95 protein-coding genes, 1 tRNA gene and 1 pseudogene are annotated in these 102,539 nt (G+C 63.4%); 52 read left to right on the forward strand and 45 right to left on the reverse strand.

Annotated features, from left to right (window positions below):
• Window positions 1-243: 243 nt before the first annotated feature.
• Window positions 244-1,116 carry a glycosyltransferase gene (locus tag NKI73_RS18345; protein WP_352632074.1) on the forward strand — a complete coding sequence of 291 codons (873 nt, stop codon included), beginning with the start codon at window positions 244-246 and terminating at the stop codon, window positions 1,114-1,116.
• A gap of 168 nt (window positions 1,117-1,284) precedes the next feature.
• On the opposite strand, the gene NKI73_RS18350 is transcribed toward NKI73_RS18345, so the two are convergent.
• On the reverse strand, window positions 1,285-2,388 hold the full coding sequence (locus NKI73_RS18350; protein ID WP_352632077.1) for a saccharopine dehydrogenase family protein: 1,104 nt from the start codon (window positions 2,386-2,388) through the stop codon (window positions 1,285-1,287).
• Window positions 2,389-2,566: 178 nt separating this feature from the next.
• Here NKI73_RS18350 and NKI73_RS18355 point away from each other — a divergent pair, with 178 nt between their 5' ends.
• Window positions 2,567-2,995 (forward strand): Lrp/AsnC family transcriptional regulator, encoded by a 429-nt coding sequence (locus tag NKI73_RS18355; RefSeq protein WP_352632079.1) that lies wholly within the window; start codon window positions 2,567-2,569, stop codon window positions 2,993-2,995.
• 164 nt (window positions 2,996-3,159) lie between these two features.
• Here the strand turns inward: NKI73_RS18355 and NKI73_RS18360 are convergent, their stop codons facing one another.
• The 4 genes from NKI73_RS18360 to NKI73_RS18375 all read right to left on the reverse strand — a co-directional run bounded on the left by NKI73_RS18360 (window position 3,160) and on the right by NKI73_RS18375 (window position 7,139).
• Window positions 3,160-4,530, reverse strand: a complete 1,371-nt coding sequence (locus tag NKI73_RS18360; RefSeq protein ID WP_352632081.1) for a HAMP domain-containing sensor histidine kinase — start codon at window positions 4,528-4,530, stop codon at window positions 3,160-3,162.
• On the reverse strand, window positions 4,527-5,204 hold the full coding sequence (locus NKI73_RS18365; RefSeq protein ID WP_352632084.1) for a winged helix-turn-helix domain-containing protein: 678 nt from the start codon (window positions 5,202-5,204) through the stop codon (window positions 4,527-4,529). Before NKI73_RS18365 ends, NKI73_RS18360 begins: the two co-directional genes overlap by 4 nt.
• Before the next feature lie 364 nt (window positions 5,205-5,568).
• A complete protein-coding gene (locus NKI73_RS18370) occupies window positions 5,569-6,366 on the reverse strand; it encodes a COG4705 family protein (protein WP_352632087.1) in 798 nt (265 codons plus the stop codon).
• Window positions 6,367-6,653: 287 nt separating this feature from the next.
• On the reverse strand, window positions 6,654-7,139 hold the full coding sequence (locus NKI73_RS18375) for a hypothetical protein (protein WP_352632089.1): 486 nt from the start codon (window positions 7,137-7,139) through the stop codon (window positions 6,654-6,656).
• A 180-nt stretch (window positions 7,140-7,319) separates the two neighbouring features.
• On the opposite strand from NKI73_RS18375, the gene NKI73_RS18380 reads away from it, so the two are divergent.
• Window positions 7,320-7,724, forward strand: coding sequence for a RidA family protein (locus NKI73_RS18380; protein WP_352632241.1), 405 nt, complete (start codon window positions 7,320-7,322; stop codon window positions 7,722-7,724).
• A gap of 26 nt (window positions 7,725-7,750) precedes the next feature.
• The gene (locus tag NKI73_RS18385; RefSeq protein ID WP_352632090.1) at window positions 7,751-8,986 is read left to right on the forward strand and encodes an amidohydrolase/deacetylase family metallohydrolase; all 1,236 of its coding nucleotides are present in this window, start codon (window positions 7,751-7,753) and stop codon (window positions 8,984-8,986) included.
• Between the two features lie 209 nt (window positions 8,987-9,195).
• On the opposite strand, the gene NKI73_RS18390 is transcribed toward NKI73_RS18385, so the two are convergent.
• Complete coding sequence (locus tag NKI73_RS18390) at window positions 9,196-10,983, reverse strand: NAD(P)-binding domain-containing protein (RefSeq protein ID WP_352632092.1); 1,788 nt, start codon at window positions 10,981-10,983, stop codon at window positions 9,196-9,198.
• Window positions 10,984-11,095: 112 nt separating this feature from the next.
• Window positions 11,096-12,040, reverse strand: coding sequence for a MurR/RpiR family transcriptional regulator (locus NKI73_RS18395; protein WP_352632094.1), 945 nt, complete (start codon window positions 12,038-12,040; stop codon window positions 11,096-11,098).
• Window positions 12,041-12,374: 334 nt separating this feature from the next.
• Between NKI73_RS18395 and NKI73_RS18400 the strand changes: the two genes are divergently transcribed.
• The 5 genes and pseudogenes from NKI73_RS18400 to NKI73_RS18420 all read left to right on the forward strand — a co-directional run bounded on the left by NKI73_RS18400 (window position 12,375) and on the right by NKI73_RS18420 (window position 18,322).
• Window positions 12,375-13,202 carry an ABC transporter ATP-binding protein gene (locus NKI73_RS18400; protein WP_352632096.1) on the forward strand — a complete coding sequence of 276 codons (828 nt, stop codon included), beginning with the start codon at window positions 12,375-12,377 and terminating at the stop codon, window positions 13,200-13,202.
• Complete coding sequence (locus NKI73_RS18405; RefSeq protein WP_352632098.1) at window positions 13,199-14,059, forward strand: ABC transporter permease; 861 nt, start codon at window positions 13,199-13,201, stop codon at window positions 14,057-14,059. The genes NKI73_RS18400 and NKI73_RS18405 overlap by 4 nt, the downstream gene beginning before the upstream one ends.
• 73 nt (window positions 14,060-14,132) lie before the next feature.
• Complete coding sequence (locus tag NKI73_RS18410) at window positions 14,133-15,296, forward strand: ABC transporter substrate-binding protein (protein ID WP_352632099.1); 1,164 nt, start codon at window positions 14,133-14,135, stop codon at window positions 15,294-15,296.
• 341 nt (window positions 15,297-15,637) lie between these two features.
• Window positions 15,638-16,729: a Gfo/Idh/MocA family protein gene (locus NKI73_RS18415; RefSeq protein WP_352632100.1), complete on the forward strand. Its 1,092-nt coding sequence runs from the start codon at window positions 15,638-15,640 to the stop codon at window positions 16,727-16,729.
• A 157-nt stretch (window positions 16,730-16,886) separates the two neighbouring features.
• A pseudogene (locus tag NKI73_RS18420) lies at window positions 16,887-18,322 on the forward strand (amidase).
• Window positions 18,323-18,553: 231 nt separating this feature from the next.
• Here the strand turns inward: NKI73_RS18420 and NKI73_RS18430 are convergent.
• Window positions 18,554-19,798: a M24 family metallopeptidase gene (locus NKI73_RS18430; protein ID WP_352632102.1), complete on the reverse strand. Its 1,245-nt coding sequence runs from the start codon at window positions 19,796-19,798 to the stop codon at window positions 18,554-18,556.
• A 128-nt stretch (window positions 19,799-19,926) separates the two neighbouring features.
• On the reverse strand, window positions 19,927-20,475 hold the full coding sequence (locus tag NKI73_RS18435) for an invasion associated locus B family protein (protein WP_352632104.1): 549 nt from the start codon (window positions 20,473-20,475) through the stop codon (window positions 19,927-19,929).
• A gap of 255 nt (window positions 20,476-20,730) precedes the next feature.
• Between NKI73_RS18435 and NKI73_RS18440 the strand changes: the two genes are divergently transcribed.
• The 6 genes from NKI73_RS18440 to NKI73_RS18465 all read left to right on the forward strand — a co-directional run bounded on the left by NKI73_RS18440 (window position 20,731) and on the right by NKI73_RS18465 (window position 36,825).
• A complete protein-coding gene (locus NKI73_RS18440) occupies window positions 20,731-33,249 on the forward strand; it encodes an inverse autotransporter beta domain-containing protein (protein ID WP_352632106.1) in 12,519 nt (4,172 codons plus the stop codon).
• A gap of 131 nt (window positions 33,250-33,380) precedes the next feature.
• The gene (locus tag NKI73_RS18445) at window positions 33,381-33,884 is read left to right on the forward strand and encodes a phage tail protein (protein ID WP_352632108.1); all 504 of its coding nucleotides are present in this window, start codon (window positions 33,381-33,383) and stop codon (window positions 33,882-33,884) included.
• 12 nt (window positions 33,885-33,896) lie between these two features.
• The gene (locus NKI73_RS18450; RefSeq protein ID WP_502905640.1) at window positions 33,897-34,400 is read left to right on the forward strand and encodes a phage tail protein; all 504 of its coding nucleotides are present in this window, start codon (window positions 33,897-33,899) and stop codon (window positions 34,398-34,400) included.
• Between the two features lie 11 nt (window positions 34,401-34,411).
• Entirely contained in the window at window positions 34,412-34,936 is a 525-nt protein-coding gene (locus tag NKI73_RS18455) for a phage tail protein (protein ID WP_352632112.1), read from the forward strand.
• Window positions 34,937-34,965: 29 nt separating this feature from the next.
• Entirely contained in the window at window positions 34,966-36,264 is a 1,299-nt protein-coding gene (locus tag NKI73_RS18460) for a PLL family lectin (protein WP_352632114.1), read from the forward strand.
• An 18-nt stretch (window positions 36,265-36,282) separates the two neighbouring features.
• Window positions 36,283-36,825 carry a GNAT family N-acetyltransferase gene (locus NKI73_RS18465; RefSeq protein WP_352632116.1) on the forward strand — a complete coding sequence of 181 codons (543 nt, stop codon included), beginning with the start codon at window positions 36,283-36,285 and terminating at the stop codon, window positions 36,823-36,825.
• 232 nt (window positions 36,826-37,057) lie between these two features.
• Here the strand turns inward: NKI73_RS18465 and NKI73_RS18470 are convergent, their stop codons facing one another.
• The gene (locus NKI73_RS18470) at window positions 37,058-37,327 is read right to left on the reverse strand and encodes a DUF6916 family protein (RefSeq protein WP_352632118.1); all 270 of its coding nucleotides are present in this window, start codon (window positions 37,325-37,327) and stop codon (window positions 37,058-37,060) included.
• Window positions 37,328-37,595: 268 nt separating this feature from the next.
• Here NKI73_RS18470 and NKI73_RS18475 point away from each other — a divergent pair, with 268 nt between their 5' ends.
• A complete protein-coding gene (locus NKI73_RS18475) occupies window positions 37,596-38,384 on the forward strand; it encodes a SapC family protein (RefSeq protein ID WP_352632120.1) in 789 nt (262 codons plus the stop codon).
• 303 nt (window positions 38,385-38,687) lie between these two features.
• Here the strand turns inward: NKI73_RS18475 and NKI73_RS18480 are convergent, their stop codons facing one another.
• The 4 genes from NKI73_RS18480 to NKI73_RS18495 form a co-directional block, all read right to left on the reverse strand.
• Window positions 38,688-39,035: a hypothetical protein gene (locus NKI73_RS18480; protein WP_352632122.1), complete on the reverse strand. Its 348-nt coding sequence runs from the start codon at window positions 39,033-39,035 to the stop codon at window positions 38,688-38,690.
• 41 nt (window positions 39,036-39,076) lie between these two features.
• Window positions 39,077-39,652 (reverse strand): hypothetical protein, encoded by a 576-nt coding sequence (locus tag NKI73_RS18485; protein ID WP_352632123.1) that lies wholly within the window; start codon window positions 39,650-39,652, stop codon window positions 39,077-39,079.
• Between the two features lie 26 nt (window positions 39,653-39,678).
• Window positions 39,679-41,010 (reverse strand): gluzincin family metallopeptidase, encoded by a 1,332-nt coding sequence (locus NKI73_RS18490; protein ID WP_352632124.1) that lies wholly within the window; start codon window positions 41,008-41,010, stop codon window positions 39,679-39,681.
• 137 nt (window positions 41,011-41,147) lie between these two features.
• Entirely contained in the window at window positions 41,148-43,025 is a 1,878-nt protein-coding gene (locus NKI73_RS18495; protein WP_352632126.1) for a TPR end-of-group domain-containing protein, read from the reverse strand.
• Window positions 43,026-43,287: 262 nt separating this feature from the next.
• Here NKI73_RS18495 and NKI73_RS18500 point away from each other — a divergent pair, with 262 nt between their 5' ends.
• Window positions 43,288-43,629 (forward strand): SapC family protein, encoded by a 342-nt coding sequence (locus NKI73_RS18500; protein ID WP_352632128.1) that lies wholly within the window; start codon window positions 43,288-43,290, stop codon window positions 43,627-43,629.
• Here NKI73_RS18500 and NKI73_RS18505 read toward each other — a convergent pair.
• Together NKI73_RS18505 and NKI73_RS18510 are read right to left on the reverse strand one after the other, a co-directional pair.
• Window positions 43,626-44,189 (reverse strand): type 1 glutamine amidotransferase domain-containing protein, encoded by a 564-nt coding sequence (locus NKI73_RS18505; RefSeq protein ID WP_352632129.1) that lies wholly within the window; start codon window positions 44,187-44,189, stop codon window positions 43,626-43,628. The genes NKI73_RS18500 and NKI73_RS18505 overlap by 4 nt on opposite strands.
• A 190-nt stretch (window positions 44,190-44,379) precedes the next feature.
• Window positions 44,380-44,454 (reverse strand) — tRNA-Gly (locus NKI73_RS18510).
• Window positions 44,455-44,717: 263 nt separating this feature from the next.
• Here NKI73_RS18510 and NKI73_RS18515 point away from each other — a divergent pair.
• From NKI73_RS18515 to NKI73_RS18530, 4 genes are all read left to right on the forward strand, one after another.
• The gene (locus tag NKI73_RS18515) at window positions 44,718-45,215 is read left to right on the forward strand and encodes a prolyl-tRNA synthetase associated domain-containing protein (RefSeq protein WP_352632130.1); all 498 of its coding nucleotides are present in this window, start codon (window positions 44,718-44,720) and stop codon (window positions 45,213-45,215) included.
• Window positions 45,216-45,298: 83 nt separating this feature from the next.
• Entirely contained in the window at window positions 45,299-46,300 is a 1,002-nt protein-coding gene (trxA, locus tag NKI73_RS18520) for a thioredoxin (RefSeq protein WP_352632131.1), read from the forward strand.
• Between the two features lie 203 nt (window positions 46,301-46,503).
• Window positions 46,504-47,175 (forward strand): LON peptidase substrate-binding domain-containing protein, encoded by a 672-nt coding sequence (locus NKI73_RS18525; protein WP_352632132.1) that lies wholly within the window; start codon window positions 46,504-46,506, stop codon window positions 47,173-47,175.
• A gap of 97 nt (window positions 47,176-47,272) precedes the next feature.
• Window positions 47,273-47,521 carry a Trm112 family protein gene (locus NKI73_RS18530; protein ID WP_352632134.1) on the forward strand — a complete coding sequence of 83 codons (249 nt, stop codon included), beginning with the start codon at window positions 47,273-47,275 and terminating at the stop codon, window positions 47,519-47,521.
• Between the two features lie 233 nt (window positions 47,522-47,754).
• Here NKI73_RS18530 and NKI73_RS18535 read toward each other — a convergent pair whose 3' ends face one another.
• Genes NKI73_RS18535 through NKI73_RS18545 form a run of 3 tightly spaced genes read right to left on the reverse strand, consistent with a single transcriptional unit; the run spans window position 47,755 to window position 53,586 of the window.
• Complete coding sequence (locus tag NKI73_RS18535) at window positions 47,755-51,108, reverse strand: error-prone DNA polymerase (protein ID WP_352632135.1); 3,354 nt, start codon at window positions 51,106-51,108, stop codon at window positions 47,755-47,757.
• Window positions 51,105-52,583, reverse strand: a complete 1,479-nt coding sequence (locus NKI73_RS18540) for a DUF6504 family protein (protein ID WP_352632137.1) — start codon at window positions 52,581-52,583, stop codon at window positions 51,105-51,107. Before NKI73_RS18540 ends, NKI73_RS18535 begins: the two co-directional genes overlap by 4 nt.
• The gene (locus NKI73_RS18545) at window positions 52,525-53,586 is read right to left on the reverse strand and encodes an ImuA family protein (RefSeq protein WP_352632139.1); all 1,062 of its coding nucleotides are present in this window, start codon (window positions 53,584-53,586) and stop codon (window positions 52,525-52,527) included. The genes NKI73_RS18540 and NKI73_RS18545 overlap by 59 nt, the downstream gene beginning before the upstream one ends.
• A 185-nt stretch (window positions 53,587-53,771) precedes the next feature.
• On the opposite strand from NKI73_RS18545, the gene NKI73_RS18550 reads away from it, so the two are divergent.
• Complete coding sequence (locus NKI73_RS18550; RefSeq protein ID WP_023763026.1) at window positions 53,772-54,194, forward strand: metallopeptidase family protein; 423 nt, start codon at window positions 53,772-53,774, stop codon at window positions 54,192-54,194.
• Between the two features lie 239 nt (window positions 54,195-54,433).
• Window positions 54,434-54,715 (forward strand): helix-turn-helix domain-containing protein, encoded by a 282-nt coding sequence (locus tag NKI73_RS18555; RefSeq protein ID WP_352632140.1) that lies wholly within the window; start codon window positions 54,434-54,436, stop codon window positions 54,713-54,715.
• 122 nt (window positions 54,716-54,837) lie between these two features.
• On the opposite strand, the gene NKI73_RS18560 is transcribed toward NKI73_RS18555, so the two are convergent.
• Window positions 54,838-55,527: a TetR/AcrR family transcriptional regulator gene (locus NKI73_RS18560; protein WP_352632142.1), complete on the reverse strand. Its 690-nt coding sequence runs from the start codon at window positions 55,525-55,527 to the stop codon at window positions 54,838-54,840.
• Between the two features lie 170 nt (window positions 55,528-55,697).
• Here NKI73_RS18560 and NKI73_RS18565 point away from each other — a divergent pair, with 170 nt between their 5' ends.
• Window positions 55,698-56,384: a hypothetical protein gene (locus NKI73_RS18565; protein ID WP_352632144.1), complete on the forward strand. Its 687-nt coding sequence runs from the start codon at window positions 55,698-55,700 to the stop codon at window positions 56,382-56,384.
• Here NKI73_RS18565 and NKI73_RS18570 read toward each other — a convergent pair.
• Together NKI73_RS18570 and NKI73_RS18575 are read right to left on the reverse strand one after the other, a co-directional pair.
• Window positions 56,371-56,577 (reverse strand): DUF1737 domain-containing protein, encoded by a 207-nt coding sequence (locus tag NKI73_RS18570; protein WP_352632146.1) that lies wholly within the window; start codon window positions 56,575-56,577, stop codon window positions 56,371-56,373. The two genes, NKI73_RS18565 and NKI73_RS18570, sit on opposite strands and share 14 nt — an antisense overlap.
• 45 nt (window positions 56,578-56,622) lie before the next feature.
• Entirely contained in the window at window positions 56,623-57,516 is an 894-nt protein-coding gene (locus NKI73_RS18575) for an HpcH/HpaI aldolase/citrate lyase family protein (protein ID WP_352632148.1), read from the reverse strand.
• Window positions 57,517-57,843: 327 nt separating this feature from the next.
• Between NKI73_RS18575 and NKI73_RS18580 the strand changes: the two genes are divergently transcribed.
• Genes NKI73_RS18580 through NKI73_RS18605 form a run of 6 tightly spaced genes read left to right on the forward strand, consistent with a single transcriptional unit; the run spans window position 57,844 to window position 63,029 of the window.
• A complete protein-coding gene (locus NKI73_RS18580; protein WP_352632150.1) occupies window positions 57,844-58,011 on the forward strand; it encodes a hypothetical protein in 168 nt (55 codons plus the stop codon).
• Window positions 58,008-58,346 (forward strand): hypothetical protein, encoded by a 339-nt coding sequence (locus NKI73_RS18585; protein WP_352632152.1) that lies wholly within the window; start codon window positions 58,008-58,010, stop codon window positions 58,344-58,346. Before NKI73_RS18580 ends, NKI73_RS18585 begins: the two co-directional genes overlap by 4 nt.
• Before the next feature lie 48 nt (window positions 58,347-58,394).
• Complete coding sequence (locus tag NKI73_RS18590; protein ID WP_502909566.1) at window positions 58,395-59,549, forward strand: DUF4153 domain-containing protein; 1,155 nt, start codon at window positions 58,395-58,397, stop codon at window positions 59,547-59,549.
• A 3-nt stretch (window positions 59,550-59,552) separates the two neighbouring features.
• Complete coding sequence (locus NKI73_RS18595; RefSeq protein WP_352632153.1) at window positions 59,553-60,245, forward strand: response regulator; 693 nt, start codon at window positions 59,553-59,555, stop codon at window positions 60,243-60,245.
• Complete coding sequence (locus NKI73_RS18600; protein ID WP_352632155.1) at window positions 60,236-61,834, forward strand: ATP-binding protein; 1,599 nt, start codon at window positions 60,236-60,238, stop codon at window positions 61,832-61,834. Before NKI73_RS18595 ends, NKI73_RS18600 begins: the two co-directional genes overlap by 10 nt.
• A 28-nt stretch (window positions 61,835-61,862) precedes the next feature.
• The gene (locus NKI73_RS18605) at window positions 61,863-63,029 is read left to right on the forward strand and encodes an NAD(P)/FAD-dependent oxidoreductase (RefSeq protein ID WP_352632157.1); all 1,167 of its coding nucleotides are present in this window, start codon (window positions 61,863-61,865) and stop codon (window positions 63,027-63,029) included.
• Between the two features lie 234 nt (window positions 63,030-63,263).
• Here NKI73_RS18605 and NKI73_RS18610 read toward each other — a convergent pair whose 3' ends face one another.
• Window positions 63,264-63,689, reverse strand: a complete 426-nt coding sequence (locus tag NKI73_RS18610; RefSeq protein ID WP_352632159.1) for a GNAT family N-acetyltransferase — start codon at window positions 63,687-63,689, stop codon at window positions 63,264-63,266.
• Between the two features lie 210 nt (window positions 63,690-63,899).
• Between NKI73_RS18610 and leuD the strand changes: the two genes are divergently transcribed.
• The 6 genes from leuD (at window position 63,900) to NKI73_RS18640 (ending at window position 68,489) form a co-directional block, all read left to right on the forward strand.
• Window positions 63,900-64,505: a 3-isopropylmalate dehydratase small subunit gene (leuD, locus tag NKI73_RS18615; protein ID WP_352632160.1), complete on the forward strand. Its 606-nt coding sequence runs from the start codon at window positions 63,900-63,902 to the stop codon at window positions 64,503-64,505.
• A 74-nt stretch (window positions 64,506-64,579) separates the two neighbouring features.
• Window positions 64,580-65,503: an Ivy family c-type lysozyme inhibitor gene (locus NKI73_RS18620; RefSeq protein ID WP_352632162.1), complete on the forward strand. Its 924-nt coding sequence runs from the start codon at window positions 64,580-64,582 to the stop codon at window positions 65,501-65,503.
• Between the two features lie 310 nt (window positions 65,504-65,813).
• On the forward strand, window positions 65,814-66,197 hold the full coding sequence (locus tag NKI73_RS18625; RefSeq protein ID WP_352632164.1) for a RidA family protein: 384 nt from the start codon (window positions 65,814-65,816) through the stop codon (window positions 66,195-66,197).
• An 11-nt stretch (window positions 66,198-66,208) separates the two neighbouring features.
• Entirely contained in the window at window positions 66,209-66,559 is a 351-nt protein-coding gene (locus NKI73_RS18630) for a VOC family protein (protein WP_352632166.1), read from the forward strand.
• 333 nt (window positions 66,560-66,892) lie between these two features.
• Window positions 66,893-67,996, forward strand: a complete 1,104-nt coding sequence (gene leuB / locus NKI73_RS18635) for a 3-isopropylmalate dehydrogenase (protein WP_352632168.1) — start codon at window positions 66,893-66,895, stop codon at window positions 67,994-67,996.
• A 4-nt stretch (window positions 67,997-68,000) separates the two neighbouring features.
• A complete protein-coding gene (locus NKI73_RS18640; RefSeq protein WP_352632170.1) occupies window positions 68,001-68,489 on the forward strand; it encodes a GNAT family N-acetyltransferase in 489 nt (162 codons plus the stop codon).
• On the opposite strand, the gene NKI73_RS18645 is transcribed toward NKI73_RS18640, so the two are convergent.
• From NKI73_RS18645 to NKI73_RS18660, 4 genes are all read right to left on the reverse strand, one after another.
• On the reverse strand, window positions 68,479-68,850 hold the full coding sequence (locus NKI73_RS18645) for a DUF805 domain-containing protein (protein WP_352632171.1): 372 nt from the start codon (window positions 68,848-68,850) through the stop codon (window positions 68,479-68,481). The genes NKI73_RS18640 and NKI73_RS18645 overlap by 11 nt on opposite strands.
• A 104-nt stretch (window positions 68,851-68,954) precedes the next feature.
• Window positions 68,955-69,131 (reverse strand): hypothetical protein, encoded by a 177-nt coding sequence (locus NKI73_RS18650; protein ID WP_352632173.1) that lies wholly within the window; start codon window positions 69,129-69,131, stop codon window positions 68,955-68,957.
• 72 nt (window positions 69,132-69,203) lie between these two features.
• The gene (locus NKI73_RS18655) at window positions 69,204-69,917 is read right to left on the reverse strand and encodes a DUF805 domain-containing protein (protein WP_352632175.1); all 714 of its coding nucleotides are present in this window, start codon (window positions 69,915-69,917) and stop codon (window positions 69,204-69,206) included.
• A gap of 114 nt (window positions 69,918-70,031) precedes the next feature.
• Window positions 70,032-71,906, reverse strand: a complete 1,875-nt coding sequence (locus NKI73_RS18660) for a DEAD/DEAH box helicase (protein ID WP_352632177.1) — start codon at window positions 71,904-71,906, stop codon at window positions 70,032-70,034.
• A gap of 198 nt (window positions 71,907-72,104) precedes the next feature.
• Here NKI73_RS18660 and NKI73_RS18665 point away from each other — a divergent pair, with 198 nt between their 5' ends.
• On the forward strand, window positions 72,105-72,254 hold the full coding sequence (locus NKI73_RS18665) for a hypothetical protein (protein ID WP_352632179.1): 150 nt from the start codon (window positions 72,105-72,107) through the stop codon (window positions 72,252-72,254).
• Window positions 72,255-72,361: 107 nt separating this feature from the next.
• Window positions 72,362-73,396, forward strand: coding sequence for an aspartate-semialdehyde dehydrogenase (locus NKI73_RS18670; RefSeq protein WP_352632181.1), 1,035 nt, complete (start codon window positions 72,362-72,364; stop codon window positions 73,394-73,396).
• Between the two features lie 297 nt (window positions 73,397-73,693).
• Here NKI73_RS18670 and NKI73_RS18675 read toward each other — a convergent pair whose 3' ends face one another.
• Entirely contained in the window at window positions 73,694-74,101 is a 408-nt protein-coding gene (locus NKI73_RS18675; RefSeq protein WP_352632183.1) for an ACT domain-containing protein, read from the reverse strand.
• 190 nt (window positions 74,102-74,291) lie between these two features.
• On the opposite strand from NKI73_RS18675, the gene NKI73_RS18680 reads away from it, so the two are divergent.
• The 4 genes from NKI73_RS18680 (at window position 74,292) to NKI73_RS18695 (ending at window position 76,805) form a co-directional block, all read left to right on the forward strand.
• Window positions 74,292-75,197, forward strand: a complete 906-nt coding sequence (locus tag NKI73_RS18680; RefSeq protein ID WP_352632185.1) for a bestrophin family protein — start codon at window positions 74,292-74,294, stop codon at window positions 75,195-75,197.
• A gap of 191 nt (window positions 75,198-75,388) precedes the next feature.
• A complete protein-coding gene (locus NKI73_RS18685; protein ID WP_352632187.1) occupies window positions 75,389-75,799 on the forward strand; it encodes a DoxX family protein in 411 nt (136 codons plus the stop codon).
• Between the two features lie 18 nt (window positions 75,800-75,817).
• Window positions 75,818-76,345, forward strand: coding sequence for an SRPBCC family protein (locus tag NKI73_RS18690; protein ID WP_352632189.1), 528 nt, complete (start codon window positions 75,818-75,820; stop codon window positions 76,343-76,345).
• A gap of 193 nt (window positions 76,346-76,538) precedes the next feature.
• Window positions 76,539-76,805 (forward strand): YMGG-like glycine zipper-containing protein, encoded by a 267-nt coding sequence (locus NKI73_RS18695; protein WP_352632191.1) that lies wholly within the window; start codon window positions 76,539-76,541, stop codon window positions 76,803-76,805.
• Between the two features lie 78 nt (window positions 76,806-76,883).
• Here NKI73_RS18695 and rpsP read toward each other — a convergent pair whose 3' ends face one another.
• From rpsP to NKI73_RS18725, 6 genes are all read right to left on the reverse strand, one after another.
• Window positions 76,884-77,285, reverse strand: a complete 402-nt coding sequence (rpsP, locus tag NKI73_RS18700; RefSeq protein ID WP_023811330.1) for a 30S ribosomal protein S16 — start codon at window positions 77,283-77,285, stop codon at window positions 76,884-76,886.
• Window positions 77,286-77,338: 53 nt separating this feature from the next.
• Complete coding sequence (locus NKI73_RS18705; RefSeq protein WP_352632193.1) at window positions 77,339-77,680, reverse strand: chorismate mutase; 342 nt, start codon at window positions 77,678-77,680, stop codon at window positions 77,339-77,341.
• Window positions 77,681-77,687: 7 nt separating this feature from the next.
• Window positions 77,688-79,277 carry a signal recognition particle protein gene (ffh, locus tag NKI73_RS18710; protein ID WP_352632195.1) on the reverse strand — a complete coding sequence of 530 codons (1,590 nt, stop codon included), beginning with the start codon at window positions 79,275-79,277 and terminating at the stop codon, window positions 77,688-77,690.
• A gap of 279 nt (window positions 79,278-79,556) precedes the next feature.
• A complete protein-coding gene (locus NKI73_RS18715) occupies window positions 79,557-80,513 on the reverse strand; it encodes a CPBP family intramembrane glutamic endopeptidase (protein WP_352632197.1) in 957 nt (318 codons plus the stop codon).
• Window positions 80,514-80,720: 207 nt separating this feature from the next.
• Window positions 80,721-81,311 (reverse strand): DUF1236 domain-containing protein, encoded by a 591-nt coding sequence (locus tag NKI73_RS18720; protein ID WP_352632198.1) that lies wholly within the window; start codon window positions 81,309-81,311, stop codon window positions 80,721-80,723.
• A gap of 64 nt (window positions 81,312-81,375) precedes the next feature.
• Window positions 81,376-82,473 carry a zinc-binding metallopeptidase family protein gene (locus NKI73_RS18725; RefSeq protein ID WP_352632200.1) on the reverse strand — a complete coding sequence of 366 codons (1,098 nt, stop codon included), beginning with the start codon at window positions 82,471-82,473 and terminating at the stop codon, window positions 81,376-81,378.
• 319 nt (window positions 82,474-82,792) lie between these two features.
• Between NKI73_RS18725 and NKI73_RS18730 the strand changes: the two genes are divergently transcribed.
• A complete protein-coding gene (locus NKI73_RS18730; protein WP_352632202.1) occupies window positions 82,793-83,590 on the forward strand; it encodes a lytic murein transglycosylase in 798 nt (265 codons plus the stop codon).
• Between the two features lie 145 nt (window positions 83,591-83,735).
• Here NKI73_RS18730 and NKI73_RS18735 read toward each other — a convergent pair whose 3' ends face one another.
• Window positions 83,736-84,959: an argininosuccinate synthase gene (locus NKI73_RS18735; RefSeq protein ID WP_352632204.1), complete on the reverse strand. Its 1,224-nt coding sequence runs from the start codon at window positions 84,957-84,959 to the stop codon at window positions 83,736-83,738.
• A 231-nt stretch (window positions 84,960-85,190) separates the two neighbouring features.
• Between NKI73_RS18735 and NKI73_RS18740 the strand changes: the two genes are divergently transcribed.
• Both NKI73_RS18740 and NKI73_RS18745 read left to right on the forward strand, forming a co-directional pair.
• A complete protein-coding gene (locus tag NKI73_RS18740; RefSeq protein WP_352632206.1) occupies window positions 85,191-87,338 on the forward strand; it encodes a putative bifunctional diguanylate cyclase/phosphodiesterase in 2,148 nt (715 codons plus the stop codon).
• Between the two features lie 129 nt (window positions 87,339-87,467).
• The gene (locus tag NKI73_RS18745) at window positions 87,468-88,109 is read left to right on the forward strand and encodes a LysE family translocator (RefSeq protein ID WP_352632208.1); all 642 of its coding nucleotides are present in this window, start codon (window positions 87,468-87,470) and stop codon (window positions 88,107-88,109) included.
• Here the strand turns inward: NKI73_RS18745 and NKI73_RS18750 are convergent.
• Genes NKI73_RS18750 through rlmN form a run of 3 tightly spaced genes read right to left on the reverse strand, consistent with a single transcriptional unit; the run spans window position 88,081 to window position 90,244 of the window.
• Window positions 88,081-88,560, reverse strand: coding sequence for a hypothetical protein (locus NKI73_RS18750; RefSeq protein WP_352632209.1), 480 nt, complete (start codon window positions 88,558-88,560; stop codon window positions 88,081-88,083). The genes NKI73_RS18745 and NKI73_RS18750 overlap by 29 nt on opposite strands.
• On the reverse strand, window positions 88,557-89,012 hold the full coding sequence (locus NKI73_RS18755; RefSeq protein ID WP_352632211.1) for a hypothetical protein: 456 nt from the start codon (window positions 89,010-89,012) through the stop codon (window positions 88,557-88,559). Before NKI73_RS18755 ends, NKI73_RS18750 begins: the two co-directional genes overlap by 4 nt.
• Entirely contained in the window at window positions 89,009-90,244 is a 1,236-nt protein-coding gene (gene rlmN / locus NKI73_RS18760; RefSeq protein WP_352632213.1) for a dual-specificity RNA methyltransferase RlmN, read from the reverse strand. The genes NKI73_RS18755 and rlmN overlap by 4 nt, the downstream gene beginning before the upstream one ends.
• A gap of 268 nt (window positions 90,245-90,512) precedes the next feature.
• Between rlmN and NKI73_RS18765 the strand changes: the two genes are divergently transcribed.
• On the forward strand, window positions 90,513-90,812 hold the full coding sequence (locus NKI73_RS18765; RefSeq protein ID WP_352632215.1) for a hypothetical protein: 300 nt from the start codon (window positions 90,513-90,515) through the stop codon (window positions 90,810-90,812).
• A gap of 100 nt (window positions 90,813-90,912) precedes the next feature.
• Here NKI73_RS18765 and NKI73_RS18770 read toward each other — a convergent pair whose 3' ends face one another.
• From NKI73_RS18770 to NKI73_RS18780, 3 genes are all read right to left on the reverse strand, one after another.
• A complete protein-coding gene (locus NKI73_RS18770) occupies window positions 90,913-91,416 on the reverse strand; it encodes an invasion associated locus B family protein (RefSeq protein WP_352632217.1) in 504 nt (167 codons plus the stop codon).
• Window positions 91,417-91,690: 274 nt separating this feature from the next.
• On the reverse strand, window positions 91,691-92,053 hold the full coding sequence (locus tag NKI73_RS18775) for a YkvA family protein (protein ID WP_352632219.1): 363 nt from the start codon (window positions 92,051-92,053) through the stop codon (window positions 91,691-91,693).
• Between the two features lie 430 nt (window positions 92,054-92,483).
• Window positions 92,484-92,777 carry a 4a-hydroxytetrahydrobiopterin dehydratase gene (locus NKI73_RS18780; protein ID WP_352632221.1) on the reverse strand — a complete coding sequence of 98 codons (294 nt, stop codon included), beginning with the start codon at window positions 92,775-92,777 and terminating at the stop codon, window positions 92,484-92,486.
• A 51-nt stretch (window positions 92,778-92,828) separates the two neighbouring features.
• Here NKI73_RS18780 and NKI73_RS18785 point away from each other — a divergent pair, with 51 nt between their 5' ends.
• Window positions 92,829-93,347 (forward strand): low molecular weight protein-tyrosine-phosphatase, encoded by a 519-nt coding sequence (locus NKI73_RS18785; protein WP_352632223.1) that lies wholly within the window; start codon window positions 92,829-92,831, stop codon window positions 93,345-93,347.
• Here NKI73_RS18785 and thpR read toward each other — a convergent pair.
• Together thpR and NKI73_RS18795 are read right to left on the reverse strand one after the other, a co-directional pair.
• A complete protein-coding gene (gene thpR, locus NKI73_RS18790; protein WP_352632225.1) occupies window positions 93,251-93,847 on the reverse strand; it encodes an RNA 2',3'-cyclic phosphodiesterase in 597 nt (198 codons plus the stop codon). The two genes, NKI73_RS18785 and thpR, sit on opposite strands and share 97 nt — an antisense overlap.
• Before the next feature lie 127 nt (window positions 93,848-93,974).
• Window positions 93,975-94,619: an arylesterase gene (locus NKI73_RS18795; protein WP_352632227.1), complete on the reverse strand. Its 645-nt coding sequence runs from the start codon at window positions 94,617-94,619 to the stop codon at window positions 93,975-93,977.
• An 88-nt stretch (window positions 94,620-94,707) separates the two neighbouring features.
• Here NKI73_RS18795 and NKI73_RS18800 point away from each other — a divergent pair, with 88 nt between their 5' ends.
• From NKI73_RS18800 to NKI73_RS18815, 4 genes are all read left to right on the forward strand, one after another.
• Window positions 94,708-95,403 carry an ABC transporter ATP-binding protein gene (locus NKI73_RS18800; protein ID WP_352632229.1) on the forward strand — a complete coding sequence of 232 codons (696 nt, stop codon included), beginning with the start codon at window positions 94,708-94,710 and terminating at the stop codon, window positions 95,401-95,403.
• Window positions 95,403-97,952: an ABC transporter permease gene (locus NKI73_RS18805; RefSeq protein ID WP_352632231.1), complete on the forward strand. Its 2,550-nt coding sequence runs from the start codon at window positions 95,403-95,405 to the stop codon at window positions 97,950-97,952. Before NKI73_RS18800 ends, NKI73_RS18805 begins: the two co-directional genes overlap by 1 nt.
• A gap of 227 nt (window positions 97,953-98,179) precedes the next feature.
• Complete coding sequence (locus NKI73_RS18810; protein WP_352632233.1) at window positions 98,180-98,959, forward strand: Bax inhibitor-1/YccA family protein; 780 nt, start codon at window positions 98,180-98,182, stop codon at window positions 98,957-98,959.
• Between the two features lie 122 nt (window positions 98,960-99,081).
• Window positions 99,082-99,660: a GNAT family N-acetyltransferase gene (locus tag NKI73_RS18815; RefSeq protein ID WP_352632235.1), complete on the forward strand. Its 579-nt coding sequence runs from the start codon at window positions 99,082-99,084 to the stop codon at window positions 99,658-99,660.
• Window positions 99,661-99,782: 122 nt separating this feature from the next.
• Here NKI73_RS18815 and NKI73_RS18820 read toward each other — a convergent pair whose 3' ends face one another.
• Both NKI73_RS18820 and NKI73_RS18825 read right to left on the reverse strand, forming a co-directional pair.
• On the reverse strand, window positions 99,783-100,169 hold the full coding sequence (locus NKI73_RS18820; protein ID WP_292643711.1) for a DUF2794 domain-containing protein: 387 nt from the start codon (window positions 100,167-100,169) through the stop codon (window positions 99,783-99,785).
• Between the two features lie 489 nt (window positions 100,170-100,658).
• Entirely contained in the window at window positions 100,659-101,429 is a 771-nt protein-coding gene (locus NKI73_RS18825) for a DUF1223 domain-containing protein (RefSeq protein ID WP_352632237.1), read from the reverse strand.
• 275 nt (window positions 101,430-101,704) lie between these two features.
• Between NKI73_RS18825 and NKI73_RS18830 the strand changes: the two genes are divergently transcribed.
• Window positions 101,705-102,376: a ceramidase domain-containing protein gene (locus NKI73_RS18830; protein WP_352632239.1), complete on the forward strand. Its 672-nt coding sequence runs from the start codon at window positions 101,705-101,707 to the stop codon at window positions 102,374-102,376.
• The last annotated feature ends 163 nt before the right edge of the window (window positions 102,377-102,539 follow it).

Raw genomic sequence — 102,539 nt, forward strand, 5'->3', positions numbered from 1 at the left:
GGTCATTCAAACCTCCTTCAGCGTCCCGGCCCAAATAGAATCGAGCTTCGCCCCAAAACGCAACCGAGATGTGTGAATGCAATAGCGATCGACGGGGGAGAGGAAGGGCGCGAGCCTATTCGAGTCAGCACTCTTCCTTCCTCGTGCTGTGCATAGGTGTGACGCAAGCGATTGGTGAGAAAGGTGCCGCGCACCATGTTTTCCGAGATTCCACCTTTCGGGCCCATGCTCTAATGTCGCCCCATGAGCACCGACCTGAAGAAATACGTGGCGATTCGCTACAACACCGCCACTGGCTTCATGCCGAGCCAATGGACTGGAGAAGGGCGAGCCAATCTCGACCCTGTGTGGCTGGTCGAGCGATTGGCGTTATTCGATACCTATTGCGCGCCTTCCCTTGAAGGCCAATCGCTGAAGGACTTTACAGTTCTGGTCGGGTTCGATTCCGAGACACACGAGAACTACATCCGGATCGTTTGCGATTGCGCGATCGGGATCGACGTCAGGCCGGTCCTCGTCGAGGCCGGCCAGAACCACAATGTTGCCTTCAATGCGTTTGTCCAAGGCGACACGGATGCCGAATTTGTTTCGCTGACGCGGCTCGACAGCGATGACGCGCTGGCGCCGACCTTCATGGAGCGTGTCGACTTTTACGCGCGCCGGGAAATCGCCAAGGGTGAGGTGAACCAGCAACCGCTCTATATCGCCTTTCCCCACGGCCAGAATTTCGATGCGGCAACCAACCGCTACACGCACCACGAATATCCGACCTCGGCCTTCGGCACGCTGGTCGAGAAGCGATCGCCGGTCATGAACGGGGTCTATTGCGACGAGCACACAAAGATGGCGAAGCGTTTGAACACCGTCGGAGCGGCCGTGAAGGAAGCTCAATGGTGCATCGTCGTCCATGACAACAATGCCGCCAATGTCTTGCGCGGCAAGCCGGTCGCGGAACCGGCTTTCACGGTGGGCCGGCTAGGCGCCGAGACAGCGCGCGCCCCGCTTCGAAAAGAGCCCGCGCAAAAGCAGATGCCGCAGACCTCGGCCAAGGCCTCGCGCAACGCCGGCAATTTGGTCCGATTTCTGCTCGGGCGACCGATGGTCTTGCGGAAGTAGGACGACGGCTAATCTCCCCCCTTGAGGGGGAGATGTCGCCGAAGGCGACAGAGGGGGTCGCCTCGCGTGAAGCGCTAACCTCCATCTGTCGCAAAGGGGCCGCGTCCGGTCGAACCGACCCCCTCTGGCCTGCCGGCCATCTCCCCCTCGAGGGGGGAGATTATGCGCTCAGCTTGCCAGCCGGCTCACCATCTCGTGCTGGGCATAGGCACGGCCGAAGCGGTTGGCGAGGAAGGTGTCGAGCGCGATTTCTTCCTGCTTGATGAAACCGGTCGCCGGCAGGCTGCCGTCGGCCAGCATGTCGAGCACGGCGCAGATGCCGGAGGCGGTGGTGATCTGGATGGCGCTGCGCACCTGATCGCCGACGCGTTTCGAGTAGATCTTGTTGGCGTAGGTCTCCTGCAGCAGGCGGCCGTTCTTGCGGCCCGAGACGGTGACGAAGACGATGACGACGTCCTGCAGCGTCGCCGGCAGGGCGCTTTCGAAAATGTCCTTCAGCACGTCGCGGCGGTGGCGCAGGCCAAGGTCGTTGAGCAGCGCCTTCATGATCGCGGCGTGGCCGGGGTAGCGGATGGTGCGGTAGTTCAGCGTGCGCACCTTGCCCTTCAGCGTCTCGGCCAGCGTGCCGAGGCCGCCGGAGGTGTTGAAGGCCTCGTAGGTGACGCCGTCGAGCGAGAATTCCTCGCGCTCCTCCAGCGGTGGCACTTCGACCAGCTCGCCCTCGACGATCGCTTCGCAGGGCTCGCAATATTCGTTGATGACGCCGTCGGTGCTCCAGGTCAGATTGTAGTTCAGCGCGTTGGACGGGTATTGCGGCAGGGCGCCGACGCGCATGCGCACGCTTTCCAGCGTGTCGAAGCGGCTGGCGAGGTCATTGGCGACGATCGAGATGAAGCCCGGCGCCAGGCCGCATTGCGGGATGAAGGCGCTCTTGCCCGAGCGAGCCAATTCCTTGACCCGGCGGGTCGAGACGACATCCTCGGTGAGGTCGAGATAGTGCACGCCGGCACTTGCCGCCGCCTCGGCGATGCGCGTGGTCAAATGGAAAGGGGCAGCGCTGAGCGCCGCGAACTTGCCAGCGAGCGCCGCTTCAAGCGTGCCGGAGGCCTCGATATCGAGCTCCAGCGTCGCAACCGTGGCCGGCACTTCGGCAGCAGTGAGCTGCGCCGCCGAGCGGTCGACGAGCGTGACCTGATAGTCACCCGTGGCGGCGAGCATCTCGGCAATGGTCGAGCCGATCTTGCCGGCGCCGACAACAACAATTTTCTTCATGACCGATCCCTCGCGCAAAAGCTGATTTATGTCTTTTTGTCTTATGCATGTCGTTGCCCCAAACCGCTGAAAACTTTGGGCGACATGCATGAGTTTTGCAGCTTGCCCGTCGAAAGGAAGCGTGGAATTGTTCGAAACGAAACTCTAATTGCGCAATCTGCCGACGGGAATCGTTGAAATGCTCAGTGACGCCGAACAGGCCCTGCTTTCCCTGCTGCGCGAGAACGCGCGCGCCTCGACCGCCGAGCTCGCGCGGAAGCTTGGTGTGTCACGCACGACCGTGCAGAGCCGGCTCGAACGGCTGGAGCAGCGCGGCATCATCATAGGCTATGGCGTCCGGCTGGCGCCGGACTATGAGCAGGGGCTGGTGCGGGCGCATGTGCTGCTCACCGTGACACCCAAACTCGCCGACAAGGTGGTGCGCGGCCTGCGCGACCTGGCGCCGGTCAGGACGCTGCATTCGGTCAGCGGCAATTTCGACATGATCGTCATCGTCGACGCGCCGTCGATCCGCGACCTCGATCTGCTGCTCGACCAGATCGGCGCCATGGACGGGGTCGAGCGGACCTCGTCATCGATCATCCTGTCGACGCGGATTGACCGGTGAAGCTGCTGATCTGCCCCCTTGCGGGGGAGATGGCCGGCAGGCCAGAGGGGGTCGGTTCGACCGGATGCGACCTCCTCACGACAGATGGGGGTTAGCGCTTCACGTGAGGCGACCCCCTCTGTCGCCTACGGCGACATCTCCCCCTCAAGGGGGGAGATCGACCTCTAATCCACCGCCAAGGGAAAACTCACCACCACCTCAAGCCCGGGCCGGCAATCCTCGAGCGTAATCGATGCGCCATGCAGATCGGCGATGGCCCTGACAAGGCTGAGGCCCAGCCCGCTGCCGGGCGTCGAGCGGCTGTGGTCCAGCCGGTAAAGCCGCTGGAAGACCTTCTCACGCTCGTCGGCGGGAATGCCGGGTCCGTTGTCGGCAACGCTGGCGACAACGTGGTCGCCCTGGCGCGTCACCGACAGTTTGATGGATGTGCCTGATGGACAATGGCGCAGCGCGTTCTCGACTAGATTGGCGAACATCTGCGTCAGCAGTTCGCGATCGCCGTGGATACGGTCCATCGTTTCCTGCCGTTGCGCCAACGACAGCGATTTTCCGTCGTCCTCGGCCACGTCGGCGTAGATCTCGGCGATGGTTTGCAGCACCTCGCCCAGATCGATATCGGTAAACCGCGCCCTGCGGGCGCCGGCCTCGATCTGCGCGATGCGCAGCAGCGCGTCGAAGGTCTCGTTGATCTGCAGGCTCTCGGCATATGCCTCGGCGAGTTCACTGGTGATTTTCTGACCCGACAGGTTCTTTTCGGTCGCGGTGTCGAGGATCATCTGCAGTCGGTTGAGCGGCGTCTTCAGATCGTGTGCGATGTTGGCGCTGACCTGTTTCATGCCTTCGACCAGCGCCGACAGGCGGTCGAGCGCGGCGTTGACCTGGTTGGAGACGATGTCGATATCGTCGCCCTTGCCGGTCAGCGGAATGCGGGTGTCCAGCCGTCCATGCGAGACGTCCACCATGGTGGCGGCGATGCCGTCGAGACGGCGCTGGACGCGCGAGGCAAGCAGCGCGCCGCCGGCGACCGCCAGCCCGGTGATGATCAGCGTCCCCCAGCCGAAGCTCATCAGCACCACCTCTTCCAGCTCCTCCGTTTCGGAAAGGCTGAAGGCGACGGTCAAAGTGTTGCCGCCGATCGAGCCGGAATAGGCGCGGTACTCGGCGCCGGGCGGCACGCCAGGCATCTCGGCATTGAACATCGAGAAGCCGTCGGGAAGCCCCGCCGCGGTGAAATTGCCGGCCAGGCGATTGCCGGCCGCGTCGGTCAGCGAAAACAGCTGTTGCTTCCTAGGGCTGCGCATGGAGTGGCTGCCGACGGTCTCCACCAGCTCCTTGAGATCATTGTCGGCATAGGTCGCGGCGACGACGGCGTAGGTTTCCTTGATGGTGTCGTCGAGCCGCTCGGCAAGATCGGCGCTCATCATCTGGTAGACGATGGCGCCCGACAAGATGAAGGCCAGCACGAACAGAAAGGCGAAGGTCAAGGCAAGCCGGAACGGCGTGCTGCGCAGCAGGCGGGACCAGGTCTCGGTCATGGCGGCGCGTGCAGGCTGTAGCCGGTGTTGCGGACCGTGTGGATGAGCTGGGTTTCGAACGGCTTGTCGATCTTGGCCCGCAGCCGGCTGATATGGGTCTCGACGACGCTGGTCCTGGGATCGAAATGAAAATCCCAGACGCGCTCCAGAAGCATGGTGCGGGTGATGACGCGGCCCTCGCCGCGCATCAGCACTTCCAGCAGGCTGAACTCCCTCGGCTGCAGGTCAATCGGCTGACCCCGCCTGACAACGCGCCGCATGATCAGGTCCATCTCGAGGTCGGCAACCCGCAGAACGGTTTTCTGCTCCTGCGCGGCCGGCCGGCGGCCAAGCGCGTTGATGCGGGCGAGCAGCTCGGAAAAGGCGAAGGGCTTGACCAGATAATCGTCGCCGCCGGCCTCGAGGCCTTCGACGCGGTCGTCGACGCCGCCGACGGAGGTGAGAAAGATCGCCGGGGTCCGTACGCCCGCGGCGCGGATCGCCTTGATCATCGACAGGCCGTCGAGGCCCGGGATCATGCGGTCGGCGACGATCACGTCATAGCTGCCGCTGGTCGCAGCGAAAAGCCCGTCATGCCCGTTGCGCAAGAGGTCGCAGACATGGCCGGCCTCGGTCAGTCCCCTGACGATGTAGTCGGCCGTCCTGAGGTCGTCCTCGACGAGAAGCAGTCGCATGAAAGGTCCGGTCCGTTGCCGAGATCGGCAAGCTAACACCGGCACGGGCTTGTTCCTAGGATGTCGCGAGGCCGCATGTCCGGTGGCGCTTCGCTCTAAACATTCGAGATTGGCCGAGGCCTTCACAACTTCGTCATCCCAGGGCGGAGCAGGAGCGGAGCTCCGTCGCGGAGACCCTGGGATCCATGCCGCGACCCCAACGTGTCGCCACGGTTCAGAATTCTGCTCCGCTGCATCCTTCGGCCGAGGTCGCGGCATGGATCCTCGGGTCTGCGCCGCGTCGCTACGCTCCTTGCTCCGCCCGTGGATGACGAAGCGGGGGGGTTTTCGGTAATTGTCAACGCTAGCGCAACCGCCCTGTACCCTATTCCGATTCCAGCAGGATTTCGTCGGCGTCGTCGGTTGCGCTCTTCAAGGTCATGTGAACGACGAGGGCAATGATGCAGCCGAGGAAGAGCAGGCTGGTGAAAATGGTGCCGAAGCCCAGGCCGCCATGCCTGACCGACCGTGACAGCAGGTCGCCGAAGGAAGCGCCGAGCGGCCGCGTCAGGATGTAGGCGAGCCAGAAGGCCAGGATGCCGTCGAGATCGAGCAGCCAGTAGGCGAGCGCGATGAGCGCGATCGCGCCGCCGAACAGCAGACCGGTGCCGAGGTAGCCCATGCCGAAGCTTTCGGCGACGAGGTCGCCGGCGGCGGTGCCGAGCGAGAACGTCAGGAGGATCGCCAGCCAGTAGAAGATCTCGCGCCTGGTGGTGAAGATGGTATGGATCGACAGCGTCCTTTCGCTGGCGTACCAGACCGCGAATGTCGCGGCGAGTGCCACCGAGAAGGCGATGGTCGTCGTCTGCAGGCGCACGCCGAAATCGTCGACCAGATTGTCGGTGACCAGCGTGCCGACGATGCTGATCAGCACCACCGCCAGCCAGTAGGCCCAGGGCACATAGCGTTTCTGCGCGAATTGGACGACAAGCGCGGCAATCAGGACACCGGTCATGATCAGCGAGGTGACGGGCAACCCAAGTCCGATCGTGTCAGAGAGATAGTCGGCCGCCGTCTCGCCCATGGTGACCGCCATCAGCTTGATCAGCCAGAAATCGAGGGTGACCTCCGGAACCCTGTTGTGGCTCGGTGCGGCGGGTTGCTGCATGTTGGGCGCGAGCATGGCTGATGTCCCGAGATCCTTGATTGCGGCGGCGCAGAATTGAGCCGGCATGGCGCACAGTACGCAGCAGAGTTCGCATCAGCCTGTCCGGCGGCATACAAATTCGTAAGAATGGGTCTCGTAAAAGGCCGCTACGCCCGACGGCGCGCCGATGGTGCCGGCCTGCTGTTCCCGGCCTTCGTCGCGCTCTCCTGAGCGGCTGCTTGTCGTTGTTTTGGCGCAATTCCCAAGGGAAAGCGCTATGCGCTTTTCCCGGGAAAAGCGCTTCACACTTTTCCTGGAATTGCTTAGCCGCCAAGCGGATGCGGCATGTAGCCGACAAAGCCCGCGATCTTCCAGCTGCCGCCGACCTTGGTGCAGAAATACAGCGTCTGCCATTTCAGCCTGTCCACGCTGCCGTCGGCCTTGGCGACCGAGCCGTCGAATTTCTTGTGCAGCACGGCGCGGTCGCCGTCGACATCGATGTCGCGCATGTTGGTGACGCGGAACAGCGCCTCGCGCAGAGGCTCGGCGAATTTGGTCGCCGCGGTCTCCTTGGCTTGGCGCAGCCACTCGTCGCGATAGATTTCCAGCCGCGGAAACTGCAGTCGCCAGGCATCGGCATTGCTCAGGAAACGCGCGTGCATGCCGAAGAAGCTTTCGGCGACGAAATCATCCTCGACCATCGGCCAGTCCTGGCCGATGAAAGCGTCGATGTCGCGCCGCACCAGCATTTCCCAGAGCGCGTGACGATCGGCGTCGCCTGCCGGAAACGGGTTCTTGTCGTAGGTCATTGCTGCTGTCTCCGGTCTGGCAAATGCTGTGCGTTGCGACCGCAAGGCGGGCCGCCAGTGCGCACGATGCAAGCGCTTCTGTAATAAAGCAACATGAATTCCTGGGAATGTTGCTTTCCAACAAGGCCTCTATGAGGATCGCCCCGATCGGGGTAAATGTCGATCGAAGCGGGCGCTGTCATGGCGCCCCGCCCTGTCATCAGAGGAGGCCTTCCCTTGCCCAAGCAATGTTTTGGAACGTCGCATGTGCCGCTGTCGCCCGCCGTGCGCGCCGGCGATCTCGTCTATGTCTCCGGCCAGGTTCCCGTCGGCAGCGACGGCATCGTGGTCAAGGGCGGCATAACGGAACAGACCGAGCAGGTGCTCGCCAATATCAAGGCCGCACTGGCGCTCGCCGGCTGCACCCTTGACGATGTCGTCAAGACGACGATCTGGTTGGAAGATGCGCGCGATTTCGGCGCCTTCAACGCGGTCTATGCCAGGCACTTCCCGAAGAACCCGCCGGCCCGCACCACGGTCGAATCGCGGCTGATGATCGACATCAAGATCGAAGTCGAGGCGGTCGCGTACAGACCGGTCGGATAGGCGACAACGAAGCGGAGGTTCCCCCCATGCAATTCGACCTCCTGCTGAAGGGTGGACGGCTGATCGATCCGGCGGCCGGCATCGATGCGCTGCGCGATGTCGCCATTGCCAATGGCCGAGTCGCTGCGATCGATGCCGATATCCCGGTGACCAGCGCCGCGCAGGTCGTCGATGCCGCCGGCTGCATCGTCACATCAGGCCTCGTCGACCTGCACAGCCATGTCTATTGGGGCGGCACCTCGCTCGGCGTCGATGCCGACCGGTTGGCCGCAAAGAGCGGCACCACCACCTTCATCGATGCGGGCAGTGCGGGTGCAGGCAACTTCCTCGGCTTCCGCCGCCACGTCATGGAGCGCTCGAAGGTCCGCATCCTGGCCTATGTCAACATTTCCTTTGCCGGCATTTTCGGCTTCTCGCAGACGGTGTCGGTCGGCGAGTGCAGCGATCTCCGGCTCTGCGAGCCGCGCGAGGTCGTGGCGGCGGTGCGCGAACACCGCGATGTCGTGGTCGGCGTAAAAGTCCGCTCCGGCAAGCACGCCGGCGGCACCAGCGGCATCGCACCCGTCGATCTGGCGCTGGAAGCCGCCGATCAGGCCGGGCTGCCGCTGATGGCGCATATCGACGAGCCGCCGCCCGGCCGCTCGGAAGTGCTGCCGCGCCTGCGCAAGGGCGATATCCTCACCCACTGCTTCCGGCCGTTCCCGAATGCGCCGGTCTTCGCCTCCGGCGCGGTGCGGCCGGACATGCGGCTGGCGCGCGAGCGCGGCGTCATTTTCGACATCGGCCACGGCATGGGCTCGTTCGATTTCGCGGTCGCCCGGGCCATGCTCGAGGAGGGGCTGGCGCCCGACGTGATCTCGAGCGACGTGCATCTCTACTGCGTCGACGGGCCGGCTTTCGACATCCTGGTCTGCATGTCGAAGCTGCTGGCGCTCGGCATGCCGCTGGTCGAGGTCTTGCGCGCCGCGACGCAGGCGCCGGCACAGGCGATCGCGCGGCCTGATCTGGGCACGCTGGCGGTCGGCACGGTTGGCGATGTCGCCGTGCTCCGGCAGCACCCAGGCCGCTTCACCTTCGTCGACGCGGTCGGCGCATCGCTGGTCGCCGACCAGCGGCTGGTCTGCGAAGGCATCGCCATCGGCGGCACCTGGTGGCCAAACGAGACGGTGAACGACGTCAGCGAGACGGAACGTTTCGGGGCGCATGAACGGCATACGCATGTCGAGGTTGCGGCGAGGCATTTTGGGCATCGGCATGAGTAGCTGATCTCGGCCGTCGGGGTTGTGCCTGCCTAACGGCGGCTGCGCGTTTGGCGAATGGCTTCCCCCACTCCGTCACCGCTTCGCGGCGCCACCTCTCCCCCCTCCGGAGGGAGAGGAAAAGCGCCAAGGCTGGCAAACTCGTGCCCTTCCTCTACCCCGTCGATCGGGGGAGAGGTGGCGAGCGAAGCTCGACGGAGTGGGGGTCGATCTTACCTGGCGTTGCTCACCGCCCCATAGACCGGCGTCTCTATCCCCTCCATCCGTGCCTTGATCTGCAGCGCCACATATTTCGAGTAGAAGCGCGACAGTGCGAGGTTGCCGCCGTGGAACCATAGCGCTTCCTGCGCGGTTGGTTTCCACATGTTGCGCAGCTCGCCTTGCCATGGGCCGGGGTCGCCCTTCACGCCGGAGCCGAGGCCCCAGCAGGGGCCGACCTTGTCGGCGACCTCGCGCGAGACGATTCCCGCCACCGTCTCGTTCATCGACTGATAGCCGGTGCAGGCGATGATGGCGTCGGCGGCGAGTTCGGTGCCGTCCTCGAACAGGATGCCGCTCGGCGTTAGTGACTTGATGGCGACGCCGCTGCGGACGCCGATCTTGCCGTCGATGATCAGGTCGGACGCGCCGACATCGATGTAGTAGCCGGAGCCGGTGCGGTAGGCCTTCATCAAAAGGCCGGTCTCGTCGTCGCCGAAATCGATGGCGAAGCCGGCGGCGCGCAGGCGGTCGTAGAAGGCCGCGTCGCGCGCCTTGACCACCTCGTAGAGGGCGCGCTGGCCCTTGGGCACCAGCGCGAACGGCGTCGAGGCGACGATCATGTCGGCCTTCGCGGTGGTGATGCCGCGCGCCAGGGCGGTCTCCGAGAATATCTCGAAGCCGACTTCCATCAGCGTGTCCGACTTGACCACGGTGGTCGGCGAGCGCTGGATCATGGTGACGTCGGCGCCGCTTTCCCAGAGATCGACGCAGACATCGTGCCCGGAGCTTGCCGCGCCGATGACGGCGACCTTTTTGCCGCGAAATTTCTCGCCGCTGGCATACTGGCTGGAATGCAGCAACTCGCCCTTGAATTGATCGGCGCCCGGCAGATCGATCCGCCGTGGCGGGCCATAGGCGCCGGTGGCGAAGACGATGTGCCTCGGCTTCAGCGTGATCTGCCGGCCGACGCGGTCGACCACCACGGTCCAGACCTTTTCGGTTTCGTCATACGAGGCGCTGAGGCACTTGGTGGCGACCCAATAGTTGAGTTCCATGACGCGCGTGTACATTTCCAGCCAGTCGCCCATCTTGTCCTTGGGCGTGAACACCGGCCAGTTTTCCGGGAAGGGAATGTAGGGCAGATGGTCGTACCAGACCGGGTCGTGCAGCACGAGCGTGCGGTAGCGGTTGCGCCAGGAATCGCCCGGCCGCGCATTCTTCTCGATGACGATGGTGGGCACGCCGAGCTGGCGCAGCCGCGCGCCGAGCATGATGCCGCCCTGGCCGCCGCCGATGACCAGGCAATAGGGCTGTTCATCAGTGCCAAGCTCGCGCGTTTCGCGCGCCCGCGCCTCCGACCAGGTCTCGCGCTTGGGATCGGCCTTGTGGCGCACGCCCAGCGGCCGCGCCGCCCCCTTGCGCTCCTCGAACCCTTTCAGGTCGGTCATCGCCGTGAACAGCGTCCGGCAGCGGCCATCGCGCAGCCGCATGATGCCTTCCCCTGACGCCACTGCGGTTTCGAAGCTGAACCAGGCTTCGATGATGCCCTCGTCCGAAGTTGCCTCGCCGGTCAGGCGCCATGCCGTCGGCTTCGCCGTCGCCAGCGTTGCCGCCAGCATACCGGCGATCGCCTCGCGACCTTCCATGGTCGTGATGTTCCAGGTGAAGGTCAGGAGATCGCGCCAGTAGCAATCATCGACGAACAGGTTGCTCGCTGCCGCCGCGTCGCCCGTTTCGAGCGCCTGCGCCAGGGATTCGAGCCATGCGGCGGCCTGTTTCGATGGGGCTATCTCGAGCATTTTTTCCTCTTCCTGCATGCGTCTAATCTGTGTTGGAACGGTAACTTGTCGGACTCGGCGCTGCCCCTCATCCGCCTGCCGGCACCTTCTCCCCGTGAACGGGGGGAAGAAACTAATCCCCGAGCGGCTCCATCTCCTTGCCGGTGCGGTGGATCTGGGCGTTGTATTTGATGCGGCGGACGGTCTCGCGGGCCGAGCCGTCGAGCTTGTAGGCGGAGGCCACCGCCAAAAGGTCGATCGCGGCCAGGAAGGCGAAGCGCGAGGCCGTCGGCTTCAGCGTGTCGGGATATTCCGGCACCGCCACCGTCAGCCTGACGTCGCAGGCGCGCGCGAGTTCGGTGTCGGGCGCGGTCACGGCGATGGCATTGGCGCGGTAGTGCTTGGCAAGTTCGACGGCCTCGATCACCTCGCGCGTGCGTCCCGTCGCCGAAATGGCGATCACCAGATCGCCGGGCTTCAAGGTCGAGGCGGTCATGCGCATCAGGTAGGGATCGCACTGGGCGCTGATCGATATGCCGTAGCGAAACAGCCGGTACTGGGTTTCCTGCGCCAGTGCCGAGGAGCTGCCGCCGAGGCCGAAGACCGTGACCTGGCGCGCCTTGGCGATCAGCTCGGCCGCCTTCTGCAGCTGCGCGGGGTCGAGCTGCCGCTCGGCCTCCTGCAGCGCCCGGCGCGCCTCGCCGAACACGGCATTCCAGAACGGCATGCCATTGTCGTTGCTGACGGAAGGTGACTTGGCCAGATAGAGCGCACCGACGACGAGGCTCTGCGCCAGCTTCAGCTTGAAGTCGCGCACGCCCTCGCAGCCGATGGCGCGGCAGAACCGGGTCACCGTCGGTTCGCTGACCCCGGCGCGTTGCGCAAGGGCGGCATTGGAGGCATCGACGGCGTATTTGACATCGTCGAGCACGACGTCGGCGACACGCCGTTCGGCCGGACGCAATTCCCCGTAGGAATCCTTGACCAGCGAGATGATGTCGGGGATGCGCCGGACAGGATCGCGCCCCTCCGCATCGTCGCTTGGAACAGGCTCTTCCTGGCTGCCAGCTTCGGTCATGAGATCCCGGTCTTTCCCTGGTTGCGAGGCTGACGTCTTAGCATGTTTGCACGCCATGGCTCCACGTGCCCGGCCGCATCGCAACCGCAGCGTGTCGTTGGGGAAGCTTCACGTCGCCGCTTTCTTTCCAGTCCACGCGAATTCAGAAGTATGTAGGAAAGCAACATAGATTTCAAGACGTAGAAAATTGTTCAAAAACAGCAAATTAGCTATTGGACCAGACTTTTGTGATACAGGTACCAGCGCTCGTGCTTGACAGGAAAGTAGGATAGTTACAGACTGATTTTCGCAGGGATGAGCCAATGGATCATCGCGCAATCTTCCCGGGGGGCAGATGAATACGGGCGATGCGAAAAACCCGAAGCTTGGCGTGCAGGCAGCGACCAAGATCTATCACACGGCCTCCGGCGACCTGCTGGCGCTGGACCGTTGCAGCCTCGATATCAGTGCCAATGAAATCGTCTCGATCGTCGGTCCTTCCGGTTGCGGCAAGACGACCCTTTTGTGGTCGATGTCGGGCCTGCATGGCCTGACCAGCGGCGAGATCCGGCTCGACGGTATCAAGATCACCGGCCCACATCCCGATATCGGCATCGTCTTCCAGGAAGCGAACCTTCTGCCGTGGCGCAATCTCGACGCCAACATCCGCTTCCCCTTCGAGATCAAGGGCGAAAAGCCGGACCGGGCGTGGATCGCGCATCTGCTGAACCGCGTCGGGCTCGATGGCTTCGGCGGCAAGTTTCCGCGCGAACTGTCGGGCGGCATGCAGCAGCGCGCGGCGATCGTGCGGGCGCTGGCGCTGAAACCCTCGGTGCTGCTGATGGACGAGCCGTTCGGCGCGCTCGACAGTTTCACCCGCGAGGAGATGAACCGCCTGGTCGAAGAGATCTGGCTCGACACCAAGACCACCATCGTCTTCATCACCCACAGCATCGAGGAGGCGATCTTCCTCTCCGACCGGGTGGTGGTGCTGAGCGCCCGGCCGGGCCGCGTCGCCAAGGAATATCGTGTGCCGTTCGCGCGGCCACGCTCGCTGGAGATCATGGCGACGAAAGAGGTCTTCGACCTCACCAACCGGATCAAGATGGACATAGTCGGCGAGCGCACGCGGCCAAAAGCGCCGGAGCGCCCGAGCGCCGAGATCGTGAGGATCAGACCGTGAGCGGAGGTGACGCCATCCCGGAATTCTCGAAAGCCAAGTCGGGGGCCAAATCCGGCGACGGCCACGAGGTCAGCCTGACCAATCTGTCGGCCTTCGCCAGTGGGCCCGGCATCAAGTCGGGCAAGGAAGTGACCGCCATTCTTGCCGTGGCGGTGATCATCATCGGCGGCATCGAGCTGGCGTTGCGGCTGTTCCACGTGCCGCTCTACATCATGCCGCCGCCGAGCTCGATTGCCTATGCGCTGTTCGACGAGTTTCCGCTGATCGCGCCGCATCTCGGCTACACGCTGGTCGAGCTGGTGTCCGGCTTCGCCATCGGCGCCGTTATCGGCCTCATCCTGGCTGCGGTCATCACCCAGTTCCCGTTCGCCGAGAAGATCGTCGCGCCCTACATTTTGCTGCTGGTCACCACGCCGATGCTGGCGCTGGTGCCGCTGCTGATCCTGCGCTTCGGCTTCGGCTACACGCCGCGCATCATCGCGGTGGCGCTGGCCGCCGGGCCGATGGTGATGATCAACGCCGCCACCGGCTTTCGCCGCGTCGACAGCGCCAAGATCGTGCTGGCGCGCTCCTATGGCGCCAGCACCTTGCAGATCTTCTGGAAGATCCGCGCGCCGATGGCGCTGCCGATGATCCTGGTCGGACTGATGATTGGCGCCATCTTCGGCCTGCTGACTGCTGTCGGCGCCGAGATGGTCGGCGGCGGCTTCGGCCTTGGCAACCGGCTGACCACCTATTCGTCGATGATCCAGATGCCGCAGTTCTTCGCGGTCGTGCTGATCCTGTCGACGCTCGGCATCCTGATCTACGTGCTGTTCTTCCTGATCGGCAAGAAATGGGCGAGCTGGGAGGCATGAACGCGGGAAACTAGTGGCGCCCGGGAGGCGGGCGACAGGGCAAGACTGACAATCAACAAAAAGGGGAAATGCCATGACCAAAAAAATCTCGATCAACCCGGTGGGGATAAGCCGCCGCTATTTCCTGCAGGTGACCGGCGCCGGGCTGGTGACCGCGACGACACTTGGCGCCACGGGCCGCAAGGCCAGGGCCGAGCCTTATGGAAAATTCACCTGGATCTCGCCGCGCGGCACGCTCGAAGTGCTCGACGACTATCCCTACTGGGCAGCCAAGAAGGCCGGCTATTTCGACGGGCTGGACACCGACATGCAGCCGGGGCCGTCGGATGGAACCGCGACGGTCAAGTTCGTCGATGTCGGCCAGGCCGATATGGGCTTCCCGTCGCCTGGTGTGTTTTCCTTCGCCATCCAGAACGGCATGAAGCTGAAGTCGGTGTTCCACATGGGCGCTCGCGACACGTTCAGCATCGCCTTCCGCAAGGGTGAGGGGTCGAACGACCTGAAGAAGCTGGAAGGCAAGACCATCCTGCTCGGCTCCGCCGCATGGCAGTCGATCACCGACCCGCTGCTGGCCGCTCAAGGCGTCGACATCAAGAAGGTCAAGTATGTCGAGGCCGGCTGGCCGACCTGGGGCACCGCCCTTGCCGGCGGCCAGGGCGATGCCGCTTTGGCATGGGAAGGCCTGCGCGCCGAATGGATCGCCAAGGGGCTCGACTTCGAATACTGGCTCGGCGTGCAGAACTCGAAGCTGCCGGCCAACACCTTCGTCGTGCGTGCCGCCGATCTCGAGGATCCCGACCGCAAGGCGTTCCTGGAAAAGTATCTGCGCGGCTGGGCGATGGGCCTGGAGTTTGGGTATCAAAACCCTCGCGCGGCCGTCGAAGCGGTGTTCGAGCAGTTCCCGACGCTGGCCAAGAATCTCGGGCCCGAACTTGGAACGACGTCGATCCTGCAGCAGATCAACGTCTTCCGCGGCGACATGGACAAGCGCGGCGGCTGGGGCTCGCACGATATGGCGAGCTGGCAGGGCTTCTTCGACGAAATCCACAAGATCGGCCAGATCACCGCGCCGGTGAAGGCCGAGGATGTCTGCACCAATGAGCTGATCGGCCCGGCCAACGATTTCGACAAGGCTAAGGTCAAGGCCGACGCCGACGGATACAAGCTGTCGGAAGGCTTTGCCGCTCTCGATGTCGAGAAGATCAAGGCGCATCTGTTCGATTCGGCGGTGAAATAGGGCTGCGCAAACGAGCAATGTCGGCGCTGCCCCTCGTTGTCCTGCCTTGGCTCCTTTCCTCTCCCTCCGGAGGGGGGAGAGGTGGCGCCGCGAAGCGGCGACGGAGTGGTGGAATGCGTTCGCCAAACGGGCAGTCGCCGCAGGCACAATCTCTGGCGAGCAAGAAACCTCAGCGCGCGGCGAAGGTCGACCCCCACTCCGTCGAGCTTCGCTCGACACCTCTCCCCCGATCGACGGGGGAGAGGAAGGGGCAGCGCCAAGCTGAGGTGATTGTCCTGGATTAACATACGGGCGACGACGAGGTCGCCGCCCAAGATTCAATCAAGAATTGGGAGGCGGAATTGTCCGACAAGGTAAAAGTTCTGGTGGTTGGTCTCGGCAATATGGGTGCGTCGCATGCGAGCGCCTATCACCGGCTCGACGGTTTCGAGATCGTCGGCATCATGAGCCGCTCGATCAAGAGCAACACGAAGATCCCGGCGGAGCTCTCCAGCTATCCGCTTTATGAGGACTTCGATCAGGCGCTGAAGGAGACCAGGCCGGACGCCGTGTCGATCAACAGCTGGCCGAACACCCATGCCGAATATGCGCTGAAGGCGATCGCAGCCAATTGCCATGTGTTCATGGAAAAGCCGCTCGCCACCAACAATGAGGATGCCGAAAAGGTTGTTGCCGCGGCGCGGGCCAAGAACCGCAAGCTGGTGCTCGGCTACATCCTGCGCGTCCACCCCTCCTGGATCAAGTTCATCGAAGTCGGCAAGACGCTCGGCAAGCCGCTGGTGATGCGGCTCAACCTCAACCAGCAGAGCAGCGGCAGTGCCTGGCACTGGCACAAGAACCTCATCGATTCGCTGATTCCGATCGTCGATTGCGGGGTCCACTATGTCGACGTCATGTGCCAGCTGACCGGCGCCAAGCCGGTGCGTGTGCACGGCATCGGCGCCAAATTGTGGGCGGAAGCCGACAAGCAGAATTACGGCCATCTGCACGTCACCTTCGATGACGGCTCGGTCGGCTGGTACGAGGCCGGCTGGGGCCCGATGATGAGCGAGACGGCCTATTTCGTGAAGGACGTGGTCGGCCCCAAGGGCGCTGTCTCGATCGTCGCCGGACAGCAGGCGAGCAGCGCGGCCGAACTGGCCGAAGTGTCGAACTCCGCCGACATCGACCGCCACACCAAGACTGACGCGCTCAAGATCCACTATGCCGCGGTCGACGGCGACAAGAATTTCTCGAAGCCCGACGAGATCGTCAGCATGGAGGACGAGCCCGGCCACCAGGAACTCTGCGACCGCGAGCAGGCCTTCTTCCTGCGCGCCATCCGCGAAGATCTCGACCTCAGCGAGCAGATGGATGCGGCGGTCAACAGCCTGCGCATCGTGCTGGCCGCCGAACAGAGCATCGCGCTGGGGCGGACCGTCGACCTGGCCTGAATCCGGCTGCTGGCGCTGGAGGCGGCGCCGGAGGAACGAGAGCATCGACAAGATTGGTGTGTCCAAAGGGCGATCGCTTTAGGTTCGCGAATGTTGGCCCGGAAGCGACAGCTCGGGCACCTCAACGGGTGGCATTGAGAAACTGGGAGAGCGAGACATGGCTACCGACAGTCTGCTGAAAACCTGTGCGGAGTCCGACGCACTGGACCTGGCCGGATTGGTGAAGCGGGGCGACGTTACGCCGGCTGAACTGGTAGACGCAGCAATCACCCTGGTCGAGCGGCTCAACCCCCCGCTCAACGCGGTGGTCCATCGCCTCTACGACATGGCGCGCGCCCAGGCGCAGACGGTCGACAAATCAACACCCTTCGCCGGCGTGCCGTTCCTGCTCAAGGAGCTGGCCTCGTCCTGGACCGGGGCGCCGAACACCAATTCGTGCTTCTACCTGAAAGACGTCGTCGCCGACTTCGATACCGAAGTCGTTCGCCGCATGAAGGCGGCAGGGCTGGTGCTGGTCGGCAAGTCGAACGCGCCGGAGAACGGTTGGTCGATCACAACCGAGCCGAACTCTACGGCGCGACGAAGAACCCGTGGAAGGAAGGCATCACGCCCGGCGGCTCAAGCGGCGGTGCTGCCGCGGCCATCGCAGCGCGCATGGTGCCGATCGCCGAGGCCAGCGATGGCGCCGGCTCGATCCGCATTCCGGCCTCCTGCTGCGGCATCGTCGGGCTAAAGCCGTCGCGCGGCCGCGTCAGCCTCGCGCCGTTCGGCGACTATTGGTATGGCGGCGCCTATTTCCTGTGCTGCTCGCGCACCGTGCGCGACACCGCGGCCTATCTCGACGCGGTGGCCGGCGCGCTGCCGGGCGACCCCTACACGCCGCCGATTCCCAATGGTTCTTGGCTCAGCCTCTCGGCGCGGGCACCAAAGAAGCTGCGCATCGGCTTTTCCGTCACGCCACCCAACGGCACGGCGATCGACCCGGAGGTGAGGGCTGCGGTGCTGGCGACCGTGGCGGCGCTCGAGCGTCTCGGGTACGACGTCGAGGAGCACGACATGCCGCTCGACGCCAACGCGGTCTGGAAAACCTACACCAACATGACCTGCGTGCAGACGGCGGCGACCTTCGACTACCTTGAAACGGTGATCGGCCGGCCGGTGACGCCAAATGACGTCGAGGCGGTGACCTGGGCGATCATCGAGCGCGGCCGCGCGACCAGCGGTATCAGGCACATCTCCGATGTCGAGCAGCTCAGGCAGGTCGGCCGCGACATCGTCGGCGACCTCGGCGCCTACGATCTCTTCATCACCCCGACACTGACTCAGCTGCCGCGCCCGCTCGGCTACTACGACATGTCGGAGACGGACATCGACCGCTACAACGCCAAATGGGCGGATTCGGTGTTTGCCTTCCCCTTCAACATCTCCGGCCAGCCGGCGATCTCGCTGCCGCTCGGCTGGTCGAAAGGCGGCGTCCCGATTGGCGTGCAACTGGTCGGCTGCTACGGCGACGAGGCCACCGTGCTGGCCACCTCAGTGCAGCTCGAACAGGAGATGCCGTGGAAGGGGCGGCGGCCAGCGGTGAGCGCTTAGTTGTACAAGGCAGACACGCGCCGCCGAGTTCCGTGGCGCCCCCCTCTGTCCTGCCGGACATCTCCCCCACAAGGAGGGAGATTGGCAGCTTCGGCGCCGGCCTCTTTTCTTGCAATGTTGAAAATAGGCGAAGGCGGTCGCGACAGCCCTTCTCCCCACTCGTGGGGGAGATGTCCGGCAGGACAGAGGGAGGCGCCGTAGAACGCTACCCTGCAGCAGCGACCACCATTGCTACCCAATCCTCTCCAACCGCCTCGGGAGACGGTTCATGGCAACAGGCCCGTCCGGCGTGATCAGGAACTGGTCTTCGAGATTGAAGCTGGCGAGGCCGTCGATGTAGAGCGGGATCTCGAAGGCCAGCACCATGCTGGCTTCGATCACGACATCGCTGTCGGCCGCAATGAACGGCCATTGTTCGGAAAAGACCGACTGGCCGACGCCATGGCCGAAATGACCGCGGCGGTAGGAGCGCAGGCCTTGCCGCGCGAGGCTTTCGGTCGCGACGCGATGCACGTGGGCGAGCGCGGTTCCCGGAACAAGTACGGCCAGTCCGTCCTCGAAGGCCCGCTCGGCGATCGCGTGCAGCTCGGCCTGCTCAGCGGATGGCGGCCCGAAAATGAAGTTGCGCGACATATCGGAGGCGTAGCCGCCCACGGTGCAGACCATGTCGCATTTAAGCGGATCGCCAGGCGTGGCCTTCGCATCGGCACCCTTGGCCTTCGCGCCCAGCGTCACATATTCGGCAGTTGCCACCGGATGGGCCAGTCCGGACGCCGCGGTGGCGACGCCTGCCCGGTAGAGCGCAATAAGATCGGCCTGGCGTATGCCGGCCATGGCATCCACCTGCAGCCGGTCCAGCCCGGCTTCCGACAGGATGATGCCTTGCTGCAGCAGGTCGATCTCACGTTGCGACTTGATGGCCCGCAGCCTGTCGAGCACCGCTGAGCCGTCGACCATCGTGCAGGCCGGCAGCAACTCCTTCATGGCTGAGAAATCGGCGGCGGCGATGAAATCGAGATCGATGCCGATCGTCGCGCGATCGAGCCCGAACCCGCTCAGGATGTGCTTCAGCTCGCGGACGGAATGGGCAAGTTCGAATGTCGCCGGCCGCGAAAAACCGAGCGCCCGGCCGGACGCGGCAATGCCCGCCTCGATGCGTTGCGCCAGCCCCTGCCCGGATGTCGAGGCGTCAAGCGTGGCCGACTCGATCCAGATCGGGTGGCTGCGGATGACAGCGTCCGGCATGACCCGCTGCAGCTGTGCCGAATTGAAATCCGCCGCCACCACGCCGATCGGCAGGTCCTGGGCCGCGGGAATGACGACGAAGCCGGCGCCGGCGCGCCGGAATAGTCCCGCCGGGCCGATCGAGGTTCCGGTGGCATAGTGGAAGGCCTCGGGCGCACACAGCACCAGCGCCTCGATGCCGGCGTGCTCCATCAGTTGCGCCGCGCGCTCGCGGTCGACAAAGCCTGTCATGAGTTTCTCCGAATGTCCGAAGCGGCAACGGAGCATTCCATGTGGAGACAATCAAGCCGGTTTATGGGCCGCCGGTGCTGTCCTGCTGTCAGCAAAGGCTATGCACCGCAGCGGTCAAGCCGAATCCGCTACTTGATCGATTCCAGCTTGGCGATGGCGGTCGTGAAGCCGGCCAGCGACACCGGGATGGTGACCGGCTTGCGGGTGACCGATTCCATGCCGATGTTCAGATTGGTGCCGGACTTCATGGCCTTGATGAGATCGGCCGACAGCGGCGTGGCGGCATAGGCGCCGTTCTGGTCGCTGGTCTGGATGGCGAGGGTCGTCTTCTGGCCCTGGTCGATCTGATAGCTGGCGCCGGACGGCAGGAACAGCCCGTGCGGCAGAGCAAGCAGCATGGCCAAGCCGCCATTGCCGCTGTCGCGGCGCATGGTCACGGTCAGCACGCGCTGTCCGGTCTTGGCCTCGGTCAAGTTCTGCGACACCTGGCACTGAAGTTCGACGCTTGCCGTGCCGCTGGAGCAGTTCACCGCCCACGGATTGGCATCGGAGGGCTTTGGCTGGGCCGGCTTGGCGTCTTCGGCAAGGGCTGGTCCAGCGGCGGCCAGGATCAGCCACAGGGCGCCACAACCCGCCGCCATGCCAAGTAGATTAGCTTGTGCTAAAGTAAATGTCATGATCTTTTGTCGGATGCCTTGCATGTTTCCTCGCCCCACCAGGTATTCTCCTCGGTAGAGCTTGATACAACAGTCGGGACTGTTCCGAAAGCTGGGCCGGAGACAAGAAAGCCGACGAAATACTGTGACCTTTCGGACACACCACGCGACTTTGCAGGAAACTTCCAGAAATCGAAGGGCCCGAGACTCGCTATACAATAGAATTCGAGTAACAATCGCACGGTGGACGTGTAGTCCCGGAAGGACTCGCCAGGGATGGGCACTACCGAGATTTCTCGGCAAGTTGGTGGGGTGGCGGCGCGTGGGGAGGATTTCCACGTTCGCGCCGGCTATCGGCATTCACGAATTGCAAAGCATCTGTGGAAGACGACGGCGCTTACGACGCTGGCGCTCGGCCTTTCGGGCATGACCGCCCACGGCGACCCGAACGGGCTGTGGCAGCCGCAGATTCGCGCCATCATCGGTGCCGACAACAATGGCGGCAACGCCGCGCTCGAAGGCTTCATCCCGCTCAAGCAGACGGCCGAATCGGTGCTGTTCCTGGATGTCCGGGCCAAGCATGATTTCAAGGACAGTTTCGGCCAGGATGTCGGCCTCGGCATTCGCCGCATCGTCAACCCCGACCTGATGATCGGCGGCTACGCCTATCTCAACGTCGAGAACTATAACTCCAGCCAGTTCACATCGGCCACGCTGGGCGCCGAGGCGATCACGCCGCATTTCGACGCGCATGTAAACGTCTATCTGCCGATCAAGGGCGACCACACCGATCACTCGTCGAGTTCGACCCTGTCGATGGTCGGCAACCAGCTGATGGAGCAGATTTCGGTCCTCGACCATCGCGACTACGCGGCATGGGGTATCGAAGGCGAGATCGGCGCCCAGGTGCCGATCAACCTGCCCGACAAGCATTCGCTGCGGCTCGACATCGGCGGCTACCATTTCGAGGACCCGCACGGCAACGACCACAGCGTCACCGGCGCCAAGGCCGGCTTCGAATACACGATCGGCGATGTCTTCGGCAGCGGCACCGAACTGGTGTTCGCCGGCGAGGTCCGCAATGACAATCGCGACGACACCCAGTTCGCCGGCAGCGTGCGGCTGAACATCCCGTTCAATCCCGGCCATGGCTCGGACAATGGGGCCGACAGCGGGCCGGAGCCGGTCTATCCGGTCAGCGAAGGCCTGCGCAAGCGCGTCAACGAGCGGGTGCGCGGCGATATCGGCGTCAGGATCCAGTCGCAGGAACTGAACGGCGGATCGACGACGCGCGTCGCCATCAACGCCGCGACCAACGCCGCCTTCGGAAAATTCTACTTTGCCGATGGCGGCTTGGCGGGCGCAGGCACCCAAGCCGATCCGACAACATTGGACGATGCCGTCACCAAGGCTGGCGGCGGCGGGTTTGTGGTAGCGCTCGGCGGCAACGGCAATCTGACGACCGACGGCGTGACGCTTGCCGACGGCCAGACCGTCATCGGCGGCGGCGAAAGCGTCACGGCAAAGCTTGTCGGCGGCGGCACCGGCACCTTCAACCTGGGCGGCAGCGACGGCACGATCCAGGGCACCAACGTCGCCAACCCGGTCATAACACTGGGCAACGGCAACACCTTGAACGGCATCACCATCACCGGCGGTGGCGATGGCATCTTCGGCGACAATGTTACCGGCGCCACGCTGACCAAAGTGACTGTCGACGGTGCGGGCGGCAATGGTGCCGAGTTCACCGGCAATTCGACCAACGTCACGGCATCCGATTTCACCGCGAAGAACAACGGTCTCGATGGCCTGCACATCGAAGGCGACGGCACCTACAATTTCACCGGCACGACGCTGCTGCAGGGCAATCTCGACGACGGGCTCGATATCACGGGCAAGGGCACCTATACATTCGCGACCGTCAATGCTCTCGACAACAACGATGCCGGCATAACCGTAAAGGGCACCGGCGGAAGCATCACAATCACCGGCGGCAAGGTATCGGGCAACAAAGCCCTGGGCGATGATGGCGTAAGCGTCTTCATCGACCCGATCACCGCCCATGTCGTGCTGGATTCGATCACTCAGACGGGCGGCACGTCGGGCGTCGTGCTCGAAAATGTTTCGGGCAGCTTCACCGTCAATGGCAAGACGACGATCTCGAACACGGCCGGACCGGCAATCGCCATCTCGGATTCGCCGGCGGCGATACGCTTCGGCGACGTCGCCATCTCGGCACCCGGCGGCGACGGCATGTCGTTTGCCGGCGCCAATGCGGCGGTGGTCGCCGGAAACATCGTCATTTCCGGGCTGGGAGTCGGCCAAGCCGGCCTCGACTTCTCCGGATCCAAGACCAATTTCACCGCGCAGTCGCTCAACATCACCGGCCCCGGCGCGGCCGGGTCGATCGGCATCGACCTTGCGTCGCCGAGTGCGGGCGGGGCAACGATCATCATCACCAATGGCGGCTCGATCGCCGGCGTCGACACCGGCGTGCGCTTCGGCATATCGGGGTCGCTGGCCAATTCGGCCAATGCCGAGTTCAGCTTCGGCGGCGGCTCCATCGCCGGTATCACCGCTTCGCTCGACGCGCGTGGTTTGAACCAGACGCTCGGCCACTATGTTTTCGGCTCGACGACGTTCAGTGGCGCGCAGCTGTTCGACGTGCAGAATGTGATCTTCGTCGGCGCCACCGCGACCGGCACGGGCAGCGGCTCGTCGCTGCTGGACCTGGCCTCGGTCGCGACAGCGGACGCCAACACCGACGCGGACGCGATCTTCGTGCTGGTCAATCGCGGGACGGCCATCGACGACGCCGATGGCTTCTCGCTGGGCGCCGGGCAGACACTGGCCTCTTTCGGCAACGGGCGGACCTTCTCGCTCGGCGGCCTCCCGGTCAATGTAACCGGCGACAATGTCACCCACACCGGTGCCATCTCGGATGCCGGCGGCGCGGCGACGCTGACCAATTCCGGCGCCGGCGATGTCGTCACGCTGGCCAACAACAGCTCGCTGCTGGACTTCAACGTCTCCGGCGGCAGCGCCAATGGCATCTACGGCAACGGCGTCAGCAATGTCACGATTTCAGGCGTGTCCGTTTCGGGGGCTGGTCTAAACGGCGTGCTGTTCGATGGCACCAACGGCGTCACTGCTGCCAATTTGAGCTCAAGCGGCAATACCGATGCGGGCCTGTCGATCCAGGGCGACGGCACATATGCATTCAACGGCACGACGATGCTGTCGGACAACGGCGACAACGGTCTGTTCATCGTCGGCGACGGGACATACGCATTCCAGACACTGAACGCGTCCGGCAATTCCGGCTTCGGCGTCAACGTCCTCTCCACCACCGGCACATTCAGCACCACCGACGGCACGATCTCCGGCAATGGCGCGGCCGGCGTCGTCTTGCTCGGCGCCAATATCGACGTGACGCTGGCCAGCTTGACGCAGGACGGCGGCGGGTTCGGCGCGATGTTTGCAGGCGTGTCGGGAAATTTCGCCGTTTCCGGCGCAACGACTGTCAGCAACACCATCCTCGGCGGCATCGGGATCTTCGACAGCACCGCCGATTTCACGTTCGGAGCCGTCGACATCTCGGACATCACCGCCCCGGGCGGCATCGGCATCGACGTCCAGAATTCCGGTGGCGCGGTCGCTTTCGGCGGGCCGGTGACCCTGACCCATGTCGACAGCGAGGGCATCCTCGCCATCGGCAACGCCGGCGCGATCACCTTCAGCGGCCCGGTCAGCATGACCGATCCCGGAGACGGTATCTGGCTGGAAGACAACACCGGCGCCGTTTCGTTCGGCGGCGCAGTCACCATCGACCAGCCGTTCGGAAACGGCATCGACGTCGTCGGCAGCAACGGCACTATCAGCTTCGGCGACATCGATATCACCGGCCTGTGCAACTGCTCCACCGCGCTCGACCTGTCGGGAAGCACCTCGACCTTCACCGCCGCCACGCTCGACGTCAGCGGTAGTTCCGGCGGCTCCTCGACCGGCATCGACCTGTCCGGCACCAATGGCGGCTCGGTGACCATCGGCAGCGGCGTCATCACCGGTGTCGACACCGGCGTCCAGTTGGGCACCAACGGCCTGGCCGGAACCACCGCCAACACGACGTTCTCGTTCGGCGCGGCCGGCGGCGCGTCGATATCGGGCGTCACGGCATCGCTCGACATGCGCGGCCTGTCGCCGGGCAGCGGCACCTACGCCTTCAACGACACGGTGCTGAACGGCCCGCAGCTGTTCGACATCGCCAATGTCATCTACGTCGGCGCCGCCAACACGGGCCTCGGCGATGGCTCCAGCGTCAACGACCTGATCAACGCCACCGCGGCGGACGCGCTGGCGGCCCCGGCCAACACCATCTTCGTTCTGGTCAACAACGGGGCCGGAAACATCGACACCGATGCCGACGGCTTTACGCTGGCCGACGGCCAATCGATCGTGTCCTTCGCCAATGGCGCTTCCGTGAGCCTTGGCTCGCCGCCCGCCAATGTCACCGGTGCGAATGTCATCAGCGGCACGCAGGTGCAGGACGACCCCTTCGGCAATGGCGGTGCGACGCTCAACAATGCGGCCGGCAATACCATCGACCTGGCCAACGGCAATGTCGTCGAGAATCTTGCCGTCGGCAGCTCCAACCGTGCGATCGACGGAGAGGGCAGCGATGGTGCAACGATCAACGGCGTGACGATCAGTGCCGCCAAGGTGGGTCTTATACTTGACGGCACGACCGGCATTGTCACGGTCGACAATCTGACCATCCAGAACCCGAGTCAAACCGGCATTGCGATTGTCGGTTCGAGCGCGACCCTCAATTTCACCGGCAACACCAGGATCACCAGCGCCGCCAATGTCGCGCTGTTCGCCAACGATTTCGACGGCACCGCCACCTTCGACGACCTCGATATCTCTGGCGTCGGCACAGGCATAGGCGTCGAAATCCTTGGTGGCTCAAGCGGAACCTTGACCTTCGGGGTCGCTAGTTCCATCGCCGACACGGGCGACCAGGCCTTCAGCATCAACAGCTCCACGCCCAACCTTACCTACAACGGCACCATCGACCAGACCAGCACAGCCAGCGCGGTGCGGATCTTCGGCATGATCGGCGGCACCGCCACGTTCGGCGGCAAGATCACCGCCACCGGTGCGGCCAATGCGATCAACCTGGGCGGCAATGCCGGCGGCACGATCAATTTCGCCGGCGGGGTGGCCATCACCATGGGAGTCACCGCCAACACGGCTGGTATCAATTTCGTCGGCACCAATGGCCACGTCACCTTCGGAACGACCACTGTGACGCTGGGCGCCGGCGCCAACCAGACCGGCATCGACTTCAGCGGGTCGTCCACGACCGCCGATTTCGGCCTGACCACGATCACCGGCACCGGCGACTTGACCTCACGCGGTATCGACCTGTCGTCGACCACAGGCAACAAGACCATCACCTTCCTGCAGGGCTCCAAGATCAACAATGTCGGCGTCGGCGTCGAACTGTCGTCGGGCGGCACCACCGCGACTACCGCCAACGCCACCTTCACGTTCGGCGACGGCGATTCGACCGACGGGCTGGAATCCTTCATCATCGCGGCATCCGGCGGCTACACCGTCAACACCGTCGGGCTCGACCCGACGAAGGGCAGCTACGATTTCGACGACGTGTTGTTCACCGGCAGCGCCAATCTGGCCACGGCTCTCGGTTCGGTCACCATGGTTTCGCAATCGGGCGGCTTCATCGCGGCCGGTACGACGGGCAATCTCAGCACGGGCGTCAACTCCATCTCGCTCGCCGCAGCCGATGCGCTGACCGGCGCGCAGAACTTCGTCTTCGTCGGCACGATCGATCTCGGCGCCACCGCTTTCACGCTCGACTCAGGACAGACCATTGCCGGCTTCGGAAACGGCAACGCCGTTTCGACAGGGACGATCCAGCCCGCCAATGTCCATGGCAATCTCGGCGCCACCGGCGGCAACATCACCGGCGACGAGGCCGTGGTCAGCGGCACGGCCAATTTGATGCAGCTGCTCGGCGACAATGCCGTGCGCAACACCGCCTTCGACTTCAGCGGCGCCACCGGCGCTGCCTTCCTCATCGACCAGGGCGCGGTCGGCTTCAGCAATGCCAGCGGCATCACCATCGAAGGCGTGACGATCAGCAACGTCGCGGCCGGCCAGACCGCGATCGAGGTTGCCGGGCTGAACACCAACCTGTCGGTCATCAACAACAATATCAACGTCGCCGGCACCCTGCTCGACGTGAATGCCGGCTCCGGCACCATCTCGGTCTCGCGCGGCTTCCTGCCCAACGCCGGACCGGCAGGCACGCTGACCGGCGGCGGCATCAATATCGCCAACCGCACCGGCGGCTCGGTGACCTTCACCGACCAGGTGACGATCGGCGGCACTGGCGTTTCGCTCACCAACAACACCGGCTCCACGGTCACTTTCGCGGATGTGGATATCACCACGAACGGTGCGACAGCATTCAGCGCCAGCGGCGGCGGCACGGTCAATGTCACGACCGGCACGATCAACGCCACCAACGCGCAGGCGGTGGCGCTCGACAGCATCGTGGCTGACATCAACTTCGCCTCGACCAGTGCGACATTCGCTTCCAGTAGCGGCGTCGACCTGCAGAACCTCAGCGGCACGGTCGCTCTCGGCACCGGCACGCTGACCAACAGCGGCTCGGGCACGTCGTTCAATGTCGGCTCGGCCACCAATGCGAGCGGCGGCAACGCGACCGTCACCTACGGCGGCATCATCGCGAGCAACGGCATCGGGGCCGCGGTTTCGATCCAGGAGCTGACCGGTGGCTCGGTGACCTTGTCGGGCAATCTGAGCGACAGCAACGCGGCGGGGGGCGGCAACATCGTCGTTGCCGGCAACAACTCGGCCACGATCACCTTCTCGGGCTCGACCAAGCAGATCAGCTCGGGCGCGACCGACGGAGTCAATATCGGCTGGCCTGGTGGTGTGGTCTCCGGCATACCGAACCCGAACCCGAACTCCACCATCAACTTCACCAATGGCGGCCTCGACATAACGACGACGACAGGCGGCATGGGTTTCGTCGCGTTTGGCGGTTTCGGTCCAGGCACCCTTACCGTCACCGGCAGCGGCAACAAGATCAACTCCGGCGGCGACGGGCTGCTGGTGGCCGGTACCAATGTCGGCGCCGGCGGCATCACCTTCGACAGTATTTCGGCGGTATCGACGATCAACGCCGCCGGCGTGTTGTTGTCAGGCCTCGACCTGGCCGCCGACATCAACATTGGCGGGCTGAGGGATACCGGCTACACCGGCGCCTTGTTGGCCGGCCTGACAGGCGCCGGTGTGGTCAATTTCACCGGCACGACCGATCTCGACGTCAGCTACAGAGGGTTCGATATCAGCGGCCAGCTTGGCACCATAAACATCGCCAACGTCGCCGGATCCACCCTGACCATCGACGGCGGGCAATTTGGCATTGCGCTGAACACGGAGGGCGGGACCATCAACGTTGGTGGCAATGGCGGTATCGCCAGCATCGGCGCGACGACAAGCACCACCGCTGCGGCCATCAGTACCTCGGGTGGCAATAGCCTTGCCTTTGCGACGCTGACCTACAACGGTTCGATCAATGTCGACACGGGCTCCGTGCTGTCAGCCGGTGGAGGCGACTGGACCCATGCCAACCTCAGCGGTTCGGTCACCTCGACTACGGCGTCGATGGCCTTCGGCTTCTTTGGCGCCGATGGCGTGTATGATATTTCCAGCACCATCGCTCATACCGGTGGCATCGGCATCGCGTTCAACGGAACGTCCGAGGGAACGGCCACCTTCTCCGGCACGTCGAAGACCTTCAATACCGGCGCCAACGACGCCATCGTCAGATCCGCCGGCATCGGCACGCTGGCTTTCACTAACGGCGGTCTCGGCATCACTACCGGCTTCGGCTATGGCATCAACGCCAGCACCACCGGCGCCGGCAGGTTCAGCGTCTCCGGCCTCAACAACACCATCACCACGACGACCGGAAGCGCGCTGAGGCTCGACGGCGCGACGGTGGGCACGGACGGCGTCAACTTCGCCTCGATCTCCGTCAATGGCGCGGGGACCGGCATTTTGCTCAACAATGTCAGCGGCGGCGCTGTCAACCTCGGCACGGTCAACCTGCAAGGGATAACCGCGACCGGCGTCGATATCACCGGCACGCTGGGTGCTGCGCTGTCGTTCAGCAATCTCGACATCGGCCTGAACAGCACCACGGGCGTCGCCTTCGACCTCAACGGCGCCGCCATCAACGCGCCGATCACGGCCGATGATTTCGATGTCACCAACCCGATAGGCGCCGGCACCTCGATCGGCGTCGACCTGCGCGGCGCCACCGGCGGCCAGATCGTGCGCCTCGGCGACACCGTTGTCGGCGGCGCCAGTTCGAGCATCACCGGCGTCAACACCGGCGTCTTCCTCGACAGCGCCACCAACCTCGCCTTCACCTACGGTGACGGCGAAACGGCGACGGACCAGAATTCGACCATCGGCGCCGCTATCGGCATCGACGCGTCCAGCGCGCCGACGCTGGGCACCTATAACTTCCAGGACGTCAACTTTGCCGCCAGCCCCGGCCTCGGCTTCGGCGTCGGCAAGATCTATTTCGTCGGCGCGAGCGCGACCGGCGACGGAACCGGCCGCGACCAGAACAATCTGGCGACGCTTTCCACGGCGGAAGCAGCGGCGGTAACGAGCGATGTCCTCGTCCTCGTCAACGACGGCGGGACCATCACAGCGGCCGGCAGCAATGCGAACGACACGCTGGTGCTGGCCACCGGCGAGCAGGTGCGCGGCTTCGGCAATGGCAACATCAACCTGGCGATGACGGTGCCATCCACCATCCAGCTTGCCAACAACAACATCTCGATCGTCGACGCCACGGCCGATGGTGCCGCCACGCTGACGACGAGTGCCGGCAGCAACGCCATCACGCTCGGCGCCAGCGGCAACTTCATCGACGGCTTCATCCTCGACGGCAGCCCGGCGGGTGCCGCACGCGGCATCAAGGACAATGGCTTCGGTGCGTCCGGCACCATCATCAGCCACATGACGATCCAGAATTTCGCCACCGCCGGCGTCGAGGTCACGCCGTCGACCAGCACGGGGATCGACAATGTGACGTTCTCCGGCAATGCCAGCGACGTCATCGTCAACGCGCTCAACACCACCATTAGCAACGTCAGCAGCACCGGCGCCACCGGGATTGCCTTCGATATCCGCAACGCAACCGGCACGACGACACTGGCCAACCTCAACGTCACCACGGCGGCGACCGGCACCGGCATCGTCTTCGGCGGTGGAACCGGGCCACAAGGCACGATCACTGGCACCAATGTCGATGTCACGGGCGGCGCCGGCGGTGGGATCACGGTTGCCGGCGGCAACGCCACCATCGGGTTCGATGCGGCAAGCTTTGTCGGCGTCCCCGGCACGTCGACCGGCACAGCGGTCACGATAACGGGCCGCAGTGGCGGCAGCTTCGGCTTTGCCGGGGCGGTCGTGGCGAATGGCACGGCGAGCGGCATCAGCGTTTCCGGCGCGACGGCGGCCAACACGGTCAGCTTCACCGGCGCGGTCGGTCTCGGCACGGTCTCGACGCTGACCGGCACCGCGGTCTCGATCAACAACAACGGTACGGCCTCGACTGTCAGCTTCGCCAACCTCGGTATCGTCACCAACGGCACCACCGGGTTCAGCGCCAGCGGCGGCGGCACCGTCAATGTCACCACCGGAACCGTGAGTTCCACGGCCGCACAGGCGGTCAACCTCAACGGTGTCGCCGCGGGCATCAATTTCACCGCGACCTCGTCGACCGGTGGCGCCAACAATGTCGGCCTCACCAATGTCACCGGCACGGTCGGCCTTGGCACCGGCGCGCTGAGCGGCGCGACGGGCACGTCGTTCAATGTCAGCGGCGGCAGCGCCACCGTCACCTATGCCGGCACGATCACCCAGGCCACCGCCAGCCAACGCATGATCGCGATCGCCAACACGACCGGCGGTGCGATCAATTTCACCACCGCCGTGGCGAACGGCCTCAACGACACCGCCGGCACTGGCATCCTGATCGACGGCGCGGCGGGCAGCGTCACCATCAACAATGCGAGCCTGACCGGAGCGCGCGGCATCACCATCCTCGGTGACGCTTTGAACAACGCGACCGGCACTTTCACCTTCAACAATGTCGCCATCCAGACCGCCGCCGGGGCTGCGAACCATGCCTTCGTCATCGACGGTGACCAAGGCCTGCCGCCCAACAACGATGTCAGCGCGGTCGTCAACCTGAGCAATGTCGACATCACCAACCCTGGCGGCAATGTCGTCAACATCCAGGGCATGAATGGCGGTTCGGTGACTTTCGACGCTGCCAGCACGATCACCCGGACCAACAATGGGCTGGGCATCCTCGCCACCAGCAACCTCAGCGGCACGATCACTTTCGGCGGCGCGACAAAGACGCTGACCACCGGCGGAAACAACGCCGTCAGTCTGACCAACAATGGCGGCACGGCGATCAACTTCACCAATGGCGGGCTGGCGATCAACACCACCAACGGCACCGGCTTCAACGCCACGAGTGGCGGGACGGTCTCCGTGACGGGCGCCGGCAATTCGATCAGCACGACGACGGGCGCCGCGCTAAATCTCGACACCGTCGTCGTCGCCGCCGGCGGCGTGAATTTCTCATCGACCAACAAGATACTGGCCGGCGGCACCAGCGCCGTCATCATGGACACAGTCACTGGCACCGGCACGGTCAGCCTCGGCACCGGCTCGCTCATCGGCGGCACCGGCGCCACGATCCGCATCGGCGACGGCGCCGGTGGCGTCAACAGCGGCGGCACGACGGGCTTCAGCTACGCCGGTACCATCACCAGCGGCACCGGCCGTGCGGTCGATATCCAGGACCGCGCCGCCGGCGCCGGCAACATCACGCTATCGGGCAATATCACGCACAATGTCAGCGGCCAGATCGGTATCGTGCTGGACGACAACGCCGCCGGAACGATCACCTTCTCGGGTACGTCGAAGTCAATCACTTCGACGACGAGCGCAGGCGTCACCCTGACCGACAACACCGGCGTGACGATCGACTTCACCAATGGCGGGCTGGTCATCGACACCACCAGCGGCATCGGCTTCAACGCCACCGGCGGCGGCACGGTGACGGTGCAAGGCACCGGCAACACGATCACGTCCACAACGGGCACGGCGCTCAATGTCGCCAACACGACGATCGGCGCGAGCGGGCTGACGTTCCAGAGCATCTCGGCGAATGGCGGCACCAACGGCATCGTGCTCAACACAACGGGTCTCGCCGCCGGCAATGGCGGGCTGACGGTCACCGGCACTGGCGTTACGGCAGGTTCCGGCGGCACAATCCAGAACACAGTGCAAGGCGCGCTGTTCACGTCGACGAAGAATCTGTCGCTTTCGAACATGAACTTCACCAATGCCAACAGCGGCAACGGCACGCTCAACAATGTCGACGGTCCGACATTCAACAGTGCGGCCCAGGCGGCGATCAACATGAGCGGCGTGGCGACGGCAGCGTTCGCCAATTTGAATTTGAACGGCGGCGTCCAGGTCGGCATCAACGGCCAGAACGTCTCGAACCTGACGATCGCCAACACCACTGTGACCGGCTTCGGCGATGCCGTCTTCGAAGGCGGCATGCGGTTCTATAATCTCACCGGCACGTCATCGATCACGAATTCCACATTCAGCTTCACCGCTGGCGCTGGCGGCGACAATCTGGTCGATATCCGCAACGATGCCGGGACAAGCCTGACGCTGAATATTGCCGGCAGCACGTTCAGCAACACAAAGCTTTCCGCAAACGGAGCGCAGGGTCTCAACTTTGAGGCCTTTGGCAGCGCCAACGCGACGCTCAACATCTCGAACAGCAATTTCGTCAGCCTCAAGACCTCCGGCGTCGAAGCTTTCGCCCGCGACACCTCGACGCTGAATGTCAACATCACCGACGGTGGCACGGCCAGCAACGGCAATACGTTCGATCCGCAAGGCGGCCTCGGCCGCGCCATCGGCCTCAACGCCGAGGACACCGCCCACCTGAATTTCAAGATACTCAACAACAAAAAAATCTATGGCAATGGCGGCCCGGTCATCAACGTCTTCGGCATCAACAATGCCGTCATCATGGGCCGCATCAACAACAATGCCGATATCCAGGGCGGCGGCGTCGGCTCGGCGGGCTCGCCGATCTACATCCATCCCGAAGACGCTTCGACCGGCGTTGTCGAAATCATCGGCAACACGATCACCAAGTCCGGCAACGATCCGGCGATCCTTGCCATAGCGCATGGCGACGGCGCCGGCCCGAGCGCCGACAACGGCTCGCTCGATCTGACGATCCGCAACAACAACATCACGCTTTCGGGCACCGGTTCGGCGGGCAACGGCGCAGTCGGCATCGACGTGCGTTCAGGAACTGCTAACGGCGAACTCTCATCCGTTTATCTGAACATCGCCAACAATGCAGTGACCCTGGCCCAGCCAGCCGACGACATTGCCTTCCTGACGCGCGAAGGCAGCAACACGTCGCATCTGTATTTCCAGAACTTTGCGGTCGGCGCGAACAATCAGGCGATTGCCACCTCCGTCTGGAATGCCGGCGGCAACACGCCGATAGGTTCGGTGTTCTCGTTCGACGCTGGCGGTGCGCTGGCTTACGCCGCGATCCCGGGTGGGCACAATGGTGGGCTTGTCCTTGTGCCGACTAACTAATTTCGATGGGGCATACTTACGAAGCGTTAGGTATATCCATCAGCAGTAGTGCGGCGTTAATTTTCTTGGAGATTTCTGTCGACTCACTAATGTAGCTTAAGGTCAGTACAAGTAGTTTTGGGAGAGGGCTTATGTCTGAACCGTTTTTGTCGGAAATCAGAATCATGTCGTTTGTGTTCGCGCCAAAAGGCTGGGCACTCTGCAACGGACAACTCCTGCCCATCAATCAGAACCAAGCGTTGTTTTCGCTGCTCGGCACTACCTTCGGCGGCGACGGCCGGGTGAATTTTGCGCTCCCCGACTATCGCGGACGCATGCCAATTCATGTCGGCGGCGGCCATACGCTGGGCGAACGCGGCGGCGAGCAGGCCCACACGCTGTCTATCGCGGAAATACCCATGCATATACACGGCGCCACCGCATCATCCGCCACCGGCGTGAGCAACCTTCCGGCTAACAACGTACTGGGCAACAGCACGCCGAACCTCCTTTATGGCCCGGTGCAAAACCTCGGTGCCATGGCTTCCGGCACCGTCACCGATATCGGCGGCAGTCAGGCGCATCTCAACATGCAGCCATTTCTGACGTTGAGCTTCTGCATTGCCCTGCAGGGCATTTTCCCGTCGCCGAATTGAGGAAACACGGTCATGGCACAGCCTTTTGTTGGTGAGGTCCGTATGTTTGCCGGCAATTTCGCACCGGCCGGCTGGATGTTTTGCGAAGGGCAGCTTCTGCCGATCTCCGAGAACGAGACGCTTTTCCAACTGATAGGCACCACCTATGGCGGGGATGGCGAGAGCACCTTCGCGCTGCCTGACCTGCGTGGCCGCCTTCCCATCCACCAGGGCAACGGGTTCATCCTGGCCGAGACGGGGGGCGTGGAGGAGCTCACGCTGACAATCCAGCAGATCCCGGCGCATACCCACGCCTTGCTAGCCTCAAACGACATCGCCAATCAGCCCAACCCCAGCCAAAGCGTCATCGGCAGGTCGGGTCAGGTCAACGCGTTCATCAACGGCGGTCCATCGGTGCCAATGAGCACCCAGTTTCTAGGCAGCCGCGGCGGCAGCCAGCCACACAGCAATTTCCAGCCCTATCTGTGCGTCGACTTCATCATCTCGCTGTTCGGCATATTCCCTTCGCCGACTTAAAGAGGACCGCCATGGCCGATCCGTTCGTTGCCGAAATCCGTATCTTTCCGTTCAATTTCGCACCCAAGGGCTGGGCTTGGTGCGACGGTCAATTGCTGCCGCTGTCGCAGAACACCGCACTTTTCTCGTTGCTCGGCACCACCTATGGCGGCAACGGCAAGTCCAACTTCGCCTTGCCCGATTTGCAAGGCCGCGCGCCGATGCACCCGGGGCAAGGGCCGGGCCTGTCGCTGCATGATCTCGGCGAAACCGGCGGTTCTGAAACCGTGCCTCTGCTGGAGTCCGAGATGCCGATGCATGCCCATTTCGTCCAGGCAGCTCCTTCGATCGTCAGCGGGGACAGCAACATCGCTCCCGGCAATGCGTTCGCCAAGTCGAGCCAGGGAAATGTATATGTCGCGCCAGGCAGCATGGTGTCGCTGTCGGACCAGACAATATCGCCTGCCGGCGGCGGCCTGCCGCACAACAATTTGCAGCCCTATCTCACCTGTTACTTCTGCATCGCGCTGCAAGGCGTTTTCCCACCAAGAGGCTGACACCGAGTCAACAGGGCAGGACCGATACAATGGCCAAGACAGCAGCACCAAAGTCCAAAGCGCCGACCTCCGCAGCCAAGAAGACGGCCGCGAGCGCCACGGCCACATCGCCGACAGCCCCCGTTTTCCAGAGCATGCCGGCCGGCGCGTCCTTCTTCGAATTGTCGCGGCTGATGGTCGTGGCGATCGATTCGGCGGCGGGGCGCTTGATCCAGAAGGCGCAGACCGCGCCCAACGGGTTGTGGCCCTCCGCCTGGTCGATCATCGCTCCCGGCGCCTGGGTGATCATGACCGCCGGCCTGACCAAGGACGGTCGGGTGGCGGTGGTCGCGCAGCCGTCGGGCACTACCAATCTGTCCTTCATCACCGAGGATGCCAACCAAGTCGGCCCGATCGACAAATGGAATGCGCCGATCGGCATCGGCACGCCGCCGGGCGCCACCAGCTATCAGAAGCTTTCGATGGCCAACGATGCCGACGGCCGCATCGAGGTCTTCCTGACCGACAATCAAGGCCGCATCTGGTGGATCTACCAGAATCCGGATCAGATCGTTCAGGTGCAGAAAACCATCACGCCGCCCGGCACAAAGACACCGATCGTCGTCACCGTCGATGTGCTCGCGCCGCCCGCTAAGCCGTGGAGCGACTGGATTCAGATTCCCGGCGGGTTGGTGGCAGTCACGGCGATACGCCAGGGTGGCGGCCGCATCGCGCTGTTCGGCATCAATTCGGGCCTGCATCTCTACCGTTGCCAGCAGGCGAAGGCTCAGGCGCTGAAAGCCGCCGACTGGACGGGATGGGTGCAGATCGACACGACCCAGACGGGTGGCTTCACCGAGATGGCGCCGGTGATCGGGCCGCTGGGCGCCACCAATCTGTTCGCCTTGACGCAGAGCGGGCAGGTCCTGCACACGCGCCAGCAGCCGGCGGGTTCGGATACATGGACGCAGTGGGCGACGCCCGGCTACTCCAGCGAGCACAAATATTCGCTCGCCGCCGGCATCCAGGGCGACGGCGACATAGTGCTGGTCGCCTCCGATCAGCAGCGTGTCCAGTTCAACGCGCAATGGGATGCCACCACCCAGAACTGGTCGGGATGGCGCGACTTCAACGTCGGGCAAGCCTCGGCACGGCTCTCGCTCGCCTACAATGCCGACGGCCGGCTCGCTTTGTTCAGCCTGGTCCTCATGCAGGACGGCACCAATGGGCTGTGGACGCTCAACCAGATGGGCATCGACAGCTCCGAATGGGAGTACGGCTGGACGTCGCTGACCGACAACAACCTCAAGCAGATTGTCGTGGTGCGCGACCTGACGCCGCCGGTCTGACGGTTGATTTCCGGCAGCGTGACAGAAGCGAAGCAGGCACGGCCCCGTCCAGTCTGGCCCCGGTCTGATAAGGCCGGGCTCGGTTTCCGTGCGGCGACAGCGGCCGACATGCCGTTCCTGTCGCGGCTCTACGCCTCGACGCGCATGGAAGAACTTGCCGTGACGTCCTGGACCGACGCGCAGAAGACGGCGTTGCTCGACATGCAGTTCCAGGCGCAGCACGCGCATTACCAAAAGCACTATCCCGAGGCCGACTGGCTGGTGGTGGAACGCGATAGCGAAGACGTCGGCCGGCTTTATATCGAGCGCTGGCCGAGCCAGCACCGCATCATCGACATTGCCTTCCTGCCGGATCATCGCCGCAAGGGCTATGGCAGGGCGCTGCTGCGCGACCTGATCGACGAGGCATGGTTAGCCGGCAAATCAGCCTCGATCCACGTCGAGAAGAACAATCCGGCCAGGCAGCTTTATGTCGCGCTGGGCTTCGCGGTGGTCGAGGACAAGGGCGTCTACGATTTGATGGCCTGTGCGCCGCCGGGAGGCTGGTATGTGACGGGCTGAAGGCATGCGGGGTTGCAGGATAAAAGATTGGTTCTGCCGCGATCCTTCACACCCCCCTCTGGCCTGCCGGCCATCTCCCCCGCAAAGGGGGAGATCGGCAGCTTCGGCGCCGAGTTCTTCCTGCTGCATTCGAGATTGGCGAAAGCGGCTGAGCGCTCAATCTCCCCCCTGTCCCGCCGACGTCAAAGTTCAGCGTCGCAGCGCAAGCGTCGCCTCAGAAAGCTAGCGACGCCTAATTGAACACCGCCTCATACAGCCGCCCCGCCGCATCGGCGGCGACTGGCACGATGAAGATCTCGTGGGTGCCGCTTGTGCCGGTGAAGAGATAAGTCGCCTGCGGCAGCGCGATTTCGCGCGGGCCCCTGAACAGCAGCGAGAAGCCGCCGCCCGGGCGCGGGCTGGCGGCGATGGGGTTGACCGCGCTCAGCTCGAGCGGGATCTGCTGGCCCCCGGCTTCGATGGTGAAGGTTTGTCCCTGTTCGAAATCCGATACCGACGCCATGCTAGCCTCAATTGTCCGCTGCCGGCGACCACTGTCACCGCTTCGCGGCAAGCTGTCCAGAGGACCCGCAGGCAGCCGGGCCCTGCCTCAAGACAATTCGCCACCGCAAACCCCAAAATACAGCGCCGCCTGTCCTTTTATGCGCGCAAGAGACGCTGTAGTACTTTGTTCGCGCGCGGGATTCTTTTCGATCCAAGATGAGCGCAAACAAGACCGGATCCCGGCTTCGGGACCTTTGGCGGCCGGATCGGCTTGCGGGAGACGGACAATGGCGGATGCAAAGACGGACTTAGCGGGCGATGCGATGCCGCTGTTCTATTCCAGGCCGGAGGCGCTCAACCCGGCGCGGCACGGCTCGCTTGGCCTGACCGCGCGCAGCGACTTCGGCTTCGCCCGCTCGGCGCACGCCATTCCGGTGGTGGCGTCGGAAATGCCGGCGGCGATGCGCTCCTACCCGATCGTCTTCATCGGTGCCGCCAAGGCGCCGGTGGTCATCACCGGCGTGCGCCAGGACGAGAACCTGTTCGTCGACGCCGACGGCAAATGGACCGGGCCGCACTACATCCCCGCCTATGTCCGCCGCCATCCCTTCATCCTGGCCGAAGACCCAAAGGCGCCCGGCCGGCTGACGCTTTGCGTCGACCGGGCCAGCGACCGTGTCGTCGACCAGCTGCTGGCGCCGTTCCGCGACGAGAAGATCGCGCCCTTCTTCAGCGACAGCGAGCCAACCGAGGCGACCAGGCAGGCACTCGCCTTCTGCAACCAGTTCCAGATCGATTTCAACGCCACCCGAGCGATGATCGAAAGGATCGACGCGCATGGCCTGTTCGCGCCCCGCCAGAGCAAGGTGACGCTGGAGGGCGGCGAGGTGCTCAACCTCACCGATTTCCAGGTGATCGACGAGCCGGCCTTCAACAAGCTGAGCGACGAGGCGTTTCTCGACCTGCGCAAATCCGGCGCGCTCGGCCTGCTCTACTGCCACCTCGCCTCGACCAACAGCTGGACCTCGCTGGTGCACCAGGCGTCATTGCGGAAGGCGGGGCTGCCGGCGGGCTGATTTCATCGCCTTCTCCTCGCGCCGCAAGTGCGTCGAGGTGCATGTTGCTTTTGGCACGTTCAGGGTTGGCTCTCACGTATGCGCCAAAGTCGAACGGCCTTCTGGGAGGCGAAGTTCGTCCGCAACAAGGAGCGAGATGAATGATTTGAGGAGGCAGCTGCGGAAGCCGCATGATCAAGCAGACGCTCGACCCACAAAAACATCATGAACCCCGGCAAGATTTTGCCGGCGTGAGGACAGAGCCGCTGATACCGATATGACTTGTGACTTTGCGGTTAGTCACAGCGTATTTCTTGGAAGTGACTAGGTGGAGAATACAGCGATAGTTCCATCCTCAGGGCCACTTATTACGATTTCCTTGAAGTAAATATTCTTGACTTGAACATAGTATTCCCCAGACGAGGCGCCGGAGTCCGCTTTAACCGCGAAGTTTATTGTAGACGTATCCACGATTGTTACGTCGTTTTGGTATACTGTTAGTTCTGTCGCGATGTCTAAAGTATCAGCATAGATAAAGTCAATTACCAGGCATTTTTCATCGTTAAACCAACCACGGTCCGGGGACACCGTCACACTGACCGTAACCGGATCTCCGCCTCTTACAGCATTCCCTTCAGGTGTATCGACACGCACTATATCTACTCTTGCCATGGTCCATCTCCTTCGGCATTCTCAATTAACGATCGGAAACGCTAGTCCAAATCGCCGCGCCCGCCGCGGTTCATGGCGCCACCGGACCGCCCCATCGCACCGCCGGACCTGCCCATGGCGCCGCCGGATCGCCCCATTGCTCCACCCGATCGACCAAACGAACGCGGGTCCAGCTCGGCACTCAACAGGACATCCTCGAGCGTTCCGGTGTCGAGTTCCAGCCGCATTGTCAGGTCACTCTTGTCGTAGACCCAGACCAGCATTCCGCGTGCAAACGAGCCTATCTGCGATGATAATCCGGTATAGGCAGGGTCGCTCGGACCGCGGCTCATGACCTTGAGATCGGTGTCCGCCGGGGCTGGATAATCAACCGCGGTGCCAGGCCCATGAACGAGAAGTATGGTCGGTCGGGCCAGCTCGTAGAACTGCGCCTCGAAGGTGAACGCATATATCCTTGCCAGCAGGCTACCGGAGGCGTCGATCTGGTTCTGCAGGAATCTGTTGTTGCCAGGCCTTGGGGGACGTCCCCCATCGATCCTCTTCTTGAGCTTCAAATCCTCAAGAACTCTACCGAACAAATGGATGGCCGAGGTATTTAAAATGGTTTCAGGTATCATGGATCACCCCATTTTCTGCATGTCGATCAAAGCTCGGCGCCACTTCTGGACATCCAATATTTCTCGAAATAGCTCATGCCCGGCAGACGCGCCTGGTCCCGTGGGCGAGCGATTCGGCCCTCATGAACATGGCTCTTTCGGTTTGGCTTCGTCAGGCGAGGCCCGGCGCGGTAGCGAAAAATCCCTCTCCGGTCGAAATCCCGGAAGATGATCCTTGATAGTTCTCCTCCGGTCACACTGTCATCGACCGCGAGCATCGTTCTCGCCACGTCACCGTAGTCCAGGAAATCCGGGGCGAGAGCCCACAGCGTCTCGGCGAGATAGGTACCCACGATATCGCGCGCGTCGAGCAGCGCTTCGACAAACCCTTCTGGATTGCGGGCGAAATCGCGGTCAAAGACTTCCTGGAGCAGCAGCTCGGCAGCTGGGTCGATCTCGGCGAGGTCCGCAAGATTTTCGGCCTCCGGCGAGATCAGTCCTCGAGCCACCAAGCTCTCGTGAAAGACATCGACCAGAATGTCGAAGACGGCGCCCGTCAGAGGTTGTGACAAGGCATGCTCGTCGGTCCAGCCGTCCGCGAAATCGGCCATCGTCAGTTTGTTGTTGGCCTCGCGTATCTGGCGGTGCGGCGAAAATTCCGAGAAGCGAGAGAGTTGGTTGGCGATGTAGAGATTCCCACGCGTCACCGTCAGAACATTTTCGATCACGGAGGGAAAATGCATGGCCGCGATCAACGAAACGCAATCGGAAAAGGCCTCCTGAAAACCCAGATATTCGGGGAACTCGGCTCCCGGGTTCGGTATGCCGAGGACGCCATAGACGAACGCATGGCCAACCTCGTGCGCGATAACATCGAAGTCGAGACTGAAGGGCAGCGCGCGCCCGTCTTTCGCGAATTGGCTGCCGAGCTCGAGGAAGCCATAGCCGTATTGGGCGTTATCCCAACCCGGCAGGATCGAGATTTCCAAACGGTCGTAGTGATCGCGGAAATGCCAGATGAGCGGTTGGCCAATGTAACGCTCCCAAACGTCGAGCGTGAAGCGCACGCAACCGAACGCGTGCGCTGCTTCGAAGCCGGGCGTCGAGGGCTGATAGTGATCGAAATTGCCTTCCTCGTCGGGAACGGCCGGATCGAGGATCGCTTGCGTCCAGGGCGGCAGGGAGATGAAGGGCGTGCCCAACGGGCCGTGATTGACGCCATAGGGCCGGGTCTTGTCGACTGGCTCGACGACATACATACTATCGTCGGAGGGGCCAGGTCCGACGCTGCCTGCCGGGGAAGAAACCGTAATGATCTCAGGGCTTGACATAGGGTCTTCAAACGGAGGCTGAACGAACAGCCTGAACCGGGTACCCATTCCCCACCTCTCGGTTATATTAGTAACATAACATCATATCTGTAGGATGGCGAGGGCGTTGGTTTGTCCGGTAAATCTTCCTGAAGCCCGGTTCTTGATTGTCGGCAATAAAATTGCCTTAAGAACAATGCGTATCGCTACTGCAGGAGCTGGAGCAACTTCTGGTAGCGAGGATGGCTGCGAACAGCGGCGAAATCGGAATCGTTCTTGAACCAGAGTCTCATCTCGGCGCCAGCCTGCGGCAGCCACGCTTCCAAAAGGTCGATCGAGCGTTCGAACTCCCCCAACAACGCATAGGTACAAGCTGCGTTGTATTGGACGTTGATATCGCTTGGGTCGATCGCCAGAGACCGGTCAAGCCACTTCGCCGCCCTGTCGCGTTCACCAAGGAAGGCCAGCACGATCGCCCCCAGGCAGGCACAATTGGCGTTCTCGGGATGCAGACGGAGTTCCTCTTCAGCTCTCTCCAATGCGATCCGCGCATAAAGCTCCGCGTCGTTCTGTTGGCCGAGAGTGCGGAAGACGTTCACCAGCATGACCGGTGCGCCGTAGTCGGTCGGTTTGATCTCCATCGCGCGCATGAAGTACGTCGCGGCGAGTTCGAACTGGCCGCCGGTCACACAGAACTCGGCATAGTAGCGGTTGGCCTCGTGGCAATTGGGGTCGAGCGTGAGAGCCTGTTCGAACGCCGACGCGGCCTCGGAACGGCGATCGGCGAGGGATAGGGCAAAGCCCCTGGCTGAATGCGCCTCGGCCAAATTCGCGTCTAGAGCCAGGGCCTTATCGGCGGTCGCGAGAATGTCGTCCACTTGGATCGGTGAGCCGTAGATCGACTGAAGGCGTACGTCGCAGACCGCCAAGCCTGCATAGGCGCGGGCATATCCCGGATCGAGCTCGATGGCCCTGATATAACTTTGTCTGGCCATCAGGTGGTTCGCTCTGGTCGCGATGTGGCTGTAATCGCGCCCTCGAAGATAATGCGTATAGGCTTCCACATCGTCCGTCGGCGCCTGCTCAATCGCCTTTTTCTCCTCGGGCAGGAGCCTGACCCTGAGCTGCGCCACGACCGCCTTGGCGATTTCGTCCTGCACGGCGAAAATGTCGGTGAGGTCGCGGTCATAGCGGGCAGCCCAGACGTGTCCGTCCGTGGCGCCCTCGATCAGCTCGGCATTGATCCTGACCCGGTTTCCCGCCTTGCGGACGCTGCCCTCAACAATGTAGCCGACGCCAAGCTCCCTGGCGATGCGTTCCATCTTGTCGGTCCTGCCCTTGAAGGCGAAGACCGTATTGCGGCTGAGCACGAACAGGCCGGAGACGTTCGAGAGGTCGGTTATGATGTCTTCCGTGATGCCGTCGCTGAAATACTGCTGGTCGGGATCATTGCTCAGATTGGCGAAGGGTAGGATCGCCACCGTCGGCTTGTCGGACCGCACTAGCGTCTGGACGCTCCCAGCCGCAATATGCGTCTCGACATGCGGGACGCCCTGGTCCCAGTTGGCGAAATAGACGTGCACCGGCTGCGCAATGTTCTTGACGGTCCTGGCGCCCTGATCGGCGAAGTCGACGCCCAGCTTGTTGCCGACCTCATGGCGCACCGCTTCCGAGCAGGCGATGCCGCCGGGTATCGCGAGGCCTTGCAGCCGCACCGCAAGATTGACGCCGTCGCCGTGGAAATCATCACCGTCGACGATGATGTCGCCAAGGTTGATGCCCATGCGAAACTTGAAATGCCGGTTCTCGGGGATGCCGGCATTCCGCTCGGACATGCCGCGTTGGATCTCGACCGCGCAGCGCGCCGCATTGATTACGCTGCCGAACTCCACCAGGAAGCCGTCACCCATCACCTTAAAGATGCGCCCACCGTGCTTGGTGACGGTCGGATCGAAGAACTCCCGTCGATGCTGCCGAAGGAGATTGAGCGTGTGCTCTTCGTCGACCTCCATAAGACGGCTATAGCCGACCACGTCTGCCGCCAGGATCGCCGCCAGCCGACGCTCAACATGCTCCTCTGACATGTCGCCTCCTGAAATCGCAGACAATGGTTCTGCCTGATTTAGTTCTATCTGATTTACCTGGTCGGTGCCAACGCCGCTGGAATGGTCGCTCGCGCCGGTCCTGATACGGCTGCCAAACCAGGCGGCGCAGCACTAGTCGCAGCCTAAGCGATTCGGCCGTGCGGTCGACGTCGTACACGGGAATAGGAATCGGCACCGAGGCGACCAGGCAGGCGCTCACCTCTGCAACCAGTTTCAGATCGATTTCAATGCCACGAGATTGATGATCGAAAGGATCGACACGCACGGCCTGTTTTCGCCATGCCAGAGCAAGGTGACGCTGGAAGGTAGCAAAGTGTTCAACCTCACCGATTTCCAGGTGATCGACGAGCCGGTCTTCAACAAACTCAGCGACGAGGCGTTTCTCGACCTGCGCAAATCCGGCACGCTCGGCATGCTCTATTGCCACCTCGCCTCGACCAACAGCTGGACCTCGCTGGTGCATCAGGCATCGCTGCGGAAGGCGGACGGTACGAAGAGCGCCTGGCGCGGCTACGACCGGCCCGCGAGAAAAGCTTGCGCCGATTGGCGCGACCTTCATGAAATCCAGGCCCAGGCGGGCTAGGCTGCCGCCCTCCTGTCGTGCCGCCCTTCCCTGATTTCCTCGGCGAGCTTGCCGCAGAACGCGTCGAGATCGCCTGGGTTGCGACTGGTGACAAGCCCCTGGTCGGTGACCACCGCGCTGTCCTCCCAGACACCACCGGCATTGATCAGGTCGGTCTTGATCGATTTGTAGGACGTGACCCGGCGGCCCTTCACAATTCCGGTCTCGACGAGAAGCCAGGGCGCATGGCAGATCGCGCCGACGACCTTGTTGGCCGACCAGAACGATTTGATGAAATTGAGGGCTTTCGGCTCGATCCGCAGCAGATCGGGATTGATGACGCCGCCGGGCAGCACGATCGCGTCGTAGTCATCCGCCCGCGTCTCATCCAAAATCTTGTCGACGGGAACTTCGCGGCCCCAATCCTTGTGGTCCCAGCCCCTGATCTTGCCGCTCGCGAGCGACACGACATCGACCTCGGCGCTCGCTTCGCGCAATTTCTTGAGCGGCACCTCAAGTTCGGCCTGTTCAAAGCCATTTGTCGCAAGGATAGCGACGCGCTTGCCGGAAATGTCCTGCATGGTTTTCTCCATCATTGGGTTGACGGTGGGCTAACGAGACCCAGCGGGAAGCGTTCCTTGCTGTAATTTTATGTGATTTCTGGGGGAGGACGAGGAAGTTTCGGCCAAGCAGCTCGGCCAGCGTCGGCCCCAAAAACGAAAAAGCCGCGGCGTCCGCGGCTTTTCGATGCTTGATTTCCCTGGAGGAAACTGGAGCGGGTGAAGCGATTCGAACGCTCGACCCCAACCTTGGCAAGGTTGTGCTCTACCCCTGAGCTACACCCGCTCGCACGGCGTCTTGGCCGCAAGCCGGGCCTATATGGCTGAAGAGCGCGGCGATTGCAACAGGGAAATCGCAGGCTTTTTTGCAACGCGGCAAGCGATGCCGGCAAGCCGCCGGCACTGCGCGGCGGGCATGCGGGTGGCGGGCGGCGGCGGCGCCACCGCGAAGGGCGGTGCCGCTCACCGTGATGTCGCATGACGGCCTTGTGTCGGCCGCCCCATTGGCCGTAAACGGCATGGGCTGACCAACGGGACGAAGACAAACCGATGCCGAAGACCGAAGCCGACCTGATGGCCTTTTTTGCCGAACTCGGGATCATCACGTCGACGAAACGCCATCCGCCTCTCTACACGGTCGCCGATTCGCAGGCGCTGCGTGGCGAAATAGAGGGCGGGCACACGAAAAACCTGTTCCTGAAGGACAAGAAGGACAATTTCTTCCTCGTCACCGTCGGCGAGGATGCGGTTGTCGACCTGAAGCAGATCCACCAGGTGATCGGCGCCGCCAGCCGTGTCTCCTTCGGCAAACCGGAGATGCTTATGGAGCTACTTGGCGTCACGCCGGGCGCCGTCACGGTCTTTGGCGTCATCAACGACACGGCAAACAGGGTTAAGCTCGTGCTCGACAAGGATTTGATGGAGCATGCGGTGATCAACGGGCATCCGCTGACCAATGAGGCGACGACATCGATCGCCGCAGTGGACCTGATCAGATTCGTCGAGGCAACCGGGCACGATGCTGCTATCTTGAAAGTCTCCGCGTGATCGCCACATGGAAGGCTTGAAACCGACGGTCTGAAGGATATGGCGCCGGCTGCCAGCCGGCCGCGCTACGGAAGGTTAAAGAGATGAGCGACAACAATCCGTTTGGCGGCCCCTTCGGCGGCAATGGCGGCCAGTACACCACATCGGTGCAGTATGGTGGAACCGCGCCGGCGCCGGCGAAGGTCGCGCTTGGCGATGCGCCCACTGCCCCTGCCAATGTCATCAAGGACACGACGACCGCCGCCTTTGCCGCCGACGTCATCCAGGAATCGCGCCGCCAGCCGGTGCTGGTCGATTTCTGGGCGCCCTGGTGCGGGCCCTGCAAGCAGTTGACGCCGCAGCTGGAGAAGGCGGTCAAGGCCGCCGGCGGCAAGGTCAAGCTGGTCAAGATGAACATCGACGACCATCCCTCGATCGCCGGCCAGCTCGGCATCCAGTCGATTCCCGCGGTTATTGCCTTCAAGGACGGCCAGCCGGTCGACGGCTTCATGGGTGCGATCCCGGAGAGCCAGATCGCCGAATTCATCACCAAGGTCGGCGGCAAGGGCGATGGCGCGCCGCCGGTGGCCGAGGCGCTGACCGCGGCTGCGGAAGCGCGCGACGCCGGCGACATGCAGACCGCTGCCGACATCTATGATGCCATCCTGGCGCAGGCGCCGGAGACCGTCGAGGCGATCGGCGGCCTGGGCGAGCTGCTGTTCGAGGCTGGCGACGTGCAAGGCGCCGAGGCACTTTTGGCAACGGCGCCGGAAGCCAAGAAGGATGCGCCGCCGCTGGCCGCCCTGCGTGCCAAGATGGCGGTTGCCGCGCAAGCGGCGGCCCTTGGCAATCCGGCCGAGTTCGAGCGCCGCCTGGCGGAGAATCCCGCGGATCATCAGGCGCGTTTCGATCTGGCCATGATTCAGAACGCCAACGGTGACCGCACCGCGGCGGCCGACAATCTGCTGGCCATCATCAAGGCCGACCGGACCTGGAACGAGGACGGCGCCAGGACGCAATTGCTGCAACTGTTCGAGGCCTGGGGCATGACCGACGAGGCGACGCTTGCGGCGCGGCGCAAATTGTCGGCGCTGCTGTTTTCCTGACCTTGCGGTTGTTTTGCCGCACGGGCTTGGCGTCGGCGATCACCGCGCCAGATTAAAGCATATCGCCCAGAAGTGTTCCCGGTTTTGGGAGAACGATATGCGTTAAAACAAAGAGATAGAGCGATTCAGCGTTTTCGTGAAACGGTGGACGCCCTAGGGCGGGGAATTGACGCGCTCCTTGATGGCGCGATCGGAGGAATGAGGTGCAAGCGGGAAACGCGCATTACCGGCTCGCCAAGCATTTGCCGTCGACGATCCCGATCTTTCCGCTCGAGGGTGCGCTTTTGCTGCCGGGAGGCCGTATGCCGCTCAACATCTTCGAGCCGCGCTACCTGCAGATGGTGGACGAGGCCATCACCGGCTCGCGGCTCATCGGCGTCATCCAGCCCAGTCTCGACGGCGCCTTGCGCGACGACGGCGAGCCGGAACTCTGCAATGTCGGCTGCGCCGGGCGCATCATCGCCTTTTCCGAGACCGGCGACGGCCGCTATCTGATTTCGCTGCAAGGCGTGTGCCGGTTCCGCATTACCCGCGAACTGACGGTCAAGACGCCGTTTCGGCAGGCCAAGCTGGCGCCCTTCCTCGCCGATCTCGATGAGGATCAGGCGGCCAACGAGATCGACCGGCCATCGCTGCTCAAGGCATTTCGCGCCTATCTGCAGGCCAACGACCTGGAGGCCGACTGGGAAAGCGTCAGCCGGGCGGAAAATGCCATGCTGGTCAATGCGCTGTCGATGATGGCGCCCTACGGGCCAGCCGAGAAACAGGCGCTGCTCGAAGCGGCCGACCTGAAGACGCGGGCCGAAACGCTGATTGCCATCACCGAAATGGCGCTGGCGCGCGAGAATGAGGATTTTGGGTCGAGTCTGCAGTAAGATGTGCCGATATTCAGGTGAGGGCCGGCTGCAAATGGCCCGGCCTGAGCTGAATCTCAACACATCTTAGGCCCGCAACTGGCTGGAAGAGAATCTTATGGCGGCGGTTGGACGTGACGGGAAGAAGGTCAATGTCGACCCCAAGCTGCTGGAACTGCTGGCCTGCCCGCTGACCAAGGGGCCGCTGACATGGGATCCGGAGCGCGGTGAGCTGGTCTCGCGGGTCGCCAAGCTCGCTTATCCGGTGCGCGACGGTATCCCGATCATGCTGCCCTCGGAAGCGCGGACGCTGTCCGTGGAGGATGTGCTGGCCCCGCCGCCGCCTCGCCTGAGCGGGCCTTCGTGAATTCGAGCGCGCTGGGGCGCAGAAATTGCCGTGGCTAGCGGGACAGCACCCCCCTCTGGCCTGCCGGCCATCTCCCCCGCAAGGGGGGAGATTGGATGTCGCATCGGCCTTCACCAATCTCCAACGTCTGAAGGCTGGCGGCACGCACGAACTGCCAATCTCCCCCCTTGCGGGGGAGATGGCCGGCAGGCCAGAGGGGGGTGCTGTCCCGCTGACATCGAAGTTTTTTGCCACTACTGAAAATTGCGCCCCTTGGGCATGACTTGTTCCGCCTCTCCCGATAATGCCGCGAGATCCTGTCGGATCGGTGCGCTCCGGATTGTGGATCGACTGTCGCGATCCGGACTTTTGGCAGTGCGTTCCTGAGGAGCGGCGACCGCCGATCCAGCCTCGCTGACTTTCTCCAGAAGCACGGTCAGCCAAGGCGTCAGGTCCTCGACCTTTTCTGCAACGATGTGGACCACACCCGATTCCGACTGCAATTTCCCGGTGACCCGAACGAACCGAGCGCCCATGACGATCGGCCGGTAACGGTCGAAGGTTCTTTGCCAGAAAATGACGTTGGCCACCGCCTTGTCGTCTTCCAGCGTCAGGAAGGTCGCGTTGCCCTTGCCGGGGCGCTGCCGTACCAGCACAAGCCCGGCGACGGAGACCCGTCTGCCGTCGCGCACGTTGGGAAGGTTCGCATTGGGCGTGACGCCGGCGCGGTCGAGCCGCTCGCGCAGGAAGGCGACCGGATGCGCCTTCAGCGACAGGCCGAGCGAGCGGTAGTCGTGGATGACATGCTCGCCGAGCGGCATTTTCGGTAGCTTCGTCTCGGGCTCCAGCTCGCGCAGGCGGAGCGCCGGTTGGTCGAACAGCGGCAGCCTTTCGGCGGCGCTCTTGCCGTCGAGCGCGCGCACCGCCCACAAGGCTTCGCGACGATCAAGACCAAGCGAACGGAAGGCATCGGCTTGCGCCAGCCTCTCGATCTCGTCGACATCGAGACCGGAGCGCAGCCAGACGTCCCTGACGGACATATAGCCGTCGCCGCGCCGGTCGACGAACAGATCCATGCGCTCCTTGGACAGGCCCTTGATCTGCCTGAAGCCGAGCCGCAGTGCATGATCCGTCTCGATGACGCCGCGCATCTCGGCATGGCGCGCGAGGATGCGGGCCGGATCGAAAGGCGCTTTCTCCAGCGTGCAGTCCCAGACCGAGAAATTGACGTCGACGTCGCGAATGTCGACGCCATGGTCGCGCGCGTCGCGCACCAGCTGGGCCGGCTGGTAAAATCCCATCGGCTGCGAATTCAGGATCGCGGCGCAGAACACGTCGGGATAGAAGGTCTTGAACCAGCAGGAGGCATAGACCAGCAGCGCGAAGGAGGCGGCGTGGCTTTCGGGAAAGCCGTATTCGCCAAAGCCCTCGATCTGCTTGAAGCAGCGCTCGGCGAAGTCCTTGGTGTATCCCTTGCCAACCATGCCGTCGATCATACGCCGGCGATAATTGCCGATCGTGCCGGTGCGTTTGAAGGTGGCCATGGCGCGGCGCAGTTCATCGGCCTCGCCCGGCCGGAAACCGCCGGCGACGATGGCGATTTTCATCGCCTGTTCCTGGAACAGCGGTACGCCCAGCGTCTTGCCGAGAATCTCCTTCAATTCCGCCTTCTGATACTCGGCCTTCTCCTTGCCCTGTCGACGGCGCAGATAGGGGTGGACCATGTCGCCCTGGATCGGGCCCGGCCGGACGATCGCCACCTCGATGACGAGGTCGTAGAATTCGCGTGGCCGGAGACGCGGCAGCATCGACATCTGGGCGCGGGATTCAATCTGGAAGACGCCGAGCGTGTCGGCGCGGCAGATCATGTCGTAGACATTTCTATCCTCGGGCGGCAACGTGGCCAGCACATAGGGCCGGCCATATTTATCCCGTGCATTGGGATAGTGCTCCTCCAGCAAGGTGAAGGCGCGTTTCAGGCAGGTCAGCATGCCAAGCGCCAGCACGTCCACTTTCAGGATCTTCACCGCGTCGAGATCGTCCTTGTCCCATTCGACCATCTTGCGCTCGTCCATCGCCGTCTTGACGATGGGCACGATCTCGTCGAGCCGGTCCCTGGTGATGACGAAGCCGCCGACATGCTGCGACAGGTGGCGGGGAAAACCCATGATCTCGTTGGCGCGTTCCAATACATGCTGCGACACCGGATCGGTGCGGTCGAGGCCGCCGGCGCGAGCTTCCTTCTCGCCGAGTTCCGAGGTCGACCAGCCCCAGATCGAACCGGACAATGACCCCCTGACATCCTCCGACAGGCCCATTGCCTTGGAGACTTCGCGCAGCGCCGAACGGCCGCGGTAGCTGATGACGGCGGCGGCCAGTGCGGTGCGCTTGGTGCTGTACTTCGTATAGATGTACTGCATCACCTCTTCGCGTCGCTCATGCTCGAAATCGACATCGATATCCGGCGGCTCGTTCCTCTCCTCGGAGATGAAGCGCTCGAAAAGCGTGTCGATCCTGTCCGGCCCGACTTCGGTGATGCCGATGCAGAAGCAGACGATCGAATTGGCGGCCGAGCCGCGCCCCTGGCAGAGAATGTCCTGGCTGCGGGCAAACTTGACGATGTCGTAGACGGTCAGGAAATAGCGGGCGTAGTTGAGGCGCTCGATCAGAGCGAGCTCTTCCGCGATGCGCTTGGTCACCGAAGCGGGCACACCTGCGGGATAACGCTCGGCAGCCCCCTCTCGCGCCAGCCTTTCCAGCTCGGCCTGCGGCCCGAGACCCGATTCCGTCGGCTCGTCGGGGTAATTGTACTGGAGGTCGCTCAACGAAAAAGTCAGCTCCTGCGCAAACCGCAAGGTCTCGGCCAGCGCCTGCGGATGCCTGCGGAACAGGCGCGCCATCTCCATTGGCGGCTTCAGATGGCGCTCGGCATTGGCGGCCAGTTGCAGCCCGACCTCGGCGACGGGTGTGTTGAGGCGGATCGCGGTCAGCACGTCCTGCAGCGGGCGCCGTTCGGCCGTGTGGTAGAGAACGTCGTTGGTCGCCATCAGCGGGATGCCGGCACTCTCGGCAAACGCCGCCACCTGCTCGATCCGGAAACGGTCATTGCCGGCATAGTCAGGCGAAACGCCAAGCCGCAGGTTCCGACCGAAACGATGCTTGAGGTCTCGAAGCAAGGCGAGACTGTTTTGCGCCCCCGCCGACAGATCGGGCAGGGCCGCCAGCGACAGGAGGTCGCCCCATTCGAGCAGGTCGTCGCGCTGGAGAAGGGTGGCGCCTTTTTCGTTCTCCTCGCGCAGATTGGCCTGGGTCAGCATGCGGCACAGATGCCCCCAGCCCTTGCGATCCCTGGGATAGGCGAGAATGTCCGGCGTACCGTCGCCGAAAACCAGCCGGCAGCCTGGATGGTAGGAAAGCTTTTCCACCTTGGCCTGCTGCCAGGCACGCACCACGCCGGCCACCGTGTTGCGGTCGGCAAGCCCGATCGCGGAGAAGCCGAGAAGCTTGGCGGCGACCACCAGCTCCTCCGGCTTGGAGGCGCCGCGCAGGAAGGAGAAATTCGACTGGATGCCGAACTCGGCATAGGGGATGACGGTCAGCGCGTTCATGCGAAGACACCATGCAGGAACCAGCGCGGCGGCACCTGCGAGGCGCCGCCGTAAAGGCCTTGCCTATAGAGCCAGTAGCGGCGTCCGTCGGCATCCTCGATACGGAAATAGTCGCGCGTCGATGCCGCCTCGTCGCTCGGCGCCTCGCGCCACCATTCCGCCGCGATGCGTTCCGGCCCCTCGGCCCGCGTCACCCGGTAGAGTGCGCGGCGCCAGCGGAAGTTCAGCGGCGGTCCTTCCGGCATTTCGGTGGCCGGCACGTCGATGGGTTCGGGCGAGCGGAACAGCCGGATCGGCCGTTCCGGCGGAAAGATAGTCATCGGCGCTTGCAGCCTGTCCGGCCTTTTCGGCGGCGTGGTCCGGCGCGGGGCTTCAGTGAAGGGGATCGTGGCGACGGCGCGCTCCGGCAGATGGCTCTCGACGGCAACCGGTTGCAGGACCGCGCTTTCGCCGAGCCGGGCACGGATGCGGTCGGCGAACAGCGCGATATCGGCGCCGTCGTCTATCACCTCGCCGGCAAGATCGGCCTGCTGCATGTCGAAAGCGGCTGATGTCAGCACCGAGAGCCGCACCAGATCGAAGCCGTAGCCGGCATCGATATCCTGTTCGAGCGCAGCCAGTCGCTCATGGAACAATTTCTGGATCAGTCGGGGTTCGCGCAGCGGCCGCGAGGTGCCGAGAGCGATGCGGCTAACGGCGCCATCGACCCGGAAGAGCAGCAGCGCCAGTGTCCTGGCGCCCTCGCCGCGACGCTCGAGATCGGTCTTCAAGGTCGCCGCCAGCATGCCAACCAGCCGTTCGATGTCCTCGGTCAAGGTGACGGGCTCGGCCAGATGGCGTTCGACCGAAAGCGGCGCGACGGGAAGGCGCGGCGACACCGCCTCGTCGAGGCGGCCAAGCGCCTGGTCGAGGCGCAGGAGCAGCAGGGCGCCGAAGCGGCGGGCGAGCGGCGCGCGCGGTGCCGCCATGACGGCGCCCGCCGTGCGCAGGCCGACGCTTTCCAGGCTGGCGCGGGTTGCCGGCTCGATGCGCAGTGCGGCCAGCGGCAGGGGTGCCAGCAGCGCTTCCTCCTCGCCGCCATCGACGATGCGGTCACCGGCAAACCGTGCCGCTGCCCAGGCTGCTCCCGGTGTCGCGGCAAGCCCGGCGCGGACGTCGAAACCCTGATGGAAAAAGCGCGACAGGATGTCGTCGAGCATGGCGCGTTCGCCGCCGAACAGGTGGGTGCAGCCGGTGACGTCGAGAAACAGGCCGTCTGCCCCGTCCAGCGCCACCAGCGGTGTGTAGCGGTCGCACCAGTCGGCAAGACCTTCGAGCAGACGCCGGTCGGCCTCCGGATCGGCCTCGACGATGTCGATCGACGGATGCATGGCGCGCGCATCGGCAATGCCCATGTCGCGCTTCAGGTGCAATGCTTCAGCCCGCTCGTCGAGGGCCGAGATGCGCTGCGCGTTGCGGTCGCGATGGCTGATCACGAGCGGTGGGTGAGATGGCGGCAGGTGATCCGACGGCCGGGAACGCCAGGACCGCCCCAGACGCTGCCGCAGGATCCTTTCCACGGCCAGATAGGGAAACCACAGGGACAGGATTCTTTGCCCGCTCTCTTTCCTCGCCCCTTCCTTCGTCGCTCGTTCTTTCGTCGAATGCGCGTTCATCGGGGTTCCACTCCAGTGTGAATTGTCCAGGCAAGGCCGTGCGGCTCTTGCCGATGGTGAGGGTGAAGGCCGGGTGGCCGATCGAGCCGGCGAGCGGCCCGGCGATGGTGTCGCGCGGTACCGCCGGCGCCGACGAGACGATGAGCCGGACGGGGGCCGCCGTCGGCTCGGGCTCGGCCGCCTGCCGCAGCAGGAACACCGGCCGGCCTGCACCTTGAGCCCGCGCATGCAGCCGGCGCGTCGCGGTCAGGTCCAGCCGCCGCGGATTGCCGCGAATTTCCAAGATGACGGCGGCGAGTGCCGTCATCCGGGCAGCCTCCTCGGCGACCCACAGCGCATCGACAAGTCGGGGCGCCTCGGAAAACAGCAATTGTTCCGGCTGGATGCCGAACGAGGCATGAAGCCCCCTGGCGTAGGGAAAGCCGGCTTCGCGGAAGATTTCCGTGGTGCCGATCCACAGCACCGGCAGCTCTGGCGTCCGCTTGAGGATCAGGCTGGTGAGCGACAGAGCGAAGCCGGCGACAGCCCCGGCATCGCGGGTTTGCGTGCCATGGATTTCGCTCAAGGCTGCCTTCGGCAGGCCGCCGCTCAAAGCGGCATCGAGCCGCCCGACGCCGATGGGCAGGTACGCATCCGGCAAAGCCGCGGCAACGCCACGGCGGACGATTGTGAGATCGGTATTGGGCGTGACACCCGTGCTGGCGTCAGCATCAGGGGTCGCTGCGGCCGGCGCCTGCAGGCGCTCCGGCAGCGTTCCCTCGATTTTCGCGATCTGGCGGCGCAGGGCAAAAACAGTTTCCCGCGCCACGGCGGTCATCGCCATGACGGTCAGCTTCCACTCACAATTGTTCCTGTTATGTTCTTATAGATTCCAGAGAGCCTCCCAAGAGTCAAGCTGAGTCATGGGGAATTTATTCCTGTCGTGTGGGTTTGTCCGAGGCGTGCGGCCGCCAGTCATTTGCCGAGTCCTGCGCGAAAGCCTATATGCCCGGGATCAAAGGACAAAGCATGGCTCGCATCTACAAGACCCGCACCTGGCACGACGAACTCTCGCCCTCGATGGACGAAATGGAGTTCCTGGCGCTGGAGGCCTATGCCCATCTGCCGGAGGATTTTCGCAAGCTGACCGGCGAGATCGTCATCCAGATCGCCGAGTTCCCGACCGACGAGATCATGGACGATCTGTCGCTGGAAACGCCCTTCGACCTGCTCGGCCTGTTCGAAGGACGCGGCATCGCCGAGCGCTGGAATCCGCAGACCGGCGAAGGCCCGAACCGCATCACGCTCTACCGCCGCGCCATCCTCGACTACTGGTCCGAGAACGAGGAAACGCTGGGCGACATCGTCACCCACGTGCTGATCCACGAGATCGGCCACCATTTTGGCCTGTCGGACGATGATATGGAGAAGATCGAAGAGGCGGCGGAGTAGCCCCACACCTTCGTCATCCTAGGGCGGAGCAAGGAGCGGAGCGACGCAGCGCAGACCCTAGGATCCATGCCGTGATGTTGGTACAGTGCTCCGTCGGTGCAGGACTGAAAGCTTACCATCCGGTTCGGCGAGAATCCTGATCCGCTATGCCCCTCGGCGGAGGTAACGGCATGGATCCTAGGGTCTCCGCAGTCGCTTTGCGACTGCTACGCCCTAGGATGACGAAGGGAGGCGTGACGATGGAACGTCAGAGCTTTGAAAACGTGTGGGACGCGCTGGAAGATACTCCGGCCGAGGCCGCCAATATGACTATGCGCTCCAACTTGCTGATCGCGATTGAACAGCGGGTGCGGAGCTGGAACGTTACCCAGGCCGAAGCAGCCAACCGGCTCGGAATCACCCGGCCACGCCTTAGCGACCTCCTGCGGGGCAGGATCGCGAATTTCAGTCTGGACACGTTGATCAACCTTGCCGCACAGGCCGGACTTACAGTGCGTCTTGATATCGCCGAGGCTGCCTGATCAGTGGTGGGGTTTGCAGTGCTATAGTCAGCGAGCATTGAGCCACTTGCCGCAGGTAGGCATGTTCCACCCCGCCCATTGGTTGGCCACCGCATCAACGAAAAGGACGTCATTGTCCATTCCTATCGAGTCGGTCCAGAACTCAGCGGCGGCAAGGGCCTCTGAGGTTTCGCTTCAGACAGGTTGGTCATCCGGCTGATGAAAAGATGCAGCGCCTTGCGCAGGGCGAGCGATGGCGGCTCGGACGGATGCCACTGCGCAAAATGACCATCGACCACCATTCGTGCCAAGCCATAGACAAATGCACGAGCGGCAAGAACCAGATGATCGAAGTCCGTATTATTCGCGGCCAACCGACCCTGTTGTTGCGCCTGGGTCAGCAGGTCGATCATTTTTCGGCGAATGGCTTCATTCTGACCCCGAAGACTGTCCGAGGCGTCGAAATCAATCAGCGTTCGGGAACTAATGACCTGGAAATGCGTGGGATTGGCAATCGCCCATTCCAGATAGCCTTGTCCGATTGCTTCGAAGGCCACGATGGGATCCGCGCTGTCGACTTCTGAAAGTGCATTGGCGACGGCCTCTGTCAGCCGGCTCATGGCCTGTTCGGCGACCGCGGTCAGTAGCGCCGTTTTCGATTGAAAATGCCGGAAAGGCGCGCCGGGGGAAACGCCGGCCCGCTTTGCGGCTTCACGCACGCTCACATTGTCGGGGCCGCCTTCCTCGACAAGTCGAATTGCAGCATCGATCAACGTGTCCCGCAAATTGCCATGGTGGTAGCTGGTGCGGCGAGGCGTCTTGGCTTCTGCCATCTCTTTCCCTTTGTTCCGTAGAACTGCTTCACGCGTCCATAGCATGATTCCGCAATTTATGTAATCACCGTTTACAACCCCGGCAGGAGAATGTAAGCGGTGATTACGAATGGGATCGGAACAGGCCTGCGGTCTTCGCGGCTGCCGTTTTTCCAGATGAGGAGACGAACATGCTCGCCACAACCGCCGAACCCTGCCGTCCGCAATCGCTCATTTCGCTTCACGGTTCAGCTGAAGAACCTCAGCACAAGGAGAATTCCACGGCTGTCCAGTCGAGCGCGGCTGTGCCCAGCGCTACGCTTTATCGGCTTGCCGCCGTCGCCGGGGTGGGGAGCGCGCTTATTCTTCTTGTCAACGCGGCCAAACGCAGCGCGCTCATCGCGACCACCGATCTGACGCAACTTCTTGCGCCAATCGCCGAGATATTGGCGCTTGGTCTTGTCGTAGGCCTGTTTCTTGCGTTTGGCCGGCGCGCGGGCCTGTTCGGCACGATCGGGTTTGTCATCAACTTCGTTGCATTGGCAAGTTTGGTCGGTGTGGAAGTGGTGATCAATCTCGTATTTTCGAAGCTTCCGTTGACGACCATCATCGAGCTGCGCGCCGGTCCTCTCGGACTGGCTCTGGTCCTCAGTTCAGTTCTTTTTCTGGTTGGGACGCTGGCGTTTGTAATCTCTCTTGTCGTTGCAAGAGGTGTGCCGCGCATTCCACTCGCTCTCTATTTCATTGGCGCGGCGCCTATCGCGCTCCGGGCGTTCGTGCCGGAATTGGCTCTTGACCTGGGCTTGGTGACGCTTGCGGCAGCGATCGCCTGGCTGGCCGGGTGGCTGTGGATGCGAGCGCCGGCTACCAGTCGCTGAGCTTGGTGTCCGGCCCGTATTCCTGCCCGTCGATATCTTTCACGACGGCCTGGCCGCAGCACATGGTCTTGGCCTTCTTGTCGAAGGCATAGGTCGGCGAGCCGAACAGGTGCCAGCCCTTGTTCAGCGCCGCCGTCACCTTGTGGCAAAAGCTGGCGTCGTCCGGGCCGGTCAGAAAGCGGTAGAGTTTCATCGGGTTGGTTCCTGTCGTGAGTAGCCTGCAAGCACAGGGCTGATATCATGCGCCGATGGCGGCTGCCTTCGCCAGCAATTTTTCGGCCTGCGCCAGGTGCAGCCGCTCGATCATTCTTCCGTTCAGCGCAATCACCCCTTTGCCGGCATTTTCGGAAAGCGCGAAGGCTTCTTTCACCGAGCGCGCCTCGGCCACCGCCTCGGGCGACGGTGCAAAGGCTCGATTGGCGGCTTCGATCTGGGCAGGGTGGATAAGCGTTTTGCCGTCGAACCCCCTGGCGGCGGCTTCCGCGCATTCGCGGGCAAAGACGTCGAGATCGCGGAAATCGTTGGAGACGCCGTCGAGCATGTCGAGGCCGCCGGCGCGCGCGGCCAGCAGCATCTGCATCAGCCAGGGCACGAGATAGCGCCGGTCAGGTGTGACCAGCACGCCGGTCTCCTTGACCAGATCATTCGTTCCGGCAACGAAACAGTCAAGCCGCGAGGCCGGATCGCGGCCAAGCTCGGCAATGGCGCCGATGTTGAGCATGGCCTTGGGCGTCTCGATCATCGCCCATAGTTTCACCGCATCGGGAGCAAAATTGTCGTCGAGCACGTCGCCCACTTCCAGAATGTCGCGCGGCCTGTCGACCTTGGGCAGCAGGAGGCCGTCAGGCTCGCATTTGGCCATGGCAAGCAGATCGTCGGCGCCCCATTCGCTGGACAGCGCGTTGACGCGCACGATCATCTCGCAGCGGCGGCCAATATCGTTGGCAACCGGACGTTTGGCCAAAATGCCCGCCAGTTTTTCGCGGGCGGCAATCTTGTCGGCCGGTGCGACGGCGTCTTCGAGGTCGATGATGATTGCGTCGCAGGGAAGCTGCGCGATCTTGGCTAGCGCCTTGTCGTTGGAGGCCGGGACGTAGAGCACCGAGCGGCGCGGGCGATAGGTTTCGGTCATCTCAAATCTATGCCGCGTGTGGTTGGTCGAGGCAAGCACGCGGATGAAGGCTCGATCTCCCCCCTCGTGGGGGAGATGTCCGGCAAGACAGAGGGGGGCGCTGTCCTGCCGACCTCTCATTGATTGTAATGTGCCCTCAGGCCGCTCTCAGCGGTCGCTCAGTGACCGAGGTTGGCGTTCCTTCACGCCCCCCTCTGCCCTGCCGGGCATCTCCCCCACAAGGGGGGAGATTGGCAGCTTTGGCCCTGCACGAAAACTGCACACGCTTGCGGAAAACCTCCTCGCATCCGCCGCACCGTCTCCCCGCCGTCCTGCGAGACAGGCGGCATGCAAAAGCGAGCAAAACCCTATTGGTCCGTGCCTTACCGACTGCGCTGCGAGGGCTGGTGGCTGGCCGATCCGCCGCGCGCGAACCCTTCAGCGATCCTCATCCCCTTCGCCCGCAAGAGCCCGCCGGCAATCCGGCTGGAAGCCGTCAGGAAAACCAGATCATGACATCGCTGTTCGCCGCCGCGCCGCGCTATTGCAGCCGCTTCGGTGTCGCCATCCTGCTGGTCGCATTGGCGGATTTTCTGTTCTACGGCCAACCCGCCGGTATCACGGTTTTCCTGTTCGCCCTCCTGATTGCCGCCGCGATCGTCGCCGTGCACCCAGCGGCCTTCAGCGACGGCAGGATCTGGCTCAAGCCCATCGCCTTGCTTGTCGCGCTGCTGCCGCTGGCCGAGAATGTCAGCGCCCTCTCAGTGTCGATCGCGCTGGCGACCTTGATCGTTTTCGCGCTTTCGCTGAGCGGGCGGCTGCGTCACCGCATCGCCCGCATTGCCGGCTAGGTCGCACTGTTCCTGCTGGCGGCGCCGTTCCGTTTCGCCAACGACTTCATCCGCTGGCGCAAGACAGCGCGGCGGTTCGGCCGGCGCCGCGTCCGCCTGGCGGCGATCGCCGTCTGGGTGATGCCACTGACGCTGGGCGCGGTCTTCCTGGCGCTGTTCGGCGCCGCCAACCCGGTCATCGACTACTGGCTATCGCTGATCGACCTTTTGAAACTGCTCGATCTCATCCAGTTCACGCGGAGTGCCTTCTGGCTGTTCGTGCTCGTCGGCGTCTGGGCTTTTCTGCGGCCACGGGTGCCGCGCCTGGTTCGCCGCATCCCGCGCGCGGCGGCGGTCAACGCTCAAGCCGAGAAAACCGTCACCACCATCGAGGACATCCTGTTCGGCAAGGCAGCCATCCTTCGCGCGCTTATTGTCTTCAACTTGCTGTTTGCGCTGCAGACCGGGCTCGACGCCACCTATCTGTGGGGCGGGGCAGCTCTTCCCGACGGGCTGAGCTACGCGTCTTACGCGCATCGCGGCGCCTATACGCTGATCGTCACCGCGCTGCTTGCCGCCGGTTTTGTCCTTGCGGCGCTCAGGCCAGGAAGCGAGACCGCGGCCGATCCGCTCATCCGCCGGCTGGTCTATGCCTGGGTGGCGCAGAACATCATGCTGGTCATCTCGTCGATCCTGCGGCTTGACCTTTATATCGGCATCTATGCGCTGACCTACTGGCGGGTCGCCGCCTTCGTCTGGATGGGGCTGGTGGTATCCGGCCTTGCGCTGATCATCGCCCGCATCGCGCTGGGAAAATCCATCGAATGGCTGCTGTCCGCCAATCTTCTGACGTTATCTCTGACGCTTTATGCCGGCTGTTTCATTAATTTCGCCGCGCTGATTGCCAATTACAATGTCGACCGTTCCTTTGAAATGACCGGCCAGGGCATTCCCCTCGACGCCTGGTATGTGCGCTCGCTCGGCCCGGGCGCATTTCCGGCCCTCGATCGTTTTCTCGATCATCAGAGCCGGACGGCTGCCGTCAACAATCCAGTTGTTCGCGAACTGGCGGGGCGGCGCGGCAGCGACGAAGGCTGGTATCGCACCCTCCAGCAGAACTGGCGGGCCTGGAGCTTTCGCGACTGGCGGCTGCTCGGGTATCTCGACAGCAAGGGGCCGTTCGTGGTTCCTCACCGTATCGAACCTTACCTGCCGGGCCGCTGATCGATGCCGCACCATATCCTCGTCGCCGACGATGATCCGCATATCCGCGAGGTGATCTGCTTCGCGCTGGAAAAGGCTGGCATGAAGACGCAGGCGGTCGCCGACGGTGCCGCCGCCCTGCAGGCGATCGGACGGCGGGCACCCGATCTCGTCGTGCTCGACATCGGCATGCCGGAGATGGACGGGCTGGAGGTCTGCCGGCGGCTGCGGCACACATCCGATGTGCCAGTGCTGTTTCTGTCCGCGCGGGATGAGGAGATCGACCGCATCCTTGGGCTCGAAATGGGCGGCGACGACTATGTGACAAAACCGTTCAGCCCGCGCGAACTGGTCGCCCGCGTCAACGTCATCCTGCGGCGCGCCCGCCCGGCGGCGCCCGAACCGGCCGACGACCGGCAGTTCGCGCAGGGCAAACTCGCTTTGGCGCCGGCCAGCCACGCGGCTAGCTTCGACGGTAGGCCGCTGTCGCTGACGGGGATAGAATTCTCGATCCTGAAAGGGTTTTTGGCGCGGCCGAAGCATGTGCTCGACCGCGATGCGGTGATGGCAAGTGCCTATGCCGCCAACATCCATGTCGCCGGCCGCACCGTTGACAGCCATATCCGCAACATCCGCGCCAAGCTGGCAGAAGTGGGTTGCCTGGATGTCATCGAGACCGTGCATGGCGTCGGCTTCCGGCTCGGCCGATGCGGCTGACGACTTCGCGAAAATGGATCGGCCGCAAATGGCGGCCTCGCCTCGCCACGGTCGTCGTCGCCATCCTGATCATGGTGATGGCCTTGCCGCTGGTGGGCCTGTTCTTCTTCCGCCTATACGAGAACCAGCTGATCCGCCAGACCGAAGCGGAGCTGATCGCGCAAGGCGCGGCCATTGCCGCCATCTATGCGCAGGACGTGCGCGATGCCGGCATCCCGCCGCAAAAACTCGGTGCACCGATGCCGCAGGCGGGTGGGAATGCGAGCCGTAGCGCCAATCCGGATCTGTACAGGCCGATCGAGCCGCAACTCGATCTCGCTTCGGATTATGTGCTTCCGACCCGGCCAGCGGCCATGCCAGGCACAGCCGATCCCGCCTTCGCCGCGATCGGAACGCGCCTGTCCGGTATCCTCGACGCCACCCAGAAAACCACGCTGGCCGGTTTCCGATTGCTCGATCCCACAGGCGTCGTCATCGCCGGGCGCGGCGAGATCGGCCAGTCGCTTGGCGCGGTCGAGGAGGTGCGCGAGGCACTCGCCGGCCGCTACGCCAGTGCGCTCAGGCTGCGCATCCCCGACCAGCCGGCGCCACCGCTCTATTCGGTCAGCCGCGGCACCAAGGTGCGTGTCTTCGTCGCTTTGCCGGTGGCCGTCGATGGCCAGGTCGCTGGCGTGGTCTATGTGTCGCGGACGCCCAACAACATCATCAAACATCTCTATGGCGAGCGCGGCAAGGTGACGTTGGCGGCGATCGCCATCCTCGGCGGCACGCTGCTCATCGGCCTGGTCTTCCTGCGCACCGTCAGCCGGCCGATCTATGCGCTGATCGACCGCACCGAGCGCATCGCCGCCGGCGACCGCGCGGCGATGCGGCCGCTCGACCACCACGGCACATACGAGATGGCGGAGCTGTCCGCCGCCTTCCTCGACATGGCCGAAAAGCTGCAGGCGCGCTCGGACTCTATCCAGACTTTTGCCACCCATGTCTCGCACGAGCTCAAATCGCCGCTGACGGCGATCCAAGGCGCGGCCGAGCTGCTGCGCGATTCAGGTAGCGCCATGGACGATACGGAGCGGCGGCGCTTTTCCAACAATATCGTCACCGATGCGGGACGGCTCAATCTGCTGGTGCGGCGCCTGCTTGACCTCGCGCGCGCCGAAAATCTTGCGCCGAGCGGCGAAAGCACCTCGATCGGCGCGGCGCTGGCGTTGCTTCCCGTCGATAACAGGCTGACGGTTTGCGTCGAGGCTGGGGGCGAGGTCGGCTTGCGTATATCGGCTGAGAACGCGGCAATCGTGCTGGCCAATCTCATCGACAATTCGGCCAGGCACGGCGCGACGCAGGTTTCAATCACGGCCGCAAGTGCCAGCGGCAAGGCGACGGTGCTGCTCAACGACGACGGAGCCGGCATTTCACCCAGCAACCGGGCGCGCATCTTCGAGCCGTTCTTCACCACGCGCCGCGATTCGGGCGGCACCGGCATGGGCCTCGGCATCGTTCTGGCCCTCCTGAAAGCGCATGATGGTATGATCGCGCTGGTTGACTCCGAGCGCGGCACGCGCTTCGAGATCATTTTGCCGGTCGCGTGAGGACGCGGGCAAAGGATCGGAGAAAAAAGTGCGCTACGACATCGTCATCATCGGCGGGGCCATCGTCGGATCCTCGGTCGCCTATTATCTGCGCGAGGAAGGGTTTTCCGGCTCGATCGCCTTGATCGAGCGCGATCCGCAATTTGCCCACGCGGCAACGACGCTGTCCTTGGCCTCGATCCGCCAGCAATTCTCGATCCCGGAAAACATCCGCCTGTCGCAGTTCACGCTAAAACTGTTCAGGCGGCTGAAGGAAGAGTTCGGGGCTGACGCCGATATCGGTTTCCGCGAAGGCGGCTATCTCATCCTGGCCGGCGAGAACGGCTTGCCGATCCTCAAGAGCAATCACGAGGCGCAGATGGCCGAGGGCGCAGACATCGTTCTTGAGGATGCGGAGCAGCTGGTGCGCCGTTTCCCGTGGCTGTCGGCCGAGGGCATCACTGCCGGCGCCTATGGCCGCAGCGGCGAGGGCTGGTTCGACGCGCATGCGATGCTGATGCTGTTCCGCAAGGCGCTGCGCGACAAGAAGATCGATTTCATCACCGCCGATGTCACCGATATTGCGCGCGACGGCAACCGCGTTACCAGCGTCAGCCTCGACAATGGCCAGACGCTGGAGGCCGGCACCGTCGTCAACGCCGCCGGGCCGAACGCCGGCAAGGTCGCTGCCATGGCCGGTCTCGTGCTGCCGGTCGAGCCTCGCAAGCGCAACGTCTTCGTCTTCGAGGCGCGCGAGAAATACGCCGACATGCCGCTGCTGGTCGATCCCTCCGGCATCTATGTACGCCCGGAAGGCTCGGTCTATCTCACCGGCGGTGCCGAACCGGAAGAGGGCGACGGCCCAGCCCCCCCCGGGGATTTCGAGGTCGACTGGCCATTGTTCGAAGAGGTGATCTGGCCGGTGCTGGCGACCCGCATTCCGGCTTTCGAAGCGATCAAGCCGACGCGCGCCTGGGCCGGCCACTACGATTACAACACACTCGACCAGAACGCGGTCATCGGCCCGCATTCCGAGGTCGGCAATTTCCTGTTCGCCAACGGGTTCTCCGGCCACGGCCTGCAGCAGGCGCCAGCGGTCGGCAAGGCGCTGGCCGAACTGATCGTGCACGGGGGTTATCGCACGGTGGACTGCTCGGCGTTTGGGTACGGCCGGGTCGCAGAAGGGCGGGCGTTTCGGGAATTGAATGTGATTTGAGCGGGGGCGTCGCAGAATAAGCGGTTCTGTCGAGTTCCCGCCCACCCCCCTCTGGCCTGCCGGCCATCTCCCCCGCAAGGAGGGAGATTACGCGCTCAACCGCTTTCGCCAATCTCCAGCGTGGCAAGAATGAGCGGAGCGTCGAAGTTGCCAATCTCCCCCCTTGCGGGGAGATGGCCGGCAGGCCAGAGGGGGGTGCTGTCCCGCTGAGTGTTGCAAGTCAAGTGGCCGCAGTCAGCCCTTGCGGCTGAACCAGAATGCATCCGCCATGCGCTTCATGCCGATGCGTTCGTAGAAGCCGACGGCGTCGGGCATGGAGATCAGGCTGATGGCGACGGACGGACCGAGTTGCCGGCGCGCCTCGTCCATCAGGCCCTTGCCGATGCCGAGCCCCTGCGCCGATTGGGAAACGGCGAGCTCGGAGATGTAGCAGACCCAGGAAAAATCGGTGAGCGCGCGGGCCACGCCGATCAGTGGCTTGCCCTCCACGTCGAGACGTGCGGTCAGGACCAGGTTTGCGCCTGAAAGCATCGTCTGCAGGCGAGCGTCGTCATCGACAGGGCGCGTTTCGCCAAGGCCGGATTCCACCAGCACGCGACGGAATTCGGCGATGTCGAGCGCGGCTTCGCGTGCATAGAGGACGTGTGCGTTTTCTGCCATGGCCGACAGACTGCACTATCGGACGGCGAATTCGAAGCCGTTTTCGCGCATAGTTCTATGCATATCGTTCTCCCAAAACCGGGGCCACCTTTGAGTGATATGCATTATGGCTTGCGCCACCGCGCACAAACGATTGCCTTTTATTTGCTGCCGGCTTTGTGTAAACCGGCGTCAGCAAATTCCCCCGCAACGAAAACACGGGCAAAAGCCATGGAAAAATTCACCAAGCTCACCGGCGTCGCCGCTCCGATGCCGATCGTCAATGTCGACACCGACATGATCATCCCCAAGGATTATCTGAAGACGATCAAGCGCACCGGGCTCGGCACCGGCCTGTTCGCCGAAATGCGCTACAATGACGATGGTTCGGAAAACGCGGATTTCGTGCTCAACAAGCCGGCCTATCGCAAGGCGCAGATCCTAGTCGCCGGCGACAATTTCGGCTGCGGCTCGTCGCGTGAACACGCGCCGTGGGCCTTGCTCGACTTCGGCATTCGCTGCGTCATCTCGACCTCGTTCGCCGACATCTTCTACAACAACTGCTTCAAGAACGGCATCCTGCCGATCACCGTCAGCCCCGAGGATCTCGAGAAGCTGATGGACGACGCGTCGCGCGGCTCCAACGCCACGGTGTCGGTCGACTTGGAAGCCAAGGAAATCCGCGGTCCGGATGGCGGCGTGGTCACGTTCGACCTCGACGACTTCAAGAGGCACTGCCTGCTCAACGGGCTCGACGACATCGGCCTGACCATGGAAAAGGCCGGCGCCATCGCTTCGTTCGAGAAGAAGAACGCCGAACAGCGCCCGTGGGCCTGAGCGGCACGCTCCGGGAGAGATAGGCCCCGGCGGCTTTCAAGCCGGGTTCGTTGCGACTGAGTGAAGGGACAGTCATGACTCGTTCGCTTCTTGCCGGCACTTGCGGGCTGACGTTTCTTCTGCTGACTGCCGTGAGCCACGCCCAGACACAGACGCCCGCCGCGCCGGCACCGGCGGCCGAAAAGCCTGCCACCGACCAGGGAACGGACGCCGCCGACGCTTCCGATGACGACAGCCAAGCGCCCGTGCCATTCGAGGGCGGCCAGCTGACCATCACCCAACCGGAACAAGACGGGGAGAAGGTGCTTGCCTTCGACGGCAAGCAGTTGGCCACCAACTATGATGTCTTCTTCGACAGAATAGTCGAGGTCGGCGGCGTCAAGGTGGCGCTGTTCGATGTCGGCGATGGCGGCAACCAATGCGGGCCGGCGACAGTGATCGTCTGGAAGCCGGAAGGCGGCACCATCCAGAGCACCACAGTCGAGCAGGACGATTGCGGCGCGCCGCCATCGGCGGTGTCCGACAACGCCATCTATTTCGTGCCCTATCTGTTGCCAGGGGATCAGAAGCCGGCTTTGCAATGGTCGCCGACCGACGGGCTGACGATTTCAGGCAATCTGAGCTACATGCCGGAACCCGGCACGGACTGGAAGGACATCGATCCGGAAAAGTACCAGAACATCATCGACGCCTTCCACAACGAGGCTGTCTACAAGGAAGCTGAAAAGCTGCTGGGCAAGGACATGCCCGACATGGCGACCAGCCTGCTGGTCGGCGGCGGCACGGAAAAGACAGCGTCGGGCGCCTTCTACGCCAGCGGCTGCGTGCCGCATGACTGCGGCGGCAATGACGGCTTCATGGCGGTCGACCCGGCCAAGCACAAACTCTATTTCGCCCGCCGCGGCGACAATGGCGAGCCGAACGCCTGGCCGCCGCTGACGACATGGCCGGCCGATGTGAAGGAGGCGCTGGACAAGGCGCTGGGGTCGGCGAATTAGGCATTTGTCGGTGGTGAACTAAAGATTGTTACGCCGCGATCCTTCACACCCCCCTCTGCCCTGCCGGGCATCTCCCCCGCAAGGGGGGAGAGCGGCCGTCACCACGACTTTCGCAAATCTTTCAACGTTGCAAGAATGGCGGTTCGTCAAAGCTGCCAATCTCCCTCCTTGCGGGGGAGATGGCCGGCAGGCCAGAGGGGGGTGCTGTCCCGCCGGCATCGAGTTTGCACTGCCGATCCCTCTGCGTTGGCCCATGGCCGAACCGGCATCTTGCCTGCAGAATGGCCGCACTGACCTGCGAGGAACCCTCATGCGAAAACTGATCTCCACCGGCTCGCCGTTCGAAAAGACCGCCGGCTATTCGCGCGCGGTGGTGCAGGGCGACTGGTGTTTCGTGTCCGGAACGACCGGCTACGACTATGCGACGATGACGATGCCGGAGACGGTGGAAGCGCAGACGCGCAATTGCCTGGCGACGATCGGCAAGGCGCTGCATGACGGCGGCTTCGAGATGGCCGATGTGGTGCGGGCGCATTACTACATCACCGACCAGGCCTTCGTGGACATCGTCTTCCCGATCCTCGGCGAGACGTTCGGCGACATCAGGCCTGCGGCGACGATGATCGTCTGCCAACTCAACAGACCCGAAATGAAGATCGAGATCGAAGTCACCGCGCTGCGGCGCACGGCATGAAAGGCGGGCAGATGAAAGTCCGGCGTATCGTTGCCAACATCGCGACATCGGATGTCGCGGCGGCGAAGCGCTTCTACCAGGACGTGCTCAACCTCGACGTGCTGATGGATCTTGGCTGGATCGCCACTTACGGTTCTGATGAAAAGATGCAGGTGCAGGTCAGCTTCATGGCGCAAGGCGGCTCCGGTACGCCCGTGCCGGATCTGTCGATCGAGGTCGACGATGTCGATGCGGCGCTCGATGCCATGAGTGCCGCCGGCTTTGCCATCGAATACGGACCGGCCGACGAGCCCTGGGGCGTGCGGCGCTTCTATGTCCGCGATCCGTTCGGCCGGCTGGTCAACATTCTCTCGCACAGGTGATGGTTTAGCTCGGGTTCCTCGCCCCCACGTGAGTGGGGGAGAGGTGGCTCGGCGAAGCCGAGACGGAGAGGGGGACTGGCGCTACGGTAGCCAGACCAGCGATTGCCGCGTGCTAAGCCAGCGCCCTACGAAAGCCCCCTCTCCGGCCGCGTCGCGGCCACCACCCCCCCGCCTTTGGCGGGGGCGAGGAACCCAGGTTCTGAGAGGCCTGGCGCGGCGGCATGCGGCATAGCTGCACCTGTTCTGCGCCGCAGTGTTCTTCCTCCCCTTGCGCACGGGCCGCTTGGCGTTTAGCAAAGCGCCGGTTCAAATTCTTTCTGGGACGGTTTCTCCATGGCAACGAAGCATCTTTTCCTGCTCCCCGGCGACGGCATCGGTCCCGAGGCCATGGCCGAGGTCAAAAAGCTGATTGCGGCCATGAACGACAAGCTCGGCAGCGGTTTTGCCACCGAGGACGGTCTGGTCGGCGGCTGTGCCTATGATGCTCATGGCGCGGCGATCTCCGATGCCGACATGGAAAAGGCGATGGCGGCCGACGCGGTGCTGTTCGGCGCCGTCGGCGGTCCGAAATGGGATGCAGTGCCCTACGAGGTGCGCCCCGAAGCCGGCCTGCTGCGCCTGCGCAAGGACATGGAGCTGTTCGCCAACCTGCGCCCGGCCATCTGCTATCCGGCACTTGCGGCGTCCTCCTCGCTCAAGCAGGAGGTGGTCGAGGGTCTCGACATCTTGATCGTGCGCGAGCTGACCGGCGGCGTCTATTTCGGCGAGCCCAAGCAGATCATCGATCTCGGCAACGGCCAGAAGCGCGGCATCGACACGCAGGTCTACGACACGTTCGAGATCGAGCGCATTTCGGGCGTCGCCTTCGAGCTGGCACGGACGCGCAAGAACCACGTCACCTCGATGGAAAAGCGCAATGTGATGAAGTCGGGCGTGTTGTGGAACGAGGTCGTCACCCAGACCCACAAGGCGCGCTATTCAGACGTCAAGCTCGACCACATGCTGGCCGACGCCGGCGGCATGCAGCTGGTGCGCTGGCCAAAGCAGTTCGACGTCATCGTCACCGACAATCTGTTCGGCGACATGCTGTCCGACATCGCCGCCATGCTGACCGGTTCGATCGGGATGCTGCCGTCGGCCTCGCTCGGCGCACCTGACGTGAAGACCAAGAAGCGCAAGGCGCTCTACGAGCCGGTGCACGGTTCGGCCCCCGACATTGCCGGCAAGGGCATCGCCAACCCGATCGCCATGATCGCCTCCTTCGCCATGTGCCTGCGCTATTCCTTCGGCATGGTTGACGAAGCCGACCGCGTGGAAAGCGCGATCGCCGCCGTGCTCGACGCAGGCCTGCGTACCAAGGATATTTTCTCCCCCGGCATGACCGAGGTCGGCACGGTCGAGATGGGCGACGCGATCATCGCCAAATTCCTCGGCTGATCCTATGACGGTCGACGTCCGCTGGGCGACGATCAAGGACGAAGCGGCACTCGCGGCCATACTGTGCGAGATGGCGGAGCATTACCGGCAGCCGCCTCTCGATGCCGACCGGGCCCTGTCTGCTGCACGCAAATGGCTTGGCGAGGAAAGCCCGGCCTATCCGCATTTCGCGCTCGCCTTCGTCGACGGCGAGGTCAGCGGCTTGGCATCGGTGGCGATCGCGCATCCAGGTATCGATCTTGAGCGGCTGCTGTTCCTCAAGGACCTGTTCGTGCGCGACAACATCCGCAACGCCGGCGTCGGCCGGGCGCTGATCAGCTTCCTCGCCGATCATTGCCTCAGCCACGGCATTGGCCGTATCGACCTGACCACCGAAGATTGGAACGAGGGCGCGCTGCGTTTTTACGCGAGACTCGGCGCCGAACGCCACGGCCAGAAGGTCTTTCTCAGGCTTTCGGGCGGCGCTTTGAAGGCTATCGCCCCTAGACCCTGACCCCTGCTGGTATTGGTCCCCAGGGGTTTTCGCCTACCTGAGACTCGATCAGCCCGAAGATCAACAAGGCCGCTTCGCCGATGACTGGGATGAAGCAGATCAAGGCAAGCCAGCCACTCAGGCCGATGTCGTGAAGACGCCGCACGGTAAGCGCGATCCATGGCAGGCCGAATGCCAGGAGGAAAACACCGGCGGGTAGGAATCCGATCGACGTCCTACCCGCATTGATACCGAAGCCGTTGATGGCCAGATTGACGAGTATCCCGAAGCCAAGCAGCGTCACCAGCACGAGATTAAAGCATAGCCAAAAGGCCCAGAATTCCTTGCGGCGGGCGCGTCCGTTGAAATTGAAATAGTTCACGCTTACCGTGTTCCGGAAGTATGCCCACAGTCCCGTGGAACGAGTGGGCTGGTTTTCGGCGGTACGGCCGGGCTGGCCAGGGGTTGACGAGGGTGTGGTCGAACTCACGGCGACGATATTGTGTGCCGTGCCGTCATCCGGTTGGAATTCGACGATGGTGCCGCTGACGAGGGCTGCCCCTGATTCAGATCGTTACGGGCGAAGAAGTAACGCTTGCCGTCGACTCCATTGATGTAGCCGTAGTCCTGATCCTTGTCGTAGTGAAGCACCGCACCCCGCATGCTTGTCCCCCATCTATGCTGCGATAGGAAATACTACTCAGGGTTGCCTTGGATTGCAATATGCACGCCCGACTAAACCCTGACTCCCGCCGGCACCGGCCCCCACTGGTTTTCCCGGGCTTGCGTCGGGATCAACGCGAAGACCAGGATGATCAGGCTGCCGATGGTCGGGATGAGCACCACCAGGTAAAGCCATCCCGACAGGCCGATGTCGTGGATGCGGCGAACAGTCATGCCGAGGCTGGGCAGCAGTGTCGCCAGCACGAAGGTGCCGCAAAGGCCGACGGTTACCGCCGCCGATACGCTGCTGTCGAAATTGCCCATTTCATTGTCGGCGAAAAGACCGATGCCGCCGATGATCAGCAGCGAGACCACCCAGAACAGGAAATAGCTCCAATATTCCTTGCGGCGGGCGCGGCCGGCGAAATTGAAGTAGTTCTGCGTCACGCCGCGCCAGAAATAGCCCCAGAGATCGGTGGGCTCGGCTGGCTCGGATGAGCGGCCGAAATGCTGCGCCTGGAAAGAAGCTGCCGGTGCGTTGCCGGCTTGAGTCGATGCGGTGTTGGTTCCGGCCTCCGGGGTCGGGGCCCCGGTGGCGGTCTGGGTGGCGATTGAAAAAACGTCGCGCGCCTGGCCACCGCCCGGCTGGAACTCGACGACCGTGCCCTTGGGCATGGCCGTTTCCCGGCGCACGTTCTCGCGGGTGAAGGTGTAACGATTGCCATCGGCTCCGGTGATGAAGCCAAAACCCTGGTCCTCGTCATAATGAAGCACTTCGCCGCGCATAGGCCCACCCTCTCGCCACGTCCCGATGAAGATGTGGCACAGGGCCGAGCCGATGGGCAAGCGGCACCATGAAGTGCCTGCCGTCGCTGCCGGAAAATGAAGCTGCCTGCGATCTTATGAAGGCCGCTTCTTCGCTTTCTTGTGCTTGGGCGCCCCGGCGTTATCGAACTTCGGCTTGCCTGGCTTTTTCGCCCATGGCTTGGCCTCATGCGCGGCTGCCGGGCGCTGATCGGCTGACGCCGGTGTGGGCTTTTCGAACTTGCGCTTCGGCGCGTTGGGATCGAACGGTGCCTTGCCGCGATGCGGTTTCTTGTCGGGGCTTGGCGGCTGATAGCCGGCACGCGACAAATCGGGCTGGCCGTCCAGCCGCTTCACCAAAATGTTGCCTTGCAGCTTGCGGTCGGGACCAATCGCGGCCAGGAAGCGGTCGGCCCAGTCGGCTGATATCTGCACGAAGGTCTCTTCCGGTTGCATCTTTATGGCGCCGATCTCGCGCTTGCTGATGCTGCCGGTGCGGCACAGCATCGGGATCAACCAGCGCGGCTCGGCATTCTGCCTCCGCCCGATCGACAGCGAGAACCAGACGCTGGCGCCGAAATCGTCGCGGCGGCTGGGCGCCTCGTCGCGACGTACGAAACCTTCGCCCGCCGGTCGTTCACGCGACGGCGTGAACGGCGCGATTTCCATGAGATCCTCGGGCGCCGAGCGGCTGGCGCGGCACTGGCGCACGAAGGCGGCCGCCACCTGTTCGGCGCCATGTTTGGCGAGCAGCGCGTCGATGAAACCGCGCTCGTCCTCCTTCACCGGCTCGTCGAAAACCGGATCGGCGAGGATGCGTTCGTCGTCACGTCGGATCACGTCGTCGGCCGAGGGTGGGCTCGCCCATGTCGCCTTGAGGCCGGCGTTCTGCAACAGCCGTTCGGTGCGCTTGCGGGCGCTGTTGGGCACGATCAGCGCGCTGACGCCCTTGCGCCCGGCGCGGCCGGTGCGGCCGCTGCGATGCAGCAGCGTTTCCGGATTGGTCGGCAGGTCGGCGTGGATGACCAGTTCGAGGTTGGGCAGGTCGATGCCGCGCGCCGCCACATCGGTGGCGATGCAGACCTTGGCACGGCCGTCGCGCATCGCCTGCAAGGCATGGCTGCGCTCGTTCTGGCTGAGTTCGCCCGAGAGTGCGACGACGGAGAAGTTGCGGTTGTTGAAGCGCGCGGTGAGATGATTCACCGCGGCGCGCGTGTTGCAAAACACCAGCGCGTTCTTGGCTTCGTAAAAGCGCAGCACGTTGATGATGGCGTTTTCCCGGTCGGGCTGGGCAACGCTCAGCGCCCGGTATTCGATGTCGAGATGCTGCTTTTCTTCGCCGGCGGCCGAAATGCGCACGGCATCGCGCTGATAGCCCTGGGCAAGAGTGGCGATCGAGCGCGGCACGGTGGCCGAGAACATCAGCGTGCGGCGTTCGGCCGGGGCGGCGTCGAGGATGAATTCGAGGTCTTCGCGAAAGCCGAGGTCGAGCATCTCGTCGGCCTCGTCGAGCACCACCGCCTTGAGCGCCGACATGTCGAGCGAGTGCCGCGTGATGTGATCGCGCAGGCGGCCAGGCGTGCCGACGACGATATGGGCGCCGCGCTCCAGCACACGCCGCTCCGAGCGCATGTCCATGCCGCCGACGCAGGACGCCACCGTGGCGCCGGTCAGCTCGTAGAGCCATTCCAGTTCGCGCGTCACCTGCAGCGCCAGTTCGCGCGTCGGCGCCACGGCCAGCGCCAGCGGTGCCGCAGCGTGGCCGAAGCGCTCCGCGCCGTCGAGCAGGGTCGGCGCCAAAGCGAGGCCGAAGGCCACAGTCTTGCCGGAGCCGGTCTGCGCCGAAACCAGCGCATCGGCCTCACCGAGTTCGGGGGCGACAACCGCCTTCTGTACCGGCGTCAGCTCGGAATAGCCGCGTTTCTCCAGCGCCCTGGCAAGCGCTGGAACAAGTGCTTCGAAGTTGGACATCTCACTCTTTCGGAATTTAGGGTCTGCGCTCATCATGGAGCACATGCCGGGGCCGACCTAGCGCCAGCCAAAACAATCTTGGCCGTTCGTACTTCGCGCAGCCGCGATTGTACAGGGCGCGCGCAAAACCGGGTGTCGCTCGGCAATTGACTCTTGATGCAAACCGCGTAAAAGCCGGCACCGAACAGGACAGTTTCGATGCGCGGCCTTTTGATGGCGGTTCTTGCATTCGATTTCCCTGGCCACAATGCACATCATTGGGCCGGGCGCGTCGGCGCGTCTCCTCGTTCCAGCAAGATTTCGGGTTCCAGCAAAACCACGGCCAAAACCACCACCAAAACGGTGTGATTCCCTTGGCCTAACCACCCTCTCCCGGGTCCGGCCCGGGGGACGGAACCCGCATCCGGCCAGCGGGTTTCTCCAAAAACCAAGCGGAGAGGGACAGGAGATTTCTAATGAGTTTCAAGGTAGCGATCGTCGGCGCCACGGGCAATGTGGGCCGGGAAATGCTCAACATACTGGAAGAGCGCGGCTTTCCGGTAAGCGAAGTCGTGGCGCTGGCCTCGCGGCGCAGCCAGGGCACCGAAGTGTCGTTCGGCGACCGTACGCTGAAGGTCAGGTCGCTCGACCAGTATGATTTTTCCGACACGGACATCTGCATCATGTCGGCCGGCGGCAACGTCTCCAAGGAATGGTCGCCGAAGATCGGCAAGCAGGGCTGCGTCGTCATCGATAATTCGTCGGCCTTCCGCTACGACCAGGATGTGCCGCTGATCGTGCCGGAAGTGAATCCGGACGCGATCTCGCTGTTCACGCGCAAGAACATCATCGCCAACCCGAACTGCTCGACGGCGCAGCTCGTCGTGGCGCTGAAGCCGCTGCATGACTTCGCCACCATCAAGCGCGTCGTCGTCGCCACCTACCAGTCGGTGTCGGGCGCCGGCAAGGAAGGCATGGACGAGCTGTTCACGCAGACGCGCGCCGTGTTCGTCGCCGATACCGTCGACGTCAAGAAGTTCACCAAGCGCATCGCCTTCAACGTCATCCCGCATATCGACGTCTTCCTCGACGACGGCTTCACCAAGGAAGAGTGGAAGATGGTGGCCGAGACCAAGAAGATGCTCGATCCCAAGATCAAGCTGACGGCGACCTGCGTGCGCGTGCCGGTGTTCATCGGCCATTCGGAAGCGGTCAACATCGAGTTCGAAAAGCCGATCACCGCCGACGAAGCGCGCGACATCCTGCGCGAGGCGCCGGGCTGCCAGGTCTTGGACAAGCGCGAGGATGGCGGCTACATCACGCCGCTGGAATCGGCCGGCGAGGATGCCACCTTCATCTCGCGCATCCGCGAGGATTCGACCATCGACAACGGTCTGTCGATGTGGATCGTCTCCGATAATCTGCGCAAGGGAGCGGCGCTGAACGCGGTGCAGATCGCGGAACTGCTGGTCGAGCGCGGGCTGATCCAGCCGAAGAAGAAGGCGGCATAGTTTTCGCTCACGGGCCGTATCGCCGCTGCCGCGGCGGGCCCTCCGCGAGGGCGCCGGACGACCGGCGGCCCGCGGTCGCGGGCTCGGCCTTTGGCCGGATGAAGGCCGATCTCCCCCCTTGTGGGGGAGATGTCCGGCAGGACAGAGGGGGGCGCTGTCCCTCTATCCTCTCAATCAATCCCAATTGCACCCACAGCATATTTTGCCTTGTCACAGATGAGCTAAGTTGGCGTTCCTTCACGCCCCCCTCTGCCCTGCCGCCCACGAGGGGGGAGATCGGCAGCTTTGGCCGGTGCGCTACACTCTGTTCTCCTCGGCCAACTCCATCAACAGCTCCAGTGCTTCCTCCGCCCGGTCGGCGGGGACGAACAGATGGTCGTGGTAGAAGGCCGAGACCGGGTTGACGCCCATGCCGGCGGCGGCGAGCCGCGTGGTGATGGCGGCGAGGAAGCCGACGGCTTCCAGCGACGAATGGATGTTCAGCGTCACCATCCGGCAACGGAAGGAAGCGGTCAGGCCGGCTGCGTTGGCCGCCTCCTCGGTCACGATCAGCGTCAGGCCCTCGCGTTCGCGGAACACCATCACCGGCTCGAGCCCTTCCGGCTGGGAAACGCCAGGCGCCAGCGTGGCGAAGACATAGGTGCCGGCGAGCAGTTCCGGCGTCATCGATGCCAGCAGTATCTTCAGATCGGTTTCGCCGGTCATGTTGTCTTCTCTGTCGACCGATGAAGGTCGCTCGCCGCCACATACCTTCAATATCCGCCACTGACGAACATCGATAGTCCGCGCGCTGGACAGACGACATGCCGATGTCGCTGGCGGCAGGGCTTGCGGACCTGTTGCCGTCGCACAATAAAGGAGCTGAGGACCAGCGCCGGTCCGCGAAAGGCTTTTGATGATCGTCCGCCCGCGCCCACGCCTTCTGCACCTGTTCTTCATCATGCGCGGCTCGGTGGTGCCGCGCATCCTGCCGCAGATCCTTGGCTTTGCCGCCTATGGCGCGCTGGTGGTGGTGATAGTACGGGCGCTGAAGCTCGATTTCGGCAATGCCGGCACCGCGCCATTCGCGCTGCTCGGCGTGGCGCTGTCGATCTATCTCGGCTTTCGCAACAATGCCGCCTACGACCGCTGGTGGGAGGCGCGCAAATTGTGGGGCCAGCTGGTCTTCGACATCCGCAACCTGTCGCGTGCCTCCGCCGGCCTGGTCGACGACCGGACGGAATTGCGCGGCCTGCTGATGGAAGCGATCGCCTTCTGCCACTTTCTGCGCGGGCTGCTCAGGCGGGTCGACGCGGCGCCGGAGGCCCGCGCTTTCATCGGTGACGAAACCGAGACCGTCGCCAAGGCAGCGAACGCACCGGACGCAATGGTGCGCGGCATGGGCCGTCGTATCGCCGCGCTGCGCAAGGCCGGTGCGATCGATATGATCGGCTACCGCATCCTCGACGAGCGCCTGTCGGAAATCGCCGCCGCGCAGGCCGGATGCGAGCGCATCATGGGAACACCCCTGCCGTTCGCCTATACGCTGCTTCTGCAGCGCACCGCCTATGTCTTCTGCCTGCTCTTGCCCTTCGGGCTGGTCTCCGCCGCCGGGTGGGCGACGCCGCTGTTCACGGCGCTGATCGCCTACACTTTCTTCGGCCTCGACGCGCTGTCGGAAGAACTCGAGGACCCGTTCGGCACAGAGGCCAACGACCTCGCCCTCGACGGCCTCTGCCGCGTCTGCGAGATCTCGGTGTTCGAGGCGCTGGGCGAGACCCCGCCGAAAATGCTCTCGGCCGAGAAGTTCTATTTTTCGTAGATGAAACAGTGGACGCTAGTGGGACAGTACCCCCTCTGTCCTGCCGGCCAGAGGGGTGGGAAGGATCGCTACAGAACGGCTTTTGCTGTCACGACGCCAAAAAGAATCCGCATCCTGTCGGATCGCGGCCCCATGCCGCGTCCTTGGTTCGACCCCAGCGAAAAGGGCTCGAAACATCAGGAGGGACCATCATGAGCATTTCCGAAACCGCGCCCGTCTCGCCGGGCGCCCTGTGGACCGGCCGCGCGCTCAGCGGCGTCATCGTGCTTTTCATGATCTTCGACGGCGTCATCAAGCTGCCGCCGCTCGACATCGTCACCCAGACGATGGTGCCGCTCGGCTGGCCTGCCGACGCGAATGTCGCGCGCATGCTTGGCGTCATCGGCCTGATCTCGACCGTGCTCTACGCCTTGCCGCGCACCGCGGTGCTCGGTGCCATCCTGCTCACCGCCTATATGGGCGGCGCCATCGCCACCAATGTCCGCGTCGACAATCCGCTGTTCTCGCACACGCTGTTCGGCGTCTATCTCGGCATCATCCTGTGGGGCGGCCTGTATCTGCGCGACCCACGCGTGCGCGCGCTGATCCCGTTCAGCCGATAAGCCAAGAGGAAGAGAAAAATGTTCAGCACCATCCTCATCATCCTGCTCGTCATCATCGCCGCCGTGCTCCTCTATGCCGCGACACGGCCGAATGATTTCGTCACCACCCGCACGGCCAGCATCAAGGCCCCGCCGGAGGCGATCTTCCCGCTGATCAATGATTTCAGCCATTGGCCGGAATGGTCGCCCTACGAAAAGCTCGACCCGCAGATGAAGCGCACGCTGTCCGGCGCCGAGAGCGGCAAGGGTGCGGCCTATGCCTGGGAAGGCAATGCCAAGGCCGGCAAAGGGCGCATGGAGATCGTCAATTCGGTGACGTCGTCGCTGGTGTCGCTGAAACTCGATTTCGAGAAGCCGTTCAGGGCCAACAACAGCGTCGACTTCACGTTGACGCCGTCGGGCGACAACACTGCCGTCACCTGGGCGATGCGCGGCAGCCGGCCCTTCATCGCCAAGCTGATGGGCCTGTTCATGAACTTCGACACGCTGATCGGAAAGGATTTCGAGGTCGGCCTCGCCAATCTGAAACGTCTGAGCGAAAAGTGACGTCAGCCGTCCCAGCTTACGGGGCAAGCCGTAGCGTTCGCGAGCATCTCAACGAAGGCCACCAGGCATTCCCCGGGTTATCCGCAAAGGATCAAAATCCCTTTGCCGACAATGTCTTCGGGATCAAATCGCCGAGTTGCGAGTTAGAGATTCACCTGGCGGTGGAGGCGGCTCCTACTGGAGAGGAACGACAATGAAGAAAACGATGCTTTTGATGGCCCTGCTGGTGCCGCTCGTCGTCGCTTGTTCACAAACGGAAAAGGGGGCGGCTGTCGGCGGACTGGGTGGCGCTGCCGTCGGCGCGGCGGTCGCCAACAATCCGGTTCAGGGCGCGGTGGTCGGCGGCGCTGTCGGCGCTGTTGCCGGTGCGTTGATCGGCCGGGCGAGCGAACGGGGCGAATGCCGTTATCGCGATCGTTATGGCCGCGTCTACATCGACCGCTGCCCGAGCGGCTATTGACTGTGTTCGAAACCTGAAGTCGACATAGCAAAACGGCGGGCCTGGGGCCCGCCGTTTTCCTGGATGCGATAGTAATGGTTATTCGGCGGTAGCGGCTTCGGCCTCGGCCGGTGCTGCTGCGGCGGCCGCAGCCGCGGCAGCGGCGTCTTCCTGCGCCTTCTTCAAGAGCGAAGCGCGTTCCTGCGCCTTCTTGCCCGGCTCGGCCTTCTTCGGGTTGGAGCGGGCGTCGCGCTTGACGAGGCCGGCCTCGTCGAGGAAGCGCAGCACGCGATCGGTCGGCTGGGCGCCATGCGCCAGCCAATGCTTGACGCGATCGGCGTCGACCTTGACGCGTTCGCCGTCCTTCGGCAGCAGCGGGTTCCACGAGCCGATCGACTCGATGAACCGGCCATCGCGCGGCGAACGGGCGTCGGCGATAACGACGTGGTAGTAAGGACGCTTCTTCGAGCCCGCACGGGCCAGTCGGATCTTCAAGGGCATTTCTTTTCTCCTAAAAACTTTAAGTTCGTTGATTGGGTTTCAGTTGGTTTTCGTCACGCCGTTGGAAGCGGGGTCTTTGTTCCGCCGTTGCTCGAAGCGGCGATCTGTTCGTGGTGGCGGATCACTTCGCGGACGACGAAGTTGAGGAATTTTTCCGCGAAATCCGGGTCGAGATGGGCATCCTTCGCCAGCTGGCGAAGGCGGGCGATCTGCTGCTGTTCGCGTGCCGGGTCGGCCGGCGGCAACCCATGCGTCGCCTTCAGCACGCCAACCGCCTTGGTGCAGCGGAAGCGCTCGGCCAGCATGTGGATGAGGGCCGCGTCGATGTTGTCGATCGAGGCGCGATAGTCGGCCAGGATGGTGCGTGCGTCGGCCATGTCTTTCTCTTCGTTCATGGCGTCCTCACTTCTTCTTGCCAAGGCCAGGTAGCCCGCCGCCCATTCCGGGCAGACCGGGAAGTTTCATGCCGCCGGGCAGCCCGGGCAGGCCGTCGCCACCGGAAAGACCCTTCATGCCGCCAAGGCCGGATGCCTGGGCTTGCTTCTGCAAGGCTTCGAGCTGCTTGGGGTCCATCTTCGACAGGTCCGGCATGCCGCCGCCCATCATGCCACCCATGCCGCCCGGCATGCCGCCGAGGCCCATCTTGTTAGCGAGGCCGCCCATCATGCCGCGCATCAGGCCGCCGCCTTTGCCCTTGCCGCCCATCGCCTTCATCATGTCGGCCATGCCGCGGTGCATCTTCAGCAGCTTGTTGATTTCGGCCGCGTCGGTGCCGGAACCGGCGGCGATGCGCTTCTTGCGCGAATGCTTGAGCATGTCGGGGTTGGCGCGCTCGGCCTTGGTCATCGATGAGATGATGGCGAGCTGGCGGCCGAACATCTTGTCGTCGAGACCGGCGGCCGCCATCTGGTCCTTCATCTTACCCATGCCGGGCATCATGCCCATGATGCCGCCCATGCCGCCCATCTTCGACATCTGCTGAAGCTGGCTGGCGAGGTCGTTCAGGTCGAACTTGCCCGACTGCATCTTCTTGGCCATCGCCGCCGCCTGCTCGGCGTCGATGTTTTCGGCGGCCTTCTCGACGAGCGAGACAATGTCGCCCATGCCGAGGATGCGGTCGGCGATGCGCTTGGGGTGGAATTCTTCCAGCCCGTCCATCTTTTCGCCGGTGCCGATCAGCTTGATCGGCTTGCCGGTGACGGCGCGCATCGAAAGTGCCGCACCGCCGCGGCCGTCGCCGTCCATGCGGGTCAGCACCAGGCCGGTGATGCCGACGCGCTCGTCGAAGCTTTTCGCCAGGTTGACGGCGTCCTGGCCGGTCAGCGAGTCGGCGACCAGCAGGATCTCGTGCGGGCTCGACACCTTCTTGATGTCGGCCATCTCGACCATCAGCGGCTCGTCGATATGGGTACGGCCGGCAGTGTCGAGGATGACGATGTCGTGGCCGCCGAGCTTGGCCGCCTGCACGGCGCGGCGGGCGATGTCGACCGGCGACTGACCGTCGATGATAGGCAGCGTGGCGACCTTGACCTGTTCGCCGAGCTGGCGAAGCTGCTCCTGCGCGGCGGGGCGCCGCGTGTCGAGCGAGGCCATCAGGACTTTCTTGTTCTGACGCTCGGAAAGGCGCTTGGCGATCTTGGCCGAAGTGGTCGTCTTGCCGGAACCCTGCAGGCCGACCATCATGATGACGACCGGTGCCGGCGCATTGAGATCGATGGCGACGCCCTCGGCGCCGAGCATCTCGACCAGCTCGTCATGGACGATCTTGACGACCATCTGGCCGGGCTTGATCGACTTGACCACGGCGGCGCCGACGGCCTTCTCGCGCACCTTGTCGGTGAACGAGCGCACCACTTCCAGCGCCACGTCCGCCTCGAGCAGCGCACGGCGCACCTCGCGCAGTGCCGCCGAGACATCAGCCTCGGACAGGGCACCGCGGCCGGTCAGGCCGTTCAGGATCGAACCAAGACGTTCCTGTAGCGATTCAAACATTCGTTTTCCTTTTCCCTGGCACCCGGATGATGCCCGAGAGGTAATGCGTTCGCGCCCAGTGTCCAACCAAAAGCCAAAACCAAAAAGCACCCGGGGGCGCTCAGCGCTGCCGGGTGTTGGCCTCCAGGATCGATTTACAGCACTTGACCTCGAAGAGGTTTCGGCGTCCTGGTCGGCTTGCTCGGAGGGATACTCGTCGCGGAATTCGGGGCGTGTAGACAGGAAATCGGCACAGGAGTCAAGACAAGCGCCGTGTCGCGTTGTTTCCCTGGGCTGCAATCAGGCCGAGTTTGCTTCATCCGGAAGCTCGGCGGCAACCCTGAGCGGCGAGCGCGGATGTAAAAGCAGCATGATCGTCAGCAGGCTGCAGGCGATGCCGATGAAGGCGATGAGCACTGCATCGGCTGTCGTCCAGCCTGGTCCTTCGAGCGGCCTGGCATTGAACAGGGCGAAGGAATTGTAGCTTTCCTGATGCGAGATCAGCAGGAAGCCGGTCAGATTGTTGCCGAGATGAGCACCGAGGGCGGCGCCGAGATTGCCGGTGGCATAAACGACAACCGTCAGCAGCAGCGCGAAAGCGGCGATCGAGGCGAGCACGCAGGCGTTGATGGCGGCGGATGAGCTGGGACTCCAATGCAGCGCGGTGAACAGCAGCGCCGGCAGCAGTGCCCAGATGAACGGGCTCCTGAACCGGTTGGCCAGACCGCGCAGCAGATAGCCGCGGAACAGCGCCTCTTCCGAAGATGTCTGCAGCCAGGTGAGCGCGACGATCGGGATTGCAAACAGCAGCCAGGACGACAGACTGATCGGACCGCGCGCGATCTCGGGCCGCAAGAGATAGAGCAGGATCTCGGATATGAGCGAGGTGATCAGCACCGCGATCAGCCCCTTGAGGAAACCTGACCGCGACACGCGGTGGCTGACGCCGAGGAGCGCCGACAGCTTCTCGCCATGCACCCAGCGCATGGCCATCCACAGGCCGATCCAGATGCCGGCAAAAGAGGCGAGCGCAGTGAGGATGCCGAGGGGCGAGGCGAGGAAGCCCTGCACGCCGGATGACGCCGCCGCACCCTCCTGCCAGGCAAAGAAGGCATAGATCCCGCCCAATAGCACGGCCACGGTCGTTGCAGCCCAGAACAGGATGACGATCGCCGTTCCCAGGAGCAGTCGTGGCAAGGTCGTCCGGGCGTTGGGCGAGCGCCTATAGCGTTCGAAGGCGGCCGAATCGATCGTCACACGGGCTCCTTTGCCGAATTTATCGCCTGTTGATCTAGCCCCTGTTGATCTAGCCGATGGCCCGGAAAATCGGAATCGATTTTCGCAAAGGGTTCATGCGCACACCTAGCCGCTGCATATCCAGGGGCGCGGTGCCGCAGGATCGACCGCCTGCCTGGTCACCAGGCGGCCACTACTGTCGCGGCGGCCGGCTGGTGCAATTCCATGTCAGCGTACGACGTACATGATGCGCCGCGTCTGCGGATCGATCAGCGCCCGTTGGCCGTTCACATAGACGTAGCGATAGTTGTAGTCCGGAATTTCGCGCAGCTCGACGGTGTCGGGCAAGATCGCGCCGGTCACCACTTCGCCGTCGAGATAGACAGGGTCGAGGCGATGCGTGTCGACATAGGTCCGGACTTCGGCCGGAGGCGGGGGAAAGTCATCCACGACCGGATCGCTGGCGATGATCGCGCCAGTATAGTCGGTCGAATAGTCGTCCGGCGGCGAGACGACAGCAACGCTGGAACGCCGTTGCGTCAGCACCACCCGGCTGCCGCCGAAATCAGCCGTCACATAGTCGGAATAGACCCAGCCCTGGCCACCGGCCTCGGCGATGGTGCACCATTTGCTGTTTTCGATGCAACCATTGAGCGTCGCCGACTGGCCGGCGGCAAGCACGCCGATGACAGGATATTGCGGACCGGGCCCGGCGCGCACGTTGAGATCGGTGACGGCAGAGACGGCGGTGTCGGCAAACGCGGCGCCCGACATCACGGTCAGCAGTCCGGCGACTGCGGGGAACAAAAGGGATTTCATGGTTTCTCTCCGTTTTCATGGTCCCTCGCCAGCGAAAACGGGTCAGTGGCCTATGCGTTCCCGCCTAAAACGACTGCGCCAACTCACGATTTGTTCCCTTTTCTATAGGCAAACCGGTCAGAAGTTCGTGAACGAAGGCCAATTTCCGTGCCGTGCCGTCCGAAATGACGAAGGGGTAGAGGTCGGGCAGGCCCATGCAGCGGTTGATCGAATTGGAGGCTTCAGACAGCACCAGCCAACGGGCCAGGATCTTTTCGAAAGGCTCGGGCGCGGTCGCCGGCTCGGAAGGTGCGGCTTGCAGCCCGCCGCCGGTATCGCCTTGCGGTAGGTCGTTGGCTTCCACCGTCTCCAGCCGGCCGAGCGGAAAGTTCAGCGCGTGGACCATTTCCAGCGTGTCGGTGATATGCAGATGGTGGGCCCAGGTTTCGGCCCAATCCTCCCACGGATGCGAGGTCGCATAAGCCGAGATATGGCTTTGTTGCCAGTCGGGCGCAGCGCCATTGGCATAATAGGCCTTCAGCGCCTGTTCGTAGTCGGTGCGGTCGTCGCCGAACAGCGCGCGGAAAGCGTCCAGCTTTTGCGGGTCGTCGCGGATCAGGCGATCCCAGTAATAATGGCCGAGTTCATGGCGGAAATGGCCGAGCAAGGTGCGATAGTTCTCGCCCATCTCGACGCGCCGCTTCTCGCGTTCGGCTGAATCCGCCTCGGCGACATTGAGCGTGATCAGGCCATTGTCGTGGCCGGTCAGGATGCGCTCGCCGCCGGGGCCACCGCCGATCGGATCGGCGAGGAAGTCGAAGGCCAGCCCAATCTCGTCGGCAGGGTTCTGCTTGGGCGCCACCGGCAGCCCGAAGGCCAGCAGCGAATAGATGGCGCGCTTCTTCGCCGCCTCGACGCGGATCCAGCGGCGGCGGTTGCCGTCGACGGAAAGATCGGGGATCAGCTGGTTCAGCGCGCAGGCGCGGCAAAACCCCTGTCCCGGCTCGGCCATCCAGTTGCAGGCGCATTCGTCGGCGTTGGTGCAATGAAAGACGCCGCCGGCATCCGACAGCGCAAAGGTGGCGTGCTCGGGATCGTAGAGCACGAGACTCCCGCAGCTCAGGCACTGGGCGTTCTCGAAGTAGAGGCGGTGGCCGCAATGCGGACAGTCGAAGAGTTTCATGTCGGTCTCTAACCTTCAGAGCCAGCATATTCAGGGCGGCAGGTGCCCAACGCGGACCGCCAACCGGCGTTCCCACATATCGAGGCTATTCGCCGCAAGATGCCCGCCGCCAGCAGGGCCCAGGCTGTGTTAACACCCACCGAGCCGGCGCCGATGATCACGATATCGACGCCTTTCGTGGGGCCGCTTGCCACAATAATCACTTGATCGTAGGCAAATTCCACGGCATTCGCCAGCAATGCAGCGGCGACAGTGACAAGGGCGTGTTTCGCTGGCAAGTTCGCAATTGGGACGTGATTCAGGCAACCAGGAGAACAACATGGCATTTCTTGCCAAGGGAAAGATGTTTGCAGCGGCCGTAGTGTCGGTGCTTGCGCTGGCAACGGGCGCGCAGGCGGGGGCCAGCTGTGGCAAGACCGGCGCCGGCTTCGAGGCTTGGAAGCCGGAGTTCGCCGCGGAGGCCAAGTCCGAAGGTGTAGGCGCCAAGGGTCTGGCCGCTCTGGCTGGCGCCACCTACGCAACAAAGACGATTTCCGTCGACCGCGGCATTCACAAGGCTTTCAGCGGCTCGGTGGACGATTTCATGAAGCGGCGTGGCGGGTCCGCGATCATTTCCAAGGGCCGCTCGCTGAAGAAGTCGAACGCGGCACTGTTCGCCAAGATCGAAGCGAACTACGGCGTGTCGCCGGGTGTGCTGCTCGCCATCTGGGGCATGGAAACCGGCTTCGGTTCCTCCATGGGCAACCAGAATACGGTCTCCGCCATTTTGACGCTTGCCTATGATTGCCGTCGCCCGGGTTTCTTTTATCCGCATGCCATTGCAGCCCTGAAGCTGGTTGATCGCGGGGCGTTGACAGCCTCGTCGGTCGGCGCCGCGCATGGCGAGATTGGCCACACGCAGTTCCTGCCCGGAAATGTCTTGAAGTATGGTGTCGGCGGCGGAAACCTGCGCGACAAGGGCACAGCGCTGGCTTCCACCGCCAACTTCCTCAAGGGTCATGGCTGGCGTGCCGGTGCGAGCGCGAGTGCGAATATGGGCGCAATTGCCGGCTGGAATTCCGCGAGCGTTTATCAGCAGGCCATCGCCCGCATCGCCACGGCGATCGACGGCGACTGATAGCTGGAATCTCCGACCGAAGGCCCGGCTATGCGCCGGGCCAACTGAATCAATCGCTTCAGTTTGAATTGGTACTTCACGGGCGGCGCCGGTGCCGACAATCGGTCTCGGCAGGGACGCCGGGTTTGTTTGAGGCGATTGAAGATCAGCCCTTACGGTTGCGCGCGGCGAGCGTGCGCAGCCGCAGCGCGTTGAGGCGGATGAAGCCGGCGGCGTCCTTCTGGTCGTAGGCGCCACGGTCGTCCTCGAAGGTGACCAGCGCATCGGAATACAGCGTCTTCTTCGACTTGCGGCCGGTGACCATGACGTTGCCCTTGTAGAGCTTCAGCCGCACCGTGCCTTCGACGTCTTCCTGGCTCTTGTCGATCATCGCCTGCAGCATCAGCCGTTCGGGCGCGAACCAGAAGCCGTTGTAGATCAGCTCGGCGTAGCGCGGCATGAACTCGTCCTTGAGGTGGGCGGCGCCCCGGTCGAGCGTGATCGATTCGATGGCGCGATGCGCTGATATCAGGATGGTGCCGCCGGGCGTCTCGTAGACGCCGCGCGATTTCATGCCGACGAAGCGGTTCTCGACCAGGTCAAGCCGGCCGATACCATTGTCGCGGCCGAGATCGTTGAGTGCCGCCAGCATGGTCGCCGGCGACAGTTTCTTGCCGTTGAGTGCGATGGGATCGCCCTTGAGGAATTCGATCTCGATCTCGGTGACGGTATCAGGCGCATCCATCGGCGAAACGGTGCGCTGGTGGACGAATTCCGGCGGCTCGGTCCACGGATCTTCCAGCACCTTGCCCTCGGAAGAGGAGTGCAGGAGGTTGGCGTCGACCGAGAATGGGGCGTCGCCCTTCTTGTCCTTGGGCACCGGGATCTGGTGCTGCTCGGCGAAATTGATCAGGTCGGTGCGCGACTTGAACGACCAGTCGCGCCACGGTGCGATGACCTTGATATCGGGGTTCAGCGCGTAGGCCGAGAGTTCGAAGCGAACCTGGTCGTTGCCCTTGCCGGTGGCGCCGTGCGCAATCGCGTCGGCACCCGTTTCCCTGGCGATCTCGACCAGATGCTTGGAGATCAGCGGCCGCGCGATCGAGGTTCCCAGAAGGTAGGTGCCTTCATAGACGGTGTTGGCGCGGAACATCGGAAAGACGAAATCGGAGACGAATTCCTCGCGCACGTCGACGACGCGGATGTCCTTAATCCCCATCATCTCGGCCTTGCGGCGTGCCGGCTCGAGTTCGCCGCCCTGGCCGAGATCAGCGGTGAAGGTGACGACTTCGGCCCCGAGTTCGGTCTGCAGCCATTTCAGGATGATGGATGTGTCGAGACCGCCGGAATAGGCGAGCACGACTTTCTTGACGTCTTTGGCCTTGGACATTTCTACTCCGTCGATGGCGGACGCCCCAGCCGAGGCGTCACGGATTGTCGGAGGGCCTTTTAGCAGGAACGGCAAAGCGAGCAAGCACGCGCGCGCCCAGACTTCTGATCCAGCGCGTGGCGGGCGGCGACCTGAGCAAGGGAAACAACCTGCTGCAATCAAAGGCTGCATTTACCTGCAGCATTTAATCAAGTTTTCACGCCCTGCCGCTAATATGAGGAGAAAGCTGTGTTGGCGACGTGCCAGGACGGCCTTGCCTGCTTCGTCGCGGGCACCCTCGGGCTTGGGTCGTTCCTGATGCGCGTCATATCATGTATCGTTACGGAGCATAATCTGTGGCTCGTCCTGCTGGCGGCGCTGATGTGCGTCACCGGCTGCTGGGTGACGATCGGCCTCTTCGACCGCGCCAGGAAAACCGCCGGCGTGCAGATGCGCGGCTGGCTGTTCCTGACAGCGGTCGCCGCCGGTTCCTCGATCTGGTGCACGCACTTCATCGCCATGCTGGCCTACCAGCCGGGCGCGCCGATCACCTTCGATCCGGTTCTGACCATGGTGTCGCTGGTCATCGCCATCGCCGGAACCGGAGCTGGCTTCACCCTTGCATCCGACAAGAGCCGGCGTCTTGCCCCGGAGTGGGGCGGATGTGTCGTCGGGCTGGCGATATCGGCCATGCACTACACCGGCATGATGGCATATCACGTCGCCGGCATCGTCGAGTGGGACGGCTCCTATGTCGCCGCCTCGCTGGTCATTTCGGCGGCGTTTTCCGCCGTGGCCGTCGGCCATGCCGTGCGCCGGCCATACCGCTGGTCGCAATATCTTGGTATCGGGCTGCTGGTGCTGGCGATCGTCGGGCTGCATTTCACGGCTATGGCGGCGGTGGCGGTGACGCCGCTGTCCTTCATCAGCACCGGCACCAATCCCGATATTCTCGTGGCGATGGCGGTCGCCGTCGCTATCGTCGGCCTGATCGTCGCGGCCACCGGCTTCGCCAGCTATCTGATCGACGAACGCGGCCGCCTGGAAAGCTTCGAGCGGCTTCAGCATCTTGCCCTCAACGATGCCCTCACCGGCCTTGCCAACCGGGTCTCCTTCAACGATCGCCTCGACCATGAGATCGAGCGCGCACGGGAGGACAAGGGCACGATGACGGCCGTCATTGTCATCGATCTTGATCGCTTCAAGGAGATCAACGACCTCAGGGGGCACGCAGCCGGCGACCAGGCGCTCAAGATCGTCGCCCGAAGGCTGGCGAAACTCACCGGTGACGGCGAATTCGTCGCCCGGCTCGGCGGTGACGAGTTCGCCGCGATCAAGCGCTTCAAGGATCAGAACGAGCTTCTCGGCCTGGTCTCGCGGCTGGAGAAATCCCTGTTCGAGCCGTTGCGGCTCGACGATTTCGAAATCGCCGCGGGCGCCAGCATCGGCGTCGCGGTCTATCCGCGCGACGGCGCCGATCGGGAGCGGCTGGTCAGCAATGCCGATCTTGCCATGTACCGGGCAAAGAACGACGTGACGCGGGCCGTTTGCTTCTACGAATCCGCCATGGACGAGACGGCGCGGGCGCGCCGCGCGCTGGCCACCGACCTTCGGCAGGCGATCGAGCGCGGCGAGCTTTCGCTCCACTATCAGGTGCAGACCTCGGTCCCGACAGGCGCCACCTGCGGCTACGAGGCGCTGCTGCGCTGGACCCATCCCGTGCATGGCATGATCCCGCCCGCCGAATTCATCCCGATTGCCGAGGAGAACGGCTCCATCATGGCGATCGGCGAATGGGTTCTGCGGACCGCTTGCCGGCAGGCAGCCTCGTGGGACAATGCTCACAAGATCGCGGTCAATTTGTCGCCGGTGCAGTTCGCCCATGCCGATCTCGCCAAGCTCGTCCACCAGATCCTGGTCGAGACCGGGCTGTCGCCGAAACGGCTGGAGCTCGAGCTGACCGAATCGACGATCGTCGCCGACAAGGTGCGGACGCTGCATGTCCTGCGCCAGATCAAGGCGCTGGGGGTGACGATCGCGATCGACGATTTCGGAACCGGCTATTCCTCCCTCGATACGCTGCGCTCGTTTCCCTTCGACAAGATCAAGCTCGACCGTTCGTTCATGGCCGATGTCGAGCGAAGCCCGCAGGCCAAGGCGATCATCCGGGCGGTGCTGACGCTGGGCCGCAGCCTCGACATTCCGGTGCTCGCCGAAGGCGTCGAGACGCATGTCCAACTCACCATCCTGCAAGTCGAAGGCTGCAACGAGGCGCAAGGCTACTTCCTCGGCCGGCCCAAGCCGATCGACCAGATACTGCTCATCGGGGGCCCCGACGTCCCGACCGATCAGCCCGCCATCGAGGAGCCGGCCAGGATGCGGCTGAGCAGGCAGGCATAGGATCGCAAGTTGGCTCCCCAGCTGATGCCTTCGCCATACGCCTGCTGGATCGACCATCTGGATCGCTCCTGCGTCTGGCACCGTCGCGGCGCATCCTGTATAGGCCCTTCCAATCCCCTGGGGCCGCTCATGTCGTTCATTCCAGACACCACCACGCTGATCCAGTTCGCCATCGCCACCGTCATCCTGGCGATCACGCCGGGTCCGGACATGACCTTGTTCGTCTCGCGCACGCTGAGCCAGGGCCGCGCCACCGGCTTTGCCTCGATGGCCGGTGCGCTGTGCGGCACGCTGATCCACACCACGCTGGTGGTGGTCGGTGTCTCGGCGTTGATCGTCGCCTCGCCGATGGCCTTCTTCGTGCTAAAGATCTTTGGCGCCGGCTATCTCGTTTTCCTGGCCTGGCAGGCGATCACCAGGGGCTCGGCATTTTCGCCGGAAAAGAAGACCGGCCCCGAGATTTCGCTGTTGCGCAGCTGGGCTGCCGGGCTCGGCGTCAATTTGCTCAATCCGAAGATCATCCTGTTCTTCATGACCTTCCTGCCGCAGTTCGTCTCCGCGCATGATCCGAACGCACCGGGAAAACTGTTTTTCCTGGGCACGATGTTCATCGTGCTGTCGATCCCGGTGACGGTGCCGATGGTGCTGGCGGCGGAAAAGTTCTCGGCGGCGATGAAGGCCAGCCCGCGTGTCACGCGGGTGGTCGATTATCTCTTCGCCGGCGTGTTCTCCGCCTTCGCGCTCAAGATCCTGACGGCCCAGGCGAAGTAGGGGCGTTCTCGTCCTTCCACCAGCTTCCGGCCCAGCGCCCGGCGCTCAGCCAGTAGAAGATGCCGCCGACCATGCCGCCGCCAATCACCGCCATGATGGCGCTGGTGTCGGTAACCGCGAAGGTGGTGTCGCCGCTGTGGCCGACCATGCCGAGGAAAACGCCGGCAACCACCGCGCCCGCCAACGCATAGAACAGCCAGTCGCGCCGGCCGAGGATTTCGGCCAGCAGGATGACGACGCAAGCCGGCATCAGGGCGAAATAGGCGACGAACAGGGCGAAGAAGGGAATTGAGAAATACAGCGAAGCCGGTGCCGTCGCCGCGTGCTCCGGCGTGTAGCCCAGCGATGCCAGGAACAGGATGTTGAGGAAGGCGCTCGCCGCCAGCGAGGCGACGGCATAGCCGAACAGGATAACAGTGAAACGGACGAGGTAGCCGACCAGACGGGTCATCCCAGATCCCGGCCCAAATCCCGGCATATGCCGGACTTGCGTCCGGCCAGAAACCAGTAGACCGAACCGGCGGCAATGCCGGCCGTGGCCAGAAAACCGAGAAAGCCCGGATTGAAAACAAAGCTGCCGGCCGAGCGCGGCATGGACACGCCAAAGGTGATAGACGTGATCGCACCCGTGGCGGCAAAGTAGAACCAACCCCGAAGCGAAAACCGTTCAGCGACAAAGAGCGCGGGGCCGACGATCAACAGCGCGCCGATCATCACGGTCAGCACAGCGAGCGGGAAGGAGCCCAGCCAGTCGAAGGCGAAGATGATGGACCAGTTGCCGTCTTCTATACCTTCCAGAAGAGCGATCAGCAGCACGGGGACCAGGATCGAGGTCAACACGGCGGCGAAATAGCCGACTGCCATCATGGCGAGGCGCTTCAGCCAGGCGAGGCGGCGGCTCACGCCTCGCCGTGCCCCGCTATCATCATGGCCTCCAGCGCCAGCCGGTCGACCTTGCGCATGCGCTCGGAGTCCGACTTGAGCTGGCCGCAGGCGGCGAGGATGTCGCGGCCGCGCGGCGTGCGGATCGGCGAGGCGTAGCCGGCATTGTTGATGTAGTCGGCGAATTTCTCGATCGTCTCCCAGTCCGAGCACTGGTAGTTGGTGCCCGGCCACGGGTTGAATGGGATCAGGTTGATCTTGGCCGGAATGCCCTTGAGCAGCTTGATCAGGCCCTTGGCGTCCTCGATGGAATCGTTGACGTCCTTCAGCATGACATATTCGAAGGTGATGCGCCTAGCGTTCGACAGGCCGGGATAGGCGCGGCAGGCAGCGATCAGGTCCTTCAGCGGATACTTCTTGTTGATCGGCACCAGGAGGTCGCGGAGATCGTCGTTGGTGGCATGCAGCGAGATAGCCAGCATGACGCCGATCTCCTCGCCGGTGCGGAAGATTTCCGGCACGACGCCGGAGGTCGACAGCGTGATGCGCCGCTTCGACAAGGACAGGCCATCGCCATCGGAGGCGATCAGCAGCGCCTTCTTCACCGCTTCGAAATTATAGAGCGGCTCGCCCATGCCCATCATGACGATGTTGGAGACTTTGCGGCCCTCGGCCGGCACGATGGCGCCGTCGGGCGTGTCTCGATCGGGGAAATCGCCAAGCCGGTCGCGGGCGGTGAGCAACTGGGCGAGGATCTCTTCCGCGGTCAGGTTGCGCACCAGCTTCTGCGTGCCGGTGTGGCAGAACGAACAGGTCAGCGTGCAGCCGACTTGCGAGGAGATGCAGAGCGTGCCGCGGCCTTCCTCGGGAATATAGACGGTCTCGATCTCGACGGGCCGCCCAGCGCCGCGCGGCGGAAAGCGGAACAGCCATTTGCGCGTGCCGTCGGAGGAAATCTGTTCCTCGACGATTTCGGGCCTGGCGACGGTGAAGTGCTTGTCCAGTTCGGCGCGCAAATCCTTGGAGATGTTGAACATGCCGGCGAAGTCGGAAACACCGCGCACATACATCCAGTGCCAGAGCTGCTGGGCGCGCATTTTCGCCTGGCGTTCCGGCACGGTTCCCGAAGCGACAAGGGCCTCGCCGAGCTCAGTGCGCGTCAGGCCGATCAACGACTGCTTTTCGGGCAGTGCCGCACGGGCACGCAACGCGTCACGGGCGCCTTCGGTGGTGAGATCGAATGAAAGGGTCATGGTTGCACAGATATAAGCGGTTTGCGGCCGATTTCACTTATCGTGCCGGCATGAAGCGCGGCGCATAGCACAGGTTGAGGGCAGAGTCATGCGGTGGGAATGCAAACCATAGATGCCGGCCGACGGTCCGCTATGGCGATCTGGCAACCTTCTCCTGTCCTCCCGCTGCGAGGGGAGCGATCACATGATCGTGTAGTCGTAACGATTCCCATCCGCCTTCGAAGTCTGAAGAGGGCGACCATGCCCGTACAAAATGGGAGTATGCAGAATGAACTCGATTAAGCTCGCCGTGATTGCCGGCCTCGTCGGCCTTTCCGCCTCGCAGGCATTTGCCGAAGACGCGATGGGCACAATGACCATGATGAAGGGCGGAGAGGTGACGGCGATCATGCCGGATGGGCATATGGGCACCATGAAGCCGGACGCGAAGATGGCGGCCGAGATGATGAAGATGGCAAAGCCGATCAAGCACTGCATGATGATGATGACCGACGCCAAGGGCAAAGCCTATATGATCGACACGTCGACCAAGAAGGCTCAGGCCGAATGTGAAAAAATGGCCATGTAAGACTGAACCGCCGGCGCACGCCGGCCTGAAAAAGCAAAAGGCCGCGCTTTGCGGCGCGGCCTTCAATTCAAAGCGCAGCTTTGCCTATTTGCAAGCCTGTCTATTTGCATTTGGCGATCGACGTCAGCGCCGCCGAAATGCCCTTCAGCGAGAAGACATAGGAGGTCGGGTTGCCGCGGCCGGACTTCGCGGTCACCTTCATGTCGGTGCCGGTCTTCATGGCGGCGATCAGCACCGGCTCCTCGGCGGCATTCTCAACCCAGGCCGACTTGCCGCGCGTGAACATCGAGAAGGTCTTCTTGTCGATGGTGACGGTGGCTTTGGAGCCTTCCTGGAAATTGTAGCCGGCGATGAATTGCGGCTCGTAGGACACCTGCTGGCCGGGCCGCTGGCTGACGAAGAAGAACATGTCGCCATGATCGAGCGTCGGCGGCTGCTTGTCGGTCGGCACGGTCAGGACATAGCAGACCTTGCCGCCCGATGCCTGGTAGCTGTAGGTGCCCCAGGCATTGTGCTGGCCGATCTTGGTCGCCGACTGCGCCAGTGCCGGCGCCGCCACGGCCACCAAGACCAGGCTCGAAACTATAGCAATCAATCCGCGCATCGTTTTTCCTGTATTCCAAAGGTGCGGCGGCAGGCCGGCTTGGCGTCCTGCCCGTCGCTTCATTTTGATTTAATCTGGGTTACCAAACGGTGAATTTCCTTTGAGAAAAGGACCCTCACCCAAGGAAACCGCCGCCATTCCCGCGCCGCCGCCCTCTCAGCGGGTGGCGCGACGTCCCTTTGGCGACTTGGAGGCCACGAAAGCGGCAAGAGTTTGACTTTTTTCGCTGCCACCGAAAGCCGGCTTCAGCGGCGTTTCGCATGCGATGGCGTGCTCAGCCCTTGTCGGCGATGGCGTCCTTGGCGGCCTGCCGGTGCGCCGGGGTGATGTGGGCGCTGACGGCAGTGATCGCGGCAGTGAGCACGGCGATGTCATCGGTGAAGCCCAGCCCGAGGACGAAGTCGGGGATGACGTCCACCGGCAGCACGAAATAGCCGAGCGCGGCCAGCAGAATGCCCTTGGCGCGCAGCGGCGTGTTCTTGTCCATGGCGCAGTAATAAGAGGCCACGACCTCTTCCATGAACGGGATCTGCCGCGCGGCCTTCTTGGCTGTCCGCCAGAATTTCTCGCGTACTTCGTTCTCGTCGGCGAGCTTGCCGCCAAAGCCGAAGAAATCAAAACCGGATTGTCGCGCCATCAGTGTCTCCTTGCAGGGCCCATGCGCAACCCAGCGCATGCCCGCGAGCGAAAATGTGGTGAAAGGCGACCCCTACTGCAAGATACCGGCGCATTCCTCGACCCGAAAGTCGGAATCGGTGTTTGCCGCGCGGACCTACGGTTCAAGGGGATGCCGGCCTACAAAGGCGCTCGTCAAGCTGGCAATCGCCTCTTTGGAGATTAGTGGAAACGCCCCTCCCGTCGTCATTCTAGGGCGAAGCAAGGAGCGAAGCGACGCGGCGCAGACCCTAGAATCCATGCCGTGACTCGAGAGCGACGCAGCGGTGCTGAATTCTGCTCCGCTGCACCCTCCGCCACCGTCGCGGCATGGATCCTCGGGTCTGCGCGTCCGCTTCGCTCCCGCTCCGCCCGTGGATGACGAAGCGGGGGTTGCGCACCTTTGGATCTCCTTAACCCGCAAAGCGGTTCATCTTCTTCGCCAGATCGATATCGAGCGCGGTAACGCCACCGGCATCGTGGGTGTTGAGCGTCACGTCGACGGTCTTGTAGATATTCGACCAGTCGGGATGATGGTCCATCTTCTCGGCGGCAAGCGCGACGCGGGTCATGAAGGCGAAAGCCTCGGAGAAATTCGCGAAGGTGAATGTGCGCTTGATGGAGGCGCCATCCGCCGCCAGTGCCCAGCCCTCGAGCCCGACCAATGCCGCGGCGATTGCGTCCTTGCCCAGTTTCTCTCTCGTCATGTCAGCTTCCCGTGCTATTTCGGCTCAAGTCCTCACCATAGCGTCGGATCGATGAGCGCGAAGCCCATAAATTCCATTCTTTTCGTCTGCCTCGGTAACATCTGCCGGTCGCCACTGGCGGAGGGCATCTTTCGCGCGGTTTGGGCCGAGCGCCAGCCGGGCCGGAATATGCTGCTCGATTCAGCCGCCACCAGCGGCTGGGAAGTCGGCTCGGCGCCCGATCCACGCTCGATCGCGGTTGCGGTGCGTCACGGCGTCGACATTTCCCGACAGAGAGCGCGCAAGATCACACCGGAGGATTTCTCCCGCTTCGACCTGATCCTCGGCATGGACCGGTCGAATGTCGCCGACCTGAAAGCGCTGGCGCCGGCGGCCATGCGCGATCGCATCCATCTGTTCCTGGAATTCGCCCAGGGAAAAGCGCGCGAGGTGCCCGATCCCTACTATGACGGAGCGGAAGCCTTCGCTTCGGTCTACCGCATGATCCGCGAGGCGTCGGAGGCGCTGGCGACAAGGCTGGAGGCGCGGGCATCCGTGCCCGACAGCGGCCAGGCTTCCTCGACGATGTAGGGGCCGCCGCCGACCGAATCGCGCGACGACATCAGCACGAAACGGCCGATGCGAAACGGCAGCGTCGAGAAATTGCCGCGTGCCGACAGATACTGGGCGACGTCCAGCGGGGTCGAATTGCGCAGCCTTGCAAGTGTGACATGCGGCATGAACTTGCGCGGGTCGGCGGGGATGCCAAGCCGCTGGCAGATGCGGTCGATCTCGCCCTGAAGGGCGCCAAGATCGGGAGAAGCGGAAGCGCCGGCCCACACCGCGTGCGGTTTTTTCTGGCCGAAAGCACCGACGCCGGACAGGTTCAGCGAGAAGGAGGGGCGATGGACACGGTCGAGCGCGTTGGCGATCTCGTCGGCGACATGGCCTGGGACATCGCCGATGAAGCGCAGCGTCAGATGGTAGTTCTCGACGTCGATCCAGCGGGCGCCTGGCAGGCCGCCCCGCAGCAGGGACAGCGAAAGGGCGGCGTCACGCGGAATTTCGAGGGCGGTGAAAAGACGCGGCATGAAGAGCCTCCCTTCCTCGAATCGAACTGTACCCATAGCGAATCATCGATAGTCAAACGGGGCAAGATGTTTGTTGGTCACAGTCCTTGCTAAAAAGCTTCCCCAACGGAAACAGCTCCAGTCCCCCTCACGAACCGCCCGGCACCGCCGCGATGGCCTTCTCGACCGTCGGCAGGATGCGTTCGACCATGTGGTCGACGCCTTGCGGGCTCGGATGCAGGCCGTCCTCGAGCTGCATGCCGGGCTGGCCGGCGACGCCGTCGAGAAAGAACGGGTAGAGCGCAACCTCGTATTTCTTGGCCAGGTCCGGAAATATGGCGTCGAAGGCGTTCTGGTAGTCGGCGCCGAGATTTGGGGCGGCTCGCATGCCGGCCAACAGCACGGCGATCTTGCGCTGTTTCAGCTTGCCCAACATCTCGTCCAGGTTCTTCCTGGTGATATCGGGCGAGACGCCGCGCAGCATGTCGTTGGCGCCGAGTTCGAGAATGACCAGTTGCGTGCCGTCGGGCACCGACCAGTCGAGCCGTGCCAGGCCGCCGCTCGTCGTGTCGCCGGAGACGCCGGCATTGGCGACGGTCACATCATGGCCCTTGGCGCTCAGCGCTGCCTGCAGCCTGTCGGTAAAGCCCTGGTCCGGGCCAAGGCCGAAGCCCGCCATCAGACTGTCACCGAAGCCGACGATCTTGAACGGCTCGGCCCGCGCCGACGGCAGAGCGCCGCAAATGGCGAGGAAAACGATGAAGCCTGCGGCAATACTGCGTTTGAAAGACATGCGGCAGGCCCCATATGAGCAAGGAATTCTTCCGGCGGCGGCTTCCGGCAAGCAGAGCCTTCATCCCTAGATATAGGACGCTTTCATTTTGACAGAAGCCGTCATTGTGCTGAAAGATGTATCACTGACCCTTGGCGAGGGGGCCTCTTCCGTCCATGTGCTGAAGGGTGTCAGCCTCGATGTGGCTGACGGAGAGGCGACCGGCATCGTCGGGCCATCTGGTTCGGGCAAGTCGACATTGCTGATGGTTCTGGCAGGCCTGGAAAGGGTCGATTCGGGCACGGTCCGAATCGCCGGCGAGCTTCTCAACGGCAAAAGCGAGGATCAGATTGCTTCGTTTCGCGGCCGAAACATTGGCATCGTGTTCCAGTCCTTTCATCTCATTCCCAACATGACGGCGCTCGAAAATGTCGCAGTGCCGCTGGAATTGGCTGGCCATGCCGATCCGTTTTCGGTGGCGGCGCGCGAGCTGGCTTCGGTTGGCCTCAGCGACCGCGTCACCCATTATCCCGGTGAATTGTCGGGCGGCGAGCAGCAGCGCGTGGCGATCGCCCGCGCACTGGCGCCGTCGCCGCGCATTCTCATTGCCGACGAGCCGACCGGCAATCTCGACCAGGCAACGGGGCGGCAAGTCGCCGATCTATTGTTTGCCAAGGCGGCCGAGCGCGGCATGACATTGATTCTGGTCACCCATGATCCGGCCCTTGCGGCACGCTGTTCGCGCCAGGTTTCGATGCGGTCCGGTCGGATAGAGGCGCCGGCACCCCTCAAGGTAACCGCCTGATGCCGTTGTCGCAGACGCTGAGGCTCGCGGTTCGCTTCTCGCTGCGTGAGATGCGCGGCGGCCTGTCCGGCTTCCTCATCTTCCTCGCCTGCATCGCGCTCGGCGTCGCGGCCATCGGCGGTGTCAACTCGGTGGCGCGTTCGATCACCGCCGGTGTCGCCAATCAGGGCCAGACGCTGCTTGGCGGCGATCTCCGCTTCCAGATCAACCAGCGTGACGCCAGCCAGGCCGAACGCGGTTTCCTGGACGGGCTAGGCACCGTTTCCAGAACCGCCAGCATGCGCTCGATGGCGCGTCTCGCCGACGGATCCGACCAGGCGCTGGTCGAGGCCAAGGCGGTCGACGATGCCTATCCACTCTACGGCGCGCTGGACACCGAGCCGGCACTGTCGAAGCAGGAACTGTTCGGCGAAGAGTTCGGCGTTTTCGGCGCCGCGGCCCCCGATCTTTTGTTCGAGCGGCTGCATCTCAGGATCGGCGACCGGCTGAAGCTCGGCACCGCCACTTTCGAACTGCGCGCCAGGCTGGTCACCGAACCGGACGCAGTGTCCGACGGTTTCGGCTTTGCGCCAAGGCTGATGATCTCGACCGAAGGGCTGGCCGCCACCGGACTGATCCAGCCGGGTAGCCTAGTCGAAAATGCCTACAAGATCCGCCTGCCGGCCGACGCCGACGAGGCGCGGCTCAAGGCCATCCAGGATCAGGCGGCCAAGGATTTTCCCGAGGCCGGCTGGTCGATCCGCACGCGCAGCAACGCCGCTCCCGCGCTATCGTCCAACATCGAGCGTTTCTCGCAGTTCCTGACGCTGGTCGGGCTGACGGCGCTGGTCGTCGGTGGCGTCGGCGTCGCCAATGCGGTGCGCGCCTATCTCGACGGCAAGCGCGGCGTCATCGCCACCTTCAAGAGCCTGGGCGCTTCGGGCGGCTTCGTCTTTGCCGTCTACCTGGTGCAGATCCTGATCATTGCCGCGCTCGGCATTGTGCTCGGACTGGTGCTGGGCACGCTGATGCCGTTCGCGGCGAGTGCGGCCCTTCATCAGGTCATTCCGGTGCCGGCGGCAGGCGGCTTCTATCCCGGCGCGCTCGGCATGGCGGCGCTGTTCGGCCTGCTGGTGACGCTCGCCTTCGCGCTGCTGCCACTCGGCCGCGCCCGCGACGTGCCGGCCACCGCGCTGTTTCGCGAGATGGGGCTGGAAGGCCGCGGCTTCTCGCGTCCGGTCTATGTCGCGGCGGCTGTCGGCATCGCGCTCATGCTGGCGGCGCTGGCAATTCTATTCTCGGGCGACCAGCGCATCGCCTCGATTTTCGTCGGCGCCACCATCTTCGCCTTTCTGGTGCTGCGCCTTGTCGGCGCGCTGGTGCAATGGGCGGCCAGGAAGAGCCCGCGTGTGCGCTTCGTAGCGCTGCGGCTCGCCATCGGCAATATCCATCGGCCGGGCGCCTTGACGCCATCGGTTGTGCTGTCGCTGGGACTTGGGCTGACGCTGCTGGTGACGCTGGCGCTGATCGACGGCAATCTCAGGCGGCAGATCTCCGGCAGCCTGCCGGAACGGGCGCCGAACTTCTTCTTCGTCGATATCCAGAGCAGCGATGTCGATGCCTTCTCGGCGCTGGTCGGCAAGGAGGCGCCGCAGGGAACACTCGCCAAGGTGCCGATGCTGCGCGGCCGGGTGATGGCGCTGAACGGCGTCGATGTCGACAAGGTGAAGGTGCCGGCGGAAGGCGCATGGGTGCTGAAGGGCGATCGCGGGCTGACCTATGACGCCAAACAGCCGGAAAACGCCACACTGACCGAGGGCAGCTGGTGGCCCGACAATTATAGCGGCGAGCCGCTGGTCTCCTTCTCGGCCGTGGAAGGCAAGGAAATCGGGCTGAAGCTCGGCGACACCGTCACCGTCAATGTGCTCGGCCGCAATGTCACAGCCAGGATCGCCAATTTCCGCCAGGTCGAATGGGAGACGATGGGCATCAATTTCGTCATGGTGTTCTCGCCCAACACCTTCACGGGCGCCCCGCATGGCTGGATGGCGACGCTGACCGAAAAGAATGCCTCGACGGCAGACGACGCCCGCATCCTCAATGCCGTCACCCGCGCCTTCCCGGCGGTAACGACGGTGCGGGTCAAGGATGCGCTCGAAATCGTCAACCGGCTGGTCGGGCAGCTCGGGACGGCGATCCGGGCCGCGGCCGGCGTGGCGCTGATCGCTTCGGTGCTGGTGCTGGCCGGTGCGCTTGCCGCCGGCAACCGGGCGCGCATCCACGATGCGGTGGTGCTGAAGACGCTGGGCGCGACACGCACGACGCTGATATCAGCCTTCTCGCTCGAATACATGCTGATCGGGCTTGCCACGGCGATCTTCGCCCTGGCCGCGGGCAGTGCGGCTGCCTGGTTCGTCGTCGCCCGGATCATGACATTGCCGTCGCATTTCATGCCCGAGGTGGCGGTGGCGACCATTCTGTTTTCGCTTGTCATCACGGTCGGCATAGGTCTCGCCGGCACCTGGCGGGTGCTCGGACACAAGGCAGCACCCGTACTGCGCAACCTGTGACCTCAGGCCTGGAACGGCCATCCCGGATTAAATCTTGGTAGGAATGCCGTCCGGAAAGCCGAGGAATCGGCACTTCGGTGTCTCACGAAGCATTACACCCGGTTACGGTCTTGTTCTTGGCGCGAATAACCATCATATTTCGCCACAGGCATGCTGGAGCCCTGCCAGCGGCGCCTGGGTCCGGAAGGATCTGACACCGGACGGGGCAGAAGCAATAGAGGACTACAATGGCTGATCCCATTCGCAACTACCAGACGCGCGCCGTGCCCGGCGTCGGCGTCGGTGCTGACATCGATCAGGGCCTGCGCGCCTATATGGTCAAGGTCTACAACCTGATGGGGCTTGGCCTCCTCATCACCGGTCTTGCCGCAGTCGGCACGATCATGCTGGCCACCACCACCGATCCGGCTTCGGCTGTCGCGACGCTGCCAAGCGGCGAGATGCTGACTTCCTTCGGCTATGCGATCTTCGGCTCGCCGCTGCGCTGGGTGGTGATGCTGGCGCCGCTCGCCGCCGTGCTGTTCCTGTCGTTCCGCGTCCAGTCGATGAGCGTTTCGGCGGCGCAGACGACGTTCTGGGTCTATGCCGGCCTTGTCGGCCTGTCGCTGTCGTCGATCTTCCTGGTCTACACCACGGCCAGCATCTCGCAGACCTTCTTCGCCACCGCCGCGGGCTTCGGCGCGCTGTCGCTCTATGGCTACACGACCAAGCGCGACCTGACCGCGATAGGCTCGTTCCTGATCATGGGCGTGTTCGGTCTGATCATCGCAATGGTGATCAACATCTTCCTGCAGTCGTCGGCGCTGTCCTTCGCTGTTTCGGCGATCGGCGTGCTGATTTTTGCGGGCCTGACCGCCTATGACACGCAGAAGATCAAGGAGATGTATTTCGAGGGCGATGCTTCGGATATCGCCGGTCGCAAGGCGATCATGGGCGCGCTGAGGCTCTATCTCGACTTCATCAACCTGTTCATGTTCCTGCTGCAGTTCATGGGCGACCGGCGCTAGGCTTTGTCTGGATCATGATCTGACTGGACCATCGAGTTCCAGAAGGGCGGCCCAACGGCCGCCCTTTTCTTTTGTATCGGTCCTTGCTGTTATTGCGGGCAAGGAAATGGCATGCATAAATTATGAGCAGCATTACGATTCGAGTAGCGACAGCGGCCGACCTCGACCGGATCACGGTAATCTATGCCGACGCAGTGACTCAAGGCACCGCCAGCTACGAGTTGGAGCCACCCAGCCGTGCCGAGATGGGCGCCCGTTTCGACAGTTTGATAGCCGGCGGCTTTCCTTATCTGGTGGCGGAGAAGGATGGCGCCGTGCTCGGCTACGCCTATGCCGGTGCTTTCCGGCCGCGTCCCGCCTATCGCTTCATCGTCGAGGATTCGGTCTATATCGCGCCCGAGGCCAAGGGCCAAGGCGTCGGGCTCAAGCTGATGCAGGGCCTGATCGAGGCGGCGGAAGCGGCGGGCTTTCGCCAGATCATCGCCGTGATCGGCGATGGCCGTTCAGACAGCGCCTCGGTGCGATTGCACGAAAAGCTCGGCTTTCGCCATTCGGGACGCCTTGAAGGTTCCGGCTTCAAGCACGGGCGCTGGCTGGACACCGTGTTCATGCAGCTGTCGCTGAATGGCGGGGCATCGGCGCCGCCTGATCCCGAATCGCTGCCGGAGAGGAAGTTCCGCGAGGGGCTAAGAGGGAAATGAACTGAGGAATTGAAGAATTGATGAACTGAAGATCAAAGAAACAGCGGCTATGAATCGCGCTGCGGGCTTCTCATCAGTTCATCAATTCTCCAGTTCTTCAATTCCCCTGCTCCATTCCCCGCTCAGGCCTCGACAAGCTTCAGCTTGCTGTCGAATATCCCAAGCACCCGACCGAGCTCCTGGCCGCGCTTCAAGATGCGGCCGCCGGCGGCAATGACGGCAAAAGCGCCCTGCTTGCGGGCCAGTTTCGGATCCTTGACGATCTGGAACAGCGGCACTTCGCTGGTGCGGCGGAACACGGAAAACACAGCGCGGTCGGTGAGATGATCGATGGCGTAGTCACGCCATTCGTTGGCGGCGACCATGCGTCCGTAGAGCCTGAGGATCTGGTCCAACTCACGCCGGTCGAACCGCACCGGCTGATCGAGGCGCTCGCGACGCGCCTCGTGCAGCGGGATCAATATTGCGGATGCGTCCCCATCCCCCGTCCCGCCGCTGTCATCGGTCATGCCTCGATCCTTCAAAATGAATCTTTGCCAACCAAAGTTGGCGTGTTCGCGGCTGAATTGCAAGACCCGGCGAAGCAGGGCGGCGGCGCGCTGTTTCCGCAACGTCCAGTCACTTTTATGAAACGCCTTGTTGGAATTGGTGATGCTTCGCCACATTTCTGCCTTTTTTTATCCGCGCTCATGCCCCAATGTCCGACGAATTTACCGACGTTGCCTGAGACGGTTCGGTCCGGCACCGGCTCGTAAACCCCAAGCCCCCCGCCCACGGGTCTGCGTCGGATCGAACCAACCTCGGCTCTTCTTCAGGAGAGCCGGGTGCGACGATCCCAAAACCTAAATGACCGACGTCAGAAGCAAGCTGACGTCGGTTTTTTATTGGGTGAAACGACTTCGCATTACCGCGACGTCGTCATCCACGGGTCTGCGCTGCGTCGCTCCGCTCCTGTTTCGCCCCAGGATGACGAAGGCAGGATCGTTTCGGCGAATCTGTTACGGCTTGTGAATGAACGCTGCGCCAAGAATGGGACCGGGCATGCCGTCCTTGCCGACGGACTGTAGCAGCACGGCGCAGCCGCCCTTCTTGGCGATCTCGCTCATTGGCAGTTCGTAGCGCTGCGCCTTGCCGTGCCACATGCCGGCGGTCTGGATGCCGGTGACCGCATTCCAGTAGGTCATCATGTGGCCGGTGTTCTCGCCCTTGCCGATCTTGATCGTCTGCGGCGGGTCGAAATAGACGATGACGACGTGGGCATCGCTGGGGCCGCTGCCGGCATCGCCGGCGTCGATCATGACGCGGTCGCTGGTGCGGCTGACCTTGATGGCGACGCGCATGCCTTCGCCGCTCTTGGCCATGCGGGCGAGCGCGCCATCGACCTCGCTGCGGCTGGCGCCGTTGACGTGGACGCGGCCGTTGATGACGGCCTGCGGCGTATAGACGGAGCGGCTGCCGAAGGCGCGCATATAATCATATTGCCGCTCGGTGTTCTCCTTGCGGCTCAGCGTGTCTTGCCAGCCGAGATAGTCCCAGTAGTCGACATGATAGGCGAGCGCGACGATGTCTTCCTTGGCAACGAGTTCAGCGAACAACGCATCGGCCGGGGGACAGGAATTGCAGCCCTGACTGGTGAACAATTCGACCACGCCCAATGGTTTGTCGATCTGAGGCTTGTCAGCTTCGCCGGCATGCCCGGCGTCGGCAAACGCCGAGAAGGCCAGCGCAAGGGCTGCCAGCCACAATGTTTTTCCCGAGGCCATGGTCATTCCGATTCCCGCCGGTGGTGCCGGCTTTGTCTTGATTGCTGAAATATGTGGCAGAACCGGAAGTCAACGGGAAGTCACGTTGCGGTGAAATTTTGCCATTGCAGCCGACCGCAACGGCACGATAGGGCGGTTCATCGTTTCACCGAAACGCCGAGCCGCTCTATCTCTTTGGTTTGACGCAATTTCGGACCGAAAACCGCTTCACACTTTTCCTGAAATTGCTCTAGGAGAAGGTCTGCGCTTCAGGATAGAAACCGATTCGGGCGGCAATCACGATGTGGCAAACTCTTTTGGCGCCGATCGACCTCTATTGCGAGCGAACCGGGCCGGAATTCGGGTCCGAACCGGTCAATGCCCTGACGAACCTCGCCTTCATTGCCGCCGGCCTGTGGGGCGTGCGCGAGGTGCGAAGGCTGCGCACCGGCACTTTCGCCGAAGTGCTGGCCTGGTGGGTGGTGGCCATCGGCATCGGCTCGACGATCTTCCACACCTTTGCCACCAGGGGCACGGTCTGGGCCGACGTGCTGCCGATCGCCGGCTTCACGCTGGCCTACACGCTGTTCAATTTGCGGCGCTTCCTCGGCCTGCGATGGGGCAAGGCGATCGCCATCTTCATTGCCTTCTACGTGATTGCCGGGGCGATAACCCTGGCCGTGCCGGACTGGCTGCGCCAGGCCTCGAACGGCACGACGGGCTATCTACCGCCGTTCCTGGCGCTGGCCTTCTTCGGCGCGCTGGTGGCGGCCAGCGGCAATCGCGCCGGCTGGTACAATCTTGCGGGATCGGCGATCTTCGTCGTCTCCGTCATCTGCCGGATGATCGATCCGCTGGTCTGCGGCAGCTTTCCGCTCGGCACGCACTTCCTCTGGCACATCCTCAACGGGCTGATGCTCGGCGTGCTTCTGGCAGCAGCGGCGCGTTTTGGGACGCCGAAGGCTAGGCAGTAGGCAGTAGGCAGTAGGCAGTAGGGGCCTCTATTCCCTACTGCCTAGTCCCTATTCCGTCGACCGTGAACAATCCGGCCCCTAAGCGGCGACCGGCTTGGGCCGGAGTTGGAAGAGAGCGATCAAGAGGGACAAAAAACCCTTCAGCCACCTGAGCAGGAGGGAG

It is taken from the genome of Mesorhizobium sp. M0496, from assembly GCF_040321205.1.
GTDB lineage: Bacteria > Pseudomonadota > Alphaproteobacteria > Rhizobiales > Rhizobiaceae > Mesorhizobium.

Bases quoted from the DNA above. Each gene is read 5' to 3' on its own strand.
- NKI73_RS18345 (WP_352632074.1), top strand. From the start codon at position 244: ATGAGCACCGACCTGAAGAAATACGTGGCGATTCGCTACAACACCGCC.
- NKI73_RS18350 (WP_352632077.1), bottom strand. From the start codon at position 2,388: ATGAAGAAAATTGTTGTTGTCGGCGCCGGCAAGATCGGCTCGACCATT.
- NKI73_RS18355 (WP_352632079.1), top strand. From the start codon at position 2,567: ATGCTCAGTGACGCCGAACAGGCCCTGCTTTCCCTGCTGCGCGAGAAC.
- NKI73_RS18360 (WP_352632081.1), bottom strand. From the start codon at position 4,530: ATGACCGAGACCTGGTCCCGCCTGCTGCGCAGCACGCCGTTCCGGCTT.
- NKI73_RS18365 (WP_352632084.1), bottom strand. From the start codon at position 5,204: ATGCGACTGCTTCTCGTCGAGGACGACCTCAGGACGGCCGACTACATC.
- NKI73_RS18370 (WP_352632087.1), bottom strand. From the start codon at position 6,366: ATGCTCGCGCCCAACATGCAGCAACCCGCCGCACCGAGCCACAACAGG.
- NKI73_RS18375 (WP_352632089.1), bottom strand. From the start codon at position 7,139: ATGACCTACGACAAGAACCCGTTTCCGGCAGGCGACGCCGATCGTCAC.
- NKI73_RS18380 (WP_352632241.1), top strand. From the start codon at position 7,320: ATGGCGCCCCGCCCTGTCATCAGAGGAGGCCTTCCCTTGCCCAAGCAA.
- NKI73_RS18385 (WP_352632090.1), top strand. From the start codon at position 7,751: ATGCAATTCGACCTCCTGCTGAAGGGTGGACGGCTGATCGATCCGGCG.
- NKI73_RS18390 (WP_352632092.1), bottom strand. From the start codon at position 10,983: ATGCTCGAGATAGCCCCATCGAAACAGGCCGCCGCATGGCTCGAATCC.
- NKI73_RS18395 (WP_352632094.1), bottom strand. From the start codon at position 12,040: ATGACCGAAGCTGGCAGCCAGGAAGAGCCTGTTCCAAGCGACGATGCG.
- NKI73_RS18400 (WP_352632096.1), top strand. From the start codon at position 12,375: ATGAATACGGGCGATGCGAAAAACCCGAAGCTTGGCGTGCAGGCAGCG.
- NKI73_RS18410 (WP_352632099.1), top strand. From the start codon at position 14,133: ATGACCAAAAAAATCTCGATCAACCCGGTGGGGATAAGCCGCCGCTAT.
- NKI73_RS18430 (WP_352632102.1), bottom strand. From the start codon at position 19,798: ATGACAGGCTTTGTCGACCGCGAGCGCGCGGCGCAACTGATGGAGCAC.
- NKI73_RS18435 (WP_352632104.1), bottom strand. From the start codon at position 20,475: ATGACATTTACTTTAGCACAAGCTAATCTACTTGGCATGGCGGCGGGT.
- NKI73_RS18440 (WP_352632106.1), top strand. From the start codon at position 20,731: ATGGGCACTACCGAGATTTCTCGGCAAGTTGGTGGGGTGGCGGCGCGT.
- NKI73_RS18445 (WP_352632108.1), top strand. From the start codon at position 33,381: ATGTCTGAACCGTTTTTGTCGGAAATCAGAATCATGTCGTTTGTGTTC.
- NKI73_RS18450 (WP_502905640.1), top strand. From the start codon at position 33,897: ATGGCACAGCCTTTTGTTGGTGAGGTCCGTATGTTTGCCGGCAATTTC.
- NKI73_RS18455 (WP_352632112.1), top strand. From the start codon at position 34,412: ATGGCCGATCCGTTCGTTGCCGAAATCCGTATCTTTCCGTTCAATTTC.
- NKI73_RS18460 (WP_352632114.1), top strand. From the start codon at position 34,966: ATGGCCAAGACAGCAGCACCAAAGTCCAAAGCGCCGACCTCCGCAGCC.
- NKI73_RS18470 (WP_352632118.1), bottom strand. From the start codon at position 37,327: ATGGCGTCGGTATCGGATTTCGAACAGGGACAAACCTTCACCATCGAA.
- NKI73_RS18475 (WP_352632120.1), top strand. From the start codon at position 37,596: ATGGCGGATGCAAAGACGGACTTAGCGGGCGATGCGATGCCGCTGTTC.
- NKI73_RS18480 (WP_352632122.1), bottom strand. From the start codon at position 39,035: ATGGCAAGAGTAGATATAGTGCGTGTCGATACACCTGAAGGGAATGCT.
- NKI73_RS18485 (WP_352632123.1), bottom strand. From the start codon at position 39,652: ATGATACCTGAAACCATTTTAAATACCTCGGCCATCCATTTGTTCGGT.
- NKI73_RS18490 (WP_352632124.1), bottom strand. From the start codon at position 41,010: ATGGGTACCCGGTTCAGGCTGTTCGTTCAGCCTCCGTTTGAAGACCCT.
- NKI73_RS18495 (WP_352632126.1), bottom strand. From the start codon at position 43,025: ATGTCAGAGGAGCATGTTGAGCGTCGGCTGGCGGCGATCCTGGCGGCA.
- NKI73_RS18500 (WP_352632128.1), top strand. From the start codon at position 43,288: ATGATCGAAAGGATCGACACGCACGGCCTGTTTTCGCCATGCCAGAGC.
- NKI73_RS18505 (WP_352632129.1), bottom strand. From the start codon at position 44,189: ATGCAGGACATTTCCGGCAAGCGCGTCGCTATCCTTGCGACAAATGGC.
- NKI73_RS18515 (WP_352632130.1), top strand. From the start codon at position 44,718: ATGCCGAAGACCGAAGCCGACCTGATGGCCTTTTTTGCCGAACTCGGG.
- trxA (WP_352632131.1), top strand. From the start codon at position 45,299: ATGAGCGACAACAATCCGTTTGGCGGCCCCTTCGGCGGCAATGGCGGC.
- NKI73_RS18530 (WP_352632134.1), top strand. From the start codon at position 47,273: ATGGCGGCGGTTGGACGTGACGGGAAGAAGGTCAATGTCGACCCCAAG.
- NKI73_RS18535 (WP_352632135.1), bottom strand. From the start codon at position 51,108: ATGAACGCGCTGACCGTCATCCCCTATGCCGAGTTCGGCATCCAGTCG.
- NKI73_RS18545 (WP_352632139.1), bottom strand. From the start codon at position 53,586: ATGGCGATGACCGCCGTGGCGCGGGAAACTGTTTTTGCCCTGCGCCGC.
- NKI73_RS18550 (WP_023763026.1), top strand. From the start codon at position 53,772: ATGGCTCGCATCTACAAGACCCGCACCTGGCACGACGAACTCTCGCCC.
- NKI73_RS18555 (WP_352632140.1), top strand. From the start codon at position 54,434: ATGGAACGTCAGAGCTTTGAAAACGTGTGGGACGCGCTGGAAGATACT.
- NKI73_RS18560 (WP_352632142.1), bottom strand. From the start codon at position 55,527: ATGGCAGAAGCCAAGACGCCTCGCCGCACCAGCTACCACCATGGCAAT.
- NKI73_RS18565 (WP_352632144.1), top strand. From the start codon at position 55,698: ATGCTCGCCACAACCGCCGAACCCTGCCGTCCGCAATCGCTCATTTCG.
- NKI73_RS18570 (WP_352632146.1), bottom strand. From the start codon at position 56,577: ATGAAACTCTACCGCTTTCTGACCGGCCCGGACGACGCCAGCTTTTGC.
- NKI73_RS18575 (WP_352632148.1), bottom strand. From the start codon at position 57,516: ATGACCGAAACCTATCGCCCGCGCCGCTCGGTGCTCTACGTCCCGGCC.
- NKI73_RS18580 (WP_352632150.1), top strand. From the start codon at position 57,844: ATGCAAAAGCGAGCAAAACCCTATTGGTCCGTGCCTTACCGACTGCGC.
- NKI73_RS18585 (WP_352632152.1), top strand. From the start codon at position 58,008: ATGACATCGCTGTTCGCCGCCGCGCCGCGCTATTGCAGCCGCTTCGGT.
- NKI73_RS18595 (WP_352632153.1), top strand. From the start codon at position 59,553: ATGCCGCACCATATCCTCGTCGCCGACGATGATCCGCATATCCGCGAG.
- NKI73_RS18600 (WP_352632155.1), top strand. From the start codon at position 60,236: ATGCGGCTGACGACTTCGCGAAAATGGATCGGCCGCAAATGGCGGCCT.
- NKI73_RS18610 (WP_352632159.1), bottom strand. From the start codon at position 63,689: ATGGCAGAAAACGCACACGTCCTCTATGCACGCGAAGCCGCGCTCGAC.
- leuD (WP_352632160.1), top strand. From the start codon at position 63,900: ATGGAAAAATTCACCAAGCTCACCGGCGTCGCCGCTCCGATGCCGATC.
- NKI73_RS18620 (WP_352632162.1), top strand. From the start codon at position 64,580: ATGACTCGTTCGCTTCTTGCCGGCACTTGCGGGCTGACGTTTCTTCTG.
- NKI73_RS18625 (WP_352632164.1), top strand. From the start codon at position 65,814: ATGCGAAAACTGATCTCCACCGGCTCGCCGTTCGAAAAGACCGCCGGC.
- NKI73_RS18630 (WP_352632166.1), top strand. From the start codon at position 66,209: ATGAAAGTCCGGCGTATCGTTGCCAACATCGCGACATCGGATGTCGCG.
- leuB (WP_352632168.1), top strand. From the start codon at position 66,893: ATGGCAACGAAGCATCTTTTCCTGCTCCCCGGCGACGGCATCGGTCCC.
- NKI73_RS18640 (WP_352632170.1), top strand. From the start codon at position 68,001: ATGACGGTCGACGTCCGCTGGGCGACGATCAAGGACGAAGCGGCACTC.
- NKI73_RS18650 (WP_352632173.1), bottom strand. From the start codon at position 69,131: ATGCGGGGTGCGGTGCTTCACTACGACAAGGATCAGGACTACGGCTAC.
- NKI73_RS18655 (WP_352632175.1), bottom strand. From the start codon at position 69,917: ATGCGCGGCGAAGTGCTTCATTATGACGAGGACCAGGGTTTTGGCTTC.
- NKI73_RS18660 (WP_352632177.1), bottom strand. From the start codon at position 71,906: ATGTCCAACTTCGAAGCACTTGTTCCAGCGCTTGCCAGGGCGCTGGAG.
- NKI73_RS18665 (WP_352632179.1), top strand. From the start codon at position 72,105: ATGCGCGGCCTTTTGATGGCGGTTCTTGCATTCGATTTCCCTGGCCAC.
- NKI73_RS18670 (WP_352632181.1), top strand. From the start codon at position 72,362: ATGAGTTTCAAGGTAGCGATCGTCGGCGCCACGGGCAATGTGGGCCGG.
- NKI73_RS18675 (WP_352632183.1), bottom strand. From the start codon at position 74,101: ATGACCGGCGAAACCGATCTGAAGATACTGCTGGCATCGATGACGCCG.
- NKI73_RS18680 (WP_352632185.1), top strand. From the start codon at position 74,292: ATGATCGTCCGCCCGCGCCCACGCCTTCTGCACCTGTTCTTCATCATG.
- NKI73_RS18685 (WP_352632187.1), top strand. From the start codon at position 75,389: ATGAGCATTTCCGAAACCGCGCCCGTCTCGCCGGGCGCCCTGTGGACC.
- NKI73_RS18690 (WP_352632189.1), top strand. From the start codon at position 75,818: ATGTTCAGCACCATCCTCATCATCCTGCTCGTCATCATCGCCGCCGTG.
- NKI73_RS18695 (WP_352632191.1), top strand. From the start codon at position 76,539: ATGAAGAAAACGATGCTTTTGATGGCCCTGCTGGTGCCGCTCGTCGTC.
- rpsP (WP_023811330.1), bottom strand. From the start codon at position 77,285: ATGCCCTTGAAGATCCGACTGGCCCGTGCGGGCTCGAAGAAGCGTCCT.
- NKI73_RS18705 (WP_352632193.1), bottom strand. From the start codon at position 77,680: ATGAACGAAGAGAAAGACATGGCCGACGCACGCACCATCCTGGCCGAC.
- ffh (WP_352632195.1), bottom strand. From the start codon at position 79,277: ATGTTTGAATCGCTACAGGAACGTCTTGGTTCGATCCTGAACGGCCTG.
- NKI73_RS18720 (WP_352632198.1), bottom strand. From the start codon at position 81,311: ATGAAATCCCTTTTGTTCCCCGCAGTCGCCGGACTGCTGACCGTGATG.
- NKI73_RS18725 (WP_352632200.1), bottom strand. From the start codon at position 82,473: ATGAAACTCTTCGACTGTCCGCATTGCGGCCACCGCCTCTACTTCGAG.
- NKI73_RS18730 (WP_352632202.1), top strand. From the start codon at position 82,793: ATGGCATTTCTTGCCAAGGGAAAGATGTTTGCAGCGGCCGTAGTGTCG.
- NKI73_RS18735 (WP_352632204.1), bottom strand. From the start codon at position 84,959: ATGTCCAAGGCCAAAGACGTCAAGAAAGTCGTGCTCGCCTATTCCGGC.
- NKI73_RS18745 (WP_352632208.1), top strand. From the start codon at position 87,468: ATGTCGTTCATTCCAGACACCACCACGCTGATCCAGTTCGCCATCGCC.
- NKI73_RS18750 (WP_352632209.1), bottom strand. From the start codon at position 88,560: ATGACCCGTCTGGTCGGCTACCTCGTCCGTTTCACTGTTATCCTGTTC.
- rlmN (WP_352632213.1), bottom strand. From the start codon at position 90,244: ATGACCCTTTCATTCGATCTCACCACCGAAGGCGCCCGTGACGCGTTG.
- NKI73_RS18765 (WP_352632215.1), top strand. From the start codon at position 90,513: ATGAACTCGATTAAGCTCGCCGTGATTGCCGGCCTCGTCGGCCTTTCC.
- NKI73_RS18770 (WP_352632217.1), bottom strand. From the start codon at position 91,416: ATGCGCGGATTGATTGCTATAGTTTCGAGCCTGGTCTTGGTGGCCGTG.
- NKI73_RS18775 (WP_352632219.1), bottom strand. From the start codon at position 92,053: ATGGCGCGACAATCCGGTTTTGATTTCTTCGGCTTTGGCGGCAAGCTC.
- NKI73_RS18780 (WP_352632221.1), bottom strand. From the start codon at position 92,777: ATGACGAGAGAGAAACTGGGCAAGGACGCAATCGCCGCGGCATTGGTC.
- NKI73_RS18785 (WP_352632223.1), top strand. From the start codon at position 92,829: ATGAGCGCGAAGCCCATAAATTCCATTCTTTTCGTCTGCCTCGGTAAC.
- thpR (WP_352632225.1), bottom strand. From the start codon at position 93,847: ATGCCGCGTCTTTTCACCGCCCTCGAAATTCCGCGTGACGCCGCCCTT.
- NKI73_RS18795 (WP_352632227.1), bottom strand. From the start codon at position 94,619: ATGTCTTTCAAACGCAGTATTGCCGCAGGCTTCATCGTTTTCCTCGCC.
- NKI73_RS18805 (WP_352632231.1), top strand. From the start codon at position 95,403: ATGCCGTTGTCGCAGACGCTGAGGCTCGCGGTTCGCTTCTCGCTGCGT.
- NKI73_RS18810 (WP_352632233.1), top strand. From the start codon at position 98,180: ATGGCTGATCCCATTCGCAACTACCAGACGCGCGCCGTGCCCGGCGTC.
- NKI73_RS18815 (WP_352632235.1), top strand. From the start codon at position 99,082: ATGAGCAGCATTACGATTCGAGTAGCGACAGCGGCCGACCTCGACCGG.
- NKI73_RS18820 (WP_292643711.1), bottom strand. From the start codon at position 100,169: ATGACCGATGACAGCGGCGGGACGGGGGATGGGGACGCATCCGCAATA.
- NKI73_RS18825 (WP_352632237.1), bottom strand. From the start codon at position 101,429: ATGACCATGGCCTCGGGAAAAACATTGTGGCTGGCAGCCCTTGCGCTG.
- NKI73_RS18830 (WP_352632239.1), top strand. From the start codon at position 101,705: ATGTGGCAAACTCTTTTGGCGCCGATCGACCTCTATTGCGAGCGAACC.